Here is a 110,707-nt window from a genome sequence, read left to right as displayed (position 1 = left end):
GCTGGTGCAAGGAGGTTGGTTCGATGTCGAGGATCGCGGTCTTCCCGGCAATGGCGGAACCGCCCGCGGCTTCGACCAGAAAGCCGATGGGATTTGCCTCATAAAGCAGACGCAGGCGGCCGCCGGAGGCAGGCTTGCTTCGATCGGCGGGATAGAGAAAGATTCCGCCGCGGTTGAAGATGCGATGTGTGTCGGCAACCATCGAACCGACCCAGCGCATATTGTACCCAGGAGTTCCAATGGACCTGTCGACATATTCGGTAATGACGTCGTCCCAGGACGGGCGACGTGCCGCGTTGATCGCAAACTCCTTGGTTTCCGGAACGATCTTGGCATTCGCGGTCGTCATCACGTAGACGTCGTATTGGTCGAGCGTGAAAATCTGTACGCCATCTCCGATCGCAAGCACGAGATTGGTTTGCGGCCCGTAAGCCGCGTACCCCGCAGCCAACTGACTGCGGCCGCTTTTCAGGATCTCAGCCGCGGAGCTAGCCTCGACGACGGAAAAGATCGTTCCGACCGTTACGTTGACATCGAGATTGGAGGATCCATCGAGCGGATCGAAGATCATCGCATATCTGCCAGCGGGATGAATGAGCACTTCGGCATCGAGTTCTTCCGATACGGCAAATGCGACCGCCGGCGATTTCCGGCATGCCTCGAGCATGATCTCGTTGGAAAGTATATCGAGCGGTTTCTGCGTCTCGCCCTGAACGTTGACAGCATCGGTCGCGCCCGTCAGGCCTGACAATGACGAGCTTCTGAGCTTGCCCGAAATCTGCCGGGTAGCCTCGGCAATATTGCGAAGGATGGCGACCATGTCCTCATTCAACAATGTTCCCTTATGGGCATCGAGATAGGCTTCGAATGTCGTCATCAATGTCTGTCTCCTGCGGAAGTGTATCGTTACGGAATCAAGCAATGCCCGGCGGATGCCAACAACGCGGCCAGCGCCGAGGTCAAGCTTCGGCTCTCCACACTCGAAGGCTTAATGGAGGAACGATCAGGTCTACCACGCGGTCCGGGCGGTGCTGAGCGCATATGAAAGGCACGACGAAACGTGCGCGGCGAGGGGTTTGACGGTGATGGCGCAGTTTCCTGGGCAGAACAGCTTATGCGCGTTCAGGTGCTTCAGCAGCTCATCGACAGTACGTTTGTCTGTAAGCGGAAATGAAATCGTCATTGCGCGTTTCCTGAGAACGGACCGAACAGCCTGAGGCAATTAGGGCTGATTTTCTTCGCGCCGCAACAAGAATTTTTTAATACGCAAATTAAAATCGATTAGCTTCGTATCTCGCTTTTTTAAAATCGATTTAAAAACTGCGCGGTCGGATTTGACATCCGCGCGGAGCTCATGATGCGTGTTGTCGACTCGATATCCGCGAGCAGGGAGCCTTCATGCTATATTGCGGAGCTCTGTTTCATGCGCGATATCGATCGACAAGCGAAACGAGCCGCTCCACCGCGGCTACCGCGGCGGCGTGGTCCTGCGAGAAGTTCAGGCGCACACTGCTGTCGCAGAAAGGGCTGAACTCGGTGCCGGGCGTTACGATGACGCTTGCCTGCAACCGGAGGATCCGCACAAAATCCTTGCCGCCGACGGCAAGGGGAGGCAGTTGCGGGAAAATATAGCTTCCTGCCTCGGTGGTGCGAACCTTGATATCCTTGCCCGCGCGAAATAGCCCGAGGAGATCATTCCGAATGGCCTCATGTTCGCGCACGCGCCGATCCATCCAGCCTTGCGGTTCGTTGAACCAAGTACGGAAAACCGCCTGACTATAGCCGCCGGCGCGCAAGGATACGATCGCCTGCAGCTTTTCCATCCGGTTGATGATCGCCTTCGAGCCGAAGGCGACGCCCAAACGGTAACCGCTCAGCGACTCTGTCTTCGACGGTCCCATGATGGTGATCACGTTTTCCGCGTCGATGGCTTCCGCGCGCAAATGCGCATAATCGACGCCGGAATAGAGCAGCCGCGAATAAAGCTGGTCTACGATGATGGTCGCGCCATAACGGCTGGCCAGGGATGCGATCGCCTTGATCTCTTCACGCGAATAAACGACGCCCGCCGGGTTGTTCGGATTGGAAAACAGGAAAACTTTCGCCCCGGCCGCGAAGGCATCTTCCAGCTGGCCGAGGTCGAGACCCGCGCGCCCCTCGACATTCAGGTAGTCCATCTGAATGGGCATCATATGGCCCTCGCAGAATTCCACCAGCTTGCGGTTGGCAAAATAATCCGGCTGCACCACCGCGACCTTGTCGCCATGCGCGACGGTGGAGGCCACGGCGAGGAACAGTGCGCCCTGCGTGCCGGGCGTCAGAATCATGCCATCGGCGGCGTCGATCGGGGCGCCCGTGAAGCTCGCAAGACTAGGCGCAAGCTGCTCGCGGATCGAGAGATCACCGCGGTATTCGGTATAGGCCTGCTTGCCGCCGGCCTCTACCCCAGCGGTGAAGACTTCGAAAGAGCCTGGCGTCGGCGTAAACGCATCGACGTCACCATGGGAAAAGTCGACCTGACGCCCCGCAATCCGTTCGCCGCGCAGCAGTGCTTCTATGCCTTCGACCTGCTGCCGCACTTCCTGGCCTGGCGCGGCGTCGGTGCCCATGCGCTCGAACTTGGCTTGAATGGTCATTGAAATTCCTTTTATCGGCGAGGGCGTAAGACCGGAAAGCTAGGATAGCTTGGATTTAACGCAATAAAATATGCTTGTCAGTTTCTTCAGAAGATAGAAAATATATCTTATGGACACGAAATTCCTCGAAAGCTTCCTCATCGTCGCCGAATGCGGATCGGTCGCCGAAGCCGCGCGGCGCTTGAATATGACGCCGGCGGCGGTCGCTCAGCGCATAAGGGCGCTGGAGACGGAGCTCGGGCAGGCATTGGTTTCTCGCGTGGGGCGCACGGTCCGACCCACTGCGGCGGGACTTGCCGTGCAGCGCCACGGACCGGCGCTTGTGCGTATGACAAGGGACCTACGAGCAATAGCCGCGGGCGATCTCCCGAGCGGGCAGCTTCGCCTCGGTGCGACGGCGACGGCCATGACGGGCCTCATCCCTCAGATTACCGCGACCCTCAGCGAGCGATTTCGGCAGATCGACTATTTCCTCCAGCCGGGCTCGTCTGTGAACCTCTATCATGCGGTTTTGTCAGGTGAGCTGGACGCCGCTCTCATCATCGAGCCGCAATTTCCGATTCCAAAAGCATTCGGCTGGTCGACCATCCGGCGCGAACCTTTGGTCTTGCTGGCGCCCGCGGACCTTGAAATTCACGATTTTCATCTGGCGCTTACGCAACAGCCCTTCATTCGTTATGACCGCAATCAGTGGGGAGGCCAGATTGTCGACCGTTATCTGCGCCGTCATGCCATCAGCGTGCGCGAATGGGCGGAACTGGACGCGCTGGATGCCATTGCGGCATTGGTCGATCGCGGACTGGGCGTCGCGCTCGTTCCCGACTGGGCTCCGCCGTGGCCGGAGGGGCTGCATCTGCAAAAACATCGCATGGAAGATGGCGAGCTTCGCAATATGGGAGTGCTGTGGGCGAATTCCGGCCCGCGGATTGCGGCCATTCGCGCGTTTGTCGAGGCCTGTGAAGGGATCTCCAACAGTTGAAATCCATGTAGGGGGAATGATGAAATACAGAACTATAGGAATGATTGGCGCAGGCGTGATCGGCAGGAGCCTGTTCGACCATGTCAGCAGTCTGGATGGGGTCGAGGTCGCTTATATTCTCGTATCCGACAAGGATAAATACACGCAGAACGCCGCCATGGCTGCGCTCGTCACGGATGATGCCGAATATGCGCTCGACCGGAAGGCGGACCTTGTGCTCGAATGCGCGACGCCGGCTCTTCTGAGTAGGCTGGGGCCGGACATTCTTGCCCATTCGGAGCTTTGCGGATTCAGTTGCTCCGCGTTGGCGGATCGCACCGTGGAGGCGGCGATGCATGCGGCAGCCAGCAGGAGCGGACGACGCTTCTTCGTTCCGCACGGCGCCGTTCTCGGTCTCGATGGTCTGCGCGATGGTCGTGAGCAGATCGAAGAAGTAGTGATAACCACGACGAAAAGCGGCGCGAGCCTTGGTCAGCCGGCCGATGCCAGGGGAACGCTCTTCGATGGCTCGACCCGCGAAGCCTGCATGCGGTTTCCGCGCAACGTCAATGTCCATGCCGCCGTTGCCTTTGCGGGGATCGGTTTCGACCGTACCCGTAGCATCGTTGTCGCCGATCCCGATACGAAAACGATGCGGCACCATATAGCGGTTTCCGGCAGGGGTCTCGAATGGGATATTTCGGTGAGTTCGCAGTCGCTCGGCGGTGTGACCGGCTCCTATACCCCAGCCTCGGCCATCGGATCGCTGAAGAGAATTCTCGGCGCCGATGTTTTCGCCAACGCCTGACATCGTACGGTAGCCGGGAACCGCTGCGATGAGATATCGCCGATGCGGCTGCAACCGCCAAGAACGATTTCGCTGTGGTCTTGATACGATGATCGGAAGCGTCCTGCCGCCGTGTAAAATTGACTTTGAGTGTCTTGCTGGAAGATTGTGAATTCAAGGGAAACCTGCGAACATGAAAGCAGTTTCTCTTCTGGCGGTTCCCTCATGGATAAAAAAACCGATGTGATCGATGTCGAGGTTGGATTACGCATCCGATTGCGTCGGGAGGAATTGTCAATCGCGCAGGATGTATTGGCCGAGAAGCTTCACATAAGCCCTCTACAGCTCGACAGATGCGAACGCGGCATCGAAAAAATCAGCGCTGGCCGCCTTCTGCGCATTTCAGAACTCCTCGCTGTACCGGTCATGTTTTTCTTCGAAAGCGCATCGGACGATGCCTTTCCTTCCAAGGAGGCGCTGGCCGATTTTCGACTTGCGAAGCATCACAAGGCCGTTCTGCGCACGGCCTTGTCCGGGATCGAGGACAAGCGTTTGCGGGCGAAGATCCTCGCTTTCGTGCAATCATCCAAACCCGACAACGAGCGCTGACCTGGCAAGATGACATTTCATTTAACGACACTCGGCAGCTGCGCCCTTTATGATGAGATGGGCGATCGCGTGAACGTGCCGAAGCAGGCTTTGCTCATGCTGGCCTATCTCTACGAGCGTCGGCAGCCGATGCCGCGGAAAGATTTGGCGGCTTTTCTTTGGTCCAGCAATCTTCAGGCCGCCGGCGCCAATTTGAGGTCGACCCTGCTGCGTTTGGCGACTGCGACGTCCAAATCCCCCCAGCCGCTGATCGGCGGTGTCCCGACGGACATTACCTTGAACTTCCACGCGTTGCGGTGCGATCTGGATGGCATCGAAAATGCGTCCGGCGTTGCCAGGCTCAGCGTGCTCGCCGATGCCGTCGCCAAGACGTTTCTACCGGCTTACGGCAATGGCTCCGGAGCTGTGGCTGTCTGGGTACGCGATGTTCGGGCACGGTTTGCACGGGAGCTGCGAGCAGAATTCTTCAAGGCGATGAGCCAACCTTCCTTGCCTCAAAATCGCGGCGAATTGAAGCGTGCAGCCATGCTTCTGCTGGACTGGGACCAGACCGATGATGAAGTCAGGGTCGCGCTCGGTGAAAAAATCACCTCCTACAGTCAGTTGATTAGCGTAACGAGAGATCCGAATCCCGGCCCGTCGGCTCAGGATATGATTGCGATCACCGACAACGCAGTGCCACGTATCGCTCTGCTTCCTCCCGAGACCCTGGAGGATTCGGAGCGTGCCGGATCGGTCGCCAATGCTGTCATCGAAGACCTGACGATCAGTCTTTGTGTCGATCGAAGCGTATCCGTAGTCGCGCCCTATACCGCTGAGCAGATTCGCTCCTCAAACGACAAGGCCGGACTTCTCAAGCAACATAATGTTGTCTACGCGCTCGATACCAAGAGAACGGGCGACAGCCTTTTCGCGCAGCTGATTTTCATGCCGCGCGACGAAATTGTCTGGGCGACGCGCGTCCAGCTGGACAATGCGGCCATAACAGAACAGCGCAACGCGATCGCCACTGCGATCCAGCACTCCATCATCGAGCGTGTGGGAGCCTTCCACCACATCGTTTCCGACTTTAGCTGCAAGCCGGAAGCCTATTTTGCCTATCTCGAGGGCGTACAATGTCTGTCCCGCCTGAGCCTTCAGAATGTCCGTCGAGCGCGCAAGCATTTTAAGGAGGCGCTCGAGCACGAGCGGGGTTTTGCAGCGGCACTTGCGGGCATTGCCAGAACCTTGACGATGGAATGGGTTCTGACCGCGCGCGGCGATGGCGATCTATTGCATCAAGCGGAAAGAATGGCGGCCGATGCAATCCGGGATGACAACCAGTTTGCCGGAGGCTTCAAGGAAATCGGCGTCACCCGGCTCTACCGGGGAAATATCGACGGCAGCCTCGAGGCCTTGTCGAATGCCGAGAACCTAAGCCCGCATTATGCCGATGTCATTTGTAGCCACGCCGACAGTCTCACCCATGGCGCCAATCCAAGAGCAGCGTTGGAGAAGGTCGTAACCGCTCTCGATCTCAATCCGCTTGCCCCGGACTATTATTACTGGACCGCGGCTGGAGCCAGCTATTTCCTTGGAGAATATACCGAAGCATTGTCCTATCTGGACAGGATGAGAGACGCGGGACCAGCAAGCAGGCTTGCGGCGGCAAGCTGGGCAATGCTGGGGGATCTCGCGAAGGCCAAGATGTATCGACAACGCACCCTGCGCGACAATCCGAATTTCGATGTTGAGGCATGGCTATCCATGATTCCAATCAAGGAAGAGTGGCAGATTGAGCATTACAGGGAAGGCCTGGTGAAGGCCGGTTTTTGAGAGGTAGAGATTATGGCAAGGGCAGTTCTGATTGGAATTAAGGGTGAAAAGGGACTTTGGTTGGCTGACCTCGAAAAGGGGACCATCGTTCGATACACGCGGCGGCTGACGGGCGATCTGGGGAAGGCTGAATCCTGGCGAGCCAAAGGGATCAGAGTGGAGAAAGATGTCGATTTCGCTGTGGCGTTGGCGTCGGCAAGTGACGTGGCTTCGGGCCTCTTTGAAGGCTAGGCACTCGTCGATCGGTGTCAAACAACTTTAGAGCATTCCCTCCTCGCGAAACCTTGTCGAGGGTTTGGCCCTATCTGGGACGACTTGGCATAACCCGTGTTGGCCGCCAGACTGAGCTCGATCGCATAGGCATTCCCGTTTGGTGCGCCTATGCCCCGAATTCCAGGGCGATCGTCATCGCTCAAGGCAAAGGCCTTGACGACATCTCCGCGAAGACATCCGCGGTGATGGAAGCGATCGAGCGATCGGTCGCGACCCAACCTTTCTGTTCAGCGCTCATAGCAAGCCAGAATGAGCTTGCCGCAAGTGGCCATGCCACGGATTGCCTGGAAGATCTGCTGGCGACCGGCGCGCAACCGATTGAGACCATGGAACAGATCAGATGGTCTCAAGCCCACGATCTGGCAAAGAACGCCTCGATATTCGTACCTTTCGAGGCCATTCATCTTGACCGGACGCATGTCAGCCCGCGATTTTGGGTATCATCGGATGGACTGGCATCGGGGAATACTTGGCACGAGGCAGTCCTGCACGGGTTGCTGGAGCGGATAGAGCGGGATGCTTGCGTCCTCTGGAATGTTGGCGATCCGGCGTGCCGGCATGCGCGCCGGATAGATCCGGATAGCATTGAAGATGAGGGTATTCGCGGGATGCTGGAGAAGATTTTCTCGGCCGACTTCGATCTCGCCCTTTTCGATGTGACGAGCGACCTGGCCGTTGCCTCCATCGTCGCGTTGCTGCGGCCGAAAGGCGATGACGGCTCGCTCAGATATGTCGACTTGACCATGGGGGCAGGGGCATCCTTGTCCCCCGATGTGGCAGCAGCCCGGGCCATTTCCGAGGCCGTGCAGTCGCGGATGACCTTCATCGGCGGTGCCAGAGATGATCTTGTCCCGGAGCTGTTCTCACGCCGCGCCGATCCCGACCATCTGCAGTCATTTCAGGCGCGATGCACGACGAACCTGAACGAACTGCCGACGATGTTGGCCACGTCGGCGCAAGATGCGCTCAACCAGCTTGTCGAGAAGCTGTTGGAATGCGGAGTTGACCAGCTTTATGCCATCGAGCTGGCACCTGAATGGCTGCCGGCGTCGGTCGCAAAGGTTTTCGCGCCGCAACTCGAACATCCGGACGGGGATCGCCGCATTCGTCTCGGCAGCCGGGCATTGTCAAAGGGTTTCCTATGAAAGCGATCTTCGTGGGTCCGAGCCTCCCCGATGCAGAAACGTTCGCCGATGACACAATGGTCATACGGCCGCCGGCATCCCAGGGCGACGTTGTCAGAGCACTTGAGAATGGCGCGACCGCTATCGGTCTTATCGACGGCCAGTTCGAGTTCGTCGCGCCGGTCTGGCACAAGGAGCTGCTCTTTGCCTTATCCCAGGGTGTTCCCGTGCTCGGAGCAGCCAGCATGGGAGCGCTCCGCGCGGTGGAGTGCCAGGCCTACGGCATGGTTGGCATCGGGAGGATATTCGGTGATTATGCCTCCGGGCTCCGGGAGGAGGATGCGGATGTCGCTCTCCTTCATGGCCCAGCGGAATTGGGCTATCCCCCTTTGTCGGTGCCGTTGGTCAATGTCGATGCGACAATAGAGACTGCAATTGACCAGGCCATTATCGGCAAGGAAGAGGCTCTGCGGCTCTCCCGGGCGGCACGACGTCTATTCTTCAAGGATCGGACCTGGAGACGTCTTGCCGAAACTGCAGATATGGACATAGGGCAGGTGAGGGCTCTCGTCGCGAAAGCATGGACTGATCAAAAGCGCGACGATGCCATAGAGCTTATACGCGCCATTGCCGAGGCACCGATGCTGGCGCCTATAACGGACTGGTCTTTCAACGCAACTCCGCTGTGGCGCAAACTTTTTCCACAATTTTACCGTATATAATTGGTTCAAAAATACACGCTTTGCGTGTGCAACGCTTTTGCAACGCATCGTGTCGATCGAAATATGCCAATCTACCCTAACGAAATCATTTGTTGGGGCTTGAAAGTGACTGATTTTGAGGGACTGGAACGCCAGGGAGAGATTTTGGCGCTTGCAAAAATGATGCAATATGCCGGAGGCGTCGCAAGTGAGCTGAACGCATCGCAGGCCGTATTCCTTATAAAAGCAGCACAAGCTGCTCTTCTTTCGCTTTTGGAAACCGAGTTCCCGATGCTGTCCGGCGAGCATCTGAACGAGCTTGTCGGCGACGCACATGGTCACTGTTAGCAAGCTCTGTTCTTTCTCTTATTAACGATTGATGTCGCGCTGACACACGGAAACTTCGAGGGATCCAGCTTGCTGAGAAGAATACCGATCAGGGTGGGATGGTCCGTGAGAAAAGTAAGCTCCACCGATACGGCAGGCATCGTCGCGGATTTCAAAGAAGGAAATATGAGGGTTGCGCTTGTAATATTTGGAGCAATCATCGCTGCATGGCTTGCGATTGCCTACAATATCTGCCGTTCGCTGAACTGGCTCTGATCCAAGGCTGGGAATAGGGATCGTGAGGCGACTCCGATCACGCCGGCAAGACAATCGTTGATAGTGGCTATCGCTGTCGCAATCTCATGCTGCTTGATACCGCCAAGTGTACTGGTCCACCCCCAAACTCTATGGGCACGGTCAACGGCGGAAAGAACCTATGAGAACTCGGCCCGCATACGTGGGGTTGCCAGCAGTCTCGCGGTGGAGACGATGATGGAAAGGTTGAAACGCATCGCAAAAGGCGCTTTGTCGCAAAGCGAGCTCGAAGTCATAAAGCGGGTGTTCGACTTAGCTACGACGCAGAGCTGGTTCGATGACGCTCAATACAGCCGTGACGGCTTTGCCGTCGCGCTGATCGACCTGTTTCGATGCGGAATAGTCAATCCGACCCAGCTGGAAAAGATCGCGCTGTTTTGGGCATTGAGCGACTTTTCCCAGACAATGTCGAGCGTTCAGCGAGCTAAGCTGAGATCGCTCTACGGCGGATGCGAGATAGAGAGGGAGGTTTCCTGTTGAAAGAAGCCTAGCACAGAAGCGGATGGCGGCTTAGTGTGTGAGTTCATGCTGAACCGCGACCGGTCTGACTAAATTAATCGGCATGCCGTATCTGAGCGAGCGGTTTCTTAGAGCTTCAAAGCATGACCGTCAGTCGAATATGCGAACTTATAGATCGTCTCGTGGTTCACGGAGATCGGATGGCGTTCCAGGCGCATGCGGCCGGCGATCTGCTGTGGTGACCAACCATGTATGATCCGGTCGATCTCAGATTGCCGGACATGCGAGAAGCGCACTCTCAAAAGAAGGGAATCACAACTCAGCTGATTTGCGAATCCCCAAAGTCAAAAACCGCGACGTGCTTTAGGTGTGTGGTCCCGTAAAAGTGCGTAGCGGTTTTCCGTCCGAATTACGTGAAGACAAAGAGATAGAGCGATTCGGAGATTTCGTGAAAAGCTGAACCGCTCCGAATGGAGGGCGTCCGGCGCCCTCTCATCGCCCGCTTCGCCTCCGAGATGGGTTGGCTGGGTGGCTGAAGGTCGCGCCTAGTGAACCAAAGCAACGATGAGACGCCCATCTCTCACAGAATGCGATTGCCATTTCCAAAATGGCGAACTTCTAAAGGCCTTTAGAATAAAGCCGGTGCGCATCGCAAATAAGATTCATCAGCAATATCTGTGCGTTCACGGTGCGCTCGTCCTGAGTTCGGCGACGGTGCATCGGAGTTTAAGTTGACCGGAATTCCCTACATCGAGCTTATCCCATGGAACGATATAGCCAGTCGGCCGCCGTTCGACTCCGAAGAGCCGTAGCATGACGTTGCCGATCGTCGTTGCCGATATTCTTTCGAGCAAACCAAGAGCTCCGAGGTGATATTCGACAACGAAGAAATCTTCGTCCGCAGCTTCCGCTTTGATCTCTTCCAAGCGTGCGATCGGCTGACCATTTAAGTCGTGAACCTTCATTCCAAGCAGGAGCTCCAGATGTATCTCCGTCATGACAACCCTCCCGGAATGCGCCTGAGAATATGTTGTCTCAACCATTCCTGCTTCTGTTCTAGCGGTGTTTCGCTGTTGTCGATATCAACCTCAATGTCGATGCCCACATCAGTGACCTTCGACCAAGGAATCCGATAGGGGCATTGATCGCGCTCTGCCCGCACCCGTTGGGAAAAGGCAAGCAGCCGGCGATATAGGCGCTGGCTCAGCCTTCGCAGCAATGTCAAATGGCCCATTTCGACAAAGCTGATCTTGAGCCGGCCGTCGTTTTCGGTCGTAAGCACGATCCCGTCGACCTTTCCGATACGAGCCTGTCTGCGATCGACCACCTGCTTGTCCAGAACGTCGCGCACAAGATACATGTCAGCCTCCCAGGATTTCCAGAGGTGTAGTTACAATCGAAAGCACGAAAGCCATCGCGACGATAAAGATGACCGCGGCATTGCCGATCCACCCGTTTCTGTGCTTCCCTACATAGGTCGGATCGTTCATCAGGATAAGGAAGGGAACCACGCCGAACGGCAGGCTGAGAGCTGAGAGGGCCATCGAAAAGATGGTGATCCGAAGCGGATCCAAGCCGATGACGATTGGGATCGCGGCAATCATAAGGCAGGCTGTGTAGACAAGGCAAAAGGCGGGATTTTCTTTCGGCTTCATGTTTTCCGACCAATTCCATCCGAAGCCTTGTGCGACTAGATAGGCCTGTGCCAGGCTCACCTCGAGGGTCGCGCCCAAACATGTAATCCCGAGCGAGATCGCAAAGAGGCAAAGTCCCCATTTTCCAAAGGCGGGCGTGAGGATCATGGCAATCTGCTCATATCCTTCAATGTCTTCAATCCCGTTCGAGGGGTAAATCATTGCAGCCAGAACCATGACTGCGGCGGTAATGATCGCGCCGAAACTCATGCCAAGGATCGCGATCGCGCGATTGGCGCCAAAGTAGGTCTTGTCCCATTCGTCTTCGATGGCACCGGAGGAATAGAAGTAAAAGAGATAGGGCGAAATGACAGCGCCCAATATTCCGACGACGATGAAGCTATAATGTAGCGGATCTTTACTCGGCAGCGTCGGCACAAGTCCTTTCGCGATTTCGCCCCAGTGCGGATCCATGACAAACACGGCGACGACGAAAGAGAGCGCCAGAAGCCCCAGGGACGATATGCCATTCTCGATAAGGCCGAATGTGCCCCGCCAGAGCAGCAACCAAGCGGTAAATGTCACCGGCAATGACCACCACGGAAATTTCACGCCGGTCAGGAATTGCAGCGCAAGCGAGATGCCGCCGATTTCGGCGGCAAGAACGAGAAGATTGACGATAAAGACCACGGATGCAGTGAGAAGAAAAATGTTGGAGCCGAAGCGATCCCGAATTCCGTCGACGATCGTATAATGGCTCGCGATTGCGAAGCGCCCCGACATTTCAACGAGGAAAATCACACAGATTGTGCCGAGAACAATAGCCCAAAGGGGAGTATAACCATAGGCTGCTCCTGCTTGGGCGGAGGTCGCGATATTTCCCGTTTCAAGAAAACCGCCGATGCTTGTGATGACGCCAAGCGATACCTGCAGCAATTTCTTCAATCTGCTGCTCCTGATTTAACTCTCAACTCGCTTTCGACGCTTCGCAAATCGCGAACATATCGGGAAAGCCCATCCGTCCGGCCATTGATGAGCTCGCGATGCGCTGAACCGGTGATCATGTTCAACCGGCCGGCGAGGGCGGCCAGATTCTCCGGAAATGTCGGAAGCTCCTTCGATAGGGAGCCGATTTCCTTTGCGCACCGCTCTATCGTCAGGATGGCAAAACTATTCGATACGAGCATTTCCGTTCGCGCGTCCAAGACCATCTCCGCCGTCGCGCTCCATGAGAGCACATCACGAATTTTGCGTTCGCGCTGTTGCTGTTCATCCGAGCAGGAGGTTAAGCAGACTAAGAAAAGGGCGATGATAAACAGTTTCACGACCGAGTCCTCGTGGCGTCCCGCGCAGCTCCTTTTCCTCATATAATCGAATAGAGCCGGGTGAGTTCCAACGCAGTGACGGATGGTACCGTCATGGAAGCCTTAATCTGGGCGGACGGCCTAGCACCTCGACCACAGCGATACGTTTGCAAGGACAAGCAGTTCGCGAATACCCCTTACTGATGATCCGTTGTCCGTGCGCTCAGTGGCGCATCAACATCTGTCTTAAATGGGCAATGGAACAACCGCCCGTCGACGGTGTTCAAGTCAATATGTCTTCAGCTAGGCGGCGATCAAATGAATGCTCCCGCGAATATGGATTTGAGCACCAGGGACAATTCGCCGATGGAAGCGAAGGCGGTGCCTAAGTTAATCGATCCGGATGCCGAGGCCTTCGTTGCGAGTGTTATCAAGGATCTCGTTGAGTGCCGGGTCCCGTTCCTTGTCGCGGGCACTTACGCAGTCAGCGCCTACACGGGAATTTCGCGCGAAACGAAGGATTGCGATATTTTTTGCAAGGCAGGCGATTTTCTACGGATTCTCTCGAATTTTCAGAGTCATGGCTATTCGGTGGAGGTGATAGATGAGCGCTGGCTAGGGAAGATCTCCCAGGGACGGCACTTCTTCGATGTGATCTTTGCATCCCCTGATGGAACGATGCCTGTAAACGATAACTGGTTCGAGGACGCCCGCCGGTTCCAGATGTGCGATTGCTCCGTTCGCATCGCTGGGGCAACCGAGCTAATCTGGTCGAAATGCTTCGTTCAGCTCCGGCATCGCTATGACGGCGCCGACGTCGCCCATGTGATCCTGAAGGCACACGACAAGATCGATTGGCGTAAGCTGTTGGAATATCTCGAGGTAAATTGGGAAGTGTTGCTGATCCACCTTCTCAACTTCCGCTGGATCTATCCTTCCGAGCGCGACAAAATTCCGGACTGGTTGATGGACGAGCTACTCGACCGTTTAAGCGCTCAGCGTGACCTGCCTTTGCCACAGACGAAGATATGCCGCGGCCGGATGTATTCTCGTGTCGATTTTGAAATTGACGTGAAGGAATGGGGCTTCGCCGACGTAAGCGGCGACGGCGAATGGCGCGACGAAGAGGAGAGTTGACGATGGCCAATGATCAACGACGGAAATTGAGAGTCGCCGCCGTCGCAGACCTTCATGTCAAGGAAGATCGGGAGCAATCCTATAAGGCGCTTTTTGCCGACATTTGTTCGGTCGCCGATGTCTTGGTCATCGCCGGCGATCTGACCGACCTCGGCAAGCCGAAAGAGGCCGAATTGCTTGCCGCCGACCTGCGCAACTGCACGGTTCCGGTGGTGGCGGTGCTCGGCAATCATGATTATGAAAGCGATGCCGTCGAGGAGGTAACGTCCATTCTCACGGGCGTTGGCGTGAAGCTTTTGAACGGCCGAGCAGTGGAGATCGACGGAGTTGGCTTCGTCGGCGTGAAAGGTTTTGCCGGAGGGTTTGGACGCTACATGCTGAGTTCCTTCGGAGAGCCCGCCATCAAGGCGATGGTCGCTGAAAGCGTCGATGAAACCATGCGGCTGGAAAACGCCATGCGTCAGGTTCGGGCCAGCCGCTCCATGGTGGTTCTGCACTATGCGCCGATCACGGAAACAGTCGTCGGCGAACCGCCGGAAATCTTTCCCTTTCTCGGCTCATCGCGTCTTGCCGAAACGATCGATCGCTTCAAGGTCGACGCAGTCGTCCATGGACACGCGCACCGGGGCAGCTATGAGGGCCGGACCCCCGCAGGAGCACCAGTTTTCAATGTCGCCGCCCACATCGAGAAACCCACGGGCAAGCCTTACGCACTCATCGATCTCTAGGGCATGATGCCGAGAAGTGTAGGCGTTTTTCGGACGAGATCACGCTCTACTTTTTTGATTCGAGGGCGGATTCAGATTTTAGGTCGACTCGACCTAAAATCATCCGGCTCTAGCGGAAATCCCGACTGACGCCATGGCGGTCGTCGCCGGCACAGGCGCTAGGGAACAGAAAAGCTTGTCGTTGGTTCTTTGTGGAAAATCGAGGATCTTCATCATGGCTACCCAACCGAGAAACGAACCATCGAAAACAGCCGGCAAATCCGCAGCAGGTGGATGGGGTTCTGCGAAGTCGGTGGGTGGCATTCTCCTTCGGGAGCATATTCCGATCGCGGGTCCATCCCTCCTGGCGCATCAGAACAAGTCCGACGGCTACATGTGTGTCAGTTGCGCTTGGGGCAAGCCTGCCAAGCCTCATCCGTTGGAGTTCTGCGAAAATGGCGCCAAGGCCACCAGTTGGGAAGTTACCAACCGGCGCGCCGATCGTGCCTTCTTCGCGGCACATACGCTCACCGAACTTGAAACCTGGCCCGACCATGATCTCGAGGAACAAGGGCGTCTGACGCATCCCATGCGCTGGGATGCGGAAAAGGACAAATACGTACCCATAGCCTGGCATGTGGCTTTTGAGGAGATCGGCCGCGAGTTGAGGGCGCTGTCCCCAGAGCAGGTTGATTTCTATACGTCCGGGCGGGCGTCGCTCGAAACGGCTTACATGTATCAGTTGTTCGCGCGCATATACGGCAGCAATCATTTGCCGGATTCGTCAAACATGTGCCACGAAAGCACATCCGTCGCCCTGCCGGAAAGCATCGGCGCTTCGATCGGTACGGCCATTCTGTCCGATTTCCAAAATTGCGACTGCATCTTCTATCTCGCGCAGAACGTTGGTACGTCCTCGCCGAGAATGCTTCACGACCTGCAGGATGCGGTCAACCGAGGCGTCAAGATCGTCACCTTCAACCCACTTCACGAGCCGGGGCTGCAGCGTTTCATCAATCCTCAGATGCCCGGTCAGATGCTCACCGGCAAGGAAACGCCGATTTCCTCGGAATACTACCAGGTCAAGAACGGCGGCGATATCGCCGCGCTTTTCGGCGTGTGCAAGGCGCTGATCGAGGCCGACGATGCTCTGAAAGCATCCGGTACCAGCAAGGTCGCGGGAAGCGATGCGATACCGGACGATCCCTCCGATGCCGGAACGGTTGCCTTTGCCGCAGCGATGGCCGCCGCCGACAAGAAGCATGTCCTTGACCACGATTTCATCCGCCAACATACCGCGGGCTTCGAGGAATTCGCGGCCGCGGCGCGAAATTACGATTGGGCCGAGCTGGAGCGTGTCTCGGGCCTGGCGCGGGCCCAGATGCAGCAAGCTGCTTCGACCTATGCCAACTCGAATGCGGTTCTCATGGTCTATGGCATGGGCCTTACGCAGCATGTCATGGGTGTCCAAAACGTACATATGGTCGTCAATCTCGCGCTTCTGCGCGGCAATATCGGTAAGCCGGGAGCCAATATCTGCGCAGTCCGTGGCCATTCGAATGTTCAGGGTCAGCGCACGGTGGGGATAACGGAAAAGCCGGGCCTGGTGCCGCTGGACAAGCTGGCCGCACTTTATCAATTCGAGCCGCCGGAATGGATCGGCCACACCACGGTCGAAACATGCAAAGCGATTCTTGAGGGCGAGACGCGGGCGTTCGTCAGCCTCGGCGGAAATTTTCTGCGAGCCATTCCTGAAACCGTCGCGATGGAGAATGCATGGCGGAAACTGCGCCTGACCGTCCAGATCGCCACCAAGCTCAATCGCAGCCACGTCATTCATGGCGAAATCGCGTATCTCCTACCGTGTCTCGGCCGCATCGAAATCGATGAACAGGCGAGCGGCCCGCAGGCCGTTTCGATGGAAAGCTCGGTCGCGCATTTTCACGGCTCGCGTGGAAGAGCCAAGCCCGCCAGTCCGGAATTGCTTTCCGAGCCAGCAATCATCGCCGGAATGGCAAAGGCGACGCTGACCAAGGGTGTCGTGCCATGGGACCGCTGGGTTGCTGACTATTCGACTATCCGCGACGCTATCGAGCGAACCTATCCGGAGACGTTCAAGGACTTCAACGAGCGCATGTTCCATCCTGGCGGCATTCCAAGACCGTTGCCCGCGCGGGAACGTAAATGGGTGACCCCCAATGGCAAGGCCAATTTCATTACACCTGACCGCCTGTTTCCGGAGTTTTCGCTCGATGCGCAAAGCGACGATGTCCTTCATCTCGCGACGTTGCGCTCCAACGATCAGTTCAACACGACGATTTATGGCTTTAGCGACCGCTATCGCGGCATAGAAGGAACCAGGCGAGTCGTCTTCGTCAACACAAACGATATAGGGCGCCTGGGCTTCGGCAACGGCGAGGCCGTCGATCTGGTGACCGCGATCGATCGGGAAACGGAGCGGCGGGTTACAGGGTTCACCATTGTTGCCTATGACATGCCGGAAGGATGTTGCTGCGCCTACTACCCGGAAGCCAACCCGCTGTTCCCGTTGAGCCATCATGACGCCAAGGCGAAGACACCGTCCTACAAGCTGTTGCCCGTGCGCCTTGTCCGCTCTGGCGCGGCTCCCGTTCATTGAATCCCGAACAGGTTGGAACATCAGCCATGCCGTGGGAGGTAAGTAGAGAATTCCTTGATCGCGCATTCATAGCCGTTGTTTTTCTGGTGACCCTCGGCGCGGCCGCGCTCATCGGCGATGCAAGAGAAGCGCGACAATATCGAACCGATCCCACCGTCGGAGCAGCCTTGGACGAGCTGCGCCTGATGCCGAACGGTATCAGCGGCACTCCGCCGGAAATCTATTTTGCCCTCGGCAAACCCTATGAGACCACCGCTTACGATCTTAACCAGGGCAAACGGCTCTATTCCTGGTTCGGCTGCGGGGCATGCCATGGCGACGGGCGTGGCGGGATCGGTCCTTCTTTCCTGGACGGCTGGTGGCTCTATGGTCCGGAGATGGTGTCGATAGCCGCCTCCATCCGCGACGGCCGGCCGCATGGAATGCCTGCTTTTCGCGACAAGATGACGATCGACGAGATCTGGCAGCTCGCGGGCTACGTCCAGACGATCGGCGCATATAAGGCCAAGACCACCGCGCCGAGCCGCAATGACGATAAGCAGACCCGTCCGGCGGAAAACCGTGCGCCGGCGGCAATTCTGTTCGACGAAGGCCCTGCCGGACCGAACGCTGTACAGGAGCCGTCCCATTGAAAGCGGGCGCTGCCGTTTTCCTGCTTCTGCCGGCCATCCTGATCGCGGGATGCAACGGCGCTCAATCGGCGCTGAATGCCGAGGGGGCCGCGGCCGTTCAGCTTAAGCATCTCATCATCGGGATCGTGGTCGTCTGCTGCGCCGTGTGGACGCTCATCATGATCGTCCTGGTCCTCGCATTGCTGCGCGCCAGGACCCCGCGGGAAAGTCCAAACTCCGAGACTGAGCAGCGGATGGGTAAGCTGGTGACGGCGGCCGTCGCGGCGACCGTTGTCATCATCGCGGGTTTGACGATTGCGAGCTTCTATGCAACGCGCGGCCTCGGCATGTCCGAGGATGCCGGTCTCGCGATCAAGGTTCGCGGCCAGCAATGGTGGTGGCAATTCATCTACGATGATGCCGATCCGACCAAGTCCTTTCAGACGGCCAATGAGATGCATATCCCGGTTGGTGTCGATATTCGCATCGAGCTCGAAAGCCTGGATGTCATTCATTCCTTCTGGGTGCCGAGCCTCGCCGGCAAGCGCGACCTCATTCCCGGCCGGCAGAACGTCATAACCATACGAGCGGAGCGGCCAGGCGTTTATCGCGGTCAATGCGCGGAATTCTGCGGGCTTCAGCACAGCCATATGGCGCTGTTCGTCATCGCCGAGGACATGGCCGCCTATCAGCGCTGGGCTGCCGCCCAGAGGGCCAATAGCGTATCGTCGGCCGATCCGGAAGTGATTGCCGGCAAGGCTCTTTTCATGCGCAAGCCTTGCGCGGCTTGCCATACCATACGCGGAACCGAGGCATCGGGGTCGACAGGGCCGGACCTGACCCATGTCGGCAGTCGTCAGACGATCGCGGCGGGCCTGCTCGATAATACCCGCGGTTCACTTGCCGCCTGGATCGCCGATCCGCAGACCTTGAAACCGGGAAACAACATGCCGATGGTTCCGCTCTCCAGTGACGAGCTGCGGCAGCTTTCCGCCTATATGGAAAGCCTGCGATGATGACGGACGACAAACCGACACAACCGACGGATTTGATGTTCGATGACGGCGAGCTCGAACGGCGGCTCGCGCAGACCTGGACGACGCCGGCTGGTGTCTGGGGTGCCCTCACGACGGTCGATCACAAGATCATAGGCCGCCGCTACATTGTTACCGCATTCGTTTTTCTCGCCTTGGGCGGGCTGCTCGCGCTCGCGATGCGGCTGCAATTGGCGCAGCCGGAGGCGCGTTTCATCGGCCCGGACCGCTACAATCAGATTTTCACCATGCATGGCTCAAACATGATGTTCCTATTTGCCGTGCCGGTCATGGAAGCCATGGCGGTCTATCTCGTGCCGCTCATGGTCGGCACCCGCAATATCGCCTTTCCGCGCCTGAATGCCTTTTCCTATTGGATCTATCTCGCCGGCGGTCTGCTGTTGTGGATCTCGTTTGCGCTTGATACCGCGCCCGATGTCGGATGGTTTGCCTATGTGCCCTTGTCCGGTCCGCAATATGGCGCGGGCAAGCGCGCCGACCTATGGGCGCAGATGATCACTTTCACGGAAGTCGCGGCCTTGGCCGTCGCGGTGGAAATCGTCGTCACTGTGTTCAAGCAGCGTGCGCCGGGCATGTCGCTCGACCGCATTCCGCTGTTCGTCTGGTCGATGCTCGTCACGGCCTTCCTCGTCATCATGGCCATGCCGGCAATCATGCTCGCCAGCTCGACGCTGATCCTCGATCGTCTGGTGGGGACGCATTTCTACAATCCCGCGGAGGGCGGCGATGCGCTGCTATGGCAGCATCTGTTCTGGTTCTTCGGCCATCCCGAGGTTTATATCATCTTCCTGCCAGCCGTCGGCATGGTGTCGACGATAACGGCAACCTTCTCGCGCCGCCCCGTATTCGGCTATCTTCCGCTTGTCATGGCCCTGATCGCAACCGGAATCCTGGCTTTCGGCCTTTGGGTGCATCATATGTTCGTTGTCGGCCTGCCGAAGCTCGGCGAGAGCTTCTTCACCGCCTCCAGCATGGCGATCGCCATACCCGCCGGCATCCAGATATTTTGCTGGCTGGCGACGCTATGGAGCGGACGGCCTGTTTTCAAGACACCGCTATTGTTCGTCATCGGGTTCATCGTGACCTTCGTCATCGGTGGGCTGACCGGGGTGATGGTCGCCTCGGTTCCGTTCGATACCCAGGTGCACGACACCTATTTCGTCGTCGCACACTTCCATTACGTCCTGGTCGGCGGCGCCGTTTTTCCCTTGCTCGGCGCCATCTATTACTGGTTTCCCAAGATGACTGGACGGATGATGAGCGAGACGCTCGGCCGCTGGGCATTCGGGCTGATCTTTGCCGGCTTCAATCTGACCTTCTTTCCGATGCATATTCTCGGGCTCGAAGGCATGCCGCGGCGCATCTACACCTATCAGCCGGAAATGCCCTGGGCCGGGATGAACATGTTCGTGAGCCTCAGCTCCCTTATCCTTTCACTGGGATTCCTCGTCTTCTTCATCGATGTCATCCGTAGCGCTCGATCCGGGCAGATCGCCGGTGATAACCCATGGAATGCCTCGACGCTTGAATGGGCGACATCATCGCCGCCGCCGTGCTTCAATTTCCGCCATATCCCGGTCGTCGACACTTGTGATCCCCTGTGGACGCAGCCGGATGAACTCGCGGTTGCCGGCGGGCTGCGCACCGACCGGCGCGAATTGATCGTCAGCAGCGTCGTCGAGGCGCAACCGGAAGCAAGCGAGTCCTCGCCGCGGAATTCGATCTGGCCGCTCCTGGCGGCTCTCGCCACGACGGTGATGCTGATCTGGTCGATCTTCTCGCCATGGGCAGTCATTTGGGGATCAATTCCGATCGGGATCACTTTGACTGGCTGGTTCTGGCCGAAGCAGACGCCGGAGGATGAATCATGAAGGAGCGTGTCGTCCTCGATGTTTCAAGGCTACCGCCTCATGGCATGGGGAGGGCAAGCCCGACCTGGTGGGGAACCTGTGCCTTCATGCTCATCGAAGGGTCCGGCTTCGCATTGGCAATCGCGGTCTATTTCTACTTGATGAGCCTCGCCCCGCACTGGCCGATCGACGCGCCGGCGCCGGGCCTCGTTCCCGGAACGACCCTGACCGCGATATTGCTGGTAAGCGTCGTGCCGAACATTCTCGTGTCTCGCTGGGCACGGCAAAGAGATCTACACAAGGTGCGGATCGGGCTTATCGTCATGTCGGTGCTCGGGGCGGTGCCGCTGATCCTGCGCGGTTTCGAATTCGTCGTCCTCAACATACGCTGGGACGCCAATGCCTATGGCTCGATCATATGGACCATGCTGGGGCTGCATACGACCCACATCGTCACGGATCTCATCGATACGCTGGTACTGACCGGCCTGATGTTTTCGAGGCATGCCGATAACCCGCGACGCTTCGGCGATGTCGAAGACAATGCCATGTACTGGAACTTTGTCGTGGTGGCGTGGATTCCCTTGTATGCATGCATCTACTGGGTACCACGCCTATGATGACCACAGCCGCAAAATATGGGGGTTTGATCCTTGCCCCGCTTGTATGGGCCGGCAATACCCAGCTTGGCCAAGTTCTCCCCTATGTCGATTGCAGCCGGCATACGCATTGGTCCGTCCTGACATCTTCCGTCGCAGTTCTGCTTGCGCTGGTGAGCGCGGCGATCCCGCAGGCTGGTTTGACGCCGGAGGGGGCGCGAACGGGGCTGTTCCTCCGCCATCTCAGCGTCCTCGTCGGGTTCGCCTTCGCCTTCGCACTTTTCCTGCAGGGAGGAGCCGCGTGGCTCTTGAACGTATGCGAACATTAGCCGCCCTCATGATCCTGCTGATGACGGGGCGGGAGGCTGCCGCCCATGGCGCGGAGGCGCACCTCTTTCATTCGGTCTGGACGATCGACCCGTGGATCGTGACACCGTTAGCGGTCGCGGCTTTTCTTTACGGCCGGGGTTGCTGGAGGCTGAGGCGACGCGCTCGAACGAGCAGGCCCGTCGTGGCGAAGCGCGCCGTTTGCTATTGGGCCGGGTGGCTGACGCTCGCCGGTGCGCTGCTGTCTCCGTTGCACTGGCTCGGAGAGCAGCTTTTTACCTTTCATATGATCGAGCACGAAATCATTATGGCGATCTCCGCTCCGATGATCGTCATCGCGCGGCCGGCAGGCATGCTTCTCTGGGGACTGCCGGATCGGCTGAGGCGCTGGACGGGGAGGGCGATGAGACAGAACTCCGCGCGGGTCGCATGGCGCTGGCTGAGCGGAGGAACCAATGCTACCTTATTGCATGCTGTCGCCATATGGGCCTGGCATGCGCCGATCCTGTTCGATGCCGCCGTTGGCGATGTCACGCTGCATCGCCTCCAGCATCTGAGCTTCTTCGCCACCGCTATCCTGTTCTGGTGGTCGATCTTCTGGCGCAGCAATCACGGCGTCGCGGCGTGGCATCTGTTCCTGACCATGCTGCACACTGGAGCACTCGGTGCGCTGATGGCACTTGCGCCGCGCGTCCTTTTTGTCGCGCAGACGCATGCTGCGGAAACATGGGGGCTTACGCCGCTCGAGGATCAGCAGCTCGCCGGGATGGTCATGTGGATTCCAGCCGGGACGATTTACGCGGGCGCGGCACTCGCGATGGCAGCCCTGTGGATAGCAAATGCCGGCAGGGGAGCGGGCCATGTCCCACGCATCCGCCCTTTATAGATATCGCAGCATCTGGCTGGGCGCGGCAGCCATTGCAGTGCTTTGCGCTCTGATTGGCACGAACATGGCAAAGACTCAGCAGAAGCGATTGCAGGTTGCACGCGTGCTGACCGAGGGCGGGGATCCCTCCCGCGCACCGCCGATCTTTCGTCGATATGGGTGCACCGGATGCCATCAAATCCCCGGCATAGCGGGTGCCGATGGTCAGGTGGGCGGGACTTTGGAGGGTCTTCAAAAACGGGTCTACATCGCCGGCGTCGTCAACAATACGGGCGATAACCTCGTTCATTGGATCGTGTCGCCGCAGGATTTTTCACCCAAATCGGCGATGCCGAAGACAGGGATCTCGGAAACCGAGGCCCGGGATGTCGCCGCCTATCTCTACACCCATTAATCCCATTCAGGGATGCGGTGTCGGCCGAGGAGGCAGGGTCTTGATGTAACGCGCGATGGCTTCGCGATCGCTTGGTGGCAACATCGCCATGTTGGTGACGACCTCGGCCATGGACGAGCCGACGCGGCCATGGTTCGGCGTGTTGCCGCTCTTCAGCATTTCCGCGATGTCGGCTTCGGACCAATTTCCGATCCGGCTCGGCGTGATGTTGGGAACGAAGCCTGTGTCTTCGGGATCGGTACCGCCGGCAAACCGTGTTTCTGGCTTTATCGCACCGAACATATTGCGCGACGAGTGGCATTCCGCGCAGTGGCCCAGGGTCTCGACCAGATAGCGTCCGCGAGCCAGGACAGGATCGCTGCTGACGGGTCCTTGCGTCTGCCCTTCACGGAAGAACAGCAATTTCCAAAAGCCCAGCAGGCGGCGCATGCGGAATGGAAAGAACAGATCATGTGGGGGCGGGCGGCCGGAAACCGGAGCCAGCGTCCTCAGATAGGCCCTTAGATCCCTGATGTCCTCGAGCCGCATGCCCGTATAGCTGGGATAGGGAAATACCGGATAGTAGTGCTCATGTCGCGGGGAAACGCCGCCAATCAAGGCATTGGCGAGATCGACGGCGCTCCATTTTCCGATGCCATCAACGGGATCGGATGAAATATTGGGTGCACGAAATGTGCCGAAAGGCGATGCAAGTGCGAGACCGCCGCCCAATTTCAGACGATCCTTCTGGCCTGGGGTGGCGTGGCAGGATGCGCAGTCGCCGGCGACGAATATAAGCTGGCCCCGCGCCGGATCGCCGTTATCTTGAAGGCGAGGATCACCCGTCGCAAAAGGCATGGCAGGTTCCGTCACGAACCAGATCACGGGGGCGGCCAGCAGGGCGGCCAGGCACAGCCAAGTCAGAATGCGCATGCGTTTTATCGACCGATTCGTGGAGCGCGAAGATCGCGCTCTCATAGAACTGCCCATTGGGCTATCCGTTCCGTTTGTGGGCGGCGGGCTCTAAAGATTATCGATAGTCAATCGCGCATGTCCCTTCCATTGGTTCCGTGCCTAAGTGGTGATCTTCAGAAGGTTTCCTCGCGCAAGGGCAAGCAGCAGGGCAGAGGTGTGAATGGCTTGGCAGATTCCACCCGTCAGGGCTTTGTTTACCGCTTCCATCAAAGGCAGCTGACGCAGTACGACACGTTCCGAAGGATCGTTCATCTGCGCTTGGCGCTCCGTCAGCCCGGTCGCTAAAACGATGTGGCTATAGTTGGTTTGCATGGCCGGATTGGGTGCAAGGCGCCCGCAATATTGCCAATGGCGAGCCTCGAAGCCGGTCTCTTCAAGAAGTTCACGCTTACCCGCTTCCAAAGGCGTTTCGCCCGCGTCTATTCCTCCACCGGGAACTTCGAGCGATATGATATTCAGTCCGTGGCGGTATTGCTCCAGCAACAAGACTGAACTGTCGTCACCAATTGCGACGACGTGCACCCAATCAGGGTATGAAAGCACGTAGTAGGGAGAGATCAGGTGACCTTCACTGGTTACGCAGTCGTCGGCCCTCACGTCGATCCACCGATCCTTTAGGATCTGCCGCGATGATTGGATCGTCCACGGCTTCAGTTCCATTGTCATTTCCCTCCGTTAACGCCATCTGGCCAGGAATTGGCAAGAGAATGTGCCGATCCCACTGCCTGACGTCAATTTTGCATTCACTCAACGCGCGTCGGCGATAAAGGTGCCGCGGATGGGTGGGAAAACGTCTTGCGCTGAGTTTGGTCAAGTCGAGATTCCTTGGAGTTGGAGTGCCGGAACGTGAAATCAGTTAAAGTGGAGCTTTGGTCGAAAAAGCAACCACGGAATGAATCATGTATCGTTTCTTTTCGGGTTCATTGCTGAGCGTGATGGTCGAGGCGCGGCACTGGAAAGGCGGGAACCAATTCGATTGCAAGGCGGTTAGGGAACACGGATGCAGGAACTAACGAGGAATGTCATGTCGAATGTTTCGAGAACAGGCACCGACGACGTCAATAATGCAACCAGTAGAACAACCTTCGGGCGATCGGTCGAGAGCCAGAGTCAGCTTCGGGATGCGGCAACCATTGCTTCAGCGACCGATATCGGGGAGGTTCTGAATATCTACCGTTTGGAACCCATCGCCGCTCTGGAAGATCCGCATTGGGACAACGCCCCCAATCATGGCACGGTTGTCGTGGCGGCTAGGACGGCAGGCGACGCGCGCATCGTGGCGGCGGGCAATGAGCTTGATTTTATGGAAGTCGATGCGGCCCCTGCCGAAGATGTGACGACCAGCAATGCGAGCGCATTTCGCGATGATAAGCTTTATACCGTGATCGAGATTGCTCGCGGTCGAACCGACCTCAAACGCGGCGTGCTGGATGGCGAGGTGTCTGTCGATACGATTGTTCCCACGCAAATCGATCGCTGATCATCTGACCTGAAGCTAGGAATTGCAGCGCTACGAAAACGGCGGCGCGCTGAATGCGGTAAGACGACATTTTGGATGGAACAATCCCTCACGTTGCAAGTTCGGGGAGCCGCAACGGAGAGGACGATCCAGAATGAGCGGCTTGGAAAATCCAAAATCGCCGTCCGCTCGCGGATGGCACGGCGCGGCCTTCTGCCTGTTGAGTTTCGGCCTTTCCTCATGTTCCGTAGCGGTACTGAACCCGGTCGGCCCCGTAGGCGCCGGTGATGCCTCGATTCTGATCAACGCCACAGTGATCATGCTCGCCATAGTGGTTCCGACCATCCTGCTGGCGTTCTGGATGGCATGGCGTTATCGCGCCTCTAATCCCCGAGCGGAATATCTCCCTTATTGGTCCTATTCCGGACGCATCGAGGCTGTCGTGTGGTCAATTCCGATCCTGACGATCATGTTCATTGGCGGTCTGATCTGGATCGGGTCGCACAGGCTCGACCCGTTCAGGCCGCTATCATCGACCAAGCCACCTCTCGAGGTGCAGGTCGTCTCGCTCGATTGGAAATGGCTTTTCATCTATCCGAAAAACGGGATTGCCACCGTCAATCAAGTCGTGATCCCGACCGGCACGCCGGTACGTTTTTCGATCACGTCGGCGAGCGTCTTCAACGCGTTCTTCGTGCCTCGGCTTGGATCGATGATCTACGCCATGCCTGGCATGATTTCGCAACTGCACCTTCAGTCGGATGAATCCGCTCGCCTGCGGGGCATATCCGCTCAATTTTCCGGCGACGGTTTCTCGGACATGCAGTTCGAGGTCAGAAGCGTTCCGGATGCCGAGTTTGAAACCTGGATGAAGAGCGCTCAGGCGACCGACCTTCCCCTCGATCGGGATGCCTATGGCAAGCTGTTACAGCAGAGCGAGCGCGTTCAGCCTGTGACCTATCGGTTGGCGGATCCCGGGCTTTTCGATGCCATTGTTCAACAGACGATTCCGCCAGGTCCCGGTCCAGAGGCCGAGTCCCCACAACATGCGGGTCGCGAGACTTCTACTGGCGGAAAGGATTGAACATGTTGGGAAAACTCGGGCTCTCGGCGATTCCCCTGTCTCAGCCGATCCCGCTGATCACCTCCATCGCCGTCATCCTCATCGCCGTCGTGGTCTTGATTCTGGTCACCGTAAGAGGATGGTGGCCCTATTTATGGCGAGAGTGGATCACAAGCGTCGATCACAAGCGCATCGGCGTCATGTATTGCCTGCTCGGTGTCGTCATGCTCATCCGTGGCTTCGCCGATGCGATCATGATGCGCACCCAGCAGGCGGTCGCGATCGATGCCCCCGGTTACCTGCCGCCCGAACACTATAATCAGATATTTACCGCGCATGGAACGATCATGATTCTGTTCGGCGCCATGCCCCTCGTCTTGGGGTTCATGAATTTCCTCGTGCCGCTGCAGCTCGGCGTGCGAGACGTTGCCTTCCCGACATTCAACTCGGTCGGGTTCTGGCTGACGGCCAGCGGTGCGCTGCTGGTGAATGTGTCGCTCTTCATCGGCGAGTTCGCCCGCACCGGGTGGCTTCCCTATCCGCCCCTCAGCGAGACGAGCTATACGCCAGGCGTGGGCGTCGACTACTATCTTTGGGCCGTGCAGATTTCCGGCATTGGTACCCTGATAACCGGCATCAATATCGTCACGACGATATTGAAGATGCGGTGCCAGGGCATGAGCTATCTCAGAATGCCGGTCTTCTGCTGGACCGCGCTGGCTTCCTGCCTGCTGATCGTGGCAGCCTTTCCGATCCTGACGGCAACGCTCGCCATGCTGACGCTCGATCGCTATGTCGGATGGCATTATTTCACAAATACGGCGGGCGGAAATCCGATGATGTTTGTGAACCTGATATGGGCGTGGGGACATCCGGAAGTCTACATCCTCGTCTTGCCCGCCTTCGGCATCTTTTCAGAAGTCTTTTCGACCTTTTCCGGCAAGCCGCTATTTGGCTATCGCTCCATGGTGGCGGCGACGATGTTCATTTGCATCGTTTCGATGCTGGTATGGCTGCACCATTTCTTCACGATGGGGGCCGGCGCCGCGGTCAACACCTTCTTCGGCATCTCCTCCAGCATCATTGCCGTCGGCACCGGCGTCAAAATCTACAACTGGATCTTTACGATGTATGGCGGAAGGGTTCGTTTCGAGGTGCCGATGCTATGGTCGATGGGCTTCATCTTCACGTTCACCATAGGCGGGTTGACGGGCGTCCTGCTCGCCATACCGCCAGCGGACTTCCTGACGCATAATTCCATGTTTCTGGTGGCGCATTTTCACAACGTCATCATTGGCGGTGTCGTCTTCGGCGTTTTCGCGGGGATGGAATTCTGGTTTCCGAAAGCATTCGGTTTCCGGCTCCATGCAGGTTGGGGCAAAGCAGCCTTCTGGCTGGCTTTCGCGGGGTTTTGGGTGACCTTTACGCCTCTTTACGTTCTCGGACTTGATGGGATGACACGGCGGCTGCAGCACATCGACGTTCCCGAATGGGCGCCCTGGCTTTATGTCTCCGTTGTCGGTGTCGCCATTCTTGTCCTGGGGGTCATCGCTCAGATCATTCAATTGGTGGTCAGCATTCGCCAGCGGGAAAAGCTGCGGGATATCACCGGAGATCCGTGGGATGGTCGTTCTCTTGAATGGGCAACCCCGTCGCCGCCGCCGTTTTTCAACTTCGCCGTCATGCCGAATGTCGAGGGCGAGGAGGCCTATTGGGGTATCAAACTTCGCGCCGTGGAATCACAGCAACTGTCGCCCGAACCGGATTATGAGCCGATCGAGATGCCGGTGAACAGTCCCGTTGGGATCTATACGGCCTTTTTCGCCACGATCTTCGGTTTCGCGATGATCTGGTACATCTGGTGGCTTGCCATCGTGGCGCTCGTGGCGGCCTTCATTGGCTTCGTGGTCTTCGCATGGCGCGACGTTCATGAATTCGAGGTTTCGGCCGACGAGGTCGCGCGCGTCGACCGTGTCCGGCGCTCCGCTCGCGAGGCGATGCTTGCGCGAATGTCAGAACAGGGAGTATTGCCATGACGGATACCGGCCTGCCGGCGAGCGTCGAAGCCATACGGCGCCTTCGCGAAGACCCGCATCGTCTGGGCCACCGTGCTCATGGCCCCGGGGAGCCCGCGGCGGGAACTGGCCAGGGCGCTACCGGCCCCGCGGACAAGCGAATTCTTGTCGGCTACGGCTTCTGGATCTATCTGCTCAGCGACATCATCATTTTCGCGTGTTTCTTCGCCGCATTCGCCGTGCAAAGGGGGGCGACGGCCGGCGGGCCGGTGATTACCGATATCGTCGATGTGCAACGCGTGGGATTCGAAACCGCGGCGCTGCTATTGTCGAGTTACACCTGCATGCTGTCATTTGCGGCGACGAACGCGCGCAACAAACTTTGGACGCTTATATTCCTGCTTATAACAGGCCTGCTGGGATTGATATTCGTTCTTCTTGAGCTGTTGGAATTCATCGAACTATCCGATCGCGGCTTCACGCCGCAACGCAGCGCAATGCTCACTTCCTTCTATGGGCTGGTCGGACTGCATGGGCTGCACGTCACGCTCGGCGGCGTATGGCTGGCCACGATGATGGCCCAGGTTTTTATAAAAGGATTTCGCCGCGAGATCATTCATCGATTGATCTGCTTCAATCTCTTCTGGCATGCACTTGATATCGTCTGGATCGGCATTTTCACGATCGTCTATCTGATGGGAGTTCGCTAATGAGTACCTCCGACACCGACACGGACATATATGATAACAGGCGGAACTTGCGGGACGACCATGCGCCCGGCGACGAGCCACCGGAAGAAAGCGGCCACTGGGTGTTGAACGCAAACCTGGGCCTGGGATTTTCTATCATTCTGACGGCTGCTTCCTTCTTGCTGGCCACTTCCAATATTGTTTACGGGCCGGCAATTCCGGTAGCGCTTATCGTACTCGCAATCGCGCAAATGGGCGTGCATCTGGTGTTCTTTCTGCATATCACCACGGGCCCCGACAACACCAACAACGTCCTCGCACTGGCATTCGGCATACTGGTAGTCGTGCTGATCGTTCTCGGTTCCATCTGGATCATGGACCATCTGAAGCAAAACATGATGCCCATGGATCAAATGATAAATATGCAGCCATAAGTATTTGGATCATGCACCCGAAAGCTGCGTGACGCCGCATCACAATGCTTGCCAAGTAGGGAAATGCAGTGAAGGAGCTTCAATATGTCACCGAAGTGCTTCGCTCTTCTATTTGCGATCTGCATTTCGCTGACGGCCGGATATATGTTCAGCTTCATATGGCTTTCCGCTGCGACAGCCTACTAGATTTTCATCCGGTCATGCGGAATCCGGTCTTATTCCTGTGTGCCCGGCTTGCTCCGATCGTTCTTGGAAATGCGCACGCCCGATTTACCAATCGGCGTCACCAGATCTTTTTCAAGGACGGTTGGGGCCATACCCCCTTGCTCACTCGATTGCCGGATCGGAGCGGGATTGTCCGATGTCGCTTTCCTGGAAGGAATGTTCGGACCGCCGGACTTTGGTTCTTTGCCTGTCATGATGCAGCCTTTCCTTGGAAATGAACCTTACTGCGAAAGAGCCGCAAAGTTCCACGAGATCGGAAGGGCGAGAGGTATTTGCCGGTCGCACGGAACTTCCGCCGATTTCGCCGCTTAGACGGAAATGATATCTTTCATGCGATTGTTTCATAACGAACTGACAACCCTTAGACGCTCCCCGGTCATGACCGCGCGGGTCCGGACGGTCTCGCAATGAAGCGCCAGGAGAGCGATGGATCCCCGATTAGGCAACGTCATCAAGGAGTGAGCCTGCTCGGCCGCGGTCTCATTTCTGGAGCGGCCGACGACGATCCCTCCGCAATCGGCACCTATGCCAGCGCCGGAGCACGCTTCGGTCTCGGGATGCTCTGGACCGCGCCCGTTACGCTGCCGATGATGTTCACGGTGGTGTACCTTTCATCGAAGCTCGGGCAGGTAACCGGACGTGGACTGTTTCAAGTCATCCACGACAATTATCCCCGATGGTTTCTTTATCTTGCGTTGGCCGGAGTCGTTATCGGCAATACGATCGAGGCTGCCGCCGACCTGGGCGGAATGGCGGCGGCCGTCAACCTTTTCGTGCCGCTTTCCGTTCCCCTTATCGTTGCCGTGATGGCGGTCATTCTGCTCTGTCTGCAAGTGATGGGCTCCTACATTCTCATTCGTCGAATTTTCCGCTGGCTGGCCCTTAGTCTGCTGGCCTATGCAGGCGCGGCTATATTGGCGAAACCGGACTGGACGGCCGTTCTTAAGGGCTCGCTCATTCCATCCATCGAATTCAACGAGGAATTTCTTTCGATCATCGTGGCGATCATCGGCACTACGCTGTCGGCGTATCTCTACACCTGGCAATCCAATGAAGAGGTCGAGGAAAAAATTGCCGAGGGAAAGACTTCGGTGAAAGCCAGACGAGGTGTCAGCAGCTCGAAACTGGCTCGGTCCCGCAAGGAAATCCTTGTCGGCATGACGTTCTCCAACCTGGTCATGTACTTCATCATTATGGCGACCGGCGCGACACTGCATGTTCAGGGGCATATGGATATCCAGACGGCCGCGCAGGCGGCCGAAGCGCTAAAGCCAATTGCCGGGCAGGCAGCCGGATACTTGTTTGCCGCTGGAATCATAGCGGTCGGATTTCTGGCGGTTCCCGTCATGACGACGGGAGCGGCCTATGACCTCGCCCAGTCAATCGGCATCAAGGGCAGCCTGAACGCCAGTGCCCGAGAGGCGCCGGGATTTTACGTCATCATCGCAGCGGTAACCTTGGTCGCGGTCGCGATGAACTTCATTGGCATAAATCCGATGAAAGCTCTGGTATGGTCCGGCGTGGTTCAGGGGTTTTCTACTCCGCCTCTCTTGTTATTGCTGCTGCTCATGACGAACAACAAGGCGATCATGGGCGAGCATGTGAATTCACGTCTTATGAACATCGCCGGCTGGCTGACGGTTCTGGCCATATTCTCGGCGAGCGCCGGGCTGGTGGTGACATGGATCATATAGGATGGGAGCTGGAGCAGACATCCGCCTGCGAATGCAAGAATAAGCTCCTCACATACGGCAGAAGATCTGGCCCTGAAGGCTCAGGTTGGCGCGAATGGATGCAACGCGGCGCTCCGCGTCGGCCAGATCATAGGCCCAGAAACTGATGCCGAACGTCCGTCCATCGATGTGGTAATCGGCCAGGAAGCGGAACATGGTACGCCCGTTACGATCACTTGTGCGGAATTCGGGTTCAGGGTCGCGATCGCTTCGACGGACCTGCGGAAGCTGGATCACGTTCATTATCGAAACTCCTGTCTCTCATGCGCTTTCTCCGGCGATCCCGTGGTGATATCCAAGCGGCCCTCGTCGGTCCATTTTCAAACTTCCGGAGACAATCGTTGTTCCCGCGGCGAACGGCAGTTTGTAGAGGGCATCGGTAGAATAGTCGGAGGTGCGATCTGCTCTTTTCAAGCGATCCCTCGTTCTTGCAGACTCTTGCAAAGGTGGAGCAAGCGAAAGCGCGGCCGGTCTCGCAGCGTGGCGAACCATCAGGGCCGGCAATAGGCCGTGCCGTCGGTGGCTCTTGCCGGATGATCGACATATCGGCCGTCCGGTGGCACGGCAATATCCCAGAAATTGGTCGCCAGCGTATCGAGGGCTGCGCGCAAGCCAGTCCCGCCCAGCGCCGGGCCGTGGCCGCTGACCAATCGTTCCGGCTCGAGGCTGGCAATCTGCTTTGCCGATTGTTCCGATGCCTGCCAGTCGATTGTCAGATAGCGAGGCGGACCATGCAGCCTGGGAGCCTGCGTCACTACGTCGTAGACGGATTCCTGGCCTGTCGTGATGACGGCGTCACCGGCGACGAGGGTGCGATCGCTTTCGCGCCAAAGGGAGATATGTCCCGGTGTATGGCCGGGTGTATGCAGCCATGACCATTCGGAAGCGAAGGGTACGGTGCCGTCGGCAGGCAGGCTTTGAAGCAGGCTGCCGAGGTTGGAGGGGCCGCGCGGCAGCAGGGGCGACATGAGCGCAAAGCTTCCGCCGCCGACCCATGGGTCTGCGGGCGGATAAGACGCACGTCCATCGAGGTAAGGATGCTCGAGCGGATGGGCGTAGACCGGAACATCCCAGAAGGCGGCCAAGCGCTCGACAGATCCCGCGTGGTCGATATGTCCGTGGGTCATGATAATGGCGGCGGGCCGGGACGTCGCACCGAAGCGACGTGCCGCTGTCGCCAATATCCGATCCTGCGACGACGGCAAACCGGTGTCGACGAGGAGCCAGTTGCTATCCGGCACAGGTCTGCCCAGAAAAACCACATTGACGATGGAGAGCTTCAGGTAGGCCACATCATCGCAGACCTTTCGCGTTCCATCGTCGTTTTCGATGTCGATGATATCGCTATCGCCGAGATGCAGTTGGTCATCCATATCCCGCACTCCGTCGCGAGCCGAATCGCTTCCGCGCAACCCCTTAATCGCTTCGCGATTGATTGTGTCTCACATCCGAATGAGCGGATGAAAATACCTCCGATGGTATGGCCATCCACTCATTCCCGGCGGCCATTTATTTTGGAAGTTCCTTGGCCATTTGCAGATGCTGCTCGAGTTTCGGCCTCGTATTGGCGGCCCAGGCCTTCAGGCTTGCATCCTCGCCGCCGTTCCCATAGCGTTTGAAAAGATCAACTGCGTTCGCATGAGCAGAACGCTGATCCGCATCGTAACGTTTGACAAAGTCATTTCCCTGCATTTTCTGCAGCCGCGCCAGCATCTTCTTCTGGCTTGAACTCATCTCCGTCGGCAGTGTCGCCTTGACCTTTCCACTGTTGACGAGATCTTTCAGCTCATTCGTTGTCTTTTGGTGATCGTCAATCATTTGCTGAGCGAATTTTTTCGTTTGATCATTGCCTCGCTGCAGCGCGAGCTTGCTCGATTCAATTTCAAACATATCGCTGCTGGCGGCTTCATTGACAAAGTCTTGGGTATTTGGCGCCACCCCCACGAGAGAATTAACGCCTGTCTTTTCCGCTGTTGATTGAGAATATGCTGGCGCCGCTGCCAGCGCTACCGCAATAGTGACGATCGCGAGCTTCATGCCGGTCTCCTTTTCAGATCTGCCTTTATGGAAACCAAGTATCTTCCGTTTGGCTTGGTTTCCTGCTGTTTGAAGTTACGCGGCGACTACCGCGCGTTGGAAAAGATGATGGTACCGTTCAGTATCCATTCGGCGAGTGTCAGCAACGCGATCACCACAAGCGCAAGCACGATCAGGTATCCCGCTCGCCGTTTTCTGCTCTTTTGTTGAGGACTGTCGTTTGCAGACACAATCGGATCTGTTTCGACGGAATTTTTATCATCATCCCGCATTTTTTCTCCTTTGAAATAGCCGCAACGCAACTATCGCAGGCGAGGAATGTTCCCGGCTCGGAACAATAAATCCGTGCCGTGTATGTGGATGCCGGTTCCCCGGCCAACAGGGAACAATCGACCCAAAGGGAAGTTCGATGTTCCAAAGGTGCTTTCGCGACGGTCGACCCCAGTCGAAGGGCCGAAGCTGAGCGCTGCAGTCCTGGCAAATTGATGGAGATGCATGATGGCTCACGCAGGAAAAAAACAGTTCTCCCGCGGATCGAAAGGTAAAGGCGACGCATCAGGCGCCGCTACGACACTTGAGGAAGGCAAGGTCGGTGAAAATGCCGTTCTGTCCAATCGTGATAAGGCGCAACATTCGAGGGAACGAGGCCTCGACAGTCGCGACGTTCAGACGGAACAATATCGTGATCATGTCAGCAATCGCCGGTGATCGACAGCGAACGAACGGAAGGGACTGTCATGTCGGCAGTACCGAGATTTCGAAAACTCCACCGTTTGGCATCTCTGTAGAGACGAGCTCAAAAGGATGCCAGGGGTGATTGATGAGGATATGGCAAGATAACGATCGCCCGGGACCGGTCGTCTAGCGACAGTGAGTGTCGATGCAAAAGCCGATTACTACCTGAAACAATCGCGACAATTGCAGATTTCAGCCACGATGCAGCAAAGTGCCAAGCCATTATTGTCAGGGACCGCGGAGAAAGCGAGCTTTCTCATCAATGGCAAGAATTATTTTTCATGCCTTGCCGGTGCGCTAAACGGGGCTAAACGGCAGATCTGGATTATTGGCTGGAACTTTAATCCGGAAATATTGCTGGAGCCGGAAAAATCGGACGCAACCTTGGGAGATGCCCTCGAACGGGCAGTCCATTCCAACCCGGATTTGCAGATCCGCATTCTGGTTTGGGCACTTGGGCCAATCTATTCGGATAAGTCCTTGAGAATATTTTTTCAAAAAACTTTTCCAAAGAATGATCGCATCCAGCTACGCTTTGCGTTTCAGCCCGTGTTGCTCGGCTGCCATCATCAAAAGCTTGTTTGCGTTGACGACAATGTCGCGTTCCTCGGCGGCATCGATCTGGCATCGCGCAGGTGGGACACACGCGGCCATCGTGCCGGAGATCAGCGCAGACGAGATTCCGAGGGCCTGCCCTACGAAGCGGTACATGACCTGCAGGTCATGGTAAGTGGGCAGGCAGCAAGGATCGTCTCTGACATTGCCAGACAGCGGTGGGCGGCGGCAACTGGCGAGCGGCATGAACCCTTGGCACGTACTTGCGAGCATGAATCGCAATGCGAAGAATCTCTTTCTCTTTCCAACATGCCAATCAGGCTTGCCGTCTCAAATCCCACGAGAGGATCGCGGATGCGCGATAATCTCGGAAGCGTCACAGCCAAACAGATGATCGATGCAGCGAGGCGCCATCTCTACATCGAAACGCAATATCTCGCCTCGTTCAATATTGCCGAAGCCTTGGTTGCGCGTTTGAAGGAGAAAGAAGGACCCGAGATCGTGATCGTCTGTGCGTACCGCTCCCATGGTCTGATCGAAAAGATGGTCATGGATAGGAATAGGGATAGGATCATTGCAAAACTCAAACATGCGGACGAGTTCGACCGTTTGCGCGTTTTCTATCCGGTCATCCCGGATGGAACGCGGCAGGTGCCTCTTTTTGTTCATTCAAAGTTGTTGATTGCAGACGACATCCTGGTGCGAATTGGCTCATCGAATCTCAATCATCGCTCGGAGAGTTTGGATACGGAGTGCGACATTCTGTTTGAGGCGCAAGGCGCTGAACATAGGAGGGTCATCCGCAGCCTGCGTCACAGCCTTCTTTCGGAATTTCTCGGCTGTTCTTCCGAAACGCTCGATCGGCTCTTTGAGCAAAACGGCTCCCTTATCCGTGCGATCGCGGCGCTCGATCTTGGTGCAAGGGGCTTGAGGCCGCTTCACTCGAAAAGCCGAAAGACCACACCGGTTTTGGGGACGGCACTGTTCGATCCCGCACGACCCTGGCCGCCATCAAGCCTCCGTCGTGTCGCGGGTCGATTGCGTCGCATGCTCCGGTTTGGCTGATTGCTGGCTGAAAATCAGTTCGGTAATCATCATCGTGATGCCACCGAACAGAAGCGGAATGAGATAGTAGATCAGGCGAAAAGCGATCAATGCTCCGATCGAGGCGGCATTCGGAACGGCATATGCCAGGGTTGTCTCCAGGATACCGAGACCTCCGGGGACATGGGTGGTCAGGACGAGAGTGTTGGCAAGCACGAATGCGGTGACGGTGCGGAAATAGGATACTTCGGCATAAGCCGAAAACAATGCGTAAAGGCATGCGGACACGAAGGCAAAATTCACGGTGCCAATTGCAATCTGTGCCAGAGCTAACCTTGCTTGAGGCAATTCAAATGACCAATGCCATAAGTTCAGCCGCCCTCGCAGGTATTTAGCCAGAATACCATAGATCACAGGAACGCAAAGAAGAGCGCCACCCAATATGCGCAGAGTTGGGGCATCGACGTGCAGCAGCGTCACAATATCTTCCGAAGCGACAAGCAAGGCGATACCGCCGATGGTTACCAGGCCGAGGGCCACTGTTACACCGGAAAATAGGATGATCTTCGCGACATCTTCCATGCTAAGGCCCCAGCGAGCATAATAGCGATAACGAAATGCACCGCTGCTGAGCCCTGCAAATCCAATATTATGGCCCATCGACAGGCTGATGAGGGATGCCAGCGCAATTTTTGAATATGGCAAGGACTTTCGAAGCGACAGAATGGCCAGATAATCGAAGCCGGTCAGGCTGATATAGGAACCCGCCGCGCAGAGGATCGCTGCCGCAAGGTACGGGAAGGGGAGTTTGCGCAGCGATGCTTCAATCTCTTCCAGACGGTAGTGCGAAAGGATCCGATAAAGAAGAAAGAGCGCCAGGCAAAGCGCGCCAACCATTGCCGCATTCCATATCAAGCCTTTCCGGGTCATCGGGTCTGCCTTTGTTCACGCCGGCTATTCGGCGGAACGACTGGGCGGCTTCGGTGTTCCCCACATATGACCAACGAGAAGCGAATCAGAATACTCACTTATAATGTGCACAGCTGCATTGGCACCGATCGCAAGGTCGATCCGGCTCGGATCGCGTCCGTTATCGCTCAAACACAGGCTGATATCGTGGCGCTGCAGGAAATCGACGTTTGTCGTTTACGGACAGGGCGTATCGACCAAGCAAGCATGATCGCGTCGCTTTTGAAGATGGAAGCTCATTTCAATCCGACGCTGACACTTGCGGAGGAGCAATATGGAGACGCGATCATAACCAACTGGCCGATAAGGGCGGTCAAGGCTGGTCCGTTGCCATCAAGAGGCGAGCCTCGCGGCGCTCTTGCAGTCGAGATTGTCATCGGCGATGTCATATTAAACGTCGTGAATACACACCTCGGTCTTCGTGGGCGGGACCGTATCCAGCAAATGACCACATTGCTGGGTCCCGCATGGCTGCATGGTTCCGAGCAGCCGGGAGCGACGATCCTATGCGGCGATTTGAACGCCGTTCCCGCATCCGCCACCTATCGGCTGATCGGTCGGCTCCTTAAGGATGTCCAGATTCAGGGAAAAGACCCGGCGCGTCCGACCTTCCCCTCCAGATACCCTCTGATGCGCCTCGATCATATATTTGTCAGCGAGGATATTCATGTCATGGATTCTGCCGTTCTACAAAACAAGCTGACGAAGATTGCTTCCGATCATCTTCCGCTCATCGCCGATCTGATCCTCGCGAGCTAGCGATTACACCTGATGACTGAATCATCCCGCCCGCACAAGCTCGGCAAATCCTGACGGGAACGTCGGCGCCGACGGGGAACATTCAATCATCCGCGGGGTTCGAAGGCGAAGCAGACGTATAAGCCTGTCGCTGCAGGAAATGTGCGCTCAGACGAGCTGCAATCATGGCCGTTTGCAGGACAATGGGAGATCAGATGTCGGATGGGATCGGCCTTGCCGGCTGTGGACGTGCGCGCAGTGTCGACGCGAATAGCTTAGCCGCCGGCAGCGGCAGGCGCCGCGCGGGTGTGCTGACGTTTCATGGCTGTATCAACTATGGGTCCTATTGGCAGGCGCGCTGCCTGGTCGAAGGATTGCGATCAATGAGCGTCGACGCGCTGCTGCTGAACCACAGATCAAAACGTGTGGATTTAGCGGAGTGGCGTTGCGCATTTCGGCCGCAACTTCCCGCGGCAACTTCCAGGGAAGATTACCTGCTTTACCGGAAGAAGATCCGCAAATTCCTCGATGCGGTTTCCCGGCTGCCACTATCCACACCGTTCGCGCTAGAGGATCCATCGGCTATCGAAGATCTTCCGCTCGTAATCGTCGGCAGCGACGAGGTTTGGAATTTGCATCATCCCTGGTATGGCGGCAGCGGTCTCTTCTTTGGCCAAGGCTTGCGGAAGCCTCTCCTTTCCTCCTACGCCGCCAGCTTCGGAAATTTCAATTCGGCGCGCCGGCTGAATGGCCACTGGGCCGAGAAACTGCGTAACTTTTCCTGGATTTCAGTGCGCGACCTGAATTCGAAGCGCCTTCTCGGCGAGGCTTTGGGGCTGGAGGCCGAATTGGTGCTCGATCCGTGCCTTCAGTTCCCGCAAGCGATCTTCGATGCTGGTAAAGAACAGCCATTACACCCTTACGCGGCTGTTTACGGGCACAGCTTTCCGGCCTGGTTTCAGCGGATGGTTCGTGATTGGGCGGATGTGAATAATACCCGGCTGATCAGCATCGGATACAGGAACAATTGGGCTCATGAACACCGCATCGACGCGGGGCCGGAAGAATTCGCCCGACTGATCGGCGGCGCCAGAGCGGTGGTGACGAATTTCTTCCACGGCTGCGTATTTGCTCTGGTCAACGAAAAGCCCCTGGCCTGCGTTCTCTCCGATTATCGATCGAACAAGCTTCGCGATCTCACGGCGATGGTCGGGATCGAGGAACGTGTCATATCCGAATTCAGCCTCGCGTCTCAATTGCATCTGGCCTTGACGGAGGCACCGGGGCCGGATGTCGCCCGGCATATCGAAAGTCTTCGTCATAACTCCAGCACCTTTATCAATCATGTCATCGAGCAGGCATTCTGATCCCTTGGGAAATACCCGCCGGGTGAGCCCGGTTGATGTCATTCGCTCCGGGCTTTGCATCGGATGCGGTGCCTGTGCGGCGCGTACTCATGAGAACGGCGTCCATATGGAGTTCGACCGTTTCGGACAATGGAAGCCGCATGCGAATGACGGCTGGATGCGAGATCGAACCGCGGATTTTTCGCGGATATGCCCGTTCTCTCCCGCCGGCAAAAACGAGGATGCGCTCGCCGAAGAGCTTTTCCCTAACGCCCAAAAAGCCGACCCTCAGCTCGGCCGATTGGAAGCGACATTCGTCGGGTATGCCGCGGAAGGCGCCTTTCGCGCCAGCGGTAGTTCGGGAGGTATGGTCACGTGGGTCGCAACCGAACTCCTTCGCAACGGACTTGTCGATGCCGTCGCGCATGTTGTCGAAAGAGGTGAGGCGGCCTTAGGCGACGGACCCTTGTTTTACTATACGCTCTCGCGCGATCCGCAGGCGCTGCAGACAGGCGCCAAGTCGCGCTACTATCCGGTCGAGATGTCGCGGGTGCTCGAGGAGATCAGGAAAACGCCAGGTCGATATGCCGTGGTCGGCGTTCCCTGCTTCATAAAAGCTTTGAGATTGTTGAGCAGCGTCGATCCCATCTTGCGAGAGCGCATTTCCTTCACGCTCGGGCTCGTTTGCGGCCATATGAAAAGCGCACGCATGACAGAGAGCTTCAGCTGGCAGATGGGTCAGCGGATCGAGGATGTCGAGCGGATCGACTACAGGTCCAAATCTCCGGATCGCCCAGCCAACTGGTATCGCGCGAGCCTAAGCCTGCAAAATGGCGAGCTTCTGGCCCGAGATTGGTGGAATCTCGTGGACGGCGATTGGGGCGCTGGCTTTTTCCAGAATTCCGCCTGCAACTATTGCGACGATGTGGTTGCGGAGACAGCGGATATTTCGTTCGGTGACGCCTGGCAGGAGCCCTATTCGTCAGATGGGCGAGGAACCAATGTGGTCATCGTGCGCTCGAAAGCACTTCTCGAGCTCATTCGCGGCGGAATGGAATCCGGACGCATTTGCCTCTCGCCCGTCGACGAAGCCTTCGTTGTCAGCACCCAAGCCGCCGGTTTTCGGCAAAGGCGGGAGGGCTTGGCCTTCCGCCTGAGTCTGCCGCGATTTGGCATACGCCCTCAAAAGCGCGTCACTGTGGCAAGACATGGATTGGGTGCCCGGCGCAAGATGATCTACAGCATGCGCCTGGCCATCAGTTTCTGGAGCCATCGTGTGTTTTGGCTCGCCCGTGAAATGCATTGGCCAACTCTCTATCTGAGTTGGGCTCGCCTGATGCTGAGCTGCTATCATGCGCTAGCCTATTCGCGTGGACCCATGGGTCGGGTGCTAGATCGGTTCTGTCCGGACAGGAAACCGTGAGGACGGATGATTAGAAAGCCGTCATGGCGGAAGACGGCCGATCGAAGCGATCAGCGGTCCGATGCGGGGCATAGCGTTCGACCATTTCACGGCAGAATTCAGCAAATTCCTCCGGCACCAGCGGTGCACTCGTATGATGAGGCGCGATGCCGCGATGTTCCGGCGTGAAGCAGAAAGTGACCGTCACATCGAAGTCCTCAAGGCTCCGCATTTGCCGATCGAACCAGTCCAGCGCATTGGGGCGGAAACGATCCGCCCAGGAAAGACCTGTCCGGATCGATTTCACTCCGAGCCGCTTCATCCAGGCGACCGCCTCGTCAAGTCGGGGATCTTCGAAGTGGAACCATTGAACTAGGCCGAGTTCCGGCGCATGCCGGGCGAAGGCGTCAAGGGCCGGCTTCGGCGTGCCGTCCTCCCGCAGAAGACCCATGTAGTAGTGCCGATAGTAGGAGGAACCCTCGGCTTCCTTGTGGCGCGTCGTCGCTTCCCACGATCTCGGAAGGTCGAAGAGACTGTACCACTGAAATTGCGGCACCTTCCCCTTGAGCAGCTCGACCGTACGGTTCAAGCCCCAAAGCTGGACGTATTCGGCGCCAAAACTCGATACGCCGACCTCGCTGACCCAGACGGGAAGATCGGTGACGCCAGCGATTTCGGCGATTCTTCGCGGCCATTCGTCAATCTGCCAGAGATTCCAGTCCAGCGGAAAGCCGTGGACCGCGACGGCGTCGAGATGGTCCAGGACGCCGCAATTCTTCATTCGGTCCATGAAAGCGGGATCGATCGGAGAGATGCCGCCAAGCACCTTGATCAGATCGGGATTCGCAAGCGCGATGGCGTCGGCGGCCAGTATCGCCATCTCGGCAAACCGGCTCCAGTCGGGATCTATCTCCGGATCCCAGTGCGACTTGTTGTTTGGCTCGTTCCAAATCATAGCTGCTTTGATCATGCTGGTCTCCCGCGACAAGCTTCATGGATTCATTTCATTGAGGGTGATGATTTTCGCTCCCCAATCTCCGGCGACCATGTGGGTCACGGATGCTGGTGCCACATCGAACCTCAGCCAGGCGTCGATCGGCAGGCCGAGGACATGGCTGACCGCCGCCTTGATGACATCGCCGTGGGATACGAGCGCCAGCCTCTTGCCGTCGGCCTTGCTGGAGAGATCTGCAATCAAATTCCAAACGCGGGTCTGGACGTCGAGCATGGTTTCGCCGTTCGGCGCCCGTACAAGGCTGCGCATGGTGTTCCAGCGTCGCCATTGGGCGTCTTGATCGAGCGTCGAAAAGGTTTTTCCTGTCCAATTGCCGAAGTCGACTTCATCCAGCGCCTCTTCGATCCGCGGGGAACCCAGCCCGCATGCGGAGACGATTGCCTCGGCCGTCTGCCGGGTCCGTTCGCGCGGGCTGCTGTAAACCGCATCCAGATGGTCGCGCGCCATGCGCAGTCCAAGGCGATTTGCCTGCGACAGACCCGCTTCGCCGAGAACGATCCCCGGTGTGCGGCCTGCAAGAAAAGCGCCGAGATTGTCATGAGCTGCGTGACGAACAAGGAAGAAGGTCGTCGTCATTCCGCCGCTCCGGGCAAGGCATCCTCCTGGTCCTCGATGAAAGCTTGCGTACGCCTGCGGGCTTCCTGATCGGTGAATTGGCGAGGCGGCGATTTCATGAAGTAGCTCGAAGGACCGACCAGAGGGCCGCCGATGCCGCGATCGAGCGCCAGTTTGGCGCAGCGTATCGCGTCGATGACCACACCGGCCGAATTGGGCGAATCCCATACTTCGAGTTTCAGTTCCGCATTGAGCGGCACGCCGCCGAACGTCGTTCCCTCCAGCCTGATATATGCCCATTTGCGGTCCGCGAGCCATGGAACATGATCGCTCGGTCCGACATGGATGTCCGTCGGCGCGAGCGGTACATCGAGCTGGCTCGTCACCGATTGCGTCTTGGAGATCTTCTTCGATTCAAGCCGTTCGCGTTCCAGCATGTTGAGGAAGTCCGTATTGCCACCGAAATTCAGCTGATAGGTGCGATCGACCCTTACGCCGCGCTCGCGGAAAAGGTTGACGAGCATGCGGTGGACGATCGTCGCGCCCACCTGGCTTTTGATATCGTCCCCGATGAGGGGCAGGCGGCTCTCGGCAAAGCGGCGCTGCCATTCAGGCTTCGAGGCGATGAAAACAGGGATGCAGTTGACGAAAGCGCACCCTGCGGCGAGCGCCTGTTCGGCATACCATTGTGTGGCCTCCTCGGACCCGACCGGAAGATAGGAGACAAGCACTTCGGTCTGCGTCTGGCGCAAAATTTCAGCGACATCGGCGACCGGCTCTTCCGATTGCGGGATCTCGTCCTTCAAGTATCGGCCCAGTCCATCAAGGGTCTTGCCGCGATTGACCTTGATGCCGGTCGGCGCAACCTCGGCAAATCGCTGTGTATTGTTCGGCTCCGCGTAAATGGCTTCGGCGACATCCTTGCCGACCTTGGAAGCGGCGATATCGAAAGCCGCCGAAATCTCGACGTCGCGAACATGGTATCCGCCGAGATCCACATGCATGAGGCCAGGAACGGGCTCGTTGCTTTCGGCATCGCGATAATAAGTCAGCCCCTGCACCAGCGAGGACGCGCAATTGCCGACGCCGACGATAGCTACTCGAATGGAATGGGAACGCATGTCTTTCTCCAGCATCTACAAAGCCATCCCCGAACAAGGAGAGGAGGCATCTGTTCCCGAAAAAATCTTTCAATGGATCGCAAGCCGGTTTCGCGCGTTCGATATGGCTCGGATTGAAGAGGTACAAAGATGCTGGTCTATGGAGATATGGAGCGTGTCGAGGAAGCCGCATCGAAATGCCGCCGGATCGCAGATGGCATGATGACTTGCTTAAGTATGAGGCCAGATCGCCATCGCCATGAACTGCTGGTGCAAACCTTCATTATGACTGGCGAACTCGTCCAGGGGCTTGCCGATCGTGAGTTTCAGCAAAGAGGCTGCGATGAAATTTCCGATACGCAGAATGCGGGTGCGGAGCTGCTGCTCATGCAAGCCCGGATGATTCTGCAGTCGTGGCAAGGAGGTTTCACCGGAACTCTGACGCATTCGGCCGGTTGGAAGGCGTTGCTGGAGCGCCTCGGGCTTGAGGAACCCATTCGGATAAGACGGCCGGAAGGTTATGCCCATTATGCGCTCTATCCCGAGAGCTTTCTGGAGGCGGCCTTGCGTTCAGGCCTCACCTCCGAGACCGTGGTGATCGGCGTGCGCAGTATCGGCGTCGGCCTTGGCGCGCTTGTCGCGGCCGCGCTCGGCTCGAGGCCTGCCTATTCCTTGCGGCCGACCGGCGATCCTTTCCGCCGGCACGTGCTGCCAGGGGAAACCTTGCAAAATTATATTTTGAACCGATCCGATACGGATTTCGCCATAGTCGATGAAGGCCCCGGATTGTCGGGCAGTTCATTTGGCTGCATCGCCGATTGGCTCGAGACGAATGGCATCCCTGCCGAGCGCCTTCATTTTTTTCCAAGTCACAAGGGCGAACCAGGTGGGCAGGTCAGCAAGATGCATCTTCGCCGGTGGAGGCAGCGGCAGCCCCATGTCGTCGATGTTCACGAGCTGATCCTGGATGTGCCGGAACGGAAACATAGCCTGAAGTCGTGGGCTTGCGAGCTCCTGGGCGTGAGCGGAGATTCCTGGCAGGACCTGTCGGGAGGCGAGTGGCGAAAGCTTTGCTATGGGGATCCGCAGAATTGGCCGCCAAGCTACAGGCGGCAGGAAAAGCTGAAATTTCTGCTGTCGGACGGCGAGGCGCGCTATCTGGTGAAATTTGCGGGGCTTTGCGATGCGGCAATCAAGCAGGCAAGAGGCAGGGTGTTGAGCGAGGCCGGCTTCACGCCACCGGTATTCGGCACCTGCCACGGCTTCATTGTCGAGCCGTGGGTAGAGGGCTCTCCAATGGCGGCGGGGCCGGCATCAAAGGAAATGGTTGAGCAGATCGGCCAGTATCTTGGTTTCCGGGCAGGTCACCTTCCTGCTGCACATGGAGGAGCATCGCTGTCCGATCTTTGCCATATGGCCGTCCTCAATATCAGGGAAGCCCTCGGAAGCGAGATCGCCGATCACGTCGAGCGGCTGATCGGCCGGCCGCATCGTCTGACGAAATATTTGCGGCGGACGGATACGGATAATCGGCTTCACCGATGGGAATGGGTGAGGCGGCAACACGGCCGTTTGATGAAAACCGATGCGCTCGATCACAATGCCTCTCATGACCTCATCGGATGCCAGGATGTCGCCTGGGATATCGCGGGCGCCTGCGTGGAATTCGACTTGTCGAAGGCGCAGCGGCTGCATTTGGCTCAGATCGTTGCAACGGAAAGCGGTCGCGATGCGCGCGAGGATGTGCTTGACGTATTCGAGGCATGTTATCTGGGATTTCAGATCGGCCTTTGGTCTTTGGCGGCGCAAAGCCAGGATATTGTCGAACGAGGACGCCTGACGAATGCCGTGGCGCGCTACGAAGGGCGCATCCGCACGTTACTGGCCGATCGTTCCGCCATCTTTAATGGCTGACGGCTCATCGGCGGATGGGGGTGTGTCGGAAGTCGGGCGAGGCATGTCAGTCCGGTATCCCAGGGCCGTTCTGATGAGTTTGATGGATTGGATGCCGACACCTCTCAGCATCAGCAATTGGTCGTCAGTCATGCCGGCAGCCTCGTTGCAGCGGGTGATGCCGTTATCGGCCAATGAACGAACCACCCAGCGCGGAAGTGTCGTTTCGGAAAGAACGTCCGAGCCTTGCGTCGACGCGCCTGAGCCGTGGCTTTCACCCGATTGCATCGTAGCGATCCATAAGTTGATGCATTGAGATCGCATCGAACTCGCCTGAGGGGCACGGGTTCCAGCTGCTTGCATAAAATCGCTATTTGCCGATGCCGTCGCTCCCGGCGGCATATATCGCGTCAATAACCGCGGCAGAATTGATGAGGCCTTCGCAGGCTGGGTCATAGCTGTTGTCTCTGGCCAAGTGCGTTGCCCAGGCCGCCGCCGCCCGGCCGCCCCAATCATCCGGCGGCTCGACAAGGAGATCGGTGCGTGTTCCGCTATGTCGTTCTGCGGCGAAATCATAGAAAGAACCGTTGAGGTTCCGCATGACGGCCCCTCCCTCCGTTCCGTGGAAGCTTATGCCGATAACAGCATCGCAACCAGCGTTGAGGCCCCAGGAGCAGGCCAATCGGAGAGTTACGCCATTCGACAAGGTTATAGTGGCGAAGGCGAAATCTTCCACATCGTTGCTGCCCGGAGGGATCGGAGTCCCCTTTCGAAGAAGACAGCTTTGAACCCCGGCGATGGCCGGGAAATCGAGAGTCCATAACGCCAGGTCGGCCAGATGGATCCCAAGATCCATGACGCAGCCGCCGCCCGAGCGTCGCCTGTCGTAGAACCAGGGTTTATCGGGCCCATAGGCGTTATGAAAAACCATATCGACGGCGAAGATCCGGCCGAGCTCTCCTTTGCGAACCAGGTCACGGATGAGGCTCATGGCCTTCGTGTGCCTGTAGGAAAGGTCCACCTGCATCAAGCGGTCCGCCTTCCGGGCCGCCGCAATCGCCTGTTCGACTTCGGTTCGGGTGCGGCCCAGCGGCTTCTGGCAAAAGACGGCAATGCCTTGTTCAAGAGCAGCAACGGTCTGCTCTGCGTGCAAGGCGCTGGGGGTGGCAATGACGATCCCATCGAGCGGTTCGGCGAGCAGATCATAGAAGCGAGGTACGATCTTGGCCTGCCCGGCAAGTTCTGCAGCTGTTCGCGCCATCTCCGCCGATGGGTCGCAGATGAACGTCTTTCCGACCAACCCGGTGTCCAGGATAGCCTTCATGCGGTGCCTGCCGATCCAGCCGACACCCAGAAAGCCAAGCCGGAGGCGGCCGTTGACACGGCCACGGCCAGCGTGTTCGTCGCGGATGCTCATCGGTATATAACCAGGGCTTTGAGGAAGCCGTCGGGCCGGTCCCGTGTCATGTTCAAGGCATCATCAAGCCGCTCAAGCGGAAAACGGTGAGTCAGGAAAGACCATGGATCGAGCCGACCGGCTTCGATTGCCGCGATCGCGTCGCGAATGCCTTGCACATAAACGGCCGAATCCCGTTCGTGAGCATTGACGACATCGAGCCCTCGCCAGTTCCACAACTGCATATTGACCTGCCTTGGGCCATCTTGATGATAGCCAGCAATGACAAGGCGTCCACGCTCGCGCGTCAGTTCGGCTGCGAGATCAAGCGGCCATTGCTTACCGACGGCCTCGATCACGCGATCGCAGAATTGCCCTCGCGTCACTTGCTTCACTTTCTCGATAATCTGCCAATGGTCCGTCATCTCTATGGTTTCGAGCGCCCCTGCGCGTTTGGCGACCTCCAGAGAAAATGGCCTTCGGGAAATCGCGATGACATGCGCGCCGGCGGCCACGCACAGCTGGGTCAGCAAGGCACCGAGGAAGCCAATTCCAACGATGGCGACGAACTGCCCCGGTTGAACGTCGCATCGCTTGAAAATATTCATGGCGCAACCCAACGGCTCTCCCGGAAACGGCCGATTATCGAGCCAGGCGGGTAGCCGGACAATGTTGCCCTGATCGGCGAGATCGTAGGTGGCATATGCATGCTGACTTAAAGTCGCGACGCGATCACCAACAGCAAAACCGGCGACATCATCTCCGATCGCATCGATAGTCCCCCAGCCTTCATGTCCCAGTCCTCCTGGCTCCGTCGGAAACCGCATCCATTCCGGGCCTGACCATGGCGTCAGGTTCGAGGCGCATACTCCGCAGCCTTCCAATTTCACACGTAGTTGACCGGCGGCAGGTTCGGGCATAGCCAAGCGTTCTACGTGCAGCTGCCCAGGGCCCGTCACGACGGCCGCTTTCATGTCGTCTGCCTGCACTGATGTGATCGCGTTCATTCATATTCTCCTGGGAGTTCTAGCCATCCGATCGTCGAATTGGATCTAAGACGCGTGCCTAACTGGCATTCGCATGGCTTGTTCCAGAAGATGATGAAGATGCTTGGTGGCAGGTACAGGGAGGTCACCAGACGGGCGAAATCGTAGCGCATCATGGACGAAGTCTACAAAGATAATGATGTCATAGTGTCAGGAACATTCCTTTGGGATCACTGTTAGGGGGCGATCAAAAAGCTCTCAACTCAACAGCCCAGGGTGTTCAATGTCACATGTTCTCGTCACCGGTGGATGCGGTTTTATTGGTCGGCATGTCACTGAAGAACTGCTTGAAAATGGATATGAGGTGCGCATTCTCGATGCGCTGATCGATCAGGTGCATGGTCCTTCCGGCTTTCAGCAGGTCATGGATACAGCGGATGTTGTTCGTGCTGACGTGCGCGACAAGGGTGCGGTTCGTGAAGCTCTAAAAGGCGTTGACGCCGTCATCCACCTGGCCGCTGAAGTTGGCGTCGGCCAATCCATGTATGAGATCGCCCGTTATGTCGGTACCAACGATCTCGGTACCGCCGTTCTTCTGGAAGCCATGATCGGCCTTCCGATCAGACGAATTGTCGTTGCATCCTCGATGAGCGTCTATGGCGAGGGCATGTATGTCTCGCCGGTAGGTCATCGCCTCGGCTATATAAGGCGCGATGTCAGCCGTCTCGCTGAAGGTCTGTGGGATCCGCTGAGCCCCAATGGTGAGCAGCTTCTTCCCGCGCCGACGGATGAGGAGAAACCCGTCGATCTGGTCTCGATCTATGCGCTGACAAAATATGCGCAAGAGCGCCAGACGCTTATTTTCGGCCGCGCCTATGGCATCGAGGCAGTGGCGTTGCGCCTGTTCAACGTCTTTGGTGCCGGTCAAGCGCTTTCCAATCCATATACGGGCGTGCTCGCAAATTTCGCGTCGCGCCTTGCCAATGGCCAGCCGCCGATGATTTTCGAGGACGGCAATCAGCGCCGCGACTTTGTTCATGTGCGCGATGTCGCGCGCGCCTTTCGCCTGGCACTGGAGCGCAAACCGGCGGCGGGTCACGTCATCAATATCGGCAGCGGCCAAGCCTATACCATAGCGCAGGTGGCAATGCTGCTTGCCGCCGCCATGGGAACCCCGGAATTGGCGCCCGAAATTACCGGCAAATCCCGCAGCGGCGATATCCGTCATTGCTTCGCCGATATTTCAAAAGCGAGAGAATTGCTCGGCTTCGAGCCGCGTTACCATCTCGATGGATCGCTCGAGTCCTTTGCGGATTGGGTTCTGACGACAGAAGCTATCGACAGGAACGCGGAGATGACCCGGCATCTCAAGGAACGAGGGCTCATATCATGAGATTACCCGAAGGCCCCATCATTATCGTTGGCGGCAGCGGCTTCATCGGAAGCAATCTCGCCGACAGCTATCTCAGAGACGGTGAGGACGTGATCGTCCTCGATAATCTCAGCCGGCCCGGCGTCGAGCAGAATCTTCGCTGGCTGAAAAGCAATCATGGAGATCGCGTTCAATCGGCAATCGCAGATATCCGCGACTTCGATGCCATCGCGCCCTATTTCATGGGGGCACGAGCGGTCTTTCACCTTGCGGCTCAAACGGCGGTGACGACCAGCCTCGACCATCCCGTCCATGATTTCGAGACAAATGCCCGCGGAACGCTCAATGTGCTGGAAGCGGTGCGCAAGGCCGGCAACAGGGCACCGGTCATTTTTGCGAGTACGAACAAGGTCTACGGCGACATTCATGATATCGCGATGGCCGGATTGGAAGATCGCTACATACCCGCCGACGAATTGCTGCGCGAGCACGGCTTCGACGAGGATCGCACACTGAATTTCTGCACGCCATATGGCTGCTCCAAGGGGGTCGCGGATCAATATGTCCTCGACTATGCCAAGTCCTTCGGTTCGCTTACCGCCGTTTTGCGCATGAGCTGTATCTATGGCCCACGACAGTTTGGCACCGAAGATCAGGGCTGGGTCGCTCATTTCCTGATCCGGGCGCTGAACGACGAAGCCATTTCGATTTATGGCGACGGCCGACAAGTGCGAGATATCTTACATGTCGATGATGCCGTGCGCGCTTATCGGGGTCTGCTGAGCTCGATCGATGAAGCAAAGGGCAAGGCCTTCAATCTGGGAGGAGGGCCTGATAATGCCGTGAGCATTCGCATCGTGCTCAGGGAAATCGAAAGGATCATCGGCAGGCCGATTGCGACAATGCATTCCGACTGGCGCGTTGGAGATCAGCTTTACTTCGTCACGAACACCAGCGCCTTGCACAAAGCCATCGGCTGGGCGCCTGAAATATCATGGCGCAGCGGCGTTCGAGATCTTTGCGATTGGCTCGTGAGCAACCGCTTAGGCGATGCTTATCGTGCTCGGAGGGCCTCGGCATGAATGGAGAGGTCGATGTCCGCCAATCCAATTTGATGCCTTCGCCGGTTTATAGGCTTAACGCTCGCAAGCCGCGGACGGTTCTCATGACGCTGGATGCCGTCGGCGGCGTATGGCGATACGCGATGGATCTCGCCAGGGGATTGCAGCGGTTCGACATCAACACGGTGTTCGCCGGATTTGGGCCATCGCCTTCCTCCGAACAGGAGCAGGAAGCAATCGCAGTCGGGCCATTGGTTTGGCTGGATGCTCCCCTGGATTGGACGGTGGGAAATGAAGATGAGCTCGATATCATTCCTCATCTTCTTAAACACCTTGTCGATCATTATTCGATAGATTTGCTTCACCTCAATCTTCCGTCGCAGGCTGCCGGTCTCGACATCGATCTGCCTGTGGTAGCTGTTTCGCATTCATGCGTGGTGACATGGTTTCAATCCGTGCGCGGCGCGGATGTCCCCGATCCATGGAGATGGCAATTCTCGCGCAACCGGCGAGGTTTCGACCGCGCCGATATCGTCGTTGCGCCGAGCCATAGCCATGCGCATGCGCTCCGAACGTGTTACGGGCCGATTTCCCATTTGGAGGTCGTCCATAATTCGAGCGAGCTCCCTGCTCGGTCAACTCCAAAGGAGAATTTTGCCCTGGCCGTTGGCCGATGGTGGGATGACGGCAAGAATTGTGCCGTACTGGATGAGGCCGCACGCCTCTCGCGCTCGAAGATATTTATGGCGGGGACTGTGGATGGGCCGTCCGGCCAGCATTTTTCCATCAAGCATGCCGTTCAGCTAGGGGAATTGCATCATCACCAGGTCGCTGCCGTTATGGCTCAGGCCGGTATCGTCGTGTCGCCCTCACTCTACGAACCCTTCGGACTGGCTGCGCTTGAGGGAGCCCGTGCCGGAGCTGCCCTCGTTTTGGCGGATATTCCGACCTATCGCGAGCTTTGGGACGGGGCAGCGCTTTTTGCAGATCCCCACGACGCCGCCGGCTTTGCCGATGCGATCGATTTGCTGGCGCAGAACGAAAGGCTGCGGAAAGAGCAGGCTATGTCAGCACAGAATCGATCGCGGGCCTATTCGCTCGACCATCAGTGCCGGTCGCTTCTGGATGTTTACGCAAGCGCCATGCAGCATGCCGAGGAGAGAGAGGCGGTGCATCCATGAAATTCGTATTCTACACGCACTCTCTCGTTTCTGATTGGAACCATGGCAATGCGCATTTCTTGCGCGGAATCATGCGCGAGCTCCTCGAGCGCGGTCATAGTGCTATCGCCCTGGAGCCTTCCGATTCCTGGAGCCGCCGCAATCTCCTCATGGATCAGGGGCCGCGGGCGCTGGAAGCCTTCCGTCGCACATTTCCGCAGCTGACGTCACTCTCCTACGACAGGGCCTTCGATCACGAGGAGGCGATCGGCGACGCGGACGTCGTCGTCGTCCACGAGTGGACGGATCCCGCACTCGTCCAGCGCCTTGGTAGAGCTAGGCGGATCGGCGGGCGCTTCACCCTCATCTTCCATGACACGCACCATCGCGCCGTTTCGGCACGGAGTGAAATCGCAGGTCTCGATCTTGAGAATTATGATCTCATTCTCGCCTTTGGCGAGACGTTGCGTCAGCGCTACCTCAAGGCCGGATGGGGAAACGATGTCTTCACTTGGCACGAAGCCGCCGACGAGGCGTTGTTCAGGCCGATGCCCGACATGGAAAAGAAGGGCGATCTTATATGGATCGGCAATTGGGGCGACGATGAACGCAGCGCCGAGATCGGCCGCTTTCTGATCGAGCCTGCCAGCCGTATTGGGAAAGACGCACTGAGGACCACCGTGCGAGGTGTGCGCTATCCTCCGACAGCGCTCGACGCTCTGCGCAACGCCGACATCAATTACGGCGGCTGGATCGCCAATGCCGACGTGCCGCGAGCCTTCGCCGAAAACCGCGTGACCGTGCATATTCCCCGTCGCCCCTATGTTGAATCCCTGCCAGGCATTCCGACGATACGTGTCTTCGAGGCGCTCGCCTGCGGAATTCCGCTGATATCCGCACCATGGAATGATTGCGAGGAGCTTTTCCGGCCCGGAAAGGATTTTCTCGTCGCCAGAACCGGCGATGAAATGACCCGCCTCATTCGTGATGTCCTTTCGGACCCGGCGCTCGCTGATGCGATGATTGCATCCGGCCTGGAGCGCATACGCACCCGACACACCTGCGGTCATCGCGTGGACCAACTCCTGAACATTCTGGATCGGCACAATGCAGTGGATAAGCGGGAGGTTGCGGAATGAAGATCGCTTTCTATGGCTCGAGCCTTCTTTCGGCCTATTGGAACGGTGCGGCCACCTATTATCGCGGTCTGCTGAAGGCCTTGGCGGCCAGGGGTTACCGTATCACCTTCTACGAGCCGGACGTCTATCAGCGGCAGGAACATCGCGATATCGATCCGCCGGAATGGTGCGAGGTGGTCGTTTACGATGGGACGATTGCTGCCTTGAAGAAGGTTGCGGTCGACGCGGCCCTTGCCGATATTGTCATCAAGACGAGCGGCGTCGGCTTCGAGGACGATCTGCTTTTGCAGGAGGTCATGACGGCTGCCCGGCCGGAGGCGCTGAAAATTTTCTGGGATGTGGATGCGCCGGCGACGCTTGCCGAAATGCAGACATCCGCGGATCATCCGCTTCGCAAGGCACTTGCCGACCTGGATCTGATTCTGACCTATGGCGGCGGGGAGCCTGTCATAAAAAAATACCGGCGGCTTGGCGCGCCCGCATGCATTCCGATCTACAACGCGCTTGATCCGCAGACACATCATCCCGTCACCGCCGATCCCCGCTTCGAGGCGACCCTTGGCTTCCTTGGCAACCGCCTGCCCGATCGAGAAGCACGGGTCGAGGCCTTTTTTCTCGAGCCGGCCGCAGCTATGCCTTCGCAGCGCTTTCTCCTGGGTGGCGCGGGCTGGGACGACAAACCGATGTCGAGCAACGTCGGTTATATCGGGCACGTGCCGACCCGCGATCACAATGCCTTTAACGCGACGCCGAAAGCGGTGCTCAACATCTCGCGCGAGAGCATGGCCGAGAACGGCTTTTCACCCGCCACACGCGTGTTCGAAGCGGCCGGGGCCGGCGCCTGCCTGATCACCGACTATTGGGAAGGAATTGACCACTTTCTGACGCCGAACGAGGAGGTGTTCGTTGTGCGTGACGGCCGGGATGTATGTGAAATCCTGTCCGGCTTGACACCCGAACGTGCGGCAGAGACGGGCAAAAGAGCGCTCGCGCGGGTGCTCGGCGCGCACACGTACCGACATCGGGCTATCGAAGTCGATCAACTCCTAAGGTCCCGTTTCGCAAGCAAGGAGGCCGCCGAATGAGCCGTGCACTCGATATCGTGATATTGGGCCTTTCGCTGTCTTCCTCCTGGGGAAACGGTCATGCAACCACGTTCCGTTCCTTGATCAGAGGCCTCCATGCCGAAGGACATCACGTGCTTTTCCTCGAGCGGGATGTTCCCTGGTATGCCGCGCATAGAGACCTTCTCGATGCGGATTTCTGTGAGCTTTCTTATTACGACAGTATGGATGAACTCAGGAGCCGATTTGAGCGGCGATTGACCGCCGCCGATGCCGTCATCATCGGTTCCTATGTGCCGGATGGCGTAGCGGTGATCGATACGGTTGCCGCGCTGAAGCCTCGGCTCTTATGCTTCTATGATATCGACACACCGGTCACGCTTGCGAAACTTGGACAGGACGACCAGGAATATATCGCCGGACGTCAAATGCCGCTGTTCGATCTCTACCTGTCTTTTTCGGGGGGAGGTGTCCTCGATCGGCTGATGACGGAGTTTGGCGTCTCACGCGCGGAGGCTCTCTATTGCTCCGTCGATGAGCGGCGTTACAGGAATACGGGCGAGGAACCCTTTTGGGATCTCGGCTATCTTGGCACCTACAGCCGCGACCGGCAGGAGAAATTACAGAAGCTTCTGATAGAGCCGGCGCGGCAGCTGCCGCATATGCGCTTTATCGTTGCCGGGCCGCAATTTCCCGCTGATATCGACTGGCCCGAGAACGTAACTCGCATCGAACATCTCGCGCCCGCCGATCATGCGTCCTTCTACAGCCGGCAAAGATTTACCCTCAATATTACCCGATCCGACATGATCGAAGCGGGCTGGTCGCCGAGCGTGCGCCTGTTTGAGGCGGCCGCTTGCGGCACGCCGATCATCAGCGATTTCTGGCGCGGCCTCGATGAGCTTTTCCCACAAGATCGTTCCATCTTGATCGCGCATGACACGGCAGATGTCGTCGGCGCGCTGACCGGCCTTTCGGAGGAGGCGAGGCGCGGAATGGCGGATCTCGCGCGGCGCATCGTCCATGGTAATCACACCGGCCGTGCCCGCGCCAGGCAGTTGGCGAACCTTCTGGCGGAGGGCCTGCCGCAAAATCGAGTAGGCCAACGTGCGTTAGCGTAGCAATCCAAAGGAGAAATTGCATGCGGCAGGTAATCAAAAAGAACATTCTCGTTGCTGGAGGCGCAGGCTTTGTCGGCTCTCACCTTTGCGATGCGCTCATGGCCGGCGGCCATCGGGTCATTTGTGTCGACAGCTTTTTGACAAGCTCGCCCGATAATATCAAGCCATTGCAAAATAACCCTAACTTCACGCTTATCGAGCATGACATATGCGAAGAGCTCGAGATCGCCGAGCCGCTTCATCAAATCTACAATCTGGCGTGCCCGGCCTCTCCGCCATTCTATCAAGCCGACCCTATACACACGATGATGACCAGCGTGGCCGGAACGGGGAATCTCCTCAAACTGGCAGAGCGTCACCGCGCATCCTTCCTGCAGGCCTCCACGAGCGAGGTCTATGGCGATCCGGAGGAGCATCCGCAGCAGGAAGATTATTGGGGTCACGTCAATTGCATCGGACCGCGCGCATGCTACGACGAGGGAAAACGTGCCGCGGAGGCCCTTTGCTTCGATAGCCTGCGTGCGGGTTCCGTCGACGCGCGCGTCGTGCGCATCTTCAATACATATGGCCCTCGCATGCAGCCCAATGATGGGCGTATCGTCTCCAACTTCATCGTCCAGGCGCTGCAGCATGAGCCTCTGACGATTTACGGGGATGGCAGCCAGACGAGATCTTTCTGCTACGTGTCCGATCTGGTCGATGGCCTGATCCGCTCGATGAATGTGCAGCCAAACGCCGGCTTGCCCATCAATCTCGGCAATCCCGGCGAGTTCACCGTCAAGGAACTTGCGCATATGATCCTGGAGATGGTGCCGACAAACTCGAGCATCGCCTATCGGCCGTTGCCTACCGACGATCCACAGCGCCGGCGGCCTGACATAGCTCGGGCAAAGCAGCTCTTGTCCTGGGAGCCGAAGGTCCCTCTCGCCGAAGGCCTGGACTATACCATTGCCTGGTTTCGTCAGGCGCTTCACGAACCGCAATTTATCCACCGTGCACGTCGTAAGGCTGTGCCGATCCGGCGTCCGACCGGTCTTTCAATCGGAGCGTGATCATGCAGAGCCAAGAGGAGTTGCGGCGCCAGATTGCCGAACTGGCGCCATGGTTTCACAATCTGCGGATAAGGGGCATCGAAACGGCGCCCGATCATTTTCTCGGGGATTATCCGAGCTTTAAATGGCGGCGCTTCAAGGACGTCATTCCCGCGGATTTGACGGGCAAGACCGTTCTCGATATCGGCTGCAACGCGGGATTTTATTCGCTTGAGATGAAACGGCGCAATGCAGACCGCGTGGTGGCGATCGATACGGATCCGCATTATCTGCGGCAGGCCGCGTTCGTGGCGAAGCAGGCCGACGTTGATATCGACTTCCGGCAAATGTCCGTCTATGAGGTCGCACAGCTAGGCGAGAAGTTTGATCTCGTTATTTTCATGGGCGTCCTCTATCATCTGCGTCATCCTCTCCTGGCGCTTGACCTTCTTCGCGAGCATGTCGTCAAGGATCTGATGCTGTTTCAATGCATGCAGCGCGGAGTCGACGATACACCGAAACTGAAAGACGATTACGACTTCGAGGACAAAGAGATTTTCAGCCGTCCTGATTATCCGAAGCTGTTCTTCGTCGAAAATCGCTATGCTGGGGATCCGACAAACTGGTTCATACCGAACAAGGCGGCGACGGAGGCGATGCTGCGCAGCGCGGGTTTTACAATGCTGCAAAATCCGGAACCGGAGGTATATCTCCTGCGGTGCAGCACCCATCGTTTTATGGTTGAAAAACCTCCTCGAATTTGCCCGCAGGACGGGAGATAAGGGTGAAGCGTCTAGGCGCATGAATGCTCCGGGTTTGCTTTCGCCTCCGAGATCCCGACGGATTTGGATACCGAACATCGCCGAGGTCTCGTGTGCCGTCTTTGGAAGGGCCGCATAGGATGCGCAGCCATCCGAAAGATTCTCCCCTTATTTCATGGAACATGCTGGGCATGGAGCCGTTCCTTTGAAGTGTGAAAGCGTTGAGTGGACCTCAGAATGCTCTTGGGTCATTTCCCTAATGCGGCGAATGTCACCACGCGAAGTAAACTTCATGTGAAATCAACGACAGGGTGCATCTGGCGTCGCTCGAGACGTCAGGTCTGCATCCGGAGCAGAGCTGTTGAATGAGCGATACGGCAAAGGAGAATACCGTGATCCACTTGTCCCGTTCCAATCGTTTGCAGGCTGAAGTCGTGGAGCTCATTCCAGCCCTGCGCGCTTTCGCCAGAACATTTCACCGAAATTCGACGGATGCCGATGACTTGGTTCAAGAGACGCTGACGAAAGCTCTGGCCAATATCGACCAGTTCGATCCTGACACCCGGTTGAAATCTTGGCTATTCACCATCATGCGCAACACATTCTGCACAAAGTTCCGCATCGCCAAACGCGAGGCTCCGGGTAACAAGAAATGCATATCAGACTTTGGCGTCGCACCAGCGTCGCAGGAATGGACGATCCGTGCAAAGGAACTGCAGCGGGCGTGCAACCGCCTACCGGAACACTATCGTATAGTACTGGAGTATGTGGTGATCGAAGGCCGCTCCTACGAAGATGCCGCCACGAAGTTCGGTTGTGCGATAGGCACCGTAAAAAGTCGCATCAACCGAGCTCGTCAGCAGCTCGCGGCGCAGCTTGATGAGGACCTTTATTGACACTCCGGTTCTCAGACATCGAGCCGTCGCGCACCGAACAACGCCGTGGCGATATGCTCGATATCATCAACTTTTTCCCGTAGGACGAAGCCGGAAAATTGAGGGGGCGGGTTATCCGCGATGGCAAATACGTAGGGAAGCCCAACTTCCTCAAGCGCTTCAGCCATCGCATACGCCAGATCTGGATCAAGCCGAATGTCGATAATCGCCGCATCCACCCGATCGCCTTCGATCAAATCGAGAGCGTGCGGGACATCAGTCATCGGGCCGATCAGAATAGCTCCCAATGAACACAACTTCCGGCTAGTCCGTTCTGTAAGGAAATAGTCGTCCTCGACGATCAAGAGCCGTTTGCCGGAAAACATTTTACTATATGCAGGTGTCGGATCGTTCATTGGCCAGCCTAGCTCAGGTTATCCGATCATAGTTCGCTCTGCGTGAATTCAAAGTGAATGCAAAGCTGATCCACGCGCATCAACGCGGCCGAGCGAGCCGGGCGGTCAGAAGATTACAAGCCAGCAAAGGTTCATGTGTCGAACGAAGTGGGGACGAAGTCTTTGGAAGTTTATGTCCGCTTTTTTGACGTAGAGATCAAATTGGGCGCGGTGGCACGCCGTGAACAACCATGAAGCCTCGATGGCGCGGGACCCGATACTCGCCTGCTTCGATGTAGAACTGTCGAAGATGTTGACTCGACCTGACGGAGGAGAAATGACATTCACCCCTCCCAGCTCATGGGCGGCGGTCCACGTCGCCGTCAGGGGGCTGCAAGATCAGATGCGACACCTTATTTTCACATACCGATAGGGCGCGGACCAAAGAGCGCTTGTGCGATCTTCTCCAATTCGAAAGGCTTTTCGTTCAATAAAAATCCCTTGAACGACGCGGGTACGATGGAAGGATCATATCCGGTAGCAAAGATGAAAGCGATATTGAGCTCCTGTAGTCTCTCCGCAACTGGGAACACCAGTTCTCCGTCGAGATATATATCGAGAATAGCAACATCTATCTTCTCGTCATCAATCAGTTCCAGCGCAACGTCAACACGACCGGTGGGGCCAATGACAGTCGCTCCCAACTTCTTGAGCTGGCGGCGCGTTTCGTCGGCCAGCAAATACTCATCTTCGACGATGAGTACCCGCTTGCCCGCAAACATCTTGCTGTAGCTGCGAACCATGATATCGCTTCCATGTCAGGACCAAGACGACCTACAAACTCCTTGCCTGACTGTACAGTGTTTTGAACCGCCTCGGCCTCCATTTCCTCCCAACTTGCAGCGATACGGATGGTTGCCGTAAAAGCGTGGATTTATCGGCGAGCGGCCGTCGGTACCGCCTGCGCTGTTCCGAACCAATGGCGGTACCAGCGAAACTGGTCGCGGAGCATGCGGGAATGCTGGCCTCGGCGTTGAACAATGTGGTGTAGAAGATCTTAGCCGCTGGAGGACCAAGAGCCTTGGGTTTTCGCGCCTGAAGCCGAGCGTGATCTGCGCAGCATTTTATCCGCCCGGTATTGGTTCGATATTTATCTCCATTCAGGAACAAATCCCGCTCATGAGGGTTCGGCCGCCGGAGGGAAGTCAACGCCGGTCCCTCCTGGCTCGCAAATCCGCTAGCGAGCCGCCTCCTGAGGCGCGTCATGAATTCAAGGGCCGCTAGGCCGGATTGGATTCATGGCGCGTCTGGCGGGAGACGCCGATCGCGATCGAACGGTCACCGGCTTTTTCTTCATACTATTGGGATTGATCCAGGGCATGGGGCGAGGGCTGACCGGGCCGTTGTGGCTCATGTCGATGAAAGAAAAGGGCCCCCGCGACCAGCACACAGCCGATAAGCACCGCCAATATGATATAGGCAATCAAAGCACCGAATTTTCCCTTTTCGAAGACGGGCATGGCAGCACTTTCCCTGCGCTAGAAACCAGCATTTCACATCCAAACCTCCTTCCGACTCGAAAGTTCCTTTTTCAAAACAGGCTTTGCGGATGTCGAGGATTTGCAGCAGTCGAACATCTCCCCAAATCGATACCGGCGATGGTGCGCCGGGTATCCCCTCGGTTGCTCAGTCGTGAGCTCCGGCCGCCAAATTTCGGTCGCATGGGAACATCGTTGCAGGCCGGTTGTTTGGCGCAGCATCGAGATGTTGGAGGAACCGATGAAAGCACTGACCTGGCACGGCAAGCATGACATACGGTGCGAGAGTGTTCCCGATCCTCGGTTGGAAGATGAACGCGACATCATCATAAAGGTAACCGCGTGCGCGATCTGCGGTTCCGACCTCCATCTCTATGATGGCGTGATGCCCGCCATGGAAAGCGGCGATATCATGGGTCATGAAACCATGGGGGAGGTCGTCGAGGTCGGCAAGGGGATTTCGACGCTAGCCGTCGGAGACCGCGTGGTCGTTCCCTTCACGATCGCCTGCGGCGAATGCTTTTTTTGCAAGCGCGGTTTCTTCTCCGGCTGCGAGCGGACAAATCCCGATCGTTCGAAGGTAACGAAGCTTTGGGGAAATTCGCCAGCCGGCCTGTTCGGCTATTCTCACCTCCTTGGCGGCTACAGCGGCGGCCAAGCCGAATATCTGCGCGTTCCCTATGGTGACGTCGGGCCAGCCAAGGTTCCAAATGGGTTGGATGACGAACAGGTCCTGTTTCTCTCCGATATCTTCCCGACCGGTTATATGGCGGCAGAATTCTGCAGTATTCAGCAAGGCGATACGATCGCGATCTGGGGATGTGGCCCGGTGGGTCAAATGGCCGTCCGATCGGCTTTCCTGCTAGGTGCTGAACGCGTTATCGCCATCGATACCGTTCCAGCGCGTCTTTTATTGGCTGAAGCTGGCGGCGCCGAGACGGTCAATTTCCTGCAAGAAGATGTCTATGACCGTATCATGGAAATGACCCGAGGACGTGGTGCCGATGCATGTATTGACGCGGTGGGAACCGAGGCCGAGGCTTCCGCCAGTTGGGATTCGAGATGGGATCGCATCAAGGTCGCGACCTTCATGGGTACGGACCGGCCCCACGTCTTGCGCCAGGCCATCCATTGTTGCCGCAACTTCGGCACCGTATCGATCGTCGGCGTTTACGGCGGATATCTCGACAAGATTCCCATGGGGTCGGCGATCAATAGAGGCCTGACCTTCAAGATGGCTCAGACGCCGGTGCAACATTACCTGCCCATTTTGATGGAACGTATCGAAAAGGGCGAAATCGATCCTTCCTTCGTCATCACGCATCGCGGGGGCCTTGAAGATGGGCCTGACCTTTACAAGCTTTTTCGCGACAAACAGGACGGTTGCGTGAAAGTCGTGCTCAAACCTTGAGAAGGAGCAGGCTTATGGCCAAACGGGCTTTGAAAAATGGACTGGCTGTCGTCACGGGCGCCTCGAGCGGTATCGGTTATGAACTGGCGGCGTGCGCCGCCGAGGACGGTTACAATCTCATCGTGGCGGCCGACGAAAGCGATATCGAAACCGCAGCCGCCCAACTCAGAAAATTTGGCGGCGACGTTCAGGCGGTGCAGGCCGATCTTTCGACACAATCCGGAGTTGATGCGCTTCTAGCAAGCATCGCCGCGAGCGGTCGGCCAGTCGATTTGCTCATGGCAAATGCCGGACAGGGGTTGGGCCGGCAATTTCTCGATCAAGACTTTACCCGCGTCAGAAAGGTCATTGATACCAATATCGTCGGAACCGTGTATCTGGTCCAGCACGTCGGAAATCAGATGAGAAGCCGGGGCAATGGCCGCATTCTGCTGACCGGCTCGATTGCCGGGTTCCTGCCGGGCGCTTACCAGGCGATCTACAATGGTACCAAGGCCTTTATCAATAGCTTCTCGTTCGCGCTACGGGAAGAATTGAAAGGTACCGGCGTGTCGGTCAGTTGCCTGATGCCTGGGGCAACGGACACGAATTTTTTCAAGCGGGCCGGCTTGATGGACACGGAAATAGGCCAGGCAAGCAAGGATAGTCCTGCGGAAGTCGCCAGGATCGGCTTCGATGCGATGATGGACGGTGAAGCGGATGTCGTGAGCGGCTGGAAGAACAAGCTTCAAGCTGCGGTGGCGAACATAACACCGGCCAGCATCTTGGCGCACCAGCATGCAAAAACAGCCCGCCCGGGCTCGGCCGAACATTAGAAATCCAGCTTCCAATGAGTTCCGACAAACAAGCGAGGTGTCACAATGGCCAAATCGAACAATCCAGGCGGAAAGAAGAGGGGAGATCCCGCTCAGGACGCCAAAGGTCAGTATCGAAAGCTGTTGCATGGCAGCCAGAGCGACGGTGTTGCGAGCGCCAAGCCAAGGGTCATTACCGGTTCCAGCGACGCAACTGTAAACAAGACCCCACCTGGATCGACTGAACCCGAAAAGGACTGGGATCTCAATTATGATCCGCGTGACATGAACGAGGGCAAATATCGCGGCTGAATTCCTGTTTGCTGGATGATGGCGGGATGAAAACCTGGCTGCATTTGTGCATCGACATGCAATGCATGTTCTTTGAACCAACACCCTGGCAGGTGCCCTGGATGGCCCGCACGCTGGATCAGGTTGTGGAGGTGGCGGGGCGATTTCCCGAGCGGACGATTTTCACGCGCTTCATGCCACCAGCACAGCCGGACATCATGCCCGGCAAATGGCGGGCCTATTACGAGAAATGGAATATGATGACCGCCGGCAAGCTGCCTCAAGAGTTGATAGACGTGCTTCCAGTCTTTCGAGCCTTGACGCCGCCGGCGCGCATATTTGACAAATTCACCTATTCGCCGTGGGTGGATGGTCGTCTCCATCGGATATTGTCCCGTCAAGGCGTCGACACTCTGGTCATAAGCGGGGGAGAGACGGACGTCTGCGTCCTGGCCGCGGCACTTGGCGCCATTGATCTCGGTTATGGCGTTATCATCCTGAGGGATGCCGTATGCAGTGGTGATGACGATGCGCACGACGCAGCGCTGACGCTGTTTGAAAGGCGATTTTCCGTACAGGCCGAAATTGTGACGGTCGAAGAGTTTCTGTCTGCGGAATGATAACGGCGATGGTTAGCTCGACCCCCTGCGCATGAGCCAGCATAAATACAGAAGGATTTCCCATAATCGATCGCCGACCGGATTCGTTGAGGACATGGTCCATTCGGGAACTCCGCGGCTCCGGCGCAGTTGGATGTCGGTATCTGTGAAAGGACTCTCCGATGACAAAAGAGGACATCAGAAAGGCTGCCTATGCCAGGTGGGAAATGGAGGGAAAGCCGAATGGGCAGGAGTTGCGCCATTGGTTGGATGCGGAACGTGAGCTAAAGGCCCGTGACGAAGATCTCCCGAAAACATCGTCTGATGACCATCATGCCGGCGTGGTGCCGGAGTCGGAGGATGAAACCCGCCCAGCTCCCACGTCGTCGGAGGCCATTCCCTCACAAGAAGCCAAGCCAGGGAGATTCAAGCCAGGAGAGCTTGCCTCCGAGAACAAGTGAGATGGCTCACTTCTTCTAACCGGTTGAACGCTTGACCGTGCTTTGCGCCAACGGGAGGAGCTTGATGCGCGTTCTTTTCATGTTTACGGCCTGTCTCGTCGGGCTAATCGGCATCACCATTGCGTGCCTTGGCGCATGGCTGCTCGTACTCGGCGGCACTTCCTATTATCTGATAGCTGGTATCATCCTTTTATGTGTTGCAGTGCTGTTGTCCAGGGGAAGCGTCTTCGGTCCATGGCTTTACACGGTATTGCTGATAGGGACGCTGGCATGGGCTCTGACCGAATCCGCTTTTGATGGCTGGGCGCTTATCCCGAGACTGGTCGCTCCGGCGGTTCTTGGCTTATGGATCTGGTCCCCTTGGATTGCCGGTCGCATCGAGCGCTTGGCAAGGGCAAGAATAATCCTTGTCACCAATCTCGTTTTTTCATTGGCGATCCTGATCTTCGTCTTTGGCTCGGGTTATCGGATCAGCGAAGCCAGAACCATCAATTTCGGCGATCCCGCCCACTGGCAGCTCATGGATGGAGATCAGAGCGATGCTGGTTCAGCAGGCGATTGGGCCTACTACGGAGGCACGCCGGCGGGAGACCGGTATTCGTCTCTCGACAAAATCACGCCTGACAATGTCAATCTCTTGGAACAGGCTTGGTCGTTTTCGACAGGCGACAAGCCGAGGCCGGGTGAGAATTCCAAAGGCAGGGAGTTCAGCTTTGAGGCGACCCCGATAAAGGTCGGAAATAGCCTTTATTTCTGCACGCCGCATCGCGAGGTTATCGCGCTCGATGCAACGACGGGACAGCTGAAATGGCGTTATGATCCGGGCGGCGACATGTCGCACAATGTCTATCAAGCTTGCCGCGGGGTTTCATATTACGACGCCTCGTCCATGGCATCCTCGGGACCATGCGCGCACCGCATAATCTCGACGGCATCGGATCTTCCAAGGCTATTCGAACTCGATGCCGATACGGGCAAGCCCTGCGCGCGGTTCGGTGAGCGGGGAATGGTCGATTTGCGCGATCACATGGGGCCGGTTCCGCCAGGGTTTCATTTCATTTCCTCGCCGCCGCTTGTCCTGAACGGGCGTATAGTTCTGGGAGGATGGGTCTACGACAATCAGACCGTCGGCGAGCCTTCAGGCGTGATACGTGCCTTTGACGCAAACACCGGGCGACTTGCATGGTCTTGGGACATGGGAAAGAATCCCGCTAATAAGCCGTTGGGCGCAGATGAAACCTATACACGTGGAACGCCGAACGGCTGGGGCGTCTATACGGCCGATCCAAAGCTCAACCTCGTCTTCGTGCCCCTGGGCAACGCAACTCCGGACTATTTCGGAGGGCAGCGCAGATCTTTCGACGACCGCTACTCAAGCTCGCTGGTGGCGCTGGACCTTACTACCGGGCAGGAGAGGTGGCATTTTCAGACCGTGCATCATGATCTCTGGGACTTCGATCTTCCCGTGGGGCCATCGCTTGTCGATCTCCCCGACGATAGGGGCGGTAGTATCCCAGCGCTTGTTCAAACCAGCAAACAGGGCCAGCTTTTTCTCCTTGACCGCCGCGATGGCCATCCTTTGGCCGAGGTCGACGAGCGGCCGGTACCGCCGGGCGATATACCGGGCGAACGCTATTCGCCCACACAACCCTTCTCGACCGGCATGCCGCAATTGCTCGCGCCCAAGCTTCGAGAAGCGGATATGTGGGGTGCAACTCCCATCGATCAGCTTCTCTGCCGGATCTCCTTTCGGCGGATGCGGGACGACGGTTTGTTTACGCCGCCAGGATTGAAACCGACCATCGGCTGGCCGGCCTTCGACGGGACCTCCGATTGGTATGGCGCGACGGTCGATCCGGAACGCAAACTCTTGTTTATCAATGCGACATTCATGCCGTTTCAACTGCAGATGCTGCCCTATGCGTCTGCTCTCGCCAAAGGGCTCTTCGCGCCATGGGGCGGATGGAAGCAGCCATATCCGCAGCCTGACTTCCAAAATAATCCCGAGCATGGCACGCCTTTTTCCATTGTCGTCAAAGCTTGGCTCGGTGTGCTTGACATTCCTTGTACCCGCCCCCCTTGGGGTCAGATGCAGGCGATCGATTTGTTGACGAGAAAGGTCGCATGGCAGCGTCCCCTTGGAACGACGGAGGATATGGGGCCATTTGGACTGCGTCGGCCCTTTGGTCTGCCCACGGGAATATTCAGCATGGGCGGGAGTGTTGCGACACGTAGCGGCTTGATCTTCATCGCCGCGACGACGGATCAATATATCCGCGCGCTCGATGGCAAGACGGGAAAGGTCGTCTGGCAGTTTCACCTGCCGGCAGGTGGAAACGCCACCCCCTTGACCTATCTTGGCTCAGACGGAAGGCAATATGTCGTCGTTGCAGCTGGTGGGCACGGCGGCTTGCAGTCGCGCAACGGTGACGACATCGTGGCGTTTGCGTTGGCGCATCGCTAGGTCAGAAAGCAATTTTCCATTCAGGGCGGTGCTGACAACATTTTTCCAGGAATGAGACGGGAACCAATCTTCTGGCCGTCTGTTCGGGGGGTGAGACCAATGAAGATCTCAAAAAGAACCCAAAGGAGAAGACATCGCGCGCAAAAGACCGGCCCATCGGCGCGCTGCTTCAAAATGATCTTTTCTCAAAAAATGTTGGAGGACTCCAGATGGCATCCGAGAAGACTTTGAATGATCTCTTTCTGGAAACATTGAAAGACATCTACTATGCCGAGAAGCAGATTCTAAAGGCATTGCCAAAGATGGCACGCGCGGCACAGGCGGAGGAGGGCAAACAAGGTTTCCTTCATCACCGCGACGAAACCCAGGGCCACGTGGAACGCTTGGAGCAGGTATTCGAGCTGCTTGGGAAGCCAGCGCGCGGAAAGACCTGCGAAGCAATCCAGGGCATTATCGCCGAGGCCGACGAGATCATCGAGGAGTTCAAAGGCACGCCCGCGCTCGATGCCGGTCTTATCTCTTCGGCGCAGGCCGTCGAGCACTACGAAATTGCCCGCTACGGCACGCTGATTGAATGGGCCACGCAACTCGATCTGAAGGATGCCGTCACTCTCCTGCAGCAGACGCTGGAGGAAGAAAAAGCGACGGATCAGAAGCTGACGAAACTCGCCGAAACGGCGGCCAATGCGAAGGCCAGAAAGGCCGCATGAAACATGGTTACATTCGGTGCGTTGCGGAAGCAGCGCACCGTCCGGGGACTCCCCGGTCACGAATACGCTTCGTGCGAGAGCATTGAGGGGAGCTTATCGGTTTCGATGTCATGCCGGCCCCTAGGCCAGTAAGTTAGAGGTGTCATGTCAAACCGCCGACCCCATCTTGCGCGACTTGCTCCGCATATAGAGACCATCGCCGCCGGAGAGATGGCCGAGCAATATGGTGCGTTATGCTTTCGGCATCGCGACGATAATTCGCGTGAAGTGCTGCTTATCACCACACGAGAGACCAAACGATGGATGATCCCGAAGGGATGGCCGATTAAAGGGCTTGATGGCGGTCAGGTGGCGCAACGAGAAGCCTGGGAAGAGGCAGGCGTCAAGGGCAAGGTCAAAAAGGGGATATTCGGATATTTCACATATTTGAAGATGCTGGCTGACAGGCAGACGATACCGTCAGTGGTCGAAGTTCACCTGCTTGAAGTCCGAAAACAATGTGGAAAGTTTCCTGAAAGCGGGCAGCGCACAATTGAATGGATGGTGCCGGAAGAGGCAGCCCGCCGTGTGCGCGAGCCTGAACTGAAGGGACTATTGATGCGCTTTGTGCTGGAGGAAACGAGGCCTACGGAGACTGATTAAGCAATAGCCGTGAGCATCGTCTCAAACGGCCATGCAATTTCACTGTGGCCCGTCTAATACGCCTTGATTCAGGCCGAGGTCAAAATCCTTCTCATCGCGACCAATCGGAAGCTTGCGCCACTTCTTGGCAGTTTTCGTGGCGGCGCCATGGCCTGGCGGCATCGTCAATCGTCGCCCTTTTGTTTCAGTGCGTCGGATACGCGGCGCTTGCGTGGATGATCGATATTTTCGCCGTGGGCATCGCGCGCTTTTTCACCGCCATCCTTGGCCGGTAGATATCCAGCCGGCTTTGATCCAGCCGGTCCTTCCCATCGCGGCGATTGATCCGTCGTTCCCGGCGCGCCTTCACGAGGTTGCTGATGTTTCATAGCGGGGCCTCCTTCTGGGATGTATTTTACGGCGATAGCGCCAAAGACGATCCGCCTTGGTCTTAAAAACTGCCGGTGGTCCGCATTGTTCCAGGCAAACGGGATGGAATGCGCCATCTGCGGCCGACACTACAGATGGTGGAACTTTCAACCCCGGTTTTCGTTTGACCTCATTGCGAGGGCGAATTCAGGGGAATTCCGTGGCGCAGATCTTTACGGCATCGGCTGATACGAGGCTGCGCGCATCTCTGCTCGTTGCCGCCATCATGATATTCCTGATAGTCCTGTTTGTCGGCGGATACGCCAGCTCCAGCTGTCAATCGGCATCGTAACGGGACCCCTTATCGGCTCCCAAAAGGGACCCCTGCCTCTGGTTGCATCGGGTCAGCGCGCGTAGGCCCGGAGCTCTCCATTTAGCGCAGGGGCCTGCGGGCGCGGGTTGTTTGTCTTTTCGGCTTTAGCTTTGAGAGCGGTTTTTGAAGCGCCAGGATTCATTCCCGGTCTCAACGATTTCGCAATGGTGGGTTAGCCTGTCGAGGAGGGCGGCGGTCATCTTGGCGTCGCCGAAGACGGCCGGCCACTCGCCGAACGCCAGGTTCGTCGTGACGATGATCGAGGTCCGCTCGTAGAGCCTGCTGATCAGATGGAAGAGGAGCTGGCCGCCGGCCTGAGCGAATGGGAGGTAGCCGAGTTCGTCCATGATGACGAAGTCGAGCCTGGTGATGAAGTCGGCCAGCCGCCCCTGCTTTCCGCTACGTGCCTCCGTCTCGAGCCGATTGACGAGGTCGACGACGTTGAAGAAGCGGCCGCGTGCGCCGTTGCGGATTAGGGCGCGTGCGAGCGCGATGGACAAATGGGACTTCCCCGTGCCGGTTCCGCCGACCAGAACGATATTGTGCTGCTCGGCGAGGAAGGCTCCTGTCGCAAGCTGGCGCACGAGCCCTTCGTTGACCGGCGTGTCGGTGAAGTCGAAGTCGTCGATGTCCTTGGCCAGCGGCAGCTTGGCGACGGTGATCTGGTATTTGATGGAGCGCGCCTGCTTCTCGGCGATCTCCGACTGAAGTAGGTCGCCGACGATGCGTGGCGGTTCGTGCTGCCGCTTGATGCCGGAGGCCATGATCTCGTCATAGGCGCTGCGCATGCCGAACAGCTTCAGCGTGCCCATCATGTCAAGGATTTGGGATCGTTCCATATCAGCTTGCCCTCCTAAGGCTGTCGTAACGGGCGCAATCGGCCAGAGGCTCGTGGGTCAGGCGAAGCACGTCGGGAATGGAAAGGATGGCGGCCGGCTGCGGATCACGCTTGCGGGCCAGGATGTTGATGATGACGGCAGCCGAGAATACGCCCTGATCGAGCGCCTCCTGGCAGGCCGCTTCGACGGCGGGGAGTCCGTCCAGGCCCACACATTCGAGGATCGACACCATCTGCCGGTCGCCGTCATGCATGGCCTTCAGCCGGCGGCGCACCTTCTCCATGGCGGCGGGCAAAACCCAGTCGTGGAATGGCGCACCGTTGCGCAGCGCTCCCGGTTTGCGGGTCAGGACCGGCACGTAATGCCACGGATTATAGATCGTCTCGCCACGGCCGAAGCAGCGATCGTGTTGGCCGATCTCCACGCCATCCTGCCGGATGACGATGCGATCGGCATAGGCATGTATCTCGGCCGGGCGGCCGACTGCCGTGGACAGCACCGAGTATTTGTTGTTGTCGAAACGCACGAGGCAGGTCTTGCCGATCGAGGCCTGCACTGCGTGGAAGCCGTCGAACTTGCCGGGATAGCCGACCAGGTGCGGCCGTTCCCCATCGAACACCTCCCAGATCGTGCGCTCCGTTTGATCGACATGCTTGTGGGCGCGGGCATAGCTGATGCACTTGTCCAGTAACCAGCCATTCAGCTCATCGTAGGATTTGAAGCGTAGCCGCGGCGTGAAGAAGCGTTCCCGCACCAGATTGACCTGGTTCTCGACCTGGCCCTTCTCCCACCCCGACGCAGGCGTGCAGGCCACCGGCTCGATCAGGTAATGGCTGCACATCTGCAGGAAGCGGCGATTGTACTGCCGTTCCTTGCCGACGAAGACCGTCTCCACCGCGGTCTTCATGTTATCGTAGATGCCGCGCGTGCAGGCCCCGCCGAAGAACGCGAACGCCCGGTCATGGGCATCGAAGACCATCTCCTGCGTCTCGCGCGGATAGGCTCTCACATACATCATCCGGCTGTGGCAGAGCCGGACATGCGCCACCTTCACCGTCGTCGTCACGCCGTTCAGCACGACGATCTCGTGGCTCCAGTCAAACTGGTAAGCCTCGCCCGGCGCATAATAGAGCGGCACGTAGGCTTCCGCCGTTACGGAGCCGCGTTCCTTCGCCCAGGTTCGGGCGTAGCGCCGGACTGTGTCGTAACCGCCCTCGTAGCCGAGGTCGCGCAAGTCCTCGAATATCCGGATCAGTGTCAGCCGTTCGCGAGAGGATTTGGCCTCATTGGCGAGCAGCATTCCATCGAGCTGATCGCGCCAGGGCCCGAGCTTCGGCTGAGGTTGACGGGTCCGCTCATATTTGAACTCCGTCTCATCGCTGCGCAGAACCTTCCGCACCACTTTCCGCGATATGCCAAGCTCCCGGCAGATCGCCTTGATCGACTTGCCCTGCACACGGGAAAGTCGACGTATCTTTAGAATTGTCTCCACAACAAGCATCCAAATAAAAAGCCTCCGATGAAACCGGAGGCTGTTGTAACCCCATCGCAGATGGGGGTCCCGTTTGGACGCCGATCACCCCAAATGCGGGGTCCTTATTCCATGCCTAATCACAATCAGGGCAAGAAGGTAAAATATGCCTTCGGTGCTGAATTCGTCGAGGTCCGAGTTCATCGGAGAACCCGGGAAATCCGCGTCCCTCGGATCGTCGGCGCCTTTGGCGCTGGCCGAATCATGAATACCCGGACGGCTCGCAGCCAGCTCATGGGCGGGATGATCTGGGGAATTTCGTCGGCCCTTCACGAAGCGACCGAATTCGACCACCGCGATGCCCGCGTCATCAATCGGGATCTGCAGGACTACCTCGTGCCGGTGAATGCAGACATCCAGGACGTAAAAGTCATCCTTGTGTCGGAGACCGATCGGGACGTCAACCCGGCGGGCGTCAAGGGGCTTGGCGAACTCGGCAACGTCGGAACTGCGGCCGCGATCGCCAGCGCGGTCCACCACGCTACCGGCAAGCGTATCCGCAAACTTCCGATCCGCATTGATAACCTGATTGGCTAAATGTCAACGAAGGCGCTTTGTCGCGCCAAGGCATACTTGTTCCCGTTGGCGGGCACCCGGATCGGGCCATAGTTCCCCTATGTCGGCAAGCCGTTTTTACGGGCCCTTTTCCGCCTCGCCCACCGGCGGGAATGCCAATGCTCATGAAGGTCCGGATTACAGCGTCGCTTTTCGGTAGGTTCGTCGCGCCCCCGCCAGTGACGCCCCCCGTCGGCACGATGGTCAATACCAGCCGTACGAAGATTTAATGTTCTCCCTCCCAGCCCCCGCTCGGCGCGCCGCAGCGCTTGTCATGCTTCCATCATTCGACGCCGGCCGCTAAGTGCGGAGCGCCTACTGGTTCCCAAACCGGTAGGTGGACAAGCATCGGGGAACTGAATTGCGGGCATAGCGTTGGCAAAGAAGCAGGATCGCTAGGACACTCGAGAACCGGATGAGTATTCTTCGCAATGAACGTCGTCTGTTCGGATTTGGCATATGCTGAATAGTTTTTCGGGGCCTAGTTAGAAAGGTGTGCACCTCTTCGGCTTCACCGCATTCTAACGAAATGTCTCTCCATTGAGGATCGCGCAGCGAGGAAGGCGGGGAGGCGATCGAATTGCGTTGACGGCATCGCCTTCGTTGCCGGTCTTGCCAGTGCTCAGGCGGGCATTACTTTTAATAGGAAACCTGTGACACATGTCGGGTGCATCTGTTGGAGGAACGGGAGTGATGCTGGAAGATCTATACCGCCTTTTGCGAACCGGACATGTCCAGGCGCAAGGCGTGGTCGATACGATGACGCAGCCGATTGTCGTTCTTGATCAGAACTTGTGCATCGCGACCGCAAACAACGCATTCTTGAAAACGTTCGAGGTCGAGCGGGACGATATTCTGGGGGAGAGTTTCTTTGATCTCGGCAACGGTCAGTGGGATATTACCGAACTCCGGCAGCTGATCGCCGCGGTCATCCCGAAAGCAGCCACTGTCATCGGGTACGAAGTCGCGCATGATTTTCCAACTATCGGCAGACGCACGTTCCACGTCGATGCGCGCCGTCTTGTGCACCCGGATGACAATAGCACCAACATCCTTGTCCTCTTTGACGACGTGACGGAAATGCAGCGGCACGAGGCCGAGAAGGATTTCATCATTTCGGAAACGCGCCATCGGATGAAGAATCTTTTCGCGGTTGTGCGATCGCTAGCGATGCAGATGGATGCGGAAGATCTGACGGGCGTTGACTACCGCGCTCGTTTCCTGGGGCGCCTCGAGGTCACTCTTCATGCCCAGGAGATCGCGGCCATCAATGAAACGACCGATTTTGAAACCCTGCTGAGGCAATCGGTCAGCGAACCTGGAACGGATCGTCTCCATTGCCGGGGGCCAATAGTGCAGGTTCAGGGCTCGGAGATCGTGCCAGTCAGCATGATGTTCCATGAGCTGGCAACGAATGCGTTAAAGTACGGCGCGCTATCCGTTCCGGAGGGTGCATTGCATGTCGAATGGTCACTGGAGGAAAGGCCGGAGAACCGCTCTTATTTCGTATGCCGGTGGCGCGAAACGGCCGGCCCAGCGATCGAGCCGCCGAAACGAAGAGGGTACGGTACCGAGCTGATCGAAGGCACTTGCCGACATCTTGGCGGAACGGTGGAACTTAACTTCGATCCAAAAGGTTTGACTGCCATCATCAAGCTCCCTTGGAAACTCTCATGAACGAACCTGAAACTGGCGAAGCTCCACCTAGGATCGTTCTTGTGGTTGAAGACGAGTTCTTTATCGCAATGGAGCTGGAAAGCGTGTTGACCAGAAGCGGATTTGAAGTTCTGGGCCCGGCGAGCTCGGTCGGGCAAGCCCTCGACCTGCTGAGGTGCCAGCGTCCGGATGCAGCTGTCCTGGATGTCACTCTCGGTCGCGAGAAGGTCACGCCTGTCGCCGTCCTTCTCAAGGCATTGAATGTCCCGTTCGTCCTCGCCAGTGCGAGCGATGCCGCGGAACTTGCCCGGCATGATATTTTGACCAAGGCACTCAATCTTGGAAAACCCACCGACATGAAACGTCTTGTCGACGTCGTTCGATCCCTTTGCAGCCTCTGACGATGGCCGTCGCGGGGATCCATCAATTGCGCCGATAACGGCGGCGGGACGCGACCGCATCGACTGGCATGCTGCTCCTTTGCAGACGGTTCAGATCTCCTTAAGCATAATTATTGGTGGGGCAGGGCAGCAATATCGTCGGGAACACGAGATTATTCGAGATCCGGATTGCCAACTCTTTCGATCATCCAAACGATGCATGGGAATCATCTCGAGCGGAAATAGTTCCGTCCGGCGGATGATCGCGTGGGAAAGGCTGTCATGACAAAGCGGAAGCATGAAGAGCCGACGGATCCCGCCTGCTGGCGACCGGGGAAATATGAGGAGACGGAGGGCGCGACCGGTTGCGATGGAAAGGCCGGTCGTTCCGCCGGCCATGAAAGAGGGAGAGAAGCCGTCTTCCAAGAAAAACAAGCAGAAGGACGATGCCGGCGGGCAAGGGAACTGTTCTCCCAAGATATATTCGACTGTGGCTTTGGTCTTGTTTCGATCGCAATGGCCGGCTTCATAATTGTCGATGCGTCGACGAATGATCCGAAAGTGAAATGAGACGATCGGTAATGCAGGCGGTAATCCGCTTAGCGGATATGCCTCGAAGCAGACCCGACGGCTGTCGCAAGGAGCGGTCTTGCCGCTATCATCATCAAGCTGAGAGGTAGCCGTCGAAGGACGCGCCCTGTGATGAAGGCCGCCAGTGATGCTGCGGATAACTTCAGCCATGGATAAGCTCCAAGTTGGTCATGCGCAGAGGCATCAACCCATCGGATTCCACTCCAGGCGACATTCCTTGCCCGATATCTAATCGTCAGCAGTCGAATTTGCACGATTGCAATTTCAGTTCGCAGCTCCAGCAATCGGAGCTGCAACTTCTCGCGAGGGCCGATCTCTGCCTGGTGATGGATTTTGAGTTCAGCTGTATCCTCGAGGCTGTCATTCTGATTCATCTGGTACTCTCCTTGTGGCAAATCAGACCCTGCTACCGCAACGTCCTTGCCCAATCTCGACGAATACCGCAGTGCCGGTGATAGGGTCGAGCAGATCCCTAATCAGCCTGGCGACATTAATGGCACTTACTTCTTCCAGCCAGACCCATTCACCTGAGGCACTTCAGTTATTGCGCCTCATCCTCAATCCACCGGAGTCTCGGTGGCGAGTTATTGATGATCGAATTGGCTAGCGTGTCATGCCACACGCAAACCCTATCACCGCGGCCGCAACTATTGTGGCGATCGGTCGCTCGCGAATCTTATGCTTGAATTCGCTCAGCAGACCGGCGCCATCTGGCAAAGGGACGGAAGCGTCATGCGCAGTTGGCGCCGGATCGGTTCGACTCGCTTGGCGCGCCGCTCGGTAAAGCGCACGAACCTCGGTTTTGGCGGCACCTTTGTCGCCGGCTCCGTCGCCTGTCGTTGCCTGCCTGTCTGAAGTGATAGGAAGTCTGTCTTCAAATGCATCAACATGATGCCGCGCCCTGCCACTTCCGGGAGCTTCTGAGGAGGCATGCTTCGGTAAGACTGCTGTATGGGTGGCAGAAACGGGATCTGACGCCGGGAATGTGTCCTCAAGGCCCCTTTCGAGTTCGTTTTCCGTTGCTTGCTTCTGCTGCTCCTCGCGTTCGTTCGAGAGGGATTGAACTGCAGGGGAATCGTTCCGTTTGGGCATCTCTGGCTCCGTTCGTGGCAATCGACTTGTCTGACCATAATGAACCTTGTTCACTAGGTACGTGTGAACTTACTGTTTTACTTCAGAGACCCGCCGCGGGTCGTAACGACCAGGTCTTCTTCTTCGTCACGCTGCCGGCCGCCGAGGGCCGAAGCTGCGGAGGCGATGAAAGCGCCGACCAGGAGCGAAAGAGAACCGACCAGCGCGGTCGTCGCGCCCGCCTTCCTGGCCTTATCAGCCGCTTCTTTCGCAGCTGACTTCGCGTCATCGATCTGTTTAAGCACGGTATCGACGCGGTTGCGCGCATCGGCCTCAGAAAGGCCGGCACGCGCGGAGATAATTGCTGCCATATAGGACTTGTCGCTATCGGGCATTTCTCCGCTGGCCGCCCCTTGCAGGAGGATGCGCGAGATTTCTGCCGCCGCTGCGCGATCATCGGATTGGGCGCGGTCTGAAACCTTTGCGGGCCGAAGCAGGGCGTCGGTAAAGTAAGCTGTCGCATCCGTCTTCGTCGCTGGTGCGGCGGAGGCACCAACATCCGCTGCGGTCTGCGCGACCTTACCCGCGGCATCGACTGACGCGCCCGCCAGCGATGTTAGCGAAGACGCTAGAAATCCAGCCACGAACACCGTTGCCAGCGCCCAACTTAGAAATCCATGCGCCGTATCACGGAAAAAGACCTCATCGGAGTGTACCTCGACCCATTTCGTACGCAGCCTACCCGTGAGGTAACCGCCGATCGCGGATGATAGCCATTGAACCACTATCAGCCAAATCGCGGCGGTTATACCGACGGTGGTCGCCGAGCTGTTTTGGCTGGACCACGGTGAAACCATCGTCAAGCCGACCCCGGATCCGAGGAGAAGAAGGATAAGAGCAATGCCGGTCGCGGCGAGCGCGCCGCCGATGATCGGGGCCCAGACTATGGCCGGCTTGGACGACTCGACCGGGACGGTTCCCGCGGACACTTTTTCGACAGAGGACATCCGCGCCTCCTATCGCGTGAAGAGAACGAGAAGAATGACGATTGGCAGCGGGATGCCGAGAAGCCAGAGCAGAATACCTCGACCCATGTTGAATATCCTCCAGACGTGAAACTCACACCTATTGCAACGGCGGTCGACATTGTTTGTTCCAGATGATCGCTCACCCGTTTGGTGGATTTTCTCCGGAATTGATGCAGTTTCCCATCACGACATAAGGCGCTCTGGGAACCGCGACGCTGGATGGGAGTTAACGGCCCATGAACCAGATAGTCGCCAAAGTCGAAGCCGCCGCCGCGGCTGCCGAAGCAAAGCTTCATTCCGGACTGATCTACATTGGCAATCTCGAAGACGGCATCACCCGGAGGCCCGGAAGGAACGGATTTGTCTATTACCTTCCAAACGGAATAAGGATTAGGGATCGGGATGAGATCGCTCGCCTGAATGCCTTGGCCATTCCGCCCGCCTATACGGATGTTGTGATCTCAACCAATCCGTTGTCTCATCTTCAGGCCGTTGGTTTCGATGCCCGGGGCCGCAAACAATATCGCTATCATCCGGAATGGCAGTCCGAGCGTGCCCGCGCGAAGTTCGATCGTCTCGCCGAATTTGCCAACACCCTTCCCGAGATTCGCCAGCGCGTCGACGTCGATCTGCGCTCGCGCGGCTTGACGATGGAAAAGGCTTTGGCCACGGTGATCTGGATACTCGATAACCTCTATATTCGCATCGGCAATACCGCCTATGCCGAAGAGAACCAGTCCTATGGAGTGACGACGTTGAAGAGCCGTCATGTCCGGGTGGAGGGCGGGACGGTCAAATTCCGCTTCAAGGGAAAATCAGGTAAAGAATGGAATCTGGCCCATAGCGACCGGCGTATAGCCAATGTCGTGCGACGTTTACAGGAACTGCCAGGTCAGCAACTTTTTCAGTATGTCTGCGATGACGGTGGTTGTCGCCAGATTTCGTCGCAAGATGTCAATACGTATATCAGGGAAACCATGGGAGGTGATTTCACCTCGCGCCAATTCAGGACGTGGGGAGCGACCTGTTTGGCAGTCTCGGCGCTGGCTCCTCTCAAGGTCGAATCGTCGGAAAGCGCGATCACGCGGCAGCTTAATCAGGTGGCCGACGCTGTCGCAGCAATGCTCGTCAACACGCGCGCGGTTTGTAAGACATCCTATATTCATCCTGCTGTCTTCGAGGATTTCAGGAGTGAGCGCCTCGGTGATGTGCTTAAGATTCAAACACGTAGCGAGCGGCTTTTAAATTGGATGGACATGGAGGAGATCCGCGTATTGCGGTGGCTTCAAAGACGCGCAGCGAGGGATGTCAGCCTTTAAAAAGGAGTCCGCACCCTCTTCGACGACGTCATTGGCGGGGTGAGCATAGGAGGCGAGAATTGTTTGACGGCATGGCAGTCGAGACCCTGAATGTCGGACCGGGCAGCTTACGGGTCCGGTATGGAGGGAATGGACCGCCCCTGCTTCTACTCCACGGGCATCCGCGAACGCACATGACCTGGGGCCAGGTGGCGGACTTGCTGTCCCCACATTTCACCATCGTCTGTCCCGATCTCCGGGGGTTCGGGAAATCCTTTCAACCACCTGACACAGACGATAGCCGGCACTCGTCAAAGCGGGCAAAGGCGCTCGATTGCGTCAGCTTGATGCAGCTATTGGGCCATCACAGCTTTGCCGTCGCGGGCCATGATCGTGGAAGCTACGTCGCTTTCAGGCTCGCCATGGATTATCCCGAGATCGTCACGAAACTCGTCGTGATCGACAGTATCCCCATTATCGAACATCTCGAACGGATGGATTGGCGTTTCGCACGCGATTGGTATCACTGGTTCTTCTTTGCCCAACCAGACAAACCGGAACAGGCGATCAATGCCGATCCAAGAGGCTGGTACAAGGCGATCACACCTGAGTTCATGGGCGAGGAAGCCTATCAGGATCTCATGGCGGCGATCCACGATCCGGCCGTCGTCCATGGAATGATCGAGGATTATAGGGCTGGTTTGACAGTCGATCGCGAGGACGAATGGCAGGATCGCAAAGCCGGGAAAAAAATTGCATGTCCGTTGCTTTGCTTATGGTCGACACGTGACGATCTCGAGTATTTCTTCGGCGATCCCAGAAAAATTTGGCGATCGTGGGCAACCAATGTCTCGGGTTATGGCATCGAGAGCGGACACCATGTAGCGGAGGAGAACCCCATGGATCTTGCACGCGCGCTGCTTCACTTCCTCAAGGCGTCCTGATGTGGGGTTTTCCGCCCGGTTCCTTATTTATTGTTGCGGCATTTCTTTCGTCAGCTCGTCAAAAGACGGCTTGCGCCCTTTGGCGGCCATCAGCAGGTCAAGCTCGATCGAGGATGGACCGAAACGAATGAAGAGGTCTTCGGCGCTACGGTCGTCGAGATCATACTTTTTCTGAAAATCGGTGAGCGTATATGCTGAGCCTCTTAACGGTCGACGTCGCTCGAAGCGCCGTTGCTTTTCCATATGCGCGGTCTCCTTAATTGCGTTGTAGATCAAATCGATCTGGATGCAGAAGGTTCCCGCGCGGACAAGATATTGCGAAGAGCAAGCAGGAATTGATCGTGCCGCCCCCTTCCAAGCTTTTGAAATGGATTGCTTTAGCACGGGCTGCGCGTCCGGGAACAAATGACCAATAAGCACGGTTTGTTCGCACCGTGACCGACAAGATACGCGGTCCGGTTCTGCAGGAGGCAGTCATGAGCGGCTATCAGATGGACGACAAAAGCTCTGTCGTCGAACCTTCAAAACCACGTCTGTTGGAAATTCTGGGACCAGGTCTGGTCACCGGCGCCTCGGACGACGACCCTAGCGGGATCGCGACTTACTCACAGGCCGGGGCGCAGTTCGGCTACCTCGCGAGTTGGACGCTGGTGTTCACCTATCCACTGATGGTGGCGGTGCAGATGATCAGTGCCCGCATTGGCCGAACGACGGGCCGAGGTTTGGCGGGCAGCATGGCGAAATGCTATCCGCGCTGGGTGAGCGTCAGTGTCACCGTTCCGCTCCTGATTGCCAATGTCATCAATCTCGGCGCCGATCTCGGCGCGATGGGGGATGCGGCACGTTTGCTGTTGAATGGCAGTTCGCTCATTTACATCGCGGCTTTCGGCGTGATCTGCATCCTTCTGCAGACCCTCCTGAAGTACAAGCGTTACGTCGCCGTCCTGAAATGGTTGAGCCTGGCGCTCTTGTCATACATTGCGACCCTCTTTGTGGTGCATGTCGACTGGTCGGCCTTTAGCCGCGGTCTCCTGCTCCCAACCATCAAGGCGGATCCGAATTACTGGTCAATGATCGTCGCGATCTTCGGAACCACCATCAGCCCCTATCTCTTCTTCTGGCAAGCATCTCAAGAAGCCGAAGACCTCAAAGAGAAGCCTCGTGAAGAACCTCTCGTCAAGCATCCGGCGGAGGCGGAGAAGGCAAATACACGGATCACTCTGGATACGCTCATTGGCATGGCCGCTTCCAATATCGTCGCACTCGCGATCATCACGACGACCGCCGCGACGCTTAACACAGCAGGCTCAACGAATATCGAAAGCTCCGTCGACGCGGCGAAAGCGATCGAACCACTGGCCGGACCGTTTGCCAAGATCATCTTTGCAGCAGGCATTATCGGAACCGGTCTTTTGGCAGTGCCCGTTCTTGCAGGTTCAGCTGCGTATGCGATTGGCGAGGCGGCTCGTTGGAAGGTCGGCCTATCTCGCGAACCCAGCGAGGCCAAGGCTTTCTATACGACCGTCGGTCTGGCGACTACCGTTGGCATGCTTTTGAACTTCACCCCCATCCCGCCGATGAAGGCCTTGTTCTGGAGTGCGGTGATCAACGGCGTGGTCGCCGTTCCCGTCATGGTGATCCTCATGCTGATCGCTTCCGATCGTGATGTGATGAAACAGTTCGTCATCGGCAGGGGCCTGCGTGCTGTCGGCTGGACCGCGTGTCTAGCGATGATCGCTGCCGTTATAGGAATGGCGGCAACCGCGTTTTTTTGATCGCTGTCGGGAACCAACATGTCCCAAGCCTGTTTGATTGCGAGACCAATGAAGGTCTCGCAATCAAACAAGAGGAGAAACATCATGGCTTCCCAAGGTGGGTCCCACGATCAGCACGTCAAAGCCGGCCAGCAGAGCCACAAGAACACCGACAATGATACCAACTCGAAGCAGGCTTCGTCTCGTAACGAGCAGTCGGGCGGCACCCGTGGCGGTAGCCACGAACAGCATGTGAAGGCCGGCCAGCAAAGCCACAAGAACTCCTGATAGAGCTCGCTAGGGAGGTCCACATGGCGGACTTCCTTTTAATCCTTATTCGATGGAGGACATCCATGGCATCCGAAAAGACACTCAACGACCTCTTTCTGGAAACGCTGAAAGACATCTATTACGCGGAAAAGCAAATCCTTAAAGCCTTGCCGAAGATGGCGCGCGCAGCGCAAGCGCAGGAAGGCAAGGACGGCTTTCTCCACCATCGCGATGAGACGCAAGGTCACGTCGAACGCCTGGAACAGGTATTCGAGCTCCTTGGAAAGCCCGCGCGCGGCAAGACCTGCGAAGCGATCCAGGGCATCATCGCAGAAGCTGACGAAATCATCGAAGAGTTCAAGGGAACCCCGGCACTCGATGCAGGTCTGATCTCCTCGGCGCAGGCCGTTGAGCATTACGAGATCGCCCGCTATGGCACTCTGATCGAGTGGGCCAAGCAGCTCGGCCTGAAGGAGGCGGTACCTCTTCTCCAGCAGACGCTCGCGGAAGAAAAGGCGACGGATCAGAAGTTGACGAAGCTGGCGGAAACAGCGGCCAATGCAAAAGCCAAAAAGGCGGCATAGGGCTACAGCCGGCACTTCTTCTTCGGTGCGTTGCCTTTGGCAGCGCACCGTCAGAGGTCGAACATGACAACCTTTTATTTCGCAACGAAAGATCGCGAGACTGTGCTTGATGACGACGAGGGCCAAGATCTCCCGGATCTCATATCAGCCGTTGATGAGGCGAAGCGAATACTGGCGGAGATGGCCTTGGACGGTATTCCGAACAAGAACGGCGAATACCTTGCTGTTGAAATCGCCAGGAGCGACAGGATTCCGGTGGTGCGTCTCACTCTGACAACGGAGATCACGTACCTGGCTCTCAAGGATGATGCAACCTGATTGTTCCTGTTGAAACATTGCCCCGCGGTATAGGCCCTCGGGGACGCCGTATCGCTTCTAACCAGCTCAGCATCATCGCCAACAAGGCTTCCGGCAGCAACAGCATCTGGCGTTGGATCGCTTGCTTGCGTTCGGAAATGTCGCGCGCGATTTTTGATGCACCAACAATGGCGCCGTTGCTGTCGCAAACGGGCGAAACCGTCAAGGAGATGTCGAGCAGACTTCCATCCTTGTGGCGACGGAAGGTATCATAGTACTCTATTCGCTTTCCCTCGCGGATGCTGACGATGATCGCGTCTTCTTCCTCCCGGCGATCTGCCGGGATGATGATGGTGATATGCTGTCCGACCGCCCTTCTGACCACGTTCGGCCCTACGGTGACAGAAGCCATCGGCAAGTATCACGGCCCGCCGGCGCATTTGCCGCAACCTTGCCGCTCACGAAGTTTGTCGCATGAGGTGAACTCGTGATGGCAGCAGATGGTAGCCAAAGAGGAACATTCTGATGGCTGTGCAATTTTCCTTTCAGTTCACAAGAACTAAAATGCAAAGGAGAATGCTATGAGAACGAGACTCATCGTTTCAGCGGTTGCCGCCTTTGGTCTTCTCGCTGGTTCAGCCTTGGCGCAGTCTTCGACGGTCACTGGAGCCGCGGGCGGCGCGGCCACCGGAGCGGTTGTAGGTGGTCCCGTCGGTGCTGCAGTTGGCGGTGTTGCCGGCGCGATTGCCGGTACTGCGATCGATCCGCCGCCACAAAAAGTAATCACCTATGTTCAGGAGCAACCAATGCCTCCATCCGAGGCTGTCGTGCAAGACCAGATTGTCGTCGGTCGAACTCTCCCAGAGACCGTTGTCATCACACCGGTTCCGGACAACCCGACATACGGCTATGCTGTCGTGAACCATGAACGGGTCATCGTCCAACCGAAGACGCGTAAGGTTGTCCGCATCGTTGAATAATGCCGAGAGGGCCTCCGAAAGAGGCCCTTTTGGCTACACCAGGCAAAGACATTGTTAAGTCTTGGCCGACACGGACTTGCATATGACATGGCGCATAGCGCCCTTCTGATAAGCGGCAAACCACATCCAAATCCGGGATTTGTGAACTCCTCCCCAGTTTGGAGATCATGGTCTCGCGCATTCCGCGACGCAGTCGGAACATTTTTGTGGCGATATCGTTCGGCGGGGAAAGGGAACACCCCCATGATGCCGTTTCGAAGAAACTTGTACTGTCTGAGAATCGTCGCCATGGCCGCCACTATCTTCTTAAATGTGGCGGCGGCGAGTCATGCATGCTCTGAAGAGACCGGTACTGGCTGCATGATCGAACGGAGCGGTGCGCGTGAGGTGCAGACAAAAGGCACACCGCAGCCGTGTTGTTGTTCCGTCGCGCATTGTTGTGCGCTAGTTCCCGATTGGTTTGCCGGCGGGCAACCCATCGGGGAAGCCGACAATCTCGTGGCCCGAACGATCCAGCCGAGTCCGCTCCTCCTTATCAGGGCGTTGGATCCGCCGCCTCGATCTTCGTTTGGTTAAGAGAATCGAACCAAATCAAAAGGAGATCGACATGAATATCACCAGGAAGATCGCATTCGCAGCGGTCCTCGCCATGCCAGCCTTCGCGCTTAAACCCGCTGGCGCAGCGGCGCAGATGGCCTATCCGGAGACGTGCAAATCCGAGGAGATGCAGATGTCGTCGGCGGGCATGCAGATGCCTGGCGACATGACCGACTACCAGAAAGCGGCCATGGACGGAATGAAGAGCATGAATTCCAACATGATGCAGGGAATGATGAAGAAGGATGCGGACGTGTCCTTCCTTTGCGGCATGATCGCTCACCACATGGGTGCGATCAGCATGTCGCAGGTCGAACTCAAGTACGGCCATAATAAACTGGCGCGGCAAAAGGCCCGCAAGATCATCAACGATCAGACGAAGGAAATTAAACAGATGACCGGCTGGCTCGACAGCGAGGTCAAATAAGGAGGATTCCCAATGCACCGCGTTTCAGCCGAAATGAAGAGCTGCATCGAAGACTGCCTCGCCTGCTACGGCGAATGTCTGTCCACGGCGATGGGACATTGTCTCGAGGCCGGAGGAGAGCACACCAGTCCGCCGCACTTCAAGCTGATGATGGCCTGCAGCGAGATATGCCGGACGGCCGCGCATTTCATGCTGATAGGCTCTGAACATCATCGCCATGTTTGTCGTGAATGCGCGGAGATCTGCGGCCAATGCGCGGATGATTGCGAACGGATCGGTGACATGCAGGGGTGTGTTAAAGCCTGTCGCCGCTGTGCGGAGAGTTGTCATCGCATGGCGTCATAGAGAAGAAGGTCGTCGTACCATCTTCGCATCTGACAAGCGGATCGGCGTTGCATCTTTGCGCCGGCCCGCCGATTGAAGCGTCGTTGTGCTAGATGTGGCAGGATACGTCATGACGGCTCGGATTATAGCGAAATGGGCAGCACAGAACGATGCCGAGGTTCTCGATCCGTGGAAGTATCGTCGGTCTATGCCATTGATATCGCCTGCGATCGCCGTGCCCGATTATTGACATCTGCTACGACATCTCAGATACCGGCATACCATTCGTAGCCACGATCTTCCCAGAACCCGCCGTTACCACCCCAGAGATCATCAAACCGATCACGGATTTCGATGCGCATGACGTATTTGGCGTGTTTGTAACCCAGATGACGCTCGACGCGCAGCCGCAAGGGGGCGCCGTGTTCGACTTCCAGATCCTTCCCGTTAAGCGAATAGGCGAGAATTGACTGCGGATGAAAGGCATCGATCAGGTCAATACTCTCGTAGTAGCGGCCGCTGCCATCGAGTGTTTGTTCCAGTTCATCTGCACAATAGAAGACGGCGTAGCGAGCGCCTGGCTTCAAACCCGCAGTCTGCAGGATCAGCCCGAGAGGAACACCCTGCCATTTACCGATAGCGCTCCAGCCTTCGACGCAGTCGTGGCGGGTGATCTGGGTGCGAGAGGGCAGTTTCTTCAGATCAGCCAAGGAAAATTCCATCGGCCTATTGACCATGCCATCGATCTTGAGCCGCCACTCGGCAAATTGAGTTTCGACCATCTGGATATATTCGGCGCTGTTTGGCTGAATTGATCCATTCGGATGAAAGCTCGGTGAAATATCTGCGTCGGTATATTCTCGGGCAAGCGTTTGCGGCGAAACTATGAGCCGCTGCGTGCCCATGGTCAACCGCTCAGCCAGAGCGAGCACCTTCTGGACGTGCTGGTTCTGAGAAATGTCATTGCATCCTGTCAGGCCCACGGCGCCCAGACTGGCGGCCGAGCCGATGAGAAAACGGCGGCGGGTGAAGATGGAGCTCATCGGTCGGTCTCCTCGTTGATGATAGCGTAGCGGCCGGTCACCATCGAACGCATATTGTTCCAAAGCCCGGAGAGAATGACCATCGCAATATGCACGACGACGAAGGCCACGAGGCTCCAGGCGGTGATGAAATGAATGGAGCGGGCCGATTGGCGACCACCGAAAATATCGAGCAGGAAGGGGTAACCGGCGTCTATCGCGGGTGACATGGTCAATCCCGAACCGATCATCAGCGGCAGCAGAATGAAGATTACGATGAGATAGGTCAGCTTCTGCAACGCATTGTAGCGCCGCGCCTTTTCGCCCTGCGGAAAGCGCAGCCGGGCGTGGTCCTTGATTTCATGCCATATATTTCCGGGCGTGATATCTTGAGCCGTCGGTGCGAGATCGCGGCGGAAATGACCGCCGATCAGGCCGTAGGCCATGTAAACGAGCCCATTGATGACAAACAGCCAGGCGAAGAAGAAATGCCAGCGTCGGCCAGCTGCAAGATCCTGGTAGCTCGGTATCGTTGCCCAGGCCGGAAATGCGCGCGGCATCATTTCGCCGTCGGCCATGGAGGCACCGAATATGCCGGTTGTGGTGATCGAGAGGCGGCCGATTCGCACTATTCCGGTGATGTTGTCGCCATCCTGATTGCTGGCGATTTCGAACCACGACGGATCTTCAACCGCTCCGTAGTTTCCCCAATGTAATTGTGGATCGGCATTGAAGATCTGCATGCCGCTCATCAGCAGCAAGGTCAAACACAGCACATTGATCCAGTGCGTTATCCGCGTAAGAGCCGAATGACGGCGAATGAAGATCTTGGCCGGGGGCGGGGGCGGCGCTGTGCCGATCTGCTCGATGCTTGTCATGAGTAATTCTCCTGACGTGCCGCCAAAAGGCGGTGTCCGAAATCATATGCTGCAACGCTATCGCCGCTCATTGAGCTGCCCGGATGCGATCGGCAACCGGGCAGCCCCGTGGTGGCGGCATCGATGCGTCACATTGGCGGGATGACGCCGTTTATGCCGACCACGACACGGTCGGATTCAACCGTATTGTCTCCATCTGTCGTGCCGTTAATGATGACTCCTGCGCCGGGCTTGATGTCGTCCTTCGTCGCCTTGCCAAAGGTGACGACCGGCGTGCCCGGCGGGATCGAGATCTTCTTCTCGCCGCCCTTATAGGTGAGCGACAGGGTGGGGCCGTTGACCGAGGTAACGGCGCTGGCAACCGTCGCATTGGTCATCGAGCTCTTCGGCTTCAGATCCCAGCCGTAATCGCCCTCGCCGGTGCCTTTCATCGCGGCCGGGAAGATCAGTACCTCGAGCGCCCCGTTGATGCCGCTGTCGGTCGGAACGGACGCGATGCCGACGAAATCCCCAGGCTTGATGTCTGTCACGGAGGCGTTGACGATGCCGTTGACGGCCCAGCCGGATTTCAGCTTGATCGTCACGTCCTTGCCTTCGCGCGATTTGACCGTCAGCGTATCGCCGCTGAGGCTTTCCACGACGCCGCGAACGCGCGCCTTATCGGCGGCCTGTGCGGATAGTGTGGTCGCGGCACCCAGCGCCAGCACCATACCCATGATCTTGAACTTCGTGAGCGACATTCTGCTCTCCATATCTCGCATCTTTTCGACATGATGCCCATCCGGCTACCTGGAGCGGGTAGGGCGATCGCTTTGGAAATGGGGCAAGGCGGCTATGGCATCCTGCCGGCGACAACCGATCATCCCTCAATTCCGCCCCCTCATTCGGCGCTTGTGCGAATGCGTTACAGCGATCACGCCGTTGTGATCGCAAGAAGGGCGACAAAAAATCCGGTTCAGGATGTAACAAATAGCGCCGATCAACGAATGACTGCACGCGAATGACGAAATCGGTATCGGAACAGGTCCTGAAAGGCTTGATGCTTCTCTCGCTTGACGGCGATGAGGCTGCGTACAGGCGCTTGCTCGTCATTTTGCGAGATCTGCTCCTGGCATTTTATCGAAGAAGGCTTGGATCGAATGCAGACCGTGATGCCGAGGATCTGGTCCAGGAGGTGCTTTTGGCGGTGCATAGCCGGCGCATTACCTATGATCGGGAACGGCCGTTCACCGCGTGGTTTTTCCAAATCGCGAAATACAAGCTGATCGATCACTTCAGGGTAAATGGCAGCAAAAGAGGCGTAGAAATTGCTTTGGGAGACGAGATCGCGGCTGAATTTCGAGAGGAGACACTGTTTGCTCACCTCGACATCGACCGTCTTTTCGACCAACTGCCTGCCAAACAGAGGGAGCTTCTGCGGCAGGTAAAGATTGCCGGAAAAACCACTGCTGAAGCCGCGAGCGAGAGCGGCCAGTCGGAAGCAATGGTTCGCGTCAGCATTCACCGAGGGATGCGCGCGATTGGACGCAAGCTGGGTTTTGCCAATGACGAAAAATGATGAATTCATCGAGGCTCTGGTAAGCGATCTCACTCCGGTTCGCCATCATGCGCTGCGAGTGAGGCTTGCGCTTACAATCATTGTCGGCGTGATCGGCGCGGCCATCGCACTGCTGATATCGCTCAGTTTTCGCCCGCATCTGCACCACGTGACGGTGGCGGCGTTTTGGGTGAAGTTTTTATATACTGCCGTATTAATGAGCGCGACGATCGTGGCCCTTGAACGGGTTGCGCGCCCGGAGGGTTCGATTGGAAGTATGCTTCGGGTTCCGGTCGTGGCATTCGGCATCGTCGCGCTTCTGGCCATCGCTCAACTCGGGCTGTCGCCGGCTTCATCCTATCCGGGTTTGATCATCGGATATTCGGCGTCCTTTTGTCCTTTCCTGATCGTGGCTTTCGGCATTCCCGCTTTCTGCGCCAACATGTGGTTTCTCAAACGTGCAGCCCCCACGCGCCCGGCACTCGCCGGTTTCGTTGCAGGCGCTTGTGCCGGGGGCGTCGGCGGCTGGGTCTACTCCTGGGCCTGCGTCGAAAACGGCATTCCATTCATCGCGATATGGTACACGCTCGGCATCTTGCTGAGCGGGCTGGCCGGAAGCCTGGTCGGCAAATTCAGTCTGCGTTGGTAGCTTCGTTTTGACGTGCCGAGGTGCTGCAGGCACGCTGCCGATCTGAAGCCTTTCCCAATTTTTTGATGGTGATGGTCATCATGAGGATAATCGGCGGGAGACGATCGGATATTTTCGCGGTATGAATGGTAGCCATTGATCCTACCAATCAGACGCTGAGGTCCTTCACATGGCTTTGAACGTGCTTTTCATTGGCGGTACCGGCCAGATCTCGTATCCCTGCGTCGAGCGTGCTGTTGGCGAGGGACATCGTGTCAGTGTCTACAACCGCGGCCTGAGAGGAGACCCGTTGCCTGCTGGCGTGACTTCGATCACTGGCGAGCTCGGATCGGCTGCCTATGCTGATCTGGCCAGAGCCAACTATGACGTCATATGCCAGTTTATCGCTTTTACGCCGGATCAGATCGCGCGAGACATCGAAGTATTTGCGGGCAATTGCGGCCAGTACATTTTCATCTCTTCGGCTTCGGTCTACGAGAAGCCGGCACGCCACTATGTCATCACCGAAAAAACGCCGGCCATCAATCCCTACTGGCCTTACAGCCAGGCCAAGATCGCCTGCGAGGAGCTGCTGATGGCGTCAAAGGGACTGACTTGGACCATCGTCCGCCCCAGTCACACAGTGCGTACGGGCCTGCCGATCATGATGGGCGACAGCGATATAATGGCGCGGCGCATGCTGGAAGGCGAGCCCACGATCGTCGCGGGTGATGGCCACACGCCGTGGACATTGACACGCTCGGTCGATTTCGCGGTGCCTTTCGTCGGGCTTTTCGGCAAGCAGGCAGCCTTAAGTGAAATCTTCCACATCACCTCCGATCGCGCCCATATATGGGATGATATTCAGAAGGCGATTGCCAGATTACTGGGTGTCGAGGCGAAAATCGTCCACGTGCCGACGGATACGCTGATCAAGTATAATCCGGATTGGGTAGGCCCCTTGATCGGCGACAAGGCCTGGACCGCGATCTTCGACAATTCGAAGGTCAAGCGCGTTGCGGGTGACTTCAGCTGCGCCGAGAACCTGGAAGAGATCCTCGCCGAGCCGATCATGCATTTGAAGCATCGCCTCTCCCAAAATCGCCCCCCAAAGGGTGAGCTTGACGCTCTGATCGACAGGATTTGCGCGGCACAAAGCGCTTTGGGATAGGACAGGCATCTCTCGAGCGGCACTTAGCGTATTGCCGGTTGATTATCAGCTGAAAATGACCCAGCTGCACCTTTTACGATCGTCTGCTGCGCTCCCAACTTGTTGAAGAGTTGGTTTTGTTTGCTTCTGTAAGATCGAAGTGAAGTGTCAGACTGGGTCGACCCGAGGCAATAATCAATACTGAACCGAAACCCGGATTGACCGGCGGCTGGCGGCTTTGTAGATCCTGCCGTCAGGGGAAGGGCAGGCTTGGACCCCGGACAGTCAAACCTGGGTAGCTCCGCCGTCCACGCACAGTTCCGCGCCGGTCGTGAAGCTGCTTTCGCTGCTTGCGAGGAAGAGTGCCGCCGACGCCACTTCATCCGGTCTGCCGAGACGGCCTAGCGGGATCATCCCGGTAAGTGCCGCACGAACTTCGTCTGTAGTCGCCGCCATCATGGCCGTGTCCGTTGGTCCAGGGCTGACGACATTGACGCGGATCCCTCTGGGGGCAAGTTCGTTTGCCCAGGTTCGGGCGAACGATCGAACCGCCGACTTGCTCGCGCTGTAGACACCGTATCCTTTCGGACCGATCGCATCGGCTATGGATCCGATCAACACGATCGAACCGTTATCAGGGATGAGTTCCAAGGCGTTCTGCGCGGCAAAGAGGAGGGAGCGAACGTTTAGGTCGAATATGCGATCGTATAGATCCTCGGAGATGCCGCCGAGCTCTGCGTATTCCGACATGCCCGCGTTCAGGACCAAGACGTCAATTCCGCCGCGTTCATCGCGAACCCGATCGTATAGCTGCTTCACATCGGAGGCGAGGCCGGCGTCTGCAACGACCGGAATGATCCGGCCTTCGTCAGGGGACACGAATGGCTTACGGCTGGTCGCGTAGACAATTGACCCTTCGGCCGCAAAGCGAGCCGCGATCGCGGCTCCGATTCCGCTTCCACCACCAATAACCACTGAAATCTTGTCTTCGAGTTTCATCGTGAACTCCTTGCGATTGAACACGAGGAGTCAGATATAGTTCCTATATCTAGTGCGAAATACGCACCGTATGTAAATCAGATATAGGAAAGTATATCAGTGCCAAGCTCTATCGACACGAGAACCGCAACCGCTGTGCGAGCCCTAAAGTCGACAAAGAAGTTGATCGACGAGGCAATGATCGATGCAAGAAGGGCGAGGCCGGTGCTCGAGCAAGTCGCAAATAAGTGGTCGCTCCTGATCCTAAGCGTACTCTGCACGAAACCGTCGCGTTTCAACGAGATCATGCGTCGTCTCGACGGCATTACGCACAAGGCCCTCGCGGATGCGCTCAAGCGTCTCGAGAGAAACGGACTCGTTCGAAGGCAAGTTTTGCCGACAGCCCCGGTGGGCGTCGAGTACTCCATCACGCCGATGGCCGAGTCTCTTCGCGAGCCCTTCGCGGCGCTCTACCAATGGGCGATGACGAACGGCGCGGCCATGGAACAGTCTCAACAGGAGTATGACCGCAAGACCTCGACTTCAACCGCGGAAACGTTCTGATGGAAAGCTGCACGGCCGACGCTCTCGACGCTGTCTAGCATGTTCGACGCGCATCATCTTCAGCTTACCAGCAAGCCATCCTAGAAAGATGCAGAAGATGATCGTGGCGAGCGCGTGCGCGATCGTGACGACAATGTCCCGCATCAACCTTGCTCCTGCTCGGGCGCCACCTTGCCCTTGAAGACGAAGGGGATAGGCGGCGCTTTAGTTCCATAACATAGATTATCTGATTCCCGGCTGTAGCTGGGTACATTCTATTTCCAAGTGCGACATGCCAGTGATTTCAATGGCTTCACTTTGGAGATTTTGGCATGTCCCGATGCTATACGCAATTGACCCTCGCCGATCGCCGGCGGCTTCACCACCTCGTCGCACGCAAGGTGCCGATCAACGAGATGGCCCGCCAACTCGGGCGCCATCGTTCGACCATTTACCGTGAGATCAGGCGAAATACGTTCCAGGATCACGAGTTTCCCGAATACAGCGGCTACTTCTCGACGGTTGCCGATGATATTGCCAAGGAACGGCGCCGACGCCTGAGAAAGCTGCGGCGCCATCCGCATCTGCGTCGTATGGTCATTGAGAAACTGGAGGCCTACTGGTCGCCGGAGCAAATTGCCGGCCGTCTTCTGGCCGATGGGATCAGCTTGGTTCGGATCTGCGCCGAGACGATCTACCGCTTCATCTACGGTAAGGAAGACTACGGCTTGGGCCTTTATCGATATCTGCCGGAGGCACGCCGCAAGCGTCGTCCACGTGGGTCGAGGAAGCCGCGAAACAGCGTGTTTCCGGCCAGTCATAGAATATCGCAACGCCCCTGATTTTATTGGCGATCGCTCGCAGTTCGGTCATTGGGAGGGTGACCTTTTGATCTTCGAGCGTGAACTCGGGCATGCCAACGTCACTTCACTGGTCGAACGCAAGAGCCGCTATACCGTGATGATCAAGAACCAAAGCTGACACTCCCGTCCGATCATGGACAAGATCATCGGAACATTCTCTCCTTTGCCAGCCTTTGAGCGCCAGAGCTTCACCTTTGAGAAAGGTGCGGTCGAGAATGCCAACAAGCGCATTCGCCGCTTCATGCCAAGTGATACCGATCTTGCAGACGTCTCTCGGCGTGACCTGACCCACCTTGCCCGCCACCTCAACGATCAACCACGAAAATGCCTCGGATACAGAACCCCAGCTGAAGTGTTCATGGCATATTTGCAGGAAGAGGCGTAATCCCCTACCCTAAACGCCGGCGTGATGCACTTGGGTTAGCTTCTCCAGACAGGAAGGGATCACGGTCGTCATCGCGCAGGAGAGTCGGAATCTGATTGCCCTTGGTACGATTCCAGGGAATCAAATCCCGAACACTCATGTTTTTCTCCTTTCCGTTTGCTCACTTGGCGAAGTTCGCCTGGAGGCGCCGAGCCACGCTCGGCGCCTTTGTGCGAATTGCGCTTGTGTGGAAGCTTAAGCCGCCTGCTTCTCGGCCTCTATCTGCTTCGTCTCAGGCTTTGAGAGAGTCATGTCGGTCGTAATGGCGATCTGGCGCGGCTTCATCTCTTCGGGGATTTCGCGCTTGAGATCGATCGTCAGCAGACCATTGACCAGACCGGCACCTACCACCTTGACGTGATCGGCAAGCTCGAACCGGCGCTGGAACGAGCGGCCGGCGATGCCGCGATGCAGATACTGCACATCTTCAGTATTTGCCTTCTGGCCCGAGACGACGAGCATGTTCTGCTCCTGGGTGATCGTCAATTCGTCCTGCGAGAAGCCCGCCACCGCCATGGCGATGCGATAGCTATCCTCGCCGGACTTGACGATGTCGTACGGGGGCCAGTTGTCGATCGTGTCGACGCGACTTGCCGCTTCAAGCGCATTCAACATTCGATCGAAGCCGATGCTCGACCGGAACAGGGGTGAGAAATCGAGGTTTGTCCTCATAGCCATATCCTCCTTATAAGCAACATGGATACAAGGAGACGCCAAGAGCATGACGTCTCCTGGACTTCGTTCGATTCCCATTGGGCAATCGAACAATATTGATATAATTCCGTAGCTTACAGTTTCAAGAGCAGCGCAACTCCCGACAAAAAAATTGATTTTCGCGTGACCAGATTCGAGTAATGCGGCAGATGCCGAGCGGCAGAGTTACTGCCCTGGTTGACGTGCTGGCTCCGACGGAGAGAAACCGGAATAGACAAGGCGACGACACTGCCTTCTTTGCCGCCCGCCTATGCCGTTGTCAGCACCCTGATATCGCCTCGACGATCAATGACGTCGACCACGACATGGCGACCGGATCGGCGGATGGTGACGTCGGCCGACCCATTGCCGATCTGCAGGCGTCGCAGCGACACCTCATCGAGGAAAGAAGGCAGCTGCGGCTCGTTGAAGCTGACATGCTGCGCGTTCGGGTCAAAATCAAGGCCTAGGCACGATTGCAGCAGGAAGAGCGGCGCGGCCGCCGCCCATGCCTGCGGGGAACAGGCGACCGGATAAAAGGTCGGTCCCTGCGCCTGCTGGCGCGGCAGCCCGCAGAAGAGTTCAGGAAGCCGGCGCAGGTCGATATAGGTCGACGCCGTAAACAGGCCTTCGAAAATCCGCGCGGCTTCAGCGCGATGGCCGTAGCGGGCAAGGCCGGCGGCAATCAGGGCATTGTCATGCGGCCAGATCGAGCCGTTGTGATAGCTCATGGGATTGTAACGCGCCTCGGTCGAGGCAATGGTGCGGATACCCCAGCCGCAGAAGGACGAAGCACCCATCAGCGTTCGGGCAACGACGCGTGCCCTTTCGGGATAGGCTATGCCGGTGAAGAGGGCATATCCGGCATTGGAGGATCGAACCCGGCAAGGGCGCTTATTTCCGTCCAAGGCAAGTACATAAGTGCCAAGTTCCTCGTCGAAAAAGCTCGTGTCGAAAGCGCGGCGCAAGGCCTCCGCCCTCGCCAGGAATTTCGCGGCCCGTTCCGCCTTGCCGAGCCTGCGAAAGATCTCGGCGGCCCCCTGCCAGGCGCCGTAGAGATAGGCCTGCACCTCGGCAATCGCGATCGGTCCCTTCGCAAGCGTGCCGTCGATGTGAAAGATGGAATCGTGGCTGTCTTTCCAAGCCTGATTGATCAGGCCCTCTTCTGTCCGTCGTCCATATTCGACGAAACCGTCGCCGTCTCGATCGCCATGTTCGTCGATCCAGGCAAGGGCCGCCTCGATGGCAGGGAGCAGCGACTGGATCGTGGCAAAATCTGCCGTACGTTTAAGGTATTCGCCAGCCAGCAGCACGAAGAGGAGCGTGGAGTCGATACTGCCATAATAGCGGCGGAAAGGCACTTCACCGAGTTCAGCCATCTCTCCATAGCGGACCTCGTGCAAAATCTTGCCTGGTTCCGCGTCCGCAATAGGGTCGATCTCCGCCGCCTGGTTGGCCGCCAGATGGCCAAGTACCCCGCGGGCGATCTGCGGATCGAGCCAGAGCGTTTCCAGCGCGGTGATCAGGGCGTCACGGCCGAAGACGGTGCTGAACCAGGGAATGCCGGCATAGGGATAAGGTCCTTCCGGCTTGTCGGTCATCAGCATGTAGAGGTCGGAGACGCTGCGGCGAACCACCTCGTTGAAGATCTCGTTGGACGTAACGATCGATGCCGCGCGTGAGGAAGACGAACGCAAGGCTCGGCGCGCATCCCTCAGAGCGAGGAAAAAGGAACGGTGGCTCGGTCGCCGGTCAGCGACCCGATCGCAACCTATCTCGACGAAGAACGATCGCACCTCATGCGGCTCAAGATGGAGATCATAAATAACCTGATCGCTACAAATTTGATCCGGCCTTGGATCAAAGCAAATGCGGGTCGACCGCTTTCGCTCATCAAGCCCGATATAGGAAAGCAGGATCGAATCCTGCTCCACGACGGGGGTAAGATGGCGGCCTTTACGCACTCTCACAGTGCCGCGAACCTCGAACAGGTCGGCAAAATCGGCCGCAAATACGATTTCGACACGAACATGCTGCCGCCGATCGTCATAATTCCGGATGGCCAGCCGCTCGTGGCAACCGCCATTCCACAAGAAGCGGGATCTGCGAAGATGAATGAGATCATGGCCGAGCGTGAGCTTACCTTTTTCGTCGAAAAGATCGGGGTTGGTGAGATCGCAGGTGAGCGTCGCGTTATCCTCACGCAGCGTCGACGACAACAGCATTGGCCGCTTGCCGTTGATCGCCAGATAGAAATGCGAGAGATAACGCGTATCACGATGGAAAAGGCCCTCCGGGCTACCAGGCCCGGAAAGCGCATCGCCATTGTGGTCGAAGACGGCGAAGGTATCGCCGTGCTTCAAGGTGCGCGGTCGCCGCTCCTGCAGGGATGCGGTTGCCGGGATGAAGAATTGCGCCACCGTGGCGGCCGGCTCTGCCGACGCGACGGATGGCTTGCTGTCCACAGAAGCGGTCGACATGCTGCCATGTCTCCTACGCCACGACCTGGAGATCCAGATTCTGGCCATTGGCTCGGCGCAGTGACGCCGCCTTCGTGCGAACGCCGGGCAGGTTACGATAGATAGCGAGATAGTCTCGCGCCATCCGTTCCGCGCTGAAACGCCGTTCGAAAGTCGCGCGGACCTTGTGGCGATCCATGCGCAGCGCCCATTCGACATTCTCGGCCGCCTCCGTAACACTATCGACGACGATGCCTGAAACACCGTTATCAATCACTTCCGGAACCGAACCGCATCCGAACGCGACTACCGGGGTGCCGCATGCCATTGCCTCGATCATCACCAGCCCGAACGGTTCAGGCCAGTCGATCGGGAAAAGCAACGCGCCGGCATTGCCAAGGAAATCGGCCTTCTGGTGCTCGTTGATTTCGCCGATGAACTCGACGTTCGGATGGCTCTTGACCATCGGCGCGATCACCGTGTCCCAATAGGCCTTGTCCGCATTGTCGATCTTGGCGGCGATCTTCAGCGGCATACCAACCTTGGTTGCGATGCGGATCGCGCGATCCGGACGTTTCTCGGGCGAGATTCGTCCCAGGAAGGCAAGATAGTTGCCTTTGGGCTTTGCCGTGAAGGAAAGAAGATTGGTCGGAAGACCGTGATACACAGTTCCGGACCAGTTGACCGGTGGCATCGGGCGACGCTGATCATTGGAGATCGATACAAGCGGGATATCAGGAAAAGCCTTGTAGAAAGGCTTGAGATCCGGCAGGTCGAGACGTCCATGTAGCGTCGTGACTGTACGATCCGAAAAATCCCGAATCAGCGGGAAATGCAAGAGATCAATATGGAAATGTAGGACATCGAATTCATGCGCCCGCCGGCGGATCTCCTCCAGCAGGACGACTTGATGCGGAAGATGATCCTTGACGGCCGGATTGAGCCTGAGCGCGACGTCCGAGCACGCCACCAAGGTTGCCTCGGTAACGGAGTCACCGCTAGCAAACAGCGTGACGTCGTGACCCTGAGCGACAAGTTCTTCGGTAAGATAGGAAACGATGCGCTCGGTTCCCCCATAAAGCTTCGGTGGAACGCTTTCGGCAAGCGGCGCAATCTGGGCGATCTTCATCGGCAAAACCTCCTCATAAGAGCAAAGAATGGACGGCAAAAATCGGGTAGCGTCCTAAAAAGGCACGCGTTTACAAGGCGATGTCTACGCTTCTGATATCTGGCGGCGGCGACCTCCCTTTCTAAGGCTGCTAGAAACAAAACGGCCGGCGAAACGGCGCAGCCGCGATCTCTGGCGACGAAGTTTATCGGCCTCCGCAGGCCGCGACGAGATCATGTCTTGGCCGTCATCCAAGGACTTTAAAGCGGCGATGATGTCATCATAGGAGACGACATGGTCCGCGCCTGGAAAGCGCCGAAAGCCGGGCATCGATTCGATTGCGAATATATCCGAGGCCCAGGACGCAAGAATGGCGCGCTTGTGATCCTTGGTGATATGCTCCGCCGACAGAACATCGCGCGGATGGGCAAAATGTCGGGCAGGATACAACAAATGCGCCGAGGTGACCGCAGCGGTGGATGGGTCGCTTATTGTGATACCGTCGGTTTCCTTTCTCATATCTGGCTCCATCGATGTCTGATCGCTGAGTTCTGGCCACGTTAGGAAGCTTCAGCTTGGTCCGTTACCCTCCATGGCGCCCCCTCAGCAAATGAATTGCCTTCGAGCTCGGAGAGTGCCGCCGCGCGCAAGGCTGACGGTTCGTGCAGGGCTCTGCTATAATATCTTGCGACCGTCGTCATGATCTGCGCAACGGCAGTAGGATCACGTGAGACCCCTTTACCACGCGCTATCGATTTGACGACGTCCATGCAGATCCGCAGATCTTCCCGCGAAAGAGAAAGAGGGCTGTTCATCCTTCCGCCACCTCCGGAAAGGTGCCGCGCGCACCCTGCACCAGTATTTTCAGCTGCCGCGGATTTCGTACTCCCTGGCGGTATAGTTCTATTACTATAGCAGCGATCCGCTCGCCCTCTTCCGATTTGCGCGGAATATCCGCCGCTGCCCGGATCTCATCAAAAACGCGCTGGCAAAGGTCCAGGTCGCGCGAATCGAGCGGCGCATCTGATCTCTTGATGATCGTCTGAACCATTCGTGATCTCCATTGCGGAGCCCGCTCCACCAGAGGGTGGAGCGGGCTTGACCGTTAGAAGTCCATTCCTGCTCCAGCGGGCAATGCGGGAGGTGCCTCCTTCTTCGGTTTTTCGGCAATCATGGCTTCCGTCGTCACCAGCAAGCCCGCGACCGAAGCTGCATCCTGAAGTGCGGTGCGCACGACCTTGGCCGGATCGATGACGCCTTGAGCATAGAGATCGCCATATTCATTCGTCTGGGCATTCCAGCCATAGGAGAAGTCGGTCTTCTCGCGCAGCTTGCCGACGATGATCGAACCTTCCGCGCCGGCATTCTCTGCTATTTGGCGAACCGGCGCCTCGATTGCCCGGCGAACAATATCGACGCCGACGCGCTGGTCGTCGTTTTCCGTCTTGAGACTGTCAAGCGCCTTGACGGCTCTCAGCAGAGCAACGCCGCCGCCCGGCAGGATGCCTTCCTCGACCGCGGCTCGGGTCGCATGCAGCGCGTCATCGACACGGTCCTTCTTTTCCTTCACTTCGACTTCGGTCGAGCCGCCAATGCGGATAACGGCAACGCCGCCAGCGAGCTTGGCAAGACGTTCCTGCAGCTTTTCGCGGTCGTAGTCGGAGGTGGTTTCTTCGATCTGGGCCTTGATCTGGGCAACACGGCCATCAATGTCCGATTTCGAGCCGACGCCATCGATAATGGTCGTATTCTCCTTCTCGATCGCCACCTTCTTCGCCCGGCCGAGCATGTCAAGGGTGACGTTCTCGAGCTTGATGCCGAGATCTTCGGAGATGACAGTGCCGCCCGTCAGGATGGCGATGTCTTCCAGCATGGCCTTGCGGCGATCGCCGAAGCCCGGAGCCTTGACGGCAGCGATCTTCAGGCCGCCACGCAGCTTGTTGACGACGAGGGTCGCAAGCGCTTCGCCTTCGACGTCCTCAGCGATGATGAGGAGCGGCTTGCCGGTCTGAACGACGGCCTCCAGGATTGGAAGTAGCGATTGCAGGTTCGAGAGCTTCTTTTCATGGATGAGGATATAGGGATCCTCGAACTCCACCCGCATCTTGTCGGCATTGGTGACGAAATAGGGGCTGAGATAGCCGCGGTCGAACTGCATGCCTTCAACGACTTCGAGTTCGGTTTCGGCGGTCTTGGCTTCTTCAACCGTGATGACGCCTTCGTTGCCGACCTTCTGCATGGCTTCGGCGAGATAACGGCCGATCTCGGCATCGCCATTAGCCGAAATGGTGCCGACCTGGGCGATCTCGGCGTTATTGGAGATCTTGCGGGCGTTGGTCTTCAGTTCCGCCACGACAGCGTCGACGCCGAGGTCTATGCCGCGCTTCAGATCCATCGGGTTCATGCCGGACGCGACCGCCTTGGCGCCTTCCTTGACAATCGCTTGAGCGAGAACCGTCGCTGTCGTGGTGCCATCGCCGGCAAGATCGTTGGTCTTGGAGGCGACTTCGCGCAGCATCTGGGCGCCCATGTTCTCGAACTTGTCTTCGAGTTCGATTTCCTTGGCAACGGTAACACCGTCCTTGGTGATGCGCGGAGCGCCGAAGGACTTGTCGATGACGACGTTACGACCCTTCGGGCCGAGCGTGACCTTCACCGCATTGGCGAGCACATCGACCCCTCGCAGCATGCGTTCACGGGCATCGGTGTGAAACTTGACTTCTTTCGCAGCCATTTCTTTAACTCCTCAATAGGCAGCTATCAGACTGATGGTTCGTGGCTTGGAGGCTCAGGCAGCCTGTTTCCGCTCGGCCTGGGCTTCGATAATGCCCATGACATCGCTTTCCTTCATGATGAGCAGGTCTTCGCCGTTGATCTTGATCTCAGTGCCGGACCATTTTCCGAACAAGATGCGATCGCCAGCCTTGACGTCGAGGGCCTGGACCTGGCCGGCGTCGTTGCGCGCGCCCGGCCCGACGGCGATAACCTCGCCTTCCTGCGGCTTTTCCTTGGCGGTGTCGGGAATGATGATGCCGCCCTTGGTCTTTTCCTCGGAATCGACGCGGCGGACAAGAATGCGATCATGAAGCGGTCGGAACGACATGTTTTCCTCCGTTGAGCAAAAAAGATGACGTTGATCCCCTCACCGGACCGGATGACCAGTCCGGGCGGGTGCAAAACCTCGTTCGAGCCTTTCGCGCGAAATGATCTGGTTTTGGGATTTTTCGATTTCAAGAGGGATGGACAAAAAAATTAGCACTCACCTCAGGCGGCTGCTAACATACTGGAAAGGAACAAGAAAATGGCACTTTGCGTTGAAAACCCATTGATGGCCGCAAAAATTTGCGCCACCATCCGACTGTCACGAAACGGAGATGAAGCATGCGATTTTCGTCGGAACTGGAAGGTCAACTAAACGGCTATGGGCTGACCACCGCGCATATCCTCTATCACATTCCCGATTTCGAATCCGTCCTGCAGACCTACGTCTGGCAGGATTACGATCTGGCGCCCGATTTTCCCGAAATGCATAGGTTCCTCGATTTCTGGCAAACCAATCTCGACGGGCCGCTGCATTCCGTCCGCTACAGCCATCGGCGCCTGATCGGTCCAAACGAATGGCGTCGCGTCGAAGGCGAGTTCAAGCTCCATTAAGACCCGAACCGAAACTTTCCTTTCCCAGTCTTCGATAATCAAGGCTTGATGAGCTCGGTCGTTCTCCCTTGCCAACCCTCGACAGGCCGGGGAGGCTCAGGCTCAGCTCCTGCCGGGCGGAGAAGATTATCGGCTGGAGGGATTTGAATCCTTGCTGGTCTTGTAGGTTCAGCAGGAACAGGGGCGCGTCATCCTCGTAACGACCTGTCGTGATTATTTATTGCATGCGAAGAATGTCAGCATCGACGGGCCGATATCTCCATCAGTCCTGCTCACGGCTTTCGCCAATAACTTTGTCGATCAGACCTTCATTGCGTGGGAAGGCCGAGTAAGCGGAGAAGCATTCCAGTCACGCGTACCATTTGGTCCGCTTTTTCTGTTTTTGGCGGCGGCTACCCCGCCATCATGCGCGCCTCATCGTCTATCCTCCTCGTACTGCTCCGCGCCTTCGATCGATGAAAGCCAGGGTTCCCGCCGTTTGGTCCAAACCTCATAGCTGGGTCTGAGATGCGTGGGTGCCGCGCTCAGGACCCCAAGCTTGATCTCGACCTCGCTATCGCCAACGGCAAACACGCGCGAACCGCAACGCGGGCAAAACTCGCGTCCAGCAAACTCGCTCGTCGCGCCTTCATAGTGAAACTCACTTGCGGGCCATAGGCCGAAATAAGTGAAGGCGGATCCGCTTTCCTGCCGGCAATCCGTGCAATGACAAACGCCGATACGTAGCGGTTTTCCGCGCACCGTTAGACGCACTTGCCCGCAACGGCATGATCCGGTTAATTCCTTCATGGGATTGTCCGCGTCATCGCTTACATTCGTGATTGGGCCTTCCCCGCGGCTGACCTGTTCGGTCCGCCAGCGTCCATCGGACAGCTGGTAGCTGATTTCGGTATCTTCGCCGCCCTGCTGTTGGCGGGCTGCCGCAGATTTGGCGGCGGCAAGCGCACTCCCGTGATCGGGAAACGTCTCCGACCAAACATCACCGACGCGATAGGCAAAACCCTCGTCATGGATAGCAACGTGATATGTTAACGGCATTAGTTCCTCCGGCTCGGCCGAGCACTCGTGGAATTTGGAAACGGTGCGACAAGGGTCGATCCCTTACAGGAGGAACACCCATGCATTATCTCACGGCCTCCCATCAAAGTTCGCAGACCAGGAAAAGTTTCCAAACAGCAAGAGATATTTACGTTTGCAAGAAACAAAACGGAGCCGACCGGCCTGGATTCCAGACCAAAATTCCGGTGAATGGCAGTTTTATATGGCGCGAGGGCTAATGGGATGGGCAACCCGTATTGTTCGCGGCATAGCACAAGAAATCATGTGAGCTACAAAACGACAACCAAGTGCCAATATTCGTTTCATCGGCGACCGGGGCAGTGAGATAACTAGAGCCGCATACCGCCGCAATAACCTAATATCGACGCTACCTTCGACTGGAAGGGATCGAGATTTCCGTCGCTTGTCCGAGCTTCCACCCTCTTGAAGATCCCCGACGTGCATTTTCATTTCACTCACGCTTGTTTCAGGCGGGCCTCAAAAGCGAGAGACTGCGGGCTTCAAGTTTCAAGAATTTCTTGTCGACCCCGCCCCGATCCTGCCCATCAGGATCGGATGTCGATAGTTCCAGCGCCCAGCGTTTGTCATCCGGCAAGGTAAAGTCGACATCTCCATCACGAGGATTGAAAAGGACTAGAATATCATCCCACCCCTCTTCGAAGGGTTGCTCACGCGACAGGCGCAGGCCGATCGCCGTGTTCGCTTCATCGTCCCATTGCTCGTCCGTCTGCTCTCCGCCGCTCGGATTGAGCCAGGTGACAATCAGACCGTCGCGCCAATTTTCTCGTCGGAGGATGGAATGTGCCTGACGCAAGGCGATCAGCCGTTTGACGAAGGTATAAAGCGCTTCGGCGCTGCCATATCGATCGTCCCAATGCAGCCAGCTGAGTTCGTTGTCCTGACAGTAGCCATTGTTGTTGCCCATCTGGCTGCGGCCGGCCTCATCACCCGCCAGCAGCATCGGCGTACCATGCGACAGAAAGAGGGTCGCGAGAAAATTGCGTTTCTGGCGCTCCCGAACGGTATTGATGGCTTCATCATCCGTCGGACCTTCAGCGCCGTAATTGTAGCTGCGGTTGTCGTTGTGGCCGTCATTGTTGTCTTCGCCATTGGCCTCATTATGCTTCTCGTTATAAGAGACGAGATCATTAAGCGTGAAGCCATCGTGGGCGGCGATGAAATTGACACTGGCCCACGGGCGGCGGCCGCGAAGATCATAAACATCGCCCGACCCTAAGATGCGGGCGGCAAAATCCCTTGTCATGCCGGGTGTGCCCTTCCAGTAATCCCGGACCGTATCGCGATATTTGTCATTCCACTCCGCCCAGCCCGGCGGAAATCCCCCCACCTGATAACCGCCGGGGCCAATGTCCCACGGCTCGCCGACAAGTTTGACTTTTGCAAGCACCGGATCCTGGCCGACCGCGTCGAAGAAGCCGCTGCGCTGGTCGAAACCCTGGGGTTCGCGGCCAAGAATGGTGCCGAGATCGAAACGAAAGCCATCGACATGCATTTCTTCGACCCAATAGCGCAGCGAGTCCGTCACCATTTGCAGCACGCGCGGATGCGACGTGTTGATCGTGTTGCCGGTGCCGGTATCGTTGATGTAGTAGCGGGGCTGGTCCGGCAGGGTGCGGTAATAGGAGAAATTGTCGATACCCTTGAAGGAAAGGGTCGGACCGAGTTCATTGCCCTCCGCGGTATGATTATAGACAACGTCGAGGATGACCTCGATACCGGCATCGTGGAAGGCACGCACCATGTCGCGAAAGCCTTCAAGACCCTTGGGCCCGTAATAGCGAGTTGCCGGCGCGAAGAACGCAAGGCTGTTGTAGCCCCAATAGTTGCGCAAGCCCTTGTCGAGCAAATGACTGTCATCGGGAAAGAAATGGATGGGAAGGAGTTCGATGGAGGTGACGCCGAGGCTCTTGATGTAATCGACGACCGCCCCGTGCCCCAGACCCTCAAAGGTGCCACGCAACCGCTCCGGAATTGCCGGATTCAGCATCGTCATTCCCTTGACGTGCGCCTCATAGAAAATGGTCTCAGGCCATGCGACCGACGGCCTTTTGTCCGGTGCTTCATTCTTGAGGTCGACCACACGGCATTTGGGCACCTGTCCGGCGCTATCGGTCTCGTCGAAGGAAAGATCCTTTTGCTCGTCATCCAGACGATAGGCGAACTGGGCTTGCGACCATTCGATGTTGCCCACAAGCTCACGGGCATAGGGGTCGACGAGCAACTTGTGCGCATTGAAACGATGCCCTTTTTCGGGATCGAACGGACCATGCACGCGGTAGCCATACAAGGCACCCGGCTTCAATCCAGGCACATAGCCATGCCAGATTTCATGGGTATATTCCGGCAGAGCGATCCGCTCGACCTCCTGCTTTCCGCTTTCATCGAAAAGGCAGAGCTCCACCTTTTCCGCATAGGCGCTGAAAAGTGCGAAATTGACACCTTCTCCGTCATAATTCGCTCCCAGGCGCGTGAAATCTCCAGGCTCGATCGCATGCCTCTTGCCGCCTTCCGTCATGAAATCCTCGTGATCGTTGCTGCGCAGCAGAAACACCCTGTGAAGCGCTTTGTTCCGGCCTTGAGGTCGGACTACCCATGCATCGGCGCGAGGATCGTCACCAATTCCCCACGAGAAAGGATAGGGAATGATCGGTAAACAGCTGTGCTGGCAGAAGATCGCCAGCTGACGAAGGCTTATCCGTCAAGAGATCGTATAGCGGCGCCTTGAGCTCTCGCGGCATCATCACAACGGTGTCTTTCCAGAAATCCGATGAAGGCATATCGGCCAGACGCGGCACGATCGTAACCGCTATTTCCCGCTCGTGAACGCGAGCGAAAGCCACGAGATTGGACGCTCGTGCGCCGCTGGTTTCCAAAGGCACATATTCGCCCTCGAGGAAAAGAAAAGGGTGCTGATTGCGATAGCGCAGCACCGTGCGGATAACGTGCCGTTTCAAGAAAGCGGCGTCCATCGCGAGAGGACCGGCCGCTTCCGTGTCAGTCCACGGATGGTCGACCGGTCGTCGATTGTCCGGATCGACAAGGCTGAAATCGAGACCCTCGGCACCCCGATAGATGTCGGGAATACCGGGAGCCGTGAGCTTGATCAGCAACTGCGACAGGCTGTTGCGGCAACCAAGCTCCATGAAAGGGCGCAGCGTCCGGTCGAAATCACGGATGAACTCTCGATTATCCTCCGAAAACAAGGCAGCGGCATAGGCCTGGACCGCATGCTCATAGGAAGGGTTTTCATCCATCCAATCCGTCCGGAGCTTGGCTTCTCGGATCGCCTTCAAGGCATAGGCGCAAAACCGTTCCTTCAGTGCGTTCCGATCGGCTCCTTCGATGTCCTGCGGCCAGATGCCGGCAAGCGCCTGGTAAAGCATCCATTCGATATTGGGCTCGGGCGCGGGTCCATCGGCAAGGCTGGAGCAAAAAGGAGAATTCATGTTGCGCCATCGCTCGACGCCTGCAATCCAGGCATCAGGATCCTGCGTAAGGCCGTATAGGCGGGCGCGAGCGTCTTCTCCCCGCTTGGTATCATGCGTCGAAGTCGCGGAAAGGCCGTGGCGTTGCCGCTGAAACCGGTCCTTCATGAATTGATGAAAGGCCGCCACCGAGCCCGATGGCGCGTGTGGCTCCCCTCCGACCTCGTTCAATGCGATGAGGCGGTTATACCGATAAAACAGGGTGTCCTCGACGGCCTTTGCCATGATCGGGCCGCTGAGCTGCTGGAATCTGGCTCGAAACTCCAAAGCTTCGGCTGCAGAAACCTCCCCTTTCAAAAGACGGGCGAGCGCATCGAGGGCATCAACGGTCGGCAATCGGCTTCTTGCCTTCCCACAGGCACTCTCGACGACCGTCACATCATCGGACGATGCAGCTCCCTGATAGGCATAGGTACGGTAAACCGGGAAGGCGACCAGCAGCTCGCGAAGCGCCGTCGCTATTTCCTCCTCCTCGAAATCCGCAAAAATCGAGCATGCCAGCCTCGTCAGACGCCTCGTCTCGCCGGCGAAATTGCGCTCGGCCATCAGCAGCTTCGCCTTGCGCAACCCTGTGGCAAAGTCGGCATCTTCCTCGCTGACGGACCTGTAGGCTCCGTCCAGCTGGCGCAACCCCTCCTCGTTCACGAAGAGATCGGCCATGGCGGCGATGAATTCGTAGCCGGTCGTTCCCGCCACCGGCCAATCCGTCGGCAGCTTCTCACCACGGGCAAGGATTTTCTCGACTACGATGAACGTGTCCGGGCCGACGGCTTGCCGCAAATGCTCGAGGTAGCCGTTCGGATCGGCCAGTCCATCGATATGGTCGACGCGTAATCCTTGGACCTGTCCGGAGCGAACCAATTCGATGATCAGCCGATGCGTGTCGTTGAAGACCCGTGGGTCCTCCACCCGCATCCCGACCAGGCCTGCCACCTCGAAGAAGCGCCTGTAGCTGAGGTTTTCGGCTGCATCTTTCCAATAAAGCAATTGCCAATGCTGTTCCGCGAGAAGTTTTCGCATCGCGCCCGCATCCCTCGAAAATGCGCGCAACCGCTCCGCATCCGTTCCTATGTCCGCTGCCAACCGCTCGGCACTTTCGATCGAAAGCGGAAGCAGATCGTCGAAGTAGGCTAGATATACGCACCCATTTGTAGGCTCATAGCGAAGATCAAAGTCCGCCGCGGCCAGGCTTTCCTCGAATGGGCGTCCCAGAAGCGGCAAGGTGAGCTTGCGTCGCCAGTCGATATCGAAATGGCCGGCATAGGCACTGCCCGATCCACGCTGCAACACGTCACGCCACCACGCGTTTTCCGCGGAAGCGGCCATATGGTTGGGCACGATGTCGAGGATCAAGCCAATGCTAGCCTGCTGCAAGGCCATGCAGAAAGCATCGAACCGCTCGCGACCGCCAAGCACCGGGTCGATCTCGTTCGCATCCGTGACATCATAGCCATGCGCCGATCCCTTCTTGGCCGCAAAGATCGGCGAGGCATAGACGTGGCTGATGCCGAGACGCTTCAAATAGGGAACCAGCTCCGTTGCCCTGCCAAAGGTGACATCTCCGCGAAACTGCAGGCGATAGGTAGAGGTTAAGACGGTCATGGCTTCCTCGCTGCGTCGGGGGCTCTTAAGAACGGAACTGAAAGAGATCTGTTCCCACCCCAGGAACCGTTCCCGTCAAGATGCGTTGGATGCAGGAAAATTTCAGCGTCATTGACGGATAGGTGTCATGCAGCACGGCTTCGCATTTGGACCACAAATCAATGAGAATGCGGTCTTGTTCCGCTTGTGGGCGCCCTTGGCGGAGAGCGTGCTCGTCCGCATCGAGCAGCGAGGAGAATGGACCATGCGGCGGAGCCAGGACGGGTGGCATGTCGTCGAAGTCAACGACGCGCGGATCGGCGATCGCTATAAGTTCGTGCTGGCCGATGGGTTTGCCGTGCCGGATCCTGCCTCGCGCTTTCAGCCCGAAGACGTTCACGGCCCGAGCGAGTTGATCGATCCAACGTTCACATGGAAAACGCAGGGATGGAAGGGACGCCGCTGGGAGGAGATCGTCATCTACGAACTGCATGTCGGCGCCTTCACGGAAGCTGGCACATTTCTGGCGGTCATCGAAAAGCTCGACCATTTGCAGCGCCTCGGCATAACGGCCATTCAAATCATGCCGCTTTCGGATTTTCGCGGTCGGTATGGGTGGGGTTACGACGGTGTTTTGCCCTATGCGCCGGATGGCAGCTACGGCCGCCCCGAGCATCTCAAAATGCTCGTCGATGCAGCCCACGAGCGCGGCATCTGCGTCTTTCTCGATGTGGTCTATAATCATTTCGGGCCGGACGGAAACTATCAGCCCCGCTACGCGCCGATCTTCGGCGACCGGCACGAAAGCGTCTGGGGCAAAGGCCTGAACTACGATGGCGACGGCAGCCGTTTCGTCCGCGATTTCGTCATAGAAAACGCAATCTATTGGCTGAGCGAGTTTCGGATGGATGGTTTGCGGCTCGATGCCGTTCACGCGATGAAGGACGATAGCGATCCGCATATCCTTCTCGAACTTGCCGGTCGCGTCAGAAGCGCCTTCCCTGAACGCCATGTCCACCTGATCGTCGAAAACGAGGATAATGAAGCGGCTCTCCTCGCACGCGATGAGGACGGCAAGCCGCGCCATTTTACGGCACAGTGGAATGATGACATCCACCACGCTCTCCACGTGGCGGCCACAGGCGAGACCTTCGGCTACTACGAAGATTATGCCGATTGGACACGGCGTCTGAGCCGCGCACTTGCCGAGGGCTTCGCGTTTCAGGGGGAGCACATGGAATATCGAGGGCGGCCAAGGGGATCGCCGAGCGTTGGCTTGCCGCCATCGGCCTTTATCTCCTTCATCCAAAACCATGACCAGATCGGCAATCGGGCGCGCGGCGATCGTATGATGTCCTCCCACCCTATCGAGGCGATAAAGGCTATCGCAGCCATCTATCTTCTCTCGCCCCAGATCCCCATGCTGTTCATGGGTGAGGAATGGGGCGCTACCGATCCCTTTCCCTTCTTTTGCGATTTCGATGAAGAGCTCAACGCCAAGATAAGGCTTGGTCGCAAGGAGGAACTGAAGCGCCTGCCCGGCTTCGAAGCGGAGGATGCATGCGACCCGACGGCCGAAGCCACCTTCCTCCGCGCAAAATTGCGCTGGGATAAAATGGATGAGAACCCGGCAACGGGACGCTATTACCGGCAGTTGCTAGAGCTCAGACATCAAGTGGTCGTGCCGCTCCTCGTCGAAGCGCATAGTTGCTTGGCGACCTACGATCCAGACGCCTCGCCAATCCGAGTGCGCTGGAAACTCGGGTCTACAAATCTTCATTTGGCAGCCAATTTGTCGAACACGCCTGTTATTTTGAAAAGTCCGATCGAGGGACAAGCATTTTTTTCGTTGGACGGCATGGCAGACAACTCGATCGGACCATGGGGAGTTGTCTGGAGCCTGTCGTGAGCTATTTCGCAAATCCGAGGGACGAGCTTCTACTGTCCTTCAGGCAACCCGATCCCCCTCAGAGGTCCAGCCTACTTAACCTTGTAGGCGCCGCGCCTTTTCCAAGGCATCGATGATTGCTTTGTCGGTGAATGGCTTGTCGATTATTCCGACCGCGCCTTCAAGGCCATACCCAACTCGCTCCGGGCTGCCGGTCACAAAGATCACTTTTATCCTGAACCGATCCGTCAATCGGCGAGCAAGCCCCGCTCCGCTATGGCCATCGGCCAAGCCGAGATCCACGAAAGCCACCTCTGCCTTTGACGCGTAGGCCAAGGCCTGTTCCGCGGTCATGAAGGAGCCCACGACTTCGTGGCCAGCTTCGATAGCGATGCGCTCCAATTCCAGTGCCACCAAGGGCTCGTCTTCGACGATCATGATTTTCATTAGCAACCTCCTCATGCAATAAAAGATGGATCAAATTGGAAGAAAGACGATGTTCGCTACCGGACCGTTCCGTCGAACGCGCAACCATGACGGTATCGACTACTTCCCACGACGCGGAACTTCAGGATTGCTCACCTCCCGTCATCGCTTCTCCATCCTCAAAGAGAAACATCGCTGTCGAAAGAGGGGCAAGATCGACGAGAAGAGACTGGCGGCGCCCATGCGCGGGAAAATCGTCGCTAAGACGATCGCCAGAGCCCATACCTGCTCCGCCAAAAACTAAATCATCGGTATCGAGAATCCGCCGCCAGAGGCCGGCGAAAGGAACACCTACCCTATATCCGCTCCGGAAAATCGGAGTGAAATTCGAAATGACCAGAATGGCCGACCGCCGTCCAGCATCAAGGCGCAGCATCCCGAAAACCGACTGTTCGGCATCATCCGCAACCGCCCACTCAAAAGCGTCCGGCATGATATCGCCATGCTGCAGGCATGGAAAATGCCCGTAGATTCGGTTGAGATCACGCACCAGCCGCTGCAGGCCAGCATGAGAGGGTTCATCCAGGAGATCCCATTCGACGGAACCGTCATGGCTCCATTCCGACCATTGACCGATCTCACCGCCCATAAAGAGAAGCTTCTTACCCGGGTGCCCCCACATGAAGCCGAAAAGAGCGCGGAGATTGGCCATCTTCTGCGAGGGATCGCCAGGCATCTTGGCGAGCATGGAACCTTTTCCATGCACGACTTCGTCATGTGAAAACGGCAGGATGAAGCGTTCGCTGTAGGCGTAGATCATGCCGAACGTCATCGAGCCATGATGATACTTTCGATAGACCGGATCGTCGGACATGTAATGGAGCGTGTCATGCATCCATCCCATATTCCACTTCATGTCGAAGCCGAGCCCACCTTCCGCGGCGGGTTTTGTGATGTTCGGAAAAGCGGTCGACTCCTCCGCGATCATCAGCGCGTGCGGGTGGCGTTCGTGAACGATGCTATTCAAATGCTTGAAGAATTCGATGGCTTCCAGGTTTTCGCGCCCGCCGTAACGGTTCGGGATCCATTCGCCTTCCGGACGGCTATAGTCGCGATAGAGCATGGAAGCGACGGCATCGACGCGCAATCCGTCCACATGATAGCGCTCAAGCCATTCGAGCGCGCTTGCGATCAGGAAGCCTTTGACCTCGTTACGGCCAAGATTATAGATCAGCGTGTTCCAGTCGCGATGGAAGCCCTCTCGCGGATCTTCGTGCTCATAAAGCGCGGTGCCGTCAAAACGCGCCAATCCCCAGATATCCGTCGGAAAATGCGCCGGCACCCAGTCCAGAATGACACCGAGCCCTTCCTGGTGGCAGCGATCGACGAAATATGCGAAATCTTCGGGCGTGCCATGGCGCCCGGTCGGCGCGAACAGACCGAGTGGCTGATAGCCCCATGATCCTCCGAAAGGATGCTCCATGATCGGCATCAGCTCGATATGAGTGAAACCCATTTCGCGGACATAGGGAATGAGCCGCAGCGAGAGTTCGATCCAATCCAGCGCGCGGCCGCCATCTTCCATGTTCCGCAGCCAAGAGCCGGCATGGACCTCATACATCGAAAGCGCCTCGGCGAAGTGATCGGTGCTTCGGCACTTGTCCATCCAGTCATGATCGTTCCAGCGGAAAGGCTCGGACGAAGCAACCACGGACGCCGTCGATGGCGCCGGCTCCGCAGCCCGTGCGACCGGATCGGCCTTCTGCGGAAGCGGATTGCCGAAGCGATCGAGAATCTCGAACTTATAGCGCTCGCCGTCCGTGATATGCGGAATGAAGATCTCCCAGACACCTGCCTGCGGCCGGAGCCTCATCGGATGGCGGCGTCCGTCCCAGGCGTTGAAGTCGCCGACCACGGACACGCGGCTTGCATTCGGCGCCCAGACCGCAAAACGCACGCCCGCGACATCGTCGATCGTCATCGGATTGGCACCGAGAGCCTTGCTTAGGTTGTAATGCGTCCCTTGCGAGATCAGATGGAGATCAAGATCGCCGAGCAGCGGTGCGAAGCTGTAGGGGTCGGCCGCGACCTGGACTGCGTCGGGCCATTGAATTCTCAGATAATAGGCGTTGCGTTCGGCAAGCATCGCGCCGAACAGGCCGGCCGGATGGATGAGATCGGCCAATGCCAGAACGCGATCATTGTCTCGATCGAAGATTTCAACGCGCAAGGCTCCCGGAAGATAGACCCTTACGCTGTAGCGGCCGTCCACACCTTGATGCATGCCGAGGATCGAAAAGGGATCTCCATGCCGCCCCTCCACGAGGGCATGTATCGAACCCGCATCCACTCCGCTGAGAACGTCGGTAACATCGCTCATGAGCGGTTCTCCGAAAGTCGGACTATGATGGCGGCAAGTCCGTTCAGCGGGATCGGAAGCCACTTAGGACGGTTCCGGGCCTCATAAGCGATCTCATAGGCAGCCTTCTCCAGAAGAAAGATATCGATGATCCGCCGCACCTCGGCGGGCGTTTTCGGCAAATCGGGCGAAGCCGCCAATGCCTCGATATAGGACGTCAGAAAAATGCGTTCCGCATTTTCCGCGAAGCGCCGGATCACCTCTCGGCGGCGGGCATCATGATGATCCGAAATGGCGTCGTTTTCGAGCATGGCGGTCGCCGAGAGATAGTCGAGCGACCGCAGCAGGCCGGCAGCGTCGCGCAACGGGCTCGTCTTGGCGCGACGCTCGGCGAGATTGCGCGCCGGCTCGCCTTCGAAATCGATGATGACGGCATCGCCCTCCGTCACCAGGATCTGGCCAAGATGGAAATCGCCATGCGCACGCGTCAACAACGTGCCTTTCGCCTCGTCCGCCAGCGCACTGGCAAGCTCGAGGATCCAGTCGCGTTCGGCAAGCAGCAAGGATATCTGTTCCGCGATCTCGGGCTCGACACTGTCTTCGAGGCCGGTTAGCTTGGAAAAGGCATAGGTGATCTCGCCCGTTACGGTTTTACAAATGCCGGCGATATCGCGTGCATCCGCCCGACGTGGCGCGAAGGCTTCGTTGTCGGTCGGTTGCGCCAATAAGACATGCAATTCTCCAAGGCGTTCGCCGACCATGGAAATAAAATGCAGAAGCGGCTGCAGCTGCTCATCGGCCGCCTCGACGGCGGACTCCGTGATAACAATCTCGTCGGCGGTGCGTCGGAGGTTGGACAGCATCCAATTCCAGGCATCGCCCTGGTTTCGGATCGCTCCTTGCACGATGATAAGCGTCGATCGGCGACCTTCGCCGTCGGTCCGAGCCACCTCGCCCAGAAGAGGGGCAGTATGCTCGTAGCCATGTTCCGTCAGATAACGCGTCATCTCGACTTCCGGATGGACGCCGACGAAGACATGGCGGATCAGCTTGATCATCGCCAAGTCGCCCACGAGCAACGAGCTGTTGGATTGCTCGGCCGAAAGCCAACGGATCGGCATATCCTCCGTCAGGGCCAGGCAATCGAGCCGATCGGTGCCGATGAATTCGATCATGCCGGTGCGTCCGCTGACCGTCGAGCGGTCGCACAGGCCCTGAAGGATGCCGCGCGCCATCAGTTCGACGGCAAATCCATCGGTCAGGAATCCCACCCGCCTGCCCTGCCGGATACGGGCAAGGGAAAGCTGCTGGGCGAGCACGTTGGTCGTCGTATCGTCCCATTCGGCCGCGAGCGGCAATTGGTAACTTTCCACATGATCCGGCAGCACGACCTCGATCTCTCCGAGCACGACACCGTCGGCAAAGGGTATCGGCGTCGCGGAAACGAGCCTCGCTTCCTGCAGAGCCTGGTCCTTGGCACCGAACCAACGGCGCTTCGCAAGATAGGCCGGCAGGATATCCCTGCTCAACACCGCCGCGTGATGCGGCAGCTCGGCAAGTTCCGTGAGGCTGCGCCGGATAACGATCGTCACCAGATCGACAAGTTGCTCGGGCGGTGCCGTGCGCCAGGCTGGTCCGTCGGCCTCGGCAGCGAGCTGGAACCAGAAAAAACCATAGGGCGGCAGTGTGAGTAGGTAGGTGAGCTGCCCGATCGGCGGGAATGGCG

At 57.4% G+C, this 110,707-nt stretch carries 114 protein-coding genes and 4 pseudogenes (2 of these 118 only partly in view); 70 read left to right on the top strand and 48 right to left on the bottom strand.

Features of this window, described 5'->3' with window-relative positions:
• The 3 genes from I8E17_RS27860 to I8E17_RS27850 all read right to left on the bottom strand — a co-directional run.
• Positions 1-877, bottom strand: the 5' portion of a protein-coding gene (locus tag I8E17_RS27860) for a class 1 fructose-bisphosphatase (RefSeq protein ID WP_113366086.1). 86 nt of this gene lie to the left of the window's left edge; 877 of the gene's 963 nt are visible here — the first part of the coding sequence; it begins with the start codon at positions 875-877; the stop codon falls past the left edge of the window.
• Between the two features lie 132 nt (positions 878-1,009).
• Positions 1,010-1,183: a hypothetical protein gene (locus I8E17_RS27855; RefSeq protein WP_173004553.1), complete on the bottom strand. Its 174-nt coding sequence runs from the start codon at positions 1,181-1,183 to the stop codon at positions 1,010-1,012.
• A gap of 238 nt (positions 1,184-1,421) precedes the next feature.
• Positions 1,422-2,636, bottom strand: coding sequence for a pyridoxal phosphate-dependent aminotransferase (locus I8E17_RS27850; protein ID WP_113366087.1), 1,215 nt, complete (start codon positions 2,634-2,636; stop codon positions 1,422-1,424).
• Between the two features lie 109 nt (positions 2,637-2,745).
• Between I8E17_RS27850 and I8E17_RS27840 the strand changes: the two genes are divergently transcribed.
• From I8E17_RS27840 to I8E17_RS27800, 9 genes are all read left to right on the top strand, one after another.
• The gene (locus tag I8E17_RS27840) at positions 2,746-3,615 is read left to right on the top strand and encodes a LysR family transcriptional regulator (RefSeq protein WP_113366088.1); all 870 of its coding nucleotides are present in this window, start codon (positions 2,746-2,748) and stop codon (positions 3,613-3,615) included.
• 40 nt (positions 3,616-3,655) lie between these two features.
• Positions 3,656-4,402, top strand: a complete 747-nt coding sequence (locus I8E17_RS27835; RefSeq protein ID WP_229002258.1) for an aspartate dehydrogenase domain-containing protein — start codon at positions 3,656-3,658, stop codon at positions 4,400-4,402.
• A gap of 129 nt (positions 4,403-4,531) precedes the next feature.
• Positions 4,532-4,990, top strand: coding sequence for a helix-turn-helix transcriptional regulator (locus I8E17_RS27830; RefSeq protein WP_229002257.1), 459 nt, complete (start codon positions 4,532-4,534; stop codon positions 4,988-4,990).
• A gap of 9 nt (positions 4,991-4,999) precedes the next feature.
• Entirely contained in the window at positions 5,000-6,805 is a 1,806-nt protein-coding gene (locus I8E17_RS27825) for a hypothetical protein (RefSeq protein WP_113366090.1), read from the top strand.
• Between the two features lie 12 nt (positions 6,806-6,817).
• A complete protein-coding gene (locus tag I8E17_RS27820; RefSeq protein WP_069614332.1) occupies positions 6,818-7,036 on the top strand; it encodes a hypothetical protein in 219 nt (72 codons plus the stop codon).
• Positions 7,037-7,089: 53 nt separating this feature from the next.
• The gene (locus I8E17_RS27815) at positions 7,090-8,223 is read left to right on the top strand and encodes a YcaO-like family protein (protein WP_229002256.1); all 1,134 of its coding nucleotides are present in this window, start codon (positions 7,090-7,092) and stop codon (positions 8,221-8,223) included.
• The gene (locus I8E17_RS27810) at positions 8,220-8,924 is read left to right on the top strand and encodes a TfuA-like protein (protein ID WP_113366092.1); all 705 of its coding nucleotides are present in this window, start codon (positions 8,220-8,222) and stop codon (positions 8,922-8,924) included. The genes I8E17_RS27815 and I8E17_RS27810 overlap by 4 nt, the downstream gene beginning before the upstream one ends.
• A 105-nt stretch (positions 8,925-9,029) precedes the next feature.
• Positions 9,030-9,251: a hypothetical protein gene (locus I8E17_RS27805; protein WP_112723970.1), complete on the top strand. Its 222-nt coding sequence runs from the start codon at positions 9,030-9,032 to the stop codon at positions 9,249-9,251.
• A 459-nt stretch (positions 9,252-9,710) separates the two neighbouring features.
• Positions 9,711-10,025 (top strand): hypothetical protein, encoded by a 315-nt coding sequence (locus I8E17_RS27800; RefSeq protein ID WP_162711900.1) that lies wholly within the window; start codon positions 9,711-9,713, stop codon positions 10,023-10,025.
• Positions 10,026-10,687: 662 nt separating this feature from the next.
• Here I8E17_RS27800 and I8E17_RS27795 read toward each other — a convergent pair.
• From I8E17_RS27795 to I8E17_RS27780, 4 genes are read right to left on the bottom strand one after another with little or no spacing between them, the layout of a single operon-like run.
• Positions 10,688-11,002, bottom strand: a complete 315-nt coding sequence (locus tag I8E17_RS27795; RefSeq protein WP_113366093.1) for a PRC-barrel domain containing protein — start codon at positions 11,000-11,002, stop codon at positions 10,688-10,690.
• The gene (locus I8E17_RS27790; RefSeq protein ID WP_069614326.1) at positions 10,999-11,364 is read right to left on the bottom strand and encodes a hypothetical protein; all 366 of its coding nucleotides are present in this window, start codon (positions 11,362-11,364) and stop codon (positions 10,999-11,001) included. The genes I8E17_RS27795 and I8E17_RS27790 overlap by 4 nt, the downstream gene beginning before the upstream one ends.
• A gap of 1 nt (position 11,365) precedes the next feature.
• The gene (locus I8E17_RS27785) at positions 11,366-12,583 is read right to left on the bottom strand and encodes an Nramp family divalent metal transporter (protein WP_113366094.1); all 1,218 of its coding nucleotides are present in this window, start codon (positions 12,581-12,583) and stop codon (positions 11,366-11,368) included.
• Positions 12,580-12,963: a hypothetical protein gene (locus I8E17_RS27780; RefSeq protein WP_162750870.1), complete on the bottom strand. Its 384-nt coding sequence runs from the start codon at positions 12,961-12,963 to the stop codon at positions 12,580-12,582. Before I8E17_RS27780 ends, I8E17_RS27785 begins: the two co-directional genes overlap by 4 nt.
• Before the next feature lie 297 nt (positions 12,964-13,260).
• Here I8E17_RS27780 and I8E17_RS27775 point away from each other — a divergent pair, with 297 nt between their 5' ends.
• The 10 genes from I8E17_RS27775 to I8E17_RS27730 all read left to right on the top strand — a co-directional run bounded on the left by I8E17_RS27775 (position 13,261) and on the right by I8E17_RS27730 (position 23,146).
• Entirely contained in the window at positions 13,261-14,079 is an 819-nt protein-coding gene (locus tag I8E17_RS27775) for a hypothetical protein (RefSeq protein WP_229002255.1), read from the top strand.
• 2 nt (positions 14,080-14,081) lie between these two features.
• On the top strand, positions 14,082-14,807 hold the full coding sequence (locus I8E17_RS27770) for a metallophosphoesterase (protein ID WP_113366097.1): 726 nt from the start codon (positions 14,082-14,084) through the stop codon (positions 14,805-14,807).
• Positions 14,808-15,021: 214 nt separating this feature from the next.
• Positions 15,022-17,424 carry an FdhF/YdeP family oxidoreductase gene (locus tag I8E17_RS27765; protein ID WP_113366098.1) on the top strand — a complete coding sequence of 801 codons (2,403 nt, stop codon included), beginning with the start codon at positions 15,022-15,024 and terminating at the stop codon, positions 17,422-17,424.
• 26 nt (positions 17,425-17,450) lie between these two features.
• Positions 17,451-18,056 carry a cytochrome c gene (locus I8E17_RS27760; protein ID WP_069614321.1) on the top strand — a complete coding sequence of 202 codons (606 nt, stop codon included), beginning with the start codon at positions 17,451-17,453 and terminating at the stop codon, positions 18,054-18,056.
• Entirely contained in the window at positions 18,053-19,051 is a 999-nt protein-coding gene (gene coxB, locus I8E17_RS27755) for a cytochrome c oxidase subunit II (RefSeq protein ID WP_069614320.1), read from the top strand. Before I8E17_RS27760 ends, coxB begins: the two co-directional genes overlap by 4 nt.
• 35 nt (positions 19,052-19,086) lie before the next feature.
• On the top strand, positions 19,087-20,961 hold the full coding sequence (gene ctaD / locus I8E17_RS27750; RefSeq protein ID WP_229002278.1) for a cytochrome c oxidase subunit I: 1,875 nt from the start codon (positions 19,087-19,089) through the stop codon (positions 20,959-20,961).
• Positions 20,958-21,560 (top strand): cytochrome c oxidase subunit 3, encoded by a 603-nt coding sequence (locus I8E17_RS27745; RefSeq protein WP_069614318.1) that lies wholly within the window; start codon positions 20,958-20,960, stop codon positions 21,558-21,560. The genes ctaD and I8E17_RS27745 overlap by 4 nt, the downstream gene beginning before the upstream one ends.
• Positions 21,557-21,868, top strand: coding sequence for a hypothetical protein (locus I8E17_RS27740; RefSeq protein WP_113366099.1), 312 nt, complete (start codon positions 21,557-21,559; stop codon positions 21,866-21,868). The genes I8E17_RS27745 and I8E17_RS27740 overlap by 4 nt, the downstream gene beginning before the upstream one ends.
• A 20-nt stretch (positions 21,869-21,888) precedes the next feature.
• Complete coding sequence (locus tag I8E17_RS27735) at positions 21,889-22,752, top strand: cytochrome c oxidase assembly protein (protein ID WP_229002277.1); 864 nt, start codon at positions 21,889-21,891, stop codon at positions 22,750-22,752.
• On the top strand, positions 22,727-23,146 hold the full coding sequence (locus I8E17_RS27730) for a c-type cytochrome (protein WP_113366100.1): 420 nt from the start codon (positions 22,727-22,729) through the stop codon (positions 23,144-23,146). The genes I8E17_RS27735 and I8E17_RS27730 overlap by 26 nt, the downstream gene beginning before the upstream one ends.
• A 6-nt stretch (positions 23,147-23,152) precedes the next feature.
• Here I8E17_RS27730 and I8E17_RS27725 read toward each other — a convergent pair whose 3' ends face one another.
• Together I8E17_RS27725 and I8E17_RS27720 are read right to left on the bottom strand one after the other, a co-directional pair.
• The gene (locus I8E17_RS27725; protein ID WP_113366101.1) at positions 23,153-24,058 is read right to left on the bottom strand and encodes a cytochrome c; all 906 of its coding nucleotides are present in this window, start codon (positions 24,056-24,058) and stop codon (positions 23,153-23,155) included.
• Between the two features lie 141 nt (positions 24,059-24,199).
• The gene (locus I8E17_RS27720) at positions 24,200-24,760 is read right to left on the bottom strand and encodes an NUDIX hydrolase (RefSeq protein WP_229002254.1); all 561 of its coding nucleotides are present in this window, start codon (positions 24,758-24,760) and stop codon (positions 24,200-24,202) included.
• 364 nt (positions 24,761-25,124) lie between these two features.
• On the opposite strand from I8E17_RS27720, the gene I8E17_RS27715 reads away from it, so the two are divergent.
• From I8E17_RS27715 to cyoD, 5 genes are all read left to right on the top strand, one after another.
• Positions 25,125-25,580, top strand: a complete 456-nt coding sequence (locus I8E17_RS27715; RefSeq protein ID WP_113366103.1) for a hypothetical protein — start codon at positions 25,125-25,127, stop codon at positions 25,578-25,580.
• A 133-nt stretch (positions 25,581-25,713) separates the two neighbouring features.
• The gene (gene cyoA, locus I8E17_RS27710; RefSeq protein WP_083258258.1) at positions 25,714-26,643 is read left to right on the top strand and encodes a ubiquinol oxidase subunit II; all 930 of its coding nucleotides are present in this window, start codon (positions 25,714-25,716) and stop codon (positions 26,641-26,643) included.
• Positions 26,644-26,645: 2 nt separating this feature from the next.
• The gene (locus I8E17_RS27705) at positions 26,646-28,658 is read left to right on the top strand and encodes a cbb3-type cytochrome c oxidase subunit I (RefSeq protein ID WP_113366104.1); all 2,013 of its coding nucleotides are present in this window, start codon (positions 26,646-26,648) and stop codon (positions 28,656-28,658) included.
• Entirely contained in the window at positions 28,655-29,347 is a 693-nt protein-coding gene (locus I8E17_RS27700; protein ID WP_113366105.1) for a cytochrome c oxidase subunit 3, read from the top strand. Before I8E17_RS27705 ends, I8E17_RS27700 begins: the two co-directional genes overlap by 4 nt.
• A complete protein-coding gene (gene cyoD, locus I8E17_RS27695; RefSeq protein ID WP_113366106.1) occupies positions 29,347-29,760 on the top strand; it encodes a cytochrome o ubiquinol oxidase subunit IV in 414 nt (137 codons plus the stop codon). Before I8E17_RS27700 ends, cyoD begins: the two co-directional genes overlap by 1 nt.
• Positions 29,761-29,975: 215 nt before the next feature.
• Here the strand turns inward: cyoD and I8E17_RS27690 are convergent, their stop codons facing one another.
• The gene (locus tag I8E17_RS27690; RefSeq protein WP_113366107.1) at positions 29,976-30,179 is read right to left on the bottom strand and encodes a hypothetical protein; all 204 of its coding nucleotides are present in this window, start codon (positions 30,177-30,179) and stop codon (positions 29,976-29,978) included.
• Positions 30,180-30,392: 213 nt separating this feature from the next.
• Here I8E17_RS27690 and I8E17_RS27685 point away from each other — a divergent pair, with 213 nt between their 5' ends.
• Positions 30,393-31,679 carry a divalent metal cation transporter gene (locus I8E17_RS27685; RefSeq protein ID WP_113366108.1) on the top strand — a complete coding sequence of 429 codons (1,287 nt, stop codon included), beginning with the start codon at positions 30,393-30,395 and terminating at the stop codon, positions 31,677-31,679.
• A 48-nt stretch (positions 31,680-31,727) separates the two neighbouring features.
• On the opposite strand, the gene I8E17_RS27680 is transcribed toward I8E17_RS27685, so the two are convergent.
• From I8E17_RS27680 to I8E17_RS27665, 4 genes are all read right to left on the bottom strand, one after another.
• On the bottom strand, positions 31,728-31,961 hold the full coding sequence (locus I8E17_RS27680; protein ID WP_113366109.1) for a hypothetical protein: 234 nt from the start codon (positions 31,959-31,961) through the stop codon (positions 31,728-31,730).
• Positions 31,962-32,209: 248 nt separating this feature from the next.
• Complete coding sequence (locus tag I8E17_RS27675; protein ID WP_112722075.1) at positions 32,210-33,091, bottom strand: MBL fold metallo-hydrolase; 882 nt, start codon at positions 33,089-33,091, stop codon at positions 32,210-32,212.
• Positions 33,092-33,227: 136 nt separating this feature from the next.
• Entirely contained in the window at positions 33,228-33,755 is a 528-nt protein-coding gene (locus I8E17_RS27670) for a DUF4142 domain-containing protein (RefSeq protein WP_113366110.1), read from the bottom strand.
• A gap of 86 nt (positions 33,756-33,841) precedes the next feature.
• Positions 33,842-34,027: a hypothetical protein gene (locus tag I8E17_RS27665; RefSeq protein ID WP_069614303.1), complete on the bottom strand. Its 186-nt coding sequence runs from the start codon at positions 34,025-34,027 to the stop codon at positions 33,842-33,844.
• 226 nt (positions 34,028-34,253) lie between these two features.
• On the opposite strand from I8E17_RS27665, the gene I8E17_RS27660 reads away from it, so the two are divergent.
• Together I8E17_RS27660 and I8E17_RS27655 are read left to right on the top strand one after the other, a co-directional pair.
• Positions 34,254-34,463 carry a hypothetical protein gene (locus I8E17_RS27660; RefSeq protein ID WP_112722076.1) on the top strand — a complete coding sequence of 70 codons (210 nt, stop codon included), beginning with the start codon at positions 34,254-34,256 and terminating at the stop codon, positions 34,461-34,463.
• Positions 34,464-34,625: 162 nt separating this feature from the next.
• Positions 34,626-36,110 carry a phospholipase D-like domain-containing protein gene (locus I8E17_RS27655; RefSeq protein WP_229002253.1) on the top strand — a complete coding sequence of 495 codons (1,485 nt, stop codon included), beginning with the start codon at positions 34,626-34,628 and terminating at the stop codon, positions 36,108-36,110.
• Here the strand turns inward: I8E17_RS27655 and I8E17_RS27650 are convergent.
• Entirely contained in the window at positions 36,057-37,019 is a 963-nt protein-coding gene (locus I8E17_RS27650; protein WP_113366112.1) for a lysylphosphatidylglycerol synthase domain-containing protein, read from the bottom strand. The two genes, I8E17_RS27655 and I8E17_RS27650, sit on opposite strands and share 54 nt — an antisense overlap.
• 66 nt (positions 37,020-37,085) lie before the next feature.
• Between I8E17_RS27650 and I8E17_RS27645 the strand changes: the two genes are divergently transcribed.
• The 3 genes from I8E17_RS27645 (at position 37,086) to I8E17_RS27635 (ending at position 40,565) form a co-directional block, all read left to right on the top strand.
• Complete coding sequence (locus I8E17_RS27645; protein ID WP_113366113.1) at positions 37,086-37,817, top strand: endonuclease/exonuclease/phosphatase family protein; 732 nt, start codon at positions 37,086-37,088, stop codon at positions 37,815-37,817.
• A 194-nt stretch (positions 37,818-38,011) separates the two neighbouring features.
• A complete protein-coding gene (locus tag I8E17_RS27640; protein WP_113366114.1) occupies positions 38,012-39,163 on the top strand; it encodes a polysaccharide pyruvyl transferase family protein in 1,152 nt (383 codons plus the stop codon).
• A 106-nt stretch (positions 39,164-39,269) separates the two neighbouring features.
• Positions 39,270-40,565, top strand: coding sequence for a Coenzyme F420 hydrogenase/dehydrogenase, beta subunit C-terminal domain (locus I8E17_RS27635; protein ID WP_069614299.1), 1,296 nt, complete (start codon positions 39,270-39,272; stop codon positions 40,563-40,565).
• Positions 40,566-40,575: 10 nt separating this feature from the next.
• Here I8E17_RS27635 and I8E17_RS27630 read toward each other — a convergent pair whose 3' ends face one another.
• From I8E17_RS27630 to I8E17_RS27620, 3 genes are read right to left on the bottom strand one after another with little or no spacing between them, the layout of a single operon-like run.
• The gene (locus I8E17_RS27630; protein ID WP_069614298.1) at positions 40,576-41,514 is read right to left on the bottom strand and encodes a beta-xylosidase; all 939 of its coding nucleotides are present in this window, start codon (positions 41,512-41,514) and stop codon (positions 40,576-40,578) included.
• Positions 41,515-41,535: 21 nt separating this feature from the next.
• Positions 41,536-42,135 (bottom strand): histidine phosphatase family protein, encoded by a 600-nt coding sequence (locus I8E17_RS27625; RefSeq protein WP_113397945.1) that lies wholly within the window; start codon positions 42,133-42,135, stop codon positions 41,536-41,538.
• Positions 42,132-43,235 (bottom strand): inositol-3-phosphate synthase, encoded by a 1,104-nt coding sequence (locus tag I8E17_RS27620; RefSeq protein WP_069614296.1) that lies wholly within the window; start codon positions 43,233-43,235, stop codon positions 42,132-42,134. The genes I8E17_RS27625 and I8E17_RS27620 overlap by 4 nt, the downstream gene beginning before the upstream one ends.
• Before the next feature lie 129 nt (positions 43,236-43,364).
• On the opposite strand from I8E17_RS27620, the gene I8E17_RS27615 reads away from it, so the two are divergent.
• Entirely contained in the window at positions 43,365-45,128 is a 1,764-nt protein-coding gene (locus I8E17_RS27615; RefSeq protein ID WP_229002252.1) for a hypothetical protein, read from the top strand.
• On the opposite strand, the gene I8E17_RS27610 is transcribed toward I8E17_RS27615, so the two are convergent.
• The 3 genes from I8E17_RS27610 to I8E17_RS27600 all read right to left on the bottom strand — a co-directional run bounded on the left by I8E17_RS27610 (position 45,093) and on the right by I8E17_RS27600 (position 47,510).
• Positions 45,093-45,395 carry a hypothetical protein gene (locus I8E17_RS27610; protein ID WP_113468378.1) on the bottom strand — a complete coding sequence of 101 codons (303 nt, stop codon included), beginning with the start codon at positions 45,393-45,395 and terminating at the stop codon, positions 45,093-45,095. The genes I8E17_RS27615 and I8E17_RS27610 overlap by 36 nt on opposite strands.
• Before the next feature lie 82 nt (positions 45,396-45,477).
• The gene (locus I8E17_RS27605) at positions 45,478-46,524 is read right to left on the bottom strand and encodes a Gfo/Idh/MocA family oxidoreductase (RefSeq protein WP_113366116.1); all 1,047 of its coding nucleotides are present in this window, start codon (positions 46,522-46,524) and stop codon (positions 45,478-45,480) included.
• Positions 46,521-47,510 carry a zinc-binding dehydrogenase gene (locus I8E17_RS27600; protein WP_113366117.1) on the bottom strand — a complete coding sequence of 330 codons (990 nt, stop codon included), beginning with the start codon at positions 47,508-47,510 and terminating at the stop codon, positions 46,521-46,523. The genes I8E17_RS27605 and I8E17_RS27600 overlap by 4 nt, the downstream gene beginning before the upstream one ends.
• A 262-nt stretch (positions 47,511-47,772) precedes the next feature.
• Between I8E17_RS27600 and I8E17_RS27595 the strand changes: the two genes are divergently transcribed.
• The 9 genes from I8E17_RS27595 to I8E17_RS27555 all read left to right on the top strand — a co-directional run bounded on the left by I8E17_RS27595 (position 47,773) and on the right by I8E17_RS27555 (position 57,094).
• Positions 47,773-48,882, top strand: a complete 1,110-nt coding sequence (locus tag I8E17_RS27595; protein ID WP_113366118.1) for an NAD-dependent epimerase/dehydratase family protein — start codon at positions 47,773-47,775, stop codon at positions 48,880-48,882.
• Entirely contained in the window at positions 48,879-49,943 is a 1,065-nt protein-coding gene (locus tag I8E17_RS27590) for an NAD-dependent epimerase/dehydratase family protein (protein ID WP_113366119.1), read from the top strand. Before I8E17_RS27595 ends, I8E17_RS27590 begins: the two co-directional genes overlap by 4 nt.
• Before the next feature lie 83 nt (positions 49,944-50,026).
• Entirely contained in the window at positions 50,027-51,103 is a 1,077-nt protein-coding gene (locus I8E17_RS27585) for a glycosyltransferase family 4 protein (protein WP_113366186.1), read from the top strand.
• The gene (locus I8E17_RS27580) at positions 51,100-52,221 is read left to right on the top strand and encodes a glycosyltransferase (RefSeq protein WP_113366120.1); all 1,122 of its coding nucleotides are present in this window, start codon (positions 51,100-51,102) and stop codon (positions 52,219-52,221) included. Before I8E17_RS27585 ends, I8E17_RS27580 begins: the two co-directional genes overlap by 4 nt.
• A complete protein-coding gene (locus I8E17_RS27575) occupies positions 52,218-53,306 on the top strand; it encodes a glycosyltransferase (protein WP_069614289.1) in 1,089 nt (362 codons plus the stop codon). The genes I8E17_RS27580 and I8E17_RS27575 overlap by 4 nt, the downstream gene beginning before the upstream one ends.
• Positions 53,303-54,406: a glycosyltransferase gene (locus I8E17_RS27570; RefSeq protein WP_113366121.1), complete on the top strand. Its 1,104-nt coding sequence runs from the start codon at positions 53,303-53,305 to the stop codon at positions 54,404-54,406. The genes I8E17_RS27575 and I8E17_RS27570 overlap by 4 nt, the downstream gene beginning before the upstream one ends.
• 20 nt (positions 54,407-54,426) lie before the next feature.
• Positions 54,427-55,458: a UDP-glucuronic acid decarboxylase family protein gene (locus I8E17_RS27565; RefSeq protein ID WP_112722088.1), complete on the top strand. Its 1,032-nt coding sequence runs from the start codon at positions 54,427-54,429 to the stop codon at positions 55,456-55,458.
• Between the two features lie 2 nt (positions 55,459-55,460).
• Complete coding sequence (locus I8E17_RS27560; protein WP_069614286.1) at positions 55,461-56,219, top strand: TIGR04290 family methyltransferase; 759 nt, start codon at positions 55,461-55,463, stop codon at positions 56,217-56,219.
• 344 nt (positions 56,220-56,563) lie between these two features.
• A complete protein-coding gene (locus I8E17_RS27555; RefSeq protein ID WP_069614285.1) occupies positions 56,564-57,094 on the top strand; it encodes a sigma-70 family RNA polymerase sigma factor in 531 nt (176 codons plus the stop codon).
• Between the two features lie 11 nt (positions 57,095-57,105).
• Here I8E17_RS27555 and I8E17_RS27550 read toward each other — a convergent pair whose 3' ends face one another.
• Positions 57,106-57,489 carry a response regulator gene (locus tag I8E17_RS27550; RefSeq protein ID WP_113366122.1) on the bottom strand — a complete coding sequence of 128 codons (384 nt, stop codon included), beginning with the start codon at positions 57,487-57,489 and terminating at the stop codon, positions 57,106-57,108.
• Positions 57,490-57,887: 398 nt separating this feature from the next.
• Entirely contained in the window at positions 57,888-58,271 is a 384-nt protein-coding gene (locus I8E17_RS27545) for a response regulator (protein ID WP_069614283.1), read from the bottom strand.
• A 495-nt stretch (positions 58,272-58,766) separates the two neighbouring features.
• Here I8E17_RS27545 and I8E17_RS27540 point away from each other — a divergent pair, with 495 nt between their 5' ends.
• The 9 genes from I8E17_RS27540 (at position 58,767) to I8E17_RS27500 (ending at position 66,378) form a co-directional block, all read left to right on the top strand.
• A complete protein-coding gene (locus tag I8E17_RS27540; RefSeq protein ID WP_162750871.1) occupies positions 58,767-59,279 on the top strand; it encodes a hypothetical protein in 513 nt (170 codons plus the stop codon).
• Positions 59,248-60,417 (top strand): zinc-dependent alcohol dehydrogenase, encoded by a 1,170-nt coding sequence (locus I8E17_RS27535; protein WP_069614433.1) that lies wholly within the window; start codon positions 59,248-59,250, stop codon positions 60,415-60,417. The genes I8E17_RS27540 and I8E17_RS27535 overlap by 32 nt, the downstream gene beginning before the upstream one ends.
• Before the next feature lie 14 nt (positions 60,418-60,431).
• The gene (locus tag I8E17_RS27530) at positions 60,432-61,232 is read left to right on the top strand and encodes an SDR family NAD(P)-dependent oxidoreductase (RefSeq protein ID WP_113366123.1); all 801 of its coding nucleotides are present in this window, start codon (positions 60,432-60,434) and stop codon (positions 61,230-61,232) included.
• Between the two features lie 45 nt (positions 61,233-61,277).
• Positions 61,278-61,523: a hypothetical protein gene (locus tag I8E17_RS27525; protein WP_069614281.1), complete on the top strand. Its 246-nt coding sequence runs from the start codon at positions 61,278-61,280 to the stop codon at positions 61,521-61,523.
• A 26-nt stretch (positions 61,524-61,549) separates the two neighbouring features.
• On the top strand, positions 61,550-62,122 hold the full coding sequence (locus I8E17_RS27520; protein ID WP_113366124.1) for a cysteine hydrolase: 573 nt from the start codon (positions 61,550-61,552) through the stop codon (positions 62,120-62,122).
• 161 nt (positions 62,123-62,283) lie between these two features.
• Complete coding sequence (locus I8E17_RS27515; RefSeq protein ID WP_069614279.1) at positions 62,284-62,562, top strand: DUF2934 domain-containing protein; 279 nt, start codon at positions 62,284-62,286, stop codon at positions 62,560-62,562.
• A 64-nt stretch (positions 62,563-62,626) separates the two neighbouring features.
• Positions 62,627-65,026 (top strand): membrane-bound PQQ-dependent dehydrogenase, glucose/quinate/shikimate family, encoded by a 2,400-nt coding sequence (locus I8E17_RS27510; protein WP_113366125.1) that lies wholly within the window; start codon positions 62,627-62,629, stop codon positions 65,024-65,026.
• Positions 65,027-65,235: 209 nt separating this feature from the next.
• Complete coding sequence (locus I8E17_RS27505) at positions 65,236-65,736, top strand: ferritin-like domain-containing protein (RefSeq protein ID WP_113366126.1); 501 nt, start codon at positions 65,236-65,238, stop codon at positions 65,734-65,736.
• Between the two features lie 210 nt (positions 65,737-65,946).
• Positions 65,947-66,378, top strand: a complete 432-nt coding sequence (locus I8E17_RS27500; protein ID WP_229002251.1) for an NUDIX hydrolase — start codon at positions 65,947-65,949, stop codon at positions 66,376-66,378.
• Positions 66,379-66,542: 164 nt separating this feature from the next.
• Here I8E17_RS27500 and I8E17_RS27495 read toward each other — a convergent pair whose 3' ends face one another.
• The 3 genes and pseudogenes from I8E17_RS27495 to istA form a co-directional block, all read right to left on the bottom strand.
• On the bottom strand, positions 66,543-66,746 hold the full coding sequence (locus tag I8E17_RS27495; RefSeq protein ID WP_069614275.1) for a hypothetical protein: 204 nt from the start codon (positions 66,744-66,746) through the stop codon (positions 66,543-66,545).
• Between the two features lie 457 nt (positions 66,747-67,203).
• Entirely contained in the window at positions 67,204-67,938 is a 735-nt protein-coding gene (gene istB, locus I8E17_RS27490) for an IS21-like element helper ATPase IstB (RefSeq protein ID WP_003501246.1), read from the bottom strand.
• Positions 67,916-69,439, bottom strand: a pseudogene (istA, locus tag I8E17_RS27485) (IS21 family transposase). The gene istB and the pseudogene istA overlap by 23 nt, the downstream one beginning before the upstream one ends.
• A 129-nt stretch (positions 69,440-69,568) precedes the next feature.
• Here istA and I8E17_RS27480 point away from each other — a divergent pair.
• The 4 genes and pseudogenes from I8E17_RS27480 to I8E17_RS27465 form a co-directional block, all read left to right on the top strand.
• Positions 69,569-70,006: pseudogene (locus I8E17_RS27480) on the top strand (molybdopterin cofactor-binding domain-containing protein); the annotation flags it as partial.
• Between the two features lie 708 nt (positions 70,007-70,714).
• On the top strand, positions 70,715-71,701 hold the full coding sequence (locus I8E17_RS27475) for a PAS domain-containing protein (protein ID WP_113366139.1): 987 nt from the start codon (positions 70,715-70,717) through the stop codon (positions 71,699-71,701).
• The gene (locus I8E17_RS27470; RefSeq protein ID WP_113366140.1) at positions 71,698-72,081 is read left to right on the top strand and encodes a response regulator; all 384 of its coding nucleotides are present in this window, start codon (positions 71,698-71,700) and stop codon (positions 72,079-72,081) included. Before I8E17_RS27475 ends, I8E17_RS27470 begins: the two co-directional genes overlap by 4 nt.
• 261 nt (positions 72,082-72,342) lie before the next feature.
• On the top strand, positions 72,343-72,630 hold the full coding sequence (locus I8E17_RS27465; RefSeq protein ID WP_113366141.1) for a hypothetical protein: 288 nt from the start codon (positions 72,343-72,345) through the stop codon (positions 72,628-72,630).
• A 29-nt stretch (positions 72,631-72,659) separates the two neighbouring features.
• Here the strand turns inward: I8E17_RS27465 and I8E17_RS27460 are convergent, their stop codons facing one another.
• Positions 72,660-73,025 carry a hypothetical protein gene (locus tag I8E17_RS27460; RefSeq protein ID WP_113366142.1) on the bottom strand — a complete coding sequence of 122 codons (366 nt, stop codon included), beginning with the start codon at positions 73,023-73,025 and terminating at the stop codon, positions 72,660-72,662.
• A 304-nt stretch (positions 73,026-73,329) separates the two neighbouring features.
• On the opposite strand from I8E17_RS27460, the gene I8E17_RS27455 reads away from it, so the two are divergent.
• Positions 73,330-73,506, top strand: a complete 177-nt coding sequence (locus I8E17_RS27455; RefSeq protein WP_162750872.1) for a hypothetical protein — start codon at positions 73,330-73,332, stop codon at positions 73,504-73,506.
• A gap of 314 nt (positions 73,507-73,820) precedes the next feature.
• Here the strand turns inward: I8E17_RS27455 and I8E17_RS27450 are convergent, their stop codons facing one another.
• Positions 73,821-74,729 carry a hypothetical protein gene (locus I8E17_RS27450; protein WP_113366143.1) on the bottom strand — a complete coding sequence of 303 codons (909 nt, stop codon included), beginning with the start codon at positions 74,727-74,729 and terminating at the stop codon, positions 73,821-73,823.
• Between the two features lie 257 nt (positions 74,730-74,986).
• On the opposite strand from I8E17_RS27450, the gene I8E17_RS27445 reads away from it, so the two are divergent.
• On the top strand, positions 74,987-76,069 hold the full coding sequence (locus I8E17_RS27445) for a DNA topoisomerase IB (RefSeq protein WP_113366144.1): 1,083 nt from the start codon (positions 74,987-74,989) through the stop codon (positions 76,067-76,069).
• Between the two features lie 59 nt (positions 76,070-76,128).
• Entirely contained in the window at positions 76,129-76,992 is an 864-nt protein-coding gene (locus I8E17_RS27440; protein WP_113366145.1) for an alpha/beta hydrolase, read from the top strand.
• A gap of 27 nt (positions 76,993-77,019) precedes the next feature.
• Here the strand turns inward: I8E17_RS27440 and I8E17_RS27435 are convergent, their stop codons facing one another.
• On the bottom strand, positions 77,020-77,235 hold the full coding sequence (locus I8E17_RS27435; protein ID WP_069614249.1) for a hypothetical protein: 216 nt from the start codon (positions 77,233-77,235) through the stop codon (positions 77,020-77,022).
• Between the two features lie 233 nt (positions 77,236-77,468).
• Between I8E17_RS27435 and I8E17_RS27430 the strand changes: the two genes are divergently transcribed.
• The 4 genes from I8E17_RS27430 (at position 77,469) to I8E17_RS27415 (ending at position 79,918) form a co-directional block, all read left to right on the top strand.
• Complete coding sequence (locus I8E17_RS27430) at positions 77,469-78,767, top strand: divalent metal cation transporter (protein WP_229002250.1); 1,299 nt, start codon at positions 77,469-77,471, stop codon at positions 78,765-78,767.
• Between the two features lie 84 nt (positions 78,768-78,851).
• Positions 78,852-79,034, top strand: a complete 183-nt coding sequence (locus I8E17_RS27425) for a hypothetical protein (RefSeq protein WP_113366146.1) — start codon at positions 78,852-78,854, stop codon at positions 79,032-79,034.
• 65 nt (positions 79,035-79,099) lie between these two features.
• Positions 79,100-79,600, top strand: a complete 501-nt coding sequence (locus I8E17_RS27420) for a ferritin-like domain-containing protein (RefSeq protein WP_069614247.1) — start codon at positions 79,100-79,102, stop codon at positions 79,598-79,600.
• A gap of 102 nt (positions 79,601-79,702) precedes the next feature.
• On the top strand, positions 79,703-79,918 hold the full coding sequence (locus I8E17_RS27415) for a hypothetical protein (RefSeq protein ID WP_162750873.1): 216 nt from the start codon (positions 79,703-79,705) through the stop codon (positions 79,916-79,918).
• On the opposite strand, the gene I8E17_RS27410 is transcribed toward I8E17_RS27415, so the two are convergent.
• Positions 79,899-80,309, bottom strand: a complete 411-nt coding sequence (locus tag I8E17_RS27410) for a PAS domain S-box protein (protein ID WP_113366148.1) — start codon at positions 80,307-80,309, stop codon at positions 79,899-79,901. The genes I8E17_RS27415 and I8E17_RS27410 overlap by 20 nt on opposite strands.
• A 169-nt stretch (positions 80,310-80,478) precedes the next feature.
• Between I8E17_RS27410 and I8E17_RS27405 the strand changes: the two genes are divergently transcribed.
• The 3 genes from I8E17_RS27405 (at position 80,479) to I8E17_RS27395 (ending at position 82,246) form a co-directional block, all read left to right on the top strand.
• Positions 80,479-80,877, top strand: coding sequence for a DUF1236 domain-containing protein (locus I8E17_RS27405; RefSeq protein WP_069614245.1), 399 nt, complete (start codon positions 80,479-80,481; stop codon positions 80,875-80,877).
• A gap of 607 nt (positions 80,878-81,484) precedes the next feature.
• Positions 81,485-81,901, top strand: a complete 417-nt coding sequence (locus tag I8E17_RS27400; RefSeq protein ID WP_069614244.1) for a DUF305 domain-containing protein — start codon at positions 81,485-81,487, stop codon at positions 81,899-81,901.
• A gap of 12 nt (positions 81,902-81,913) precedes the next feature.
• Positions 81,914-82,246, top strand: coding sequence for a four-helix bundle copper-binding protein (locus I8E17_RS27395; protein ID WP_113366149.1), 333 nt, complete (start codon positions 81,914-81,916; stop codon positions 82,244-82,246).
• Between the two features lie 245 nt (positions 82,247-82,491).
• On the opposite strand, the gene I8E17_RS27390 is transcribed toward I8E17_RS27395, so the two are convergent.
• From I8E17_RS27390 to I8E17_RS27380, 3 genes are all read right to left on the bottom strand, one after another.
• On the bottom strand, positions 82,492-83,268 hold the full coding sequence (locus I8E17_RS27390; RefSeq protein ID WP_113366150.1) for a molybdopterin-dependent oxidoreductase: 777 nt from the start codon (positions 83,266-83,268) through the stop codon (positions 82,492-82,494).
• Positions 83,265-84,125: a cytochrome b/b6 domain-containing protein gene (locus tag I8E17_RS27385; protein WP_113366151.1), complete on the bottom strand. Its 861-nt coding sequence runs from the start codon at positions 84,123-84,125 to the stop codon at positions 83,265-83,267. Before I8E17_RS27385 ends, I8E17_RS27390 begins: the two co-directional genes overlap by 4 nt.
• Before the next feature lie 128 nt (positions 84,126-84,253).
• On the bottom strand, positions 84,254-84,841 hold the full coding sequence (locus tag I8E17_RS27380; RefSeq protein WP_229002275.1) for a hypothetical protein: 588 nt from the start codon (positions 84,839-84,841) through the stop codon (positions 84,254-84,256).
• A 284-nt stretch (positions 84,842-85,125) separates the two neighbouring features.
• On the opposite strand from I8E17_RS27380, the gene I8E17_RS27375 reads away from it, so the two are divergent.
• The 3 genes from I8E17_RS27375 (at position 85,126) to I8E17_RS27365 (ending at position 87,461) form a co-directional block, all read left to right on the top strand.
• The gene (locus I8E17_RS27375; protein ID WP_069614239.1) at positions 85,126-85,683 is read left to right on the top strand and encodes a sigma-70 family RNA polymerase sigma factor; all 558 of its coding nucleotides are present in this window, start codon (positions 85,126-85,128) and stop codon (positions 85,681-85,683) included.
• Complete coding sequence (locus I8E17_RS27370) at positions 85,646-86,311, top strand: DUF1109 domain-containing protein (protein WP_229002249.1); 666 nt, start codon at positions 85,646-85,648, stop codon at positions 86,309-86,311. Before I8E17_RS27375 ends, I8E17_RS27370 begins: the two co-directional genes overlap by 38 nt.
• Before the next feature lie 169 nt (positions 86,312-86,480).
• Positions 86,481-87,461 carry an SDR family oxidoreductase gene (locus I8E17_RS27365; RefSeq protein WP_113366152.1) on the top strand — a complete coding sequence of 327 codons (981 nt, stop codon included), beginning with the start codon at positions 86,481-86,483 and terminating at the stop codon, positions 87,459-87,461.
• A 264-nt stretch (positions 87,462-87,725) separates the two neighbouring features.
• Here the strand turns inward: I8E17_RS27365 and I8E17_RS27360 are convergent, their stop codons facing one another.
• On the bottom strand, positions 87,726-88,439 hold the full coding sequence (locus I8E17_RS27360) for an SDR family oxidoreductase (protein ID WP_069614236.1): 714 nt from the start codon (positions 88,437-88,439) through the stop codon (positions 87,726-87,728).
• Positions 88,440-88,616: 177 nt separating this feature from the next.
• Between I8E17_RS27360 and I8E17_RS27355 the strand changes: the two genes are divergently transcribed.
• The gene (locus I8E17_RS27355; RefSeq protein WP_112722204.1) at positions 88,617-88,982 is read left to right on the top strand and encodes a helix-turn-helix domain-containing protein; all 366 of its coding nucleotides are present in this window, start codon (positions 88,617-88,619) and stop codon (positions 88,980-88,982) included.
• 311 nt (positions 88,983-89,293) lie between these two features.
• Positions 89,294-90,209, top strand: a pseudogene (locus I8E17_RS27350) (IS30 family transposase).
• Positions 90,210-90,255: 46 nt separating this feature from the next.
• On the opposite strand, the pseudogene I8E17_RS27345 reads toward I8E17_RS27350, so the two are convergent.
• The 8 genes and pseudogenes from I8E17_RS27345 to groES all read right to left on the bottom strand — a co-directional run.
• A pseudogene (locus I8E17_RS27345) lies at positions 90,256-90,348 on the bottom strand (Hsp20/alpha crystallin family protein); the annotation flags it as partial.
• Between the two features lie 95 nt (positions 90,349-90,443).
• Positions 90,444-90,920 (bottom strand): Hsp20 family protein, encoded by a 477-nt coding sequence (locus tag I8E17_RS27340; protein WP_069614233.1) that lies wholly within the window; start codon positions 90,918-90,920, stop codon positions 90,444-90,446.
• A 290-nt stretch (positions 90,921-91,210) separates the two neighbouring features.
• Positions 91,211-93,421 (bottom strand): amylo-alpha-1,6-glucosidase, encoded by a 2,211-nt coding sequence (locus tag I8E17_RS27335; protein ID WP_069614232.1) that lies wholly within the window; start codon positions 93,419-93,421, stop codon positions 91,211-91,213.
• A 13-nt stretch (positions 93,422-93,434) separates the two neighbouring features.
• Positions 93,435-94,529, bottom strand: coding sequence for a glycosyltransferase family 4 protein (locus I8E17_RS27330; RefSeq protein WP_069614231.1), 1,095 nt, complete (start codon positions 94,527-94,529; stop codon positions 93,435-93,437).
• 84 nt (positions 94,530-94,613) lie between these two features.
• Positions 94,614-95,027, bottom strand: coding sequence for a hypothetical protein (locus I8E17_RS27325; RefSeq protein ID WP_069614230.1), 414 nt, complete (start codon positions 95,025-95,027; stop codon positions 94,614-94,616).
• Positions 95,028-95,319: 292 nt separating this feature from the next.
• The gene (locus I8E17_RS27320) at positions 95,320-95,559 is read right to left on the bottom strand and encodes a hypothetical protein (RefSeq protein ID WP_069614229.1); all 240 of its coding nucleotides are present in this window, start codon (positions 95,557-95,559) and stop codon (positions 95,320-95,322) included.
• Positions 95,560-95,613: 54 nt separating this feature from the next.
• Complete coding sequence (gene groL, locus I8E17_RS27315; RefSeq protein ID WP_069614228.1) at positions 95,614-97,242, bottom strand: chaperonin GroEL; 1,629 nt, start codon at positions 97,240-97,242, stop codon at positions 95,614-95,616.
• Between the two features lie 54 nt (positions 97,243-97,296).
• Complete coding sequence (gene groES, locus I8E17_RS27310) at positions 97,297-97,611, bottom strand: co-chaperone GroES (protein WP_069614227.1); 315 nt, start codon at positions 97,609-97,611, stop codon at positions 97,297-97,299.
• Between the two features lie 278 nt (positions 97,612-97,889).
• Between groES and I8E17_RS27305 the strand changes: the two genes are divergently transcribed.
• A complete protein-coding gene (locus I8E17_RS27305) occupies positions 97,890-98,162 on the top strand; it encodes an usg protein (RefSeq protein ID WP_069614226.1) in 273 nt (90 codons plus the stop codon).
• Positions 98,163-98,576: 414 nt separating this feature from the next.
• On the opposite strand, the gene I8E17_RS27300 is transcribed toward I8E17_RS27305, so the two are convergent.
• From I8E17_RS27300 to treY, 3 genes are all read right to left on the bottom strand, one after another.
• The gene (locus I8E17_RS27300; RefSeq protein WP_069614427.1) at positions 98,577-98,951 is read right to left on the bottom strand and encodes a GFA family protein; all 375 of its coding nucleotides are present in this window, start codon (positions 98,949-98,951) and stop codon (positions 98,577-98,579) included.
• 736 nt (positions 98,952-99,687) lie between these two features.
• Positions 99,688-101,757: a glycogen debranching protein GlgX gene (gene glgX / locus I8E17_RS27295; protein ID WP_069614426.1), complete on the bottom strand. Its 2,070-nt coding sequence runs from the start codon at positions 101,755-101,757 to the stop codon at positions 99,688-99,690.
• 97 nt (positions 101,758-101,854) lie between these two features.
• The gene (gene treY / locus I8E17_RS27290) at positions 101,855-104,329 is read right to left on the bottom strand and encodes a malto-oligosyltrehalose synthase (protein WP_069614225.1); all 2,475 of its coding nucleotides are present in this window, start codon (positions 104,327-104,329) and stop codon (positions 101,855-101,857) included.
• Positions 104,330-104,456: 127 nt separating this feature from the next.
• Here treY and treZ point away from each other — a divergent pair, with 127 nt between their 5' ends.
• On the top strand, positions 104,457-106,217 hold the full coding sequence (treZ, locus tag I8E17_RS27285; protein WP_069614224.1) for a malto-oligosyltrehalose trehalohydrolase: 1,761 nt from the start codon (positions 104,457-104,459) through the stop codon (positions 106,215-106,217).
• A 75-nt stretch (positions 106,218-106,292) separates the two neighbouring features.
• On the opposite strand, the gene I8E17_RS27280 is transcribed toward treZ, so the two are convergent.
• The 3 genes from I8E17_RS27280 to treS all read right to left on the bottom strand — a co-directional run.
• Positions 106,293-106,643, bottom strand: a complete 351-nt coding sequence (locus I8E17_RS27280) for a response regulator (protein WP_069614223.1) — start codon at positions 106,641-106,643, stop codon at positions 106,293-106,295.
• Positions 106,644-106,764: 121 nt separating this feature from the next.
• A complete protein-coding gene (gene glgB / locus I8E17_RS27275) occupies positions 106,765-109,002 on the bottom strand; it encodes a 1,4-alpha-glucan branching protein GlgB (protein ID WP_113366153.1) in 2,238 nt (745 codons plus the stop codon).
• Positions 108,999-110,707, bottom strand: partial view of a maltose alpha-D-glucosyltransferase gene (gene treS, locus I8E17_RS27270; protein ID WP_219511730.1) — the 3' portion only. It continues 1,585 nt past the right edge of the window; 1,709 of the gene's 3,294 nt are visible here — the last part of the coding sequence; its start codon lies beyond the right edge, outside the window; its stop codon occupies positions 108,999-109,001. The genes glgB and treS overlap by 4 nt, the downstream gene beginning before the upstream one ends.

Source organism: Rhizobium sp. AB2/73 (assembly GCF_020871915.1).
In the GTDB taxonomy this organism is placed as follows: Bacteria; Pseudomonadota; Alphaproteobacteria; order Rhizobiales; family Rhizobiaceae; genus Rhizobium; species Rhizobium dioscoreae.
This window is presented reverse-complemented; position numbering and strand designations above follow the sequence as displayed.

What these genes read in the sequence shown, in the direction of transcription:
- I8E17_RS27395 (WP_113366149.1), top strand. Translation starts at nt 81,914, where the DNA reads ATGCACCGCGTTTCAGCCGAAATGAAGAGCTGCATCGAAGACTGCCTC.
- groES (WP_069614227.1), bottom strand. Translation starts at nt 97,611, where the DNA reads ATGTCGTTCCGACCGCTTCATGATCGCATTCTTGTCCGCCGCGTCGAT.
- I8E17_RS27535 (WP_069614433.1), top strand. Translation starts at nt 59,248, where the DNA reads ATGAAAGCACTGACCTGGCACGGCAAGCATGACATACGGTGCGAGAGT.
- I8E17_RS27355 (WP_112722204.1), top strand. Translation starts at nt 88,617, where the DNA reads ATGATCGATGCAAGAAGGGCGAGGCCGGTGCTCGAGCAAGTCGCAAAT.
- treY (WP_069614225.1), bottom strand. Translation starts at nt 104,329, where the DNA reads ATGACCGTCTTAACCTCTACCTATCGCCTGCAGTTTCGCGGAGATGTC.
- I8E17_RS27365 (WP_113366152.1), top strand. Translation starts at nt 86,481, where the DNA reads ATGGCTTTGAACGTGCTTTTCATTGGCGGTACCGGCCAGATCTCGTAT.
- I8E17_RS27545 (WP_069614283.1), bottom strand. Translation starts at nt 58,271, where the DNA reads ATGGTTCGCAGCTACAGCAAGATGTTTGCGGGCAAGCGGGTACTCATC.
- I8E17_RS27790 (WP_069614326.1), bottom strand. Translation starts at nt 11,364, where the DNA reads ATGTATCTTGTGCGCGACGTTCTGGACAAGCAGGTGGTCGATCGCAGA.
- I8E17_RS27740 (WP_113366099.1), top strand. Translation starts at nt 21,557, where the DNA reads ATGATGACCACAGCCGCAAAATATGGGGGTTTGATCCTTGCCCCGCTT.
- I8E17_RS27680 (WP_113366109.1), bottom strand. Translation starts at nt 31,961, where the DNA reads ATGAACGTGATCCAGCTTCCGCAGGTCCGTCGAAGCGATCGCGACCCT.
- I8E17_RS27735 (WP_229002277.1), top strand. Translation starts at nt 21,889, where the DNA reads ATGACGGGGCGGGAGGCTGCCGCCCATGGCGCGGAGGCGCACCTCTTT.
- istB (WP_003501246.1), bottom strand. Translation starts at nt 67,938, where the DNA reads ATGGAACGATCCCAAATCCTTGACATGATGGGCACGCTGAAGCTGTTC.
- I8E17_RS27325 (WP_069614230.1), bottom strand. Translation starts at nt 95,027, where the DNA reads ATGAGAAAGGAAACCGACGGTATCACAATAAGCGACCCATCCACCGCT.
- I8E17_RS27375 (WP_069614239.1), top strand. Translation starts at nt 85,126, where the DNA reads ATGACGAAATCGGTATCGGAACAGGTCCTGAAAGGCTTGATGCTTCTC.
- I8E17_RS27600 (WP_113366117.1), bottom strand. Translation starts at nt 47,510, where the DNA reads ATGAACGCGATCACATCAGTGCAGGCAGACGACATGAAAGCGGCCGTC.
- I8E17_RS27360 (WP_069614236.1), bottom strand. Translation starts at nt 88,439, where the DNA reads ATGAAACTCGAAGACAAGATTTCAGTGGTTATTGGTGGTGGAAGCGGA.
- I8E17_RS27400 (WP_069614244.1), top strand. Translation starts at nt 81,485, where the DNA reads ATGAATATCACCAGGAAGATCGCATTCGCAGCGGTCCTCGCCATGCCA.
- cyoA (WP_083258258.1), top strand. Translation starts at nt 25,714, where the DNA reads ATGAGCGGCTTGGAAAATCCAAAATCGCCGTCCGCTCGCGGATGGCAC.
- I8E17_RS27640 (WP_113366114.1), top strand. Translation starts at nt 38,012, where the DNA reads ATGTCGGATGGGATCGGCCTTGCCGGCTGTGGACGTGCGCGCAGTGTC.
- I8E17_RS27435 (WP_069614249.1), bottom strand. Translation starts at nt 77,235, where the DNA reads ATGGAAAAGCAACGGCGCTTCGAGCGACGTCGACCGTTAAGAGGCTCA.
- glgB (WP_113366153.1), bottom strand. Translation starts at nt 109,002, where the DNA reads ATGAGCGATGTTACCGACGTTCTCAGCGGAGTGGATGCGGGTTCGATA.
- I8E17_RS27685 (WP_113366108.1), top strand. Translation starts at nt 30,393, where the DNA reads ATGAAGCGCCAGGAGAGCGATGGATCCCCGATTAGGCAACGTCATCAA.
- I8E17_RS27660 (WP_112722076.1), top strand. Translation starts at nt 34,254, where the DNA reads ATGGCTCACGCAGGAAAAAAACAGTTCTCCCGCGGATCGAAAGGTAAA.
- I8E17_RS27620 (WP_069614296.1), bottom strand. Translation starts at nt 43,235, where the DNA reads ATGCGTTCCCATTCCATTCGAGTAGCTATCGTCGGCGTCGGCAATTGC.
- I8E17_RS27635 (WP_069614299.1), top strand. Translation starts at nt 39,270, where the DNA reads ATGGAGTTCGACCGTTTCGGACAATGGAAGCCGCATGCGAATGACGGC.
- I8E17_RS27650 (WP_113366112.1), bottom strand. Translation starts at nt 37,019, where the DNA reads ATGACCCGGAAAGGCTTGATATGGAATGCGGCAATGGTTGGCGCGCTT.
- I8E17_RS27300 (WP_069614427.1), bottom strand. Translation starts at nt 98,951, where the DNA reads ATGAAGGAATTAACCGGATCATGCCGTTGCGGGCAAGTGCGTCTAACG.
- I8E17_RS27380 (WP_229002275.1), bottom strand. Translation starts at nt 84,841, where the DNA reads ATGGGTATGGTGCTGGCGCTGGGTGCCGCGACCACACTATCCGCACAG.
- I8E17_RS27495 (WP_069614275.1), bottom strand. Translation starts at nt 66,746, where the DNA reads ATGAAACATCAGCAACCTCGTGAAGGCGCGCCGGGAACGACGGATCAA.
- I8E17_RS27390 (WP_113366150.1), bottom strand. Translation starts at nt 83,268, where the DNA reads ATGAGCTCCATCTTCACCCGCCGCCGTTTTCTCATCGGCTCGGCCGCC.
- I8E17_RS27725 (WP_113366101.1), bottom strand. Translation starts at nt 24,058, where the DNA reads ATGCGCATTCTGACTTGGCTGTGCCTGGCCGCCCTGCTGGCCGCCCCC.
- groL (WP_069614228.1), bottom strand. Translation starts at nt 97,242, where the DNA reads ATGGCTGCGAAAGAAGTCAAGTTTCACACCGATGCCCGTGAACGCATG.
- I8E17_RS27705 (WP_113366104.1), top strand. Translation starts at nt 26,646, where the DNA reads ATGTTGGGAAAACTCGGGCTCTCGGCGATTCCCCTGTCTCAGCCGATC.
- I8E17_RS27810 (WP_113366092.1), top strand. Translation starts at nt 8,220, where the DNA reads ATGAAAGCGATCTTCGTGGGTCCGAGCCTCCCCGATGCAGAAACGTTC.
- I8E17_RS27630 (WP_069614298.1), bottom strand. Translation starts at nt 41,514, where the DNA reads ATGATCAAAGCAGCTATGATTTGGAACGAGCCAAACAACAAGTCGCAC.
- I8E17_RS27515 (WP_069614279.1), top strand. Translation starts at nt 62,284, where the DNA reads ATGACAAAAGAGGACATCAGAAAGGCTGCCTATGCCAGGTGGGAAATG.
- I8E17_RS27775 (WP_229002255.1), top strand. Translation starts at nt 13,261, where the DNA reads ATGAATGCTCCCGCGAATATGGATTTGAGCACCAGGGACAATTCGCCG.
- I8E17_RS27450 (WP_113366143.1), bottom strand. Translation starts at nt 74,729, where the DNA reads ATGTCCTCTGTCGAAAAAGTGTCCGCGGGAACCGTCCCGGTCGAGTCG.
- I8E17_RS27825 (WP_113366090.1), top strand. Translation starts at nt 5,000, where the DNA reads ATGACATTTCATTTAACGACACTCGGCAGCTGCGCCCTTTATGATGAG.
- I8E17_RS27580 (WP_113366120.1), top strand. Translation starts at nt 51,100, where the DNA reads ATGAAATTCGTATTCTACACGCACTCTCTCGTTTCTGATTGGAACCAT.
- I8E17_RS27505 (WP_113366126.1), top strand. Translation starts at nt 65,236, where the DNA reads ATGGCATCCGAGAAGACTTTGAATGATCTCTTTCTGGAAACATTGAAA.
- I8E17_RS27465 (WP_113366141.1), top strand. Translation starts at nt 72,343, where the DNA reads ATGACAAAGCGGAAGCATGAAGAGCCGACGGATCCCGCCTGCTGGCGA.
- I8E17_RS27850 (WP_113366087.1), bottom strand. Translation starts at nt 2,636, where the DNA reads ATGACCATTCAAGCCAAGTTCGAGCGCATGGGCACCGACGCCGCGCCA.
- glgX (WP_069614426.1), bottom strand. Translation starts at nt 101,757, where the DNA reads ATGACGGAAGGCGGCAAGAGGCATGCGATCGAGCCTGGAGATTTCACG.
- I8E17_RS27405 (WP_069614245.1), top strand. Translation starts at nt 80,479, where the DNA reads ATGAGAACGAGACTCATCGTTTCAGCGGTTGCCGCCTTTGGTCTTCTC.
- I8E17_RS27425 (WP_113366146.1), top strand. Translation starts at nt 78,852, where the DNA reads ATGGCTTCCCAAGGTGGGTCCCACGATCAGCACGTCAAAGCCGGCCAG.
- I8E17_RS27530 (WP_113366123.1), top strand. Translation starts at nt 60,432, where the DNA reads ATGGCCAAACGGGCTTTGAAAAATGGACTGGCTGTCGTCACGGGCGCC.
- I8E17_RS27445 (WP_113366144.1), top strand. Translation starts at nt 74,987, where the DNA reads ATGAACCAGATAGTCGCCAAAGTCGAAGCCGCCGCCGCGGCTGCCGAA.
- I8E17_RS27470 (WP_113366140.1), top strand. Translation starts at nt 71,698, where the DNA reads ATGAACGAACCTGAAACTGGCGAAGCTCCACCTAGGATCGTTCTTGTG.
- I8E17_RS27835 (WP_229002258.1), top strand. Translation starts at nt 3,656, where the DNA reads ATGATTGGCGCAGGCGTGATCGGCAGGAGCCTGTTCGACCATGTCAGC.
- I8E17_RS27525 (WP_069614281.1), top strand. Translation starts at nt 61,278, where the DNA reads ATGGCCAAATCGAACAATCCAGGCGGAAAGAAGAGGGGAGATCCCGCT.
- I8E17_RS27610 (WP_113468378.1), bottom strand. Translation starts at nt 45,395, where the DNA reads ATGCAATCGGGTGAAAGCCACGGCTCAGGCGCGTCGACGCAAGGCTCG.
- I8E17_RS27665 (WP_069614303.1), bottom strand. Translation starts at nt 34,027, where the DNA reads ATGCGGGATGATGATAAAAATTCCGTCGAAACAGATCCGATTGTGTCT.
- I8E17_RS27570 (WP_113366121.1), top strand. Translation starts at nt 53,303, where the DNA reads ATGAGCCGTGCACTCGATATCGTGATATTGGGCCTTTCGCTGTCTTCC.
- I8E17_RS27765 (WP_113366098.1), top strand. Translation starts at nt 15,022, where the DNA reads ATGGCTACCCAACCGAGAAACGAACCATCGAAAACAGCCGGCAAATCC.
- I8E17_RS27575 (WP_069614289.1), top strand. Translation starts at nt 52,218, where the DNA reads ATGAAGATCGCTTTCTATGGCTCGAGCCTTCTTTCGGCCTATTGGAAC.
- I8E17_RS27565 (WP_112722088.1), top strand. Translation starts at nt 54,427, where the DNA reads ATGCGGCAGGTAATCAAAAAGAACATTCTCGTTGCTGGAGGCGCAGGC.
- I8E17_RS27305 (WP_069614226.1), top strand. Translation starts at nt 97,890, where the DNA reads ATGCGATTTTCGTCGGAACTGGAAGGTCAACTAAACGGCTATGGGCTG.
- I8E17_RS27670 (WP_113366110.1), bottom strand. Translation starts at nt 33,755, where the DNA reads ATGAAGCTCGCGATCGTCACTATTGCGGTAGCGCTGGCAGCGGCGCCA.
- I8E17_RS27590 (WP_113366119.1), top strand. Translation starts at nt 48,879, where the DNA reads ATGAGATTACCCGAAGGCCCCATCATTATCGTTGGCGGCAGCGGCTTC.
- treZ (WP_069614224.1), top strand. Translation starts at nt 104,457, where the DNA reads ATGCAGCACGGCTTCGCATTTGGACCACAAATCAATGAGAATGCGGTC.
- I8E17_RS27510 (WP_113366125.1), top strand. Translation starts at nt 62,627, where the DNA reads ATGCGCGTTCTTTTCATGTTTACGGCCTGTCTCGTCGGGCTAATCGGC.
- I8E17_RS27340 (WP_069614233.1), bottom strand. Translation starts at nt 90,920, where the DNA reads ATGAGGACAAACCTCGATTTCTCACCCCTGTTCCGGTCGAGCATCGGC.
- I8E17_RS27625 (WP_113397945.1), bottom strand. Translation starts at nt 42,135, where the DNA reads ATGACGACGACCTTCTTCCTTGTTCGTCACGCAGCTCATGACAATCTC.
- I8E17_RS27645 (WP_113366113.1), top strand. Translation starts at nt 37,086, where the DNA reads ATGACCAACGAGAAGCGAATCAGAATACTCACTTATAATGTGCACAGC.
- I8E17_RS27770 (WP_113366097.1), top strand. Translation starts at nt 14,082, where the DNA reads ATGGCCAATGATCAACGACGGAAATTGAGAGTCGCCGCCGTCGCAGAC.
- I8E17_RS27690 (WP_113366107.1), bottom strand. Translation starts at nt 30,179, where the DNA reads ATGACAGGCAAAGAACCAAAGTCCGGCGGTCCGAACATTCCTTCCAGG.
- I8E17_RS27335 (WP_069614232.1), bottom strand. Translation starts at nt 93,421, where the DNA reads ATGTCGACCGCTTCTGTGGACAGCAAGCCATCCGTCGCGTCGGCAGAG.
- I8E17_RS27280 (WP_069614223.1), bottom strand. Translation starts at nt 106,643, where the DNA reads ATGAAAATCATGATCGTCGAAGACGAGCCCTTGGTGGCACTGGAATTG.
- ctaD (WP_229002278.1), top strand. Translation starts at nt 19,087, where the DNA reads ATGTTCGATGACGGCGAGCTCGAACGGCGGCTCGCGCAGACCTGGACG.
- I8E17_RS27420 (WP_069614247.1), top strand. Translation starts at nt 79,100, where the DNA reads ATGGCATCCGAAAAGACACTCAACGACCTCTTTCTGGAAACGCTGAAA.
- I8E17_RS27840 (WP_113366088.1), top strand. Translation starts at nt 2,746, where the DNA reads ATGGACACGAAATTCCTCGAAAGCTTCCTCATCGTCGCCGAATGCGGA.
- I8E17_RS27745 (WP_069614318.1), top strand. Translation starts at nt 20,958, where the DNA reads ATGAAGGAGCGTGTCGTCCTCGATGTTTCAAGGCTACCGCCTCATGGC.
- I8E17_RS27715 (WP_113366103.1), top strand. Translation starts at nt 25,125, where the DNA reads ATGTCGAATGTTTCGAGAACAGGCACCGACGACGTCAATAATGCAACC.
- I8E17_RS27410 (WP_113366148.1), bottom strand. Translation starts at nt 80,309, where the DNA reads ATGGCTTCTGTCACCGTAGGGCCGAACGTGGTCAGAAGGGCGGTCGGA.
- I8E17_RS27730 (WP_113366100.1), top strand. Translation starts at nt 22,727, where the DNA reads ATGTCCCACGCATCCGCCCTTTATAGATATCGCAGCATCTGGCTGGGC.
- I8E17_RS27460 (WP_113366142.1), bottom strand. Translation starts at nt 73,025, where the DNA reads ATGAATCAGAATGACAGCCTCGAGGATACAGCTGAACTCAAAATCCAT.
- I8E17_RS27795 (WP_113366093.1), bottom strand. Translation starts at nt 11,002, where the DNA reads ATGACGGAGATACATCTGGAGCTCCTGCTTGGAATGAAGGTTCACGAC.
- I8E17_RS27540 (WP_162750871.1), top strand. Translation starts at nt 58,767, where the DNA reads ATGGCGCGTCTGGCGGGAGACGCCGATCGCGATCGAACGGTCACCGGC.
- I8E17_RS27615 (WP_229002252.1), top strand. Translation starts at nt 43,365, where the DNA reads ATGCTGGTCTATGGAGATATGGAGCGTGTCGAGGAAGCCGCATCGAAA.
- I8E17_RS27820 (WP_069614332.1), top strand. Translation starts at nt 6,818, where the DNA reads ATGGCAAGGGCAGTTCTGATTGGAATTAAGGGTGAAAAGGGACTTTGG.
- I8E17_RS27550 (WP_113366122.1), bottom strand. Translation starts at nt 57,489, where the DNA reads ATGAACGATCCGACACCTGCATATAGTAAAATGTTTTCCGGCAAACGG.
- I8E17_RS27455 (WP_162750872.1), top strand. Translation starts at nt 73,330, where the DNA reads ATGCTTGAATTCGCTCAGCAGACCGGCGCCATCTGGCAAAGGGACGGA.
- cyoD (WP_113366106.1), top strand. Translation starts at nt 29,347, where the DNA reads ATGAGTACCTCCGACACCGACACGGACATATATGATAACAGGCGGAAC.
- I8E17_RS27520 (WP_113366124.1), top strand. Translation starts at nt 61,550, where the DNA reads ATGAAAACCTGGCTGCATTTGTGCATCGACATGCAATGCATGTTCTTT.
- I8E17_RS27595 (WP_113366118.1), top strand. Translation starts at nt 47,773, where the DNA reads ATGTCACATGTTCTCGTCACCGGTGGATGCGGTTTTATTGGTCGGCAT.
- I8E17_RS27560 (WP_069614286.1), top strand. Translation starts at nt 55,461, where the DNA reads ATGCAGAGCCAAGAGGAGTTGCGGCGCCAGATTGCCGAACTGGCGCCA.
- I8E17_RS27330 (WP_069614231.1), bottom strand. Translation starts at nt 94,529, where the DNA reads ATGAAGATCGCCCAGATTGCGCCGCTTGCCGAAAGCGTTCCACCGAAG.
- I8E17_RS27430 (WP_229002250.1), top strand. Translation starts at nt 77,469, where the DNA reads ATGAGCGGCTATCAGATGGACGACAAAAGCTCTGTCGTCGAACCTTCA.
- I8E17_RS27500 (WP_229002251.1), top strand. Translation starts at nt 65,947, where the DNA reads ATGGCCGAGCAATATGGTGCGTTATGCTTTCGGCATCGCGACGATAAT.
- I8E17_RS27585 (WP_113366186.1), top strand. Translation starts at nt 50,027, where the DNA reads ATGACGCTGGATGCCGTCGGCGGCGTATGGCGATACGCGATGGATCTC.
- I8E17_RS27760 (WP_069614321.1), top strand. Translation starts at nt 17,451, where the DNA reads ATGCCGTGGGAGGTAAGTAGAGAATTCCTTGATCGCGCATTCATAGCC.
- I8E17_RS27555 (WP_069614285.1), top strand. Translation starts at nt 56,564, where the DNA reads ATGAGCGATACGGCAAAGGAGAATACCGTGATCCACTTGTCCCGTTCC.
- I8E17_RS27385 (WP_113366151.1), bottom strand. Translation starts at nt 84,125, where the DNA reads ATGACAAGCATCGAGCAGATCGGCACAGCGCCGCCCCCGCCCCCGGCC.
- I8E17_RS27605 (WP_113366116.1), bottom strand. Translation starts at nt 46,524, where the DNA reads ATGAGCATCCGCGACGAACACGCTGGCCGTGGCCGTGTCAACGGCCGC.
- I8E17_RS27320 (WP_069614229.1), bottom strand. Translation starts at nt 95,559, where the DNA reads ATGGTTCAGACGATCATCAAGAGATCAGATGCGCCGCTCGATTCGCGC.
- I8E17_RS27720 (WP_229002254.1), bottom strand. Translation starts at nt 24,760, where the DNA reads ATGGAACTGAAGCCGTGGACGATCCAATCATCGCGGCAGATCCTAAAG.
- I8E17_RS27700 (WP_113366105.1), top strand. Translation starts at nt 28,655, where the DNA reads ATGACGGATACCGGCCTGCCGGCGAGCGTCGAAGCCATACGGCGCCTT.
- I8E17_RS27675 (WP_112722075.1), bottom strand. Translation starts at nt 33,091, where the DNA reads ATGGATGACCAACTGCATCTCGGCGATAGCGATATCATCGACATCGAA.
- I8E17_RS27855 (WP_173004553.1), bottom strand. Translation starts at nt 1,183, where the DNA reads ATGACGATTTCATTTCCGCTTACAGACAAACGTACTGTCGATGAGCTG.